We start from the raw sequence: 110,431 nt of genomic DNA on the forward strand, positions 1-110,431 counted from the left end.
AAGCCCGTGCAGAACGCGTACATCGAGAGCTTTAACAGCCGGTTCCGGGATGAATGCCTGTCCCAGCACTGGTTCGCCAGCCTTAGCCACATGCGCAGCGTCATCGACAACTGGCGCGACGACGTAAGTGAATCGCCCCGGCTTTTGAGGAGGCTCAAATCTCTGAGAGGATTGAGCCATGAAGAAGTCGAACAAGTTCTCACCTGAGGTCCGTGAGCGCGCGGTGAGGATGGTGCAGGAGCACAAGGGGGAGTACCCATCGCTGTGGGCAGCGGTCGAATCGATCGCGCCGAGCGGCAAAGCTTGTTGAATCGCGACAGGACCTGCGGTGCGCGCCGGGTTTGGCACGACGTACCTGGCCCTCGTTGAACGGCGTGGCTTGCATCGCATCGAGCGCCTGATGGCTGAGCCAGCCTTGAAAGCCAGAGCCAAACGGCGTGCCCTGCCCAAGGATCATGGTGAGCGCAGCGCAATCGCCGACAACGTGCTGGACCGGCACAACCGGCAGCAGCCCAAAGCAACCACCGGCTAACTGCGCACACGCGCCCGCGGGCTTGGGGGTCGACCGTTCCCTGATGTGAAGCGAGGGCAGGGGAAGTCCTAGCAACACTTGTTTTCATGAAGTATTAGTGCCGGGCCTAGAGTGGCTCCCATCGCGCGGCAGCCATTCCCTGCCGCGGCCGTCAGGAGACACGATGAACGACAGCCGATCCGCATTCCCCCGCTCCGCCTCGCGCCGGATGCTCTGCCTGGCCGCATTCGCGCTCGCCGCGTTCCACGTAGCGGGCGCGCAGGCGCAAAGCTGGCCCAGCAAGCCCGTGACGCTGCTCGTCGGGGTCCCGGCCGGCGGGGCACTCGATCCGTTTGCACGCACCCTGGCCGACCAGCTCGGCAAGGTCACCGGCGGCACCTTCGTGGTGGAGAACCGGCCCGGCGCCAACGGCAACCTCAGCGCCGAGGCGGCCTTGAAGGCGCCTGCGGACGGGCACACGCTGTGGATCGGAACGCAGTCCATGCTGGCCATCAATCCGGCCGCCTTCAGCCAACTGCGCTGGAAGCAGAGCGACTTCAAGCCGATCCTCAAAGGTGTCGAGGCCCCGCTCGTGCTGGTGACTCACCCCTCGGTGCCTGCGAAGAATTTTGGTGAGCTGGCGAAGTGGATCCAGAACCCCGCGAACAAGGCGTCGTACGCGTCCTTCAGTCCGGGTACGCCTTCGCACTTCCTGGGCTACCAGCTGAACGAGCGCCTGAACGCGAGCATGGTGCACATCGCGTACAAGGGATCCGCTCCGCAGGTGACCGACATCCTTGGCGGGCAGGTGCCGCTGGGCTTCACGCAGCTGGCGTCCGCCGTGCCGCACATCAAGGAGAACAAGCTCAACGCGATTGCCGTGACCGGCCCGCAGCGTTCGCGCTACTTGCCGCAGGTACCTACCCTGGCCGAGCTTGGCTACAAGGATCTCGGCACGACGATCTGGTTCGGCCTATTCGCTCCCGCGGCTACACCGCCGACGATCCTGGAGGCCATTCGTGCGGCGGCTCTCAAGGTCCAGGCCGACCCCGGCTATCGCGGCCGGCTCGAAGCCCTCAACTTCGATGTGCCGAACGAATCCGTCTCTGACTTCGAAAAGACCATTGCCGCCGAAACAGCGCGTTGGGCGGCACTCGTGAAGGCCACCGGATTCAAGGCCGCCGACTGAACCTTCCCGACGCCGGCTGAGGCTGGCGACATCGGCCTGTCCCCCGCACGCACGGCGCCACTGATTCCAGCAGGTCCTCGACCACCTCGCGACTGCGGTGACCAGAAGAGCCAAGGGCACGGCGCTCTGGCATCTGCTGCACGGGCCGCCCTAGATCGACCATGGGGGCGACCGACAAGGGCTCAGTCATCCAGCGCCGGGTGCTCGGGCACCGCGACGCGCTGGTGCCGGCCCGCCACGACGCCAGCCTGCTTTTCACCCTCAAGCCAAGGAACGTTCGCTCATGAACCCGAACATCATCTTCATCGTCGCCGACGACCTGGGCTTCGCCGACCTGGGCTGCTACGGCGGCCGCGATGCGAAATTCGGCCCCGTGTCCCCGGTGCTCGATGCGCTGGCCGCCGGCGGAATCCGCTTCACCGACGGCTACGCCAATTCGCCCGTGTGTTCGCCCACGCGTTTTGCGCTAATCACGGGGCGCTACCAGTACCGGCTGCGCGGGGCCGCCGAGGAGCCGATCAGCGCGGGCAGCAAGGGCAGCAAGACACTGGGCCTGCCGCCGGAGCATCCGACCGTCCCGTCACTGCTGAAGAAGGCAGGCTACAAGACGGCACTGATTGGCAAGTGGCACCTCGGCTACCCGCCGCATTTCGGTCCGATCAGGTCCGGGTACGACGAGTTTTTCGGCCCCATGTCGGGCGGCGTCGACTACTTCACTCACTGCGGGGGCAACGGCGACCATGACCTGTACCTCGACGAGCAGCAGAAGAAGGAGGAGGGTTACCTCACCGACCTGCTCTCGCGCCATGCGGTCGACTACGTCGACCGCATGGCGGCGGCGCGGGAGCCGTTTTTCCTGAGCCTGCACTACACCGCACCGCACTGGCCTTGGGAAACGCGTGACGACGCACACGTGGCCCCGGAAGTCCGGACCAACCTGTTCCATCTGCACGGCGGCAACATCCACACTTACCACCGGATGATCCACCACATGGACGAGGGCATCGGATGGGTGATGGAGGCGCTGCGCCGGCACGGCATCGCTGACAACACGCTCGTGGTCTTCACCAGCGACAACGGCGGCGAGCGCTTCTCGGACAACTGGCCGCTGGTGGGGGGCAAGATGGACCTGACCGAAGGCGGCATCCGGGTGCCGTGGATCGCGCACTGGCCGGCCGTGATCCCGGCTGGAAGCGTCAGCGCCCAGCATTGCATGACGATGGATTGGTCTGCGACGGTGCTGCAGGCGGCCCGCGCGGCGCCCGATGCGGAGTACCCGCTGGATGGCCAATCGCTGCTGCAGGTGCTGCAGTCCCCCGGCGTGCAGTTCGACCGTCCGATGTTCTGGCGCATGAAGCACCGGGACCAGCGGGCCCATCGCAGCGGCGACTGGAAGTACCTGCGCGTGGATGGTCACGACTACCTGTTCGACGTCACCACCGATGCACGTGAACGCGCGAACCTCGCCGGCCGCGACCCAGAGCGGCTCGCTCGGATGCGGCAGGCCTGGGAGGCGTGGAACGACACCATGCCGGCAATCCCGGCGGACGCGAGCGTCAAGCTCGGATACGGCATCCAGGACATGCCGCAACGATAGGAGGCGGCCATGGTTACCAGAAACGATGCATCCGTCTGGGATGCCGAGACCGAGGGATTCGACCTGCTCGACATCACCCTGGGAGATCTGCTCGATCGCCAGGCGGAGGAGTTCGGCAGCCAGGACGCGGTGGTGTACCGCTATCCCGAGGAAGGCATCGACCTGAGGCTCGGGTTCCGGGATCTGCGCGACCGCGTGGATGCGATCGCGCGCGGACTGCTGGCGCTGGGTGTCGGCCGGGGTGACAAAGTCGCGATCCTGGCCACCAACATTCCCGAGTGGCTGTTGCTGGAGCTGGCCGTTCCGAAGATCGGAGCGATCCTCGTCACCGTCAACACGAACGTGCGGCGCAGCGAGCTCGAGTACCTCCTGCGGCAGGCCGAGATCCACACGCTGTTCCTCATCGCTGAACATCGCGGCAACCCTTACCTGGAAACGATCGTCGACCTGGTGCCCGAGCTCCCCACGAAGAGCCACCGGGTGGATGCCGGAGTTTCCAGCGAGGCCTTCCCGTCCCTGCGTCACGTGGTGCTGCTGGGGGCGGGCGAATCCGGCCATGTCGGAGTTCCGCGTTTCACGGACGTGGTCGAGGCCGGGCGGGGAGTCACGGCCGCGGCGCTGCGCGGCGCACAGGCTGCCGTGCGGGCGGACGATGTGTCACAGATCCAGTTCACCAGCGGGACGACCGGAGCACCCAAGGGCGCCATGATCACGCACCGCGGCACGCTCAACAACGCACGGCTGTTCGGCTACCGCGCAGGGTTCCGTCCCGGCGACCGCATGGTGACGGCGATGCCGTTCTTTCACACCGCGGGGAACGTGGTGGACGTGCTGGGCCTGCTGGCCCACGGCGGCACGCTGGTCAAGGCCATCCAGTTCGATCCGCTGAAGATGCTGCAGCTGGTGGAGCAGGAGCGCGCGACCATCCTGCACGCGGTGCCGACGATGCTGATAGCGATGTTGCAGCATCCGCGGGTCGGCGAGTTCGACACCAGCAGCCTGCGGCTGGTGCTCTCTGGCGGCACGCCCATCCCCGTGCCAGTGCTGGAACAGGTGAAGGCGCAATTCGGCGCAGATCCCGTCGTCGTCTTCGGCATGACCGAGGCCAGCCCGCTGGTGACGGCAACGCTGACCAGCGACACCTTCGAGCTGAAGTCGGCGACGGTGGGCAAGCCGCTGCCGCACCTGGAGGTGAAGATCGTCGACGGCAGCGGAGCGCCAGTGCCGCACGGCCAACCCGGCGAGTTGCTGGTGCGCGGCTTCGGCGTGATGAAGGGCTACTACAGGATGCCCGAGAAGACCGCCGAGGCGATAGACCCGCAGGGTTGGTTGCACAGCGGCGACCTCGCGACGATGGACCGCGAAGGCTATATCCGCATCGTCGGCCGCATCAAGGACATGATCATTCGCGGCGGCGAAAATGTGTACCCGGCCGAAGTCGAGTCGTTCCTGATGCGGCACCCCGCCATCAAGCAGGCGCAGATCGTCGGAATCCCCGACCCCTACATGGGCGAAGAGGCCGCCGCCTTCATCCAGGTGCGCGAGGGGCAGGACCTGGATGCAGCAGAGGTGGAGGCGTACTGCCGCGCGAACATGAGCCGCCACAAGCTGCCAAAGTACATCCGCTTCGTCACCGAGTACCCGGTGACGCCAAGCGGCAAGGTCAAGAAGTTCGAGTTGCGGGAGAAGTTGCTGGCGCAGCTCCAGGCGGGGAACAGCCATGGGTGACCTTGCGATTCCGCTGGTGTACGAGAAGGACGGCCCGCTCGCAACCTTCACCCTCAACCGGCCCAACGCGCGCAACGCCCTCACGCCGGAGCTCGTATGCCGCCTGGCCGATGCGGTCCGCGACTTCGTGGAGGATCCCAACTTGCGGGTCGCGATCCTCACCGGCACGGGGGACAAGGCGTTCTGCTCGGGCGGCGACCTGGGGACGATGCTGCCGCTCATGAGCGGCGATCGCCCAGCTGCCGACGAATGGGACCGGCGCGTGCTGGAAGAGCCGTTCGTGATGGCCGCCTCGTCGCTGCGCGACTTCCCGATCGACAAGCCCATCGTCGCGGCGATCAACGGCGCCTGCCTGGCCGGCGGCATGGAAATGGTCCTCGGCACCGACATCCGGATCGCCGCGGAGCACGCGATCTTCGGCTTGCCCGAGGTCCGCCGCGCCGTGATCCCGTTTGCCGGTTCGCTGGTGCGCCTGCCGCGGCAGGTGCCGCACTGCGTCGCGATGGAACTGTTGCTCACCGGGGAGCACATCAGCGCGGCGCAAGCGCATCGCATCGGCCTCGTCAACCACGTGGTCCCCGCGCAGGAAGTGCTGCCGAAAGCGCGTGCGCTGGCGCAGCTGATCGCAGCCAACGGGCCGGTGGCCGTGCAGGCGGTCAAGCACGCCGTGCAGGCGGCCAGCGGGAGACCGCTGGACGAGGGCTTCCGCATCGAGGACGAGGCCAAGCGGCTCGTCATGTCTTCCGAAGACGCGCGCGAGGGTCCGCGGGCCTTCATGGAAAAGCGCGAACCGCGTTACCTCGGCCGCTGAAGGCCACGGAAGTTGGAATGAACCAGGAGCACATCGATCTGTCCGGCCAGGCCGCAATCGTCACGGGCAGCGGCCGCGGGTTGGGGCTTGCGTTCGCGCGGGCCCTGGCGCGCGCCGGAGCCGCCGTCGTGGTGAACGACGTGGACGCCGACGCAGCGCGACAGGCAGCGCAGCTCATCGCATCGGAGGGTGGTCGCGCGGTCGCCGAAGTGGTGGCCGTCGGATCCGCCGAAGCCGCGGACCGGCTGGTGGCGCGCGCCGTCGACAGTTTCGGCCGCCTGGACATCCTCTGCACCAACGCCGGCATCCTGCGAGACCGCGTCCTGTGGAACATGTCCGACGATGAGTTCGACCGCGTCATCGAAACTCACCTGCGTGGCACCTTCACCTGCGTGCGCGCAGCGGTCCGTCGGATGCGCTCGCAAGGCGAAGGCGGTCGCGTGGTGCTCGTGAGCTCGATCTCCGGCCAGCGCGGAAAGTTCGGGCAAGGCAACTACGCCGCGGCCAAGGCAGGCATCGCGGCCATGGCGCGAACCTGGGCGCTCGAATGCGCGCGCGCCAACGTCACGGTAAATGCGATCGTGCCGGTGGCCATGACGCAGATGGTCGCCTCCATTGCGGCCCTCGCGCCCGTGGCTCAAGCGATGGCGCGGGGTGAGCCCTTGCCGGAGACCGTGCGCCAGGGCCTCGGGCTGGGCACGCCAGAGGACGTCGCGCCGCTGCTCGTGTTCCTTGCCTCGCGCGCCGCAGCGAACGTGAGCGGGCAGTGCATCGGCATCGGCGGCGACAAGCTGTCTCTCTGGTCGCAGCCCGCCGAAGTGCGAGTCGCGTACCGCGATGGCGGCTGGGACGCTGAGGCCATCGCTCGCAGCTGGGCCCAGGGTGTCGGCCAGCGGCTGGAGCCCTACGGCGACGAGATCAAGCTGCCGGAATGAACAACCCTCCGCCGCACGCATCGCGGCCTTTCTTCCCTTCTACAGGAGCCATCGTGCCTGCTTCCACTCCCCACGCACTCGTCATCGACCGCCGGCACATGCTCGTCCTCACGGCCGGAGCCTGCTCCCTCGGTCTCTCCGGACATGCATTCGGCCAGGCCTATCCCGATCGCCCGATCAGGCTAACCGTCGGCTTCCCGCCCGGCACCGGGCCCGACACTGTCGCGCGCATCGTCAGTCAGAAGCTGGTGGAGCGGCTGAAGCAGCCAATGACCGTAGACAACCGCACCGGCGCCGGCGGCCAGATCGCCGTGCAGGGCGTGGCGAAGAGCGCGCCGGATGGCTACAACCTGCTGCTTGCCGAGGTCGGCTCCATCAGCATCGCACCCGCTGCGTTCGACAAGCTCACGTACGACCCGCTGAAGGAGCTCATCGCGGTATCGGAAGTCGCGCGCGCCGACTTCCTGCTGGTGGTGCCGACGCAGTCCCCCGTCAAGTCCGCGGCGGAGTTCGTGCAAGCCGCCAAGGCGCGCTCCGGCCGGACCAATTTCGCCACCTTCGGGGCAGGGACGCCGGGGCATTTCGGCGCCGAGCTGTTTGCCGCGCAGGGCGGCTTCAAGATCGAGCCGGTTCACTATCGCTCGACAGGCGATGCCGTGACGGCCATCGTGGCCGGCGATGTCGAAGGCGCATTCGTCACCACGGCGCTCGGAAGCGCCCAGGTCAAGGGCGGCAAGGTACGCGCGCTGGCCACCACTGCCGATGCGCGCTCGAAGCTGCTCCCGGACGTGCCGACCTTCGCCGAGGTCGGCATGCCGAAGGTGGATTTCTCGTCCTGGCTCGCCTTTTTCGTGCCGGCTGGGACGCCGGAGCCGGTGGTGGCCACGCTCAATCGGGCCATCGTGGAAGCAATGCGCGACCCGCAGGTGAAGGACCGCCTCGAGGAATCAGGGTTCCGGGTGATCGGCAGCAGTGCGGCGGACGCCGCGAAGATGGTCCGCTCGGAATCACAGCGATGGGGCCAGATCGTGAAGGCCACGGGCTTCAAGGGCAACTGAGACCGCAGCCATGAACCCCGCTGAACTCGTCGCGATCGACACCCACACGCACCTGGAGGTCTCCTGCCGCAACCCGTTCGACAACTACGGGGAAGAGTTCGACCGGGCAGCGGATCGCTACTTCCGCTCAAGCCGTCGCCCGACGATGGACGAAACGCTGGCCTATTACCGGGATCGGAAGATCGGTTTCGTGAATTTCACGGTGGACGCAGAAACGCAGATCGGGCGCCGCCGCATACCGAACGAAGAGATCGCGGAGGCGGCGCTGGCGAACCCAGACATCATGATCGCGTTCGGCAGTATCGATCCTCACAAGGGAAAGTTCGGCGCGCGCGAGGCACGCAAGCTGGTCGAGGAGTATGGGGTCAAGGGATTCAAGTTTCACCCGACCGTGCAGGGCTTCGAGCCGCAGGACAGGATGGCGTGGCCGCTGTACGAAGTGATCGACGGCTACAAGCTACCCGCTGTGTTCCACACGGGTCATTCCGGAATGGGCAGCGGCATGCGCTGCGGCGGCGGCCTGCGGCTCCAGAGCTCCAACCCCATGCTGCTCGAGGATGTGGCGATCGCCTTTCCCGACATGCAGATCATCCTGGCGCACCCGTCCTGGCCGTGGCAGGACGAGGCGATCTCGCTGGCGATGCACAAGCCGAACATCTGGATCGATCTTTCGGGCTGGAGCCCGAAGTACTTTCCGCCGCAACTCGTCAAGTACGCCAACACCTTGTTGAAGGATCGCGTACTGTTCGGCAGCGACTTCCCGCTGATCACACCGGACCGGTGGTTGAAGGATTTCGAGGAGGCCGGCTTCAGGTCGGAGGTGGTGCCCGGCATCCTGAAGGACAACGCGGCACGCTTGCTCGGGCTGTCTTGAGCGGCGCGACGTCAGTGCCTGCCATGCCTTTGCCGATTGATCTTCGGCAGGGCCGTACTGGCAAGCGGCGACTCAGCCCGCTGCTCGAGCCGGGCAAACAGGCTGTCGAGCATTTCCCGCTCTGCGTCCGTGAGCCCTGACAGCAGCTGCTCGTTGATGTCGAGAACGATCGGGAGCATCTCGTCGTAAATGCGTCGCCCTTCCGCGGTCAGGATGATCTCCACGTAGCGACGATCGTTCGGTCGGGGCTCGCGTGCCGCCAGGCCCTTCTCGACCAACAGCGATATGCCACGGGAAGCGCGTGCCGGATCCAGCCGCGCCTTGCGGGCCAGTTCCGTCGATAGCAGCCGCCCCGTCCGTCCGAGGGTGAGGATCAGGCGCCACTCCCTGCGCGTGATGCCGTAGCGTCCTTCACACAGGCGGGTGATCGGGTGACTCGCCGTGGCAGCCAGTTTGTGGAGCCTGAAAAGAAAGACGTCCTGTGATGCAGGAGGCGCAGGCGGGGTTGTCATTGGCTCGGCAGATCCTCCCGGACGCCTGAATTGTAGGTAGACGGCCGCGTTGGGTCGATACCGGTCGTAGCGGATGGTGAGCTCCACTTCATGAGGAGTCGTGATGCCGCATTTCTTCAGTTGAAGAGCGCGCCCGGCCAGTTGACGACGGCCGACTGAATGGCTGGCAGCTGGCGCAGGCGGGCGGCGTAGGCGGCCACGGCGGGCCGCTTGCCGTCCTTCCAGAAGATGTCGGCGCCCATGTTGCCCATGCGCAGGAGTTCGATGGCCCAGTAGATCTCGGCCATGGTCAGCTGGTCGTCCAGGAGCCAAGCGGTCCTGGCGGCCTGGAGCTGCCGCTCCAGTGCCTCGCAAGCCGCTTCGGCGGTGGTGTAGGCCTGCTGCATGCGTTGTTCGGTGAACAGCTCCTGCGCCGCGCTCAGCTCCTTCGCCCGCTTGGCGGCGTAGCCGCGCACCAGTACCGGGTCATCAGCATGCTCGGCCAGGTAGCGGTCGCAGCGTTCGACCTTGGTCATCGCGAAGTCGACGCCGCTCTTGCCGCGCTGGCTGGGCGGGCGCCGGTCTTCGCCGGGCGGCTTGCCATTGAGCATCTGGTAGTTGGGCAGGTTGTCGACGATGTCCACCTGGGCGTCGATCGCCGCCGCAAGGTGGTTTGGCCGCAGGCTGCGGGCATCGTCGTCGGACACTGCCGCCTCATCGACGTACCGGCAGATGCGCTTGGAGTCCACCACCACGATGCCGACGTCCCAGTCGACCAGCGTCGGTACCACGGCCGCATCGCAGCCGCCGGTGGTCACCGAGGTGTTGCCGGTGTGTCGATCCACCAGCTTCGACTGCCCCCCGTCAGGCGACCTAGAAGGCCCGCGGCGCAAAGCTCGCGAATGTACCGATAAGCAGTGGATGCGGAGAGTTGAAGGATCGCGCTGATCTCCTCGGCCGTTCGCGTCGGGTGTTCCTCGTCGAACAGGTCGAGGATCTCCAGCATCTTGGACAAACTGGATGCCATGGGCGCCTTGAAGCTCTAGAAGAGCCGCAGTTTGAGGGCCGTCTCCAGGGCGCGCCATCACTCGATCGCCCCGGCATTCCTGGCGACGATGGCCTGAGTGAACTGCTCAGCGCGCTGGCAAGACGGACCTTTCAAGGCCCATCTTGCTTTTCAACCTGCCGTCGGCTGGCAAGCCGGGTCTGCAAAGGCCTGAGGCCTTACTGGCGCCGCCCCTCACCGCGCTCGCCCAGGCGGCTGAACTCCTGGGGCGTGAGGCGGCCGTCGCGGTTCGCATCGGCCGCGGACCAGTGCTGGCCGAGGTCCGGCATCGCGTCGAGTTCGCGCCGGTCGATCCAGCCGTTGCGGTCGGTGTCCAGGCGGTTGAACAGGCCGGTGTTCGGGCCACTGCCCATGGTGCTGGCATCAGCCATGCCGGTGCCGAAACCCGCGCCGAAGAAGGTGCGGTCGAGTCCGGCCACGTAGGCCGGTTCGTTGAGCCGCCCGTACCAGTTGGGATCCAGCGCGGGCATGGAGGCGACGCGCTGCTTGGTGAGGCTGGTGCTCAGTTCGTCGGACTCCATGCCGCGTCCGCGCTGGAAGGCCGTCAGTGGCACGGCGATCTTGCGCTCCGGCGACAGCCAGCCCGGGTCGAATTCCAGCACGGCGTAGTGCACCTTCGATTTCGCCAGGTCGATCACCAGGGCCTCGATCTCGCCGATGTCGTCCTCCGTGGCCGTGTTCACTTCGCGGTCGATGATGCGCGTGGCCCGCATGGCGCCGAATGCGCCGGCAGGCGGGTCCATGCCCCAGGCGCGGTCGACGCGCGTCCACAGCGGCTGGTTGCCGAAGAGGCCCGCCTCGTCGTCGGTGCGGCGCACGGCCGCCGACATGAGCTGGTCGCGGTTCGCGTTTTGCAGCACGAGCGCGTCGGCGCGGGACGACTGGAACAACTGCTTGGCCGGCACCGCGACCTGCGCGTCTTCCTGGAACCAGCCGCGGTCGAAACTCAGGAGGGCATACCGGACATCACCGGTGTTGATGTCCACCACGAGGTCCGACAAGGTGCCCAGGCGCTGGTTGTCGCGGCCCACCACCGGCATGCCGATCATGTCGTTGGCACGCATGGCGCGGTAGTTCTGCGACCCGCTCTGCTGCGAGTTGACTTGTTGCTGGGCCATCGGCGAATGGGTGGACGCCGCGCCGGCGCCGCTGGACTGTGCAAGGACGTTGGACGCCCCAGCCGCGAGCACCAGCGTGAAAACGGCTGCGGCAAGAGGCTTCGGATGCGCTTTGCGAAAGTGGGTCATGGACTTCTCCGGTGAATGGCGACGAGGGCGGCTGCCGCTCGCGATAGCCGCCCCATGTCTTCCGATGGACATCGACCCATTGCCACCGTTCCCCCAGCAAAACCCGCTTTCATTTGTCGCCGGAAGTCACGCCAGACGAACGCGGCCCCTCGCGATGGGCGGCTCGAGGCCGCAATGGCCACGCTGCACCGAAAGCCCGGCCACCGCCCAGGCGAGCGCGATAGATTTCAGTCGGAAGCCACCGGAAGGCCGCAGGCCCGCCACGCCTGCCAGCTCCCGGGCACGTTGCGCACGTCGTACCCCTGGGCCTGCAGCAGGCTGGCGGCGATCGAGGCGCGGTAGCCGCTGTCGCAGTACACGGCCACCGGAGCGTGCTTGTCCAGGCGTGGCAGTGCGTCGGGCAACTCGGGCAGGAAGATGTGCGTGGCCCCCGGCACATGGCCTTCCTGCCACTCGTGCGGCGCCCTGACGTCCACGACGGTGAGTGGGTGCGTTCCGCGTTCGATCACCTGCGCCAGGTCGCGCACGTGCAGTTGCTGGAGCGCCTGCAGCGCAAGCCCTTCGTTTTGCCAGGCGCTCATGCCGCCGGCCAGGTAACCGGCCACGCGGGTGAGGCCGGTCCTCGCCAGCTCCGCCAGCACGGCTTCGAGTTGCGCGTCCTTCTCGAGTACCAGCAGCAGCGGTCGCCCGGGATCCAGCATCCACCCCGCCTGGATCGCCAGGTGCCCCGCCGCGCCAAAGTTGAGCGCCTTGGGCACGTGCCCGCCACCGAAGGCCAGCATCTGCCGCGTGTCGATGACGACGACGTCCGGCGATTCCGCGGCTTTCGCGAATTCCCGGGGCGGCAAGGCCGCGACCGGCTGCGGTACCGCGACCTCCGGTCCGGCCGTGTTGGTGTCCTTCAGCCGCGGGTAGTAGCTCGGTTTGGGCGGCAGTCCGCTCAGGGCCACCCGCCGGAACGAGGCTTCGTCGGGCTGCCGCAGGTGTTCGTTGGAGGCCTTCTCCTGGGCGATGCTGGAGGTGGGGCGGTCGCCGATGGCGGCGCCGCAGGGAGATCCGTGCACATGCGTGGGGTAGACCAGCACGCCATCCGGCAGCTGCATGAAGACGCGGCGAAGGCTCTCGAACTGCTGCCGCGTGAGTTCGTCCACCTGCTCGGGCCCGAGCAGGTCGGTGCGTCCGGCGGCGCCGACCAGCAGGGCGCCCCCGGACAACACCGCGAAGGGCGGCTCGTCGCCGGACTTGCTCAGCACGAGGGCGATGTGCTCGGGCGTGTGGCCGGGGGTGTGGCGCACGCGCAGCCGGACCGAGCCGAGCACGAGTTCGTCCTGGTCGCGCAGCGGCCGGTGTTCGAAGCCGTAGTCGCCCTGCGCATGGCCGCTGACGCACAGCTGCGACCCAGGCACCCGCGCCGCGAGTGCGCAGGCCCCGCTGACGAAATCCTCGTGCGTGTGGGTCTGGATGACGTAGCGGATGGCCAGGCCCTGTTCGCGCGCCGCATCGATGTAACGGGCCACGTCGACCTGCGGGTCGATCACGGCGCAGACCTGCGCCGAATCGTCCCCCACGAGGTAGCTGGCGTCGCCGATCGCCTCGGTGAGCAACTGCTGGAAAACCAGTGACATCTGCGGGTCCGCGCGGGGTGGTTGGGCAGAGGCCAGCATAGGTCGCCGGCCGGCGCCCACGGAGCCGCTGTAACGATTGGCCGCTGTGCCGGCAGGCCCAGGGGCTTGTTCAGGCCGAGCCGGCGCGCGGGATCGACAGGAAGAACCGGACCATCTCCGCCGAGGCGTCGGGCCCCTGGCTGTCGGTGTAGGAGCCGCTGGCATGGCCGCCCGACCACGCGTGGCCGGCGCCATGGAGCGTCCACCATTCGATCTTGGTTTCGCCGTTGGCGTCGCTGTGCACGGTGCGCGTGTAGCTGCGCCCCGAGGTGGCGCTGGCGCGCTGCGTGCTCGATTGCAGGGGTGCGCCGCCCGCGGCCTCCTGCGTGAACGCCGCGTTCAACTGCTCGACCAGCTTCACGCCGTTGTCGTGCTGCACGGTGTGGTCCCGATCGCCGTGGAAGACGATGGTGGGCACGGCCTGCTGGGCCGGCCGCACGGGCGCAGCCGCAGCGCTGGCTAACCCGAAGACCGCGCGGCCGCGGCCGGCCTTCATGGCCGCCAAGGCCGACGGGATGTCGTGGGCGCTGCCGTAGGGCAGCCCCGAATGCGCGCCGACGGCGGCGAAGAGTTCGGGGTAGGCCTGCCCCACGATCACCGCCATCGCGGCCCCGGCCGACAAGCCGGCGACGAAGACCCGGCGCGGGTCGGCGCCATGCCGCGCCGCGACTTCCCGGGCGATGCCGGCGATCACGGCGGGCTCTCCGGCATCGCGCACCTGGTCCTGCGGGTTGAACCAGTTCCAGCACTTCGAGATGTTGAATTGGTTGGACTGCTCGGGGTACACCACCAGAAAGCCGTGTTCCTCGGCCAGGCGGTTCATCCGCGTCCCGGCGGCGAAGTCGTCGGCCGACTGCTTGCAGCCATGGAGCATCACCACCAGGGGCGGCTGCTCGGCCACGCGGGCGGGCACGTACAGCTTGTAGGCACGGCTGCCGTGGTCACTGCGGAACTCGTGCGCGGTGAAGCTGCCGGGAGACTCCGGCGGGCTGCCGGGCCGCGTGTCGGTTTCGTCGGGCGAGGTGGCGGGTGCGTCCACCACCCGTGCCGTGATGTCGATGGGCATGCCGGGGTAGGAGGGCGGGGCGGGCGCCTGGGAGGGCTCGGCCGGTCCGGCCGAGCCCAGGGCCTGGCGGATCGTCCGGGTGACGCGGGCCATCGGTCCCGAGGTCGTGTCCAGGCCCGCGGATTGCAGGGCGCGCGAAATGGTGTCCGTGATCTTCCGGGCGTCGAAGGCGGAGCGGAACTTGGGGAATCGGTTCATGTGTGGTGTTCTGAGGAAAAGGGGTGGCTCTAACGGATGCGGTCGGCGAGCGCACTGCGAACGGCGGGGCTGGCCTGCAAGGCTCCCAGCACGGTGATCGATTCGATGGCGGCCCGGGCCAGCTCGGGCGTGACGTCGGGCGCGATCCGCGCCAGGCCCACGACCTGGACCTGCAGCCGCTCGCCCGCCGCGACGGCGCGCTCCAGGTCGGCCCGGCCCAAGTGCTGCAGCCCCACCACCAGGCTGCGGCGGGCGACGGTCTGCCTCAGGACGTCCGCGTGCAGCGCCAGCTGGTTGCGCAAGGCCGTGCGCATGAGGTCGGAGCGGTTGGAATAGAAGCCTTCCTGCACCAGCAGGTCGACGTGGCCGAGGTCGACCACGCCGACGTTGATGGTCATCTTCTCGGTCTCACCGGCCTTGGGTCGGAGCAGCTCGGCAGGGGGAGTCGCTGTTTTCATGATCCAGGTGGAATCTATTTGGAATCCAATTGGAGCATGCTGCGGGTCCTCGAGGGGCGCGAGCGCCAGGGAAGAGGTCACCAGATGTTCAGCGGCGCAGCACCTCGAGCCAGCTTCGCTGCTCGGGCGACAGGGCGGTGTCCGGCGTCAGCAGTGCCTGGGCCAGGGCCTGGCGGCTCTCGGGCTCGGGCTCGGGCAGCGGCTCCTGCAGCAGCGCATCGAGCAGCCGCCGGGCGTCCGCCAGCGTCTGGCGGTACCGCTCGAAGATCGCCCCCACGCTCACGTGCTGCGCCGGATCGTCGAGCCAGCAGTCGTAGTCGGTGACCAGCCCCACGGTCGCGTAGGCCATCTGCGCCTCGCGCGCCAGGAAGACCTCGGGCACGTTGGTCATGCCCACCAGGTGACAGCCGAGCTGGCGCAGCAGGTGGCTCTCGGCCTGGGTGCCCAGGCGCGGTCCTTCGACGCAGGCGTAGGTCAGGCCGCGCTGCACGGGCAGGCCGGCGCGGCGTCCGGCGGCGCATACCGCCTCGACCAGGGGGGCACTGACGGGCCGCGCCGTGCTGACGTGCGCCGCAACCCCCCGCCCGAAGAACGTGCGCTCGCGCTGGCCGCGGGTCCAGTCCACGTATTGCCCGGGCATGGCCAGCGCGCCGGGCGGCGTGTCCAGGGCCAGGCTCCCGACCGCCGAGAAGCCCAGCAGCTGGGTGGCGCCGGCCCGCTTGAGCGCGAAGATGTTGGCGCGGTAGTTCACCTCGTGCGGCAACAGCCGGTGGCCGCTGCCGTGGCGCGCCAGGAACAGCAGCGGCTGCCCGTGCAGGCTGCCGCGCAGGATCTCGCCGGACGGTTCGCCGAACGGGGTGGCGCCCGCGATGCGCTCGTCGAGCCGAAGCCCGTCCAGGTCGTAGAAGCCGGTGCCTCCGATGATGGCCAGCATGGGTTACTCCTCCCGTCGAATGGCGTCGTCCGCGCGGTAGCGGGGACCTTGCACGATGCGTTGAAAGTAGGACGCGTAGGCATCGCTGCCGGGCGGCCATTGCCGCAAGAAACGCGCCTGCGCCTGCCGCGGGTCGACGTCGATGGCGATCGCATCCACGAACACCTCGCCGATCCGCACGCCGAACCGCCGCCGGGCCCCCACGAAGGGCGTGAGGGCCACCCGCGTGAGCAGGCCCGCCGGGTCGCCCGTGAAATTGGGCATGCCGGCGGCGCCGTTGTTGAAGATCCAGTGCGGCTGTGCGGCGCACGCTTGGGGTGCGCCGCGCAGCCGCTGGAAGACCGGCAGGCAGGTGTGGGAGCTGGCGAAGGCGTCCACCCGGGCCTGCCTGAACCAGGCCCGCAAGCGGTCCCGGTGCACGGGATCGCGCAGGTGCTCCTGGGCGAAGCCCCAGCCCGCCAGGGACTGGGCGTCGCCATGCACGATGCCCAGCCGCAGTGGGCCGACGTCGAGGCGCAGCCACATCGGCAGTGCCGCCAGTTCGGCCCGCTGCGCCGGCGTGCTCGCGGCCCGAAGGCGGCGCAGGATGCGGTTGGAGCGCGCGACGACCTGGTCGTCCACCCAGTCGGGGTAGGCACAGCCGCAGCCGGGATCGGCGTCGGCGTGGGCCTCGGCCTCGGCGGCCAGCTCGGTCTCGACGTTGCCGCGCAGCGCCGTGTGCGCCAGCACGCCGCGCTGCACCCGCGAGAACACGTCGGGGTCGGCGTCGAACCAGTGGAAGTCGCCGTTGAACACCAGCCGGGTCCGGCCGCGTTCGGCCGCGAAGCACGCCAGCAGCCGCTCCAGCGCGAGTTCGTTGCCGTACAGGCCGCCTGCCACGTACAGCACGTCCACGGGGTCCAGCGTGGGCGGCGTGGCGAAGACCTCCGGCAAGTAACGGTAGTGCAGCGGGCAACTGCGGCCGGCGGCGGGGTCGTGATCGAGGGTCATGCGGTGTCGCTCAGGCCGGTGCCGCTCGTGGGGCGATACCGCGTCGGGTCGGCGGACTCGCCGGGCCTGCTTCCGGCGAGTGCCTGGAGCGGTACAGCGCGCGCAGGCACTCGGCATCGACCTGGCTTGGCGGCAGGTCGAACACCAGTTCCCCACCGGCCAGCCCGATCACCCGATCGGCGAGCCCGTGCAGCAGCGCCGCCTGATGGACCACCGTGATGCGGGTCATGGCCCGGGCCGCGTCCTGGTGCAGCAGGCGCAGCGCGATGGCGGCGGAAGCCGGGTCGAGGGCGGCGGTCGGCTCGTCGGCCAGCAGCAGCCGCGGGCGCTGCATCAGGGCCCGCGCGATGCCGACTTTCTGGCGCTCGCCGCCCGAGAGCCGGTCGGCGCGGACGTCCGCCCGGGCCTCCAGCCCCAGCCGCGCCAGGATGGCGCCGGCCTCGGCCACCAGGGGCTCGGGGTAGAGCCGCGTCCAGCTGCGCCAGGCCGGCAATTCGCAGCGGCGCGCCAGCGCGCCCATCAGGGTGTTCTCCAGCGCGCTCAGTCGCGGCACCAGCGGCACGCCCTGCACGACCTGGCCCACTTCGGCCCGCAGGCCGCGCAGCGCCGCACCGGACAAGGCGGGCTGCCCCGGCGCGGCCAGGCACCGACCCAGCACCCGCACCTCCCCGCACGCGGGACGCACGGCTGCGCCCAGCAGCCGCAGCAGCGTGCTCTTGCCCGCGCCGTTGGGACCGATCAGGGCCACGCGCTCCCCGGGCGCCACCTCCAGCGAGGGCAGGCGCAGCAGGGTGCGGCCCGCGGCCCGCACCGCCACGTCGGTCAGCCGGATATCCAGCGGCGTCGGACGGCTCATTGCAGGGCGCTCCGGATCCGCCGCGACAGCGCGTCGAACACCGCCACGAGCGCCACCACCACCCCCACGATGGTGGCCAGCCGGCTCCACTGGAACAGGCTCACGGCTTCGGAGATCAGCAGGCCCAGGCCGCCGGCCCCGATCAGCCCCAGGATGGTCGAGTCGCGGATGTTGAACTCCCACACGTACAGGTGGTTGCCCACGAACTGCGGCAGCACCGCCGGCCAGACGGCGTTGGAGAACACCTGCAGCGGCGTGGCCCCGGTCGCGCGCACCGCCTCGACGGCGGCCATGTCGAGGGATTCGATGCTTTCGGCGAACAGCTTGCCGTAGGTGCCCATCGAGTGCAGGCCGATCGCCAGGATGCCCGCGGTCGGCCCCAGTCCGACGATGCCCACCAGCACCAGGCCGAACACCAGCGTGTGCACCGCGCGGGCAACGTCGAGCACGCCCTTGGCCGCCCAGGCCAGGGGCCGGGGGGCGTGCAGGTTGCGCGCGGACAGCAGGCCCAGCGGCAGGGCCAGCAGCGCCGCCAGCAGCGAACCCAGGGTGGCGATCTGGAAGGTCGTCCAGGTGGCGCGGGCGAGCGCGGCCAGGAAGCGCGCTTCGACCTCGCGCCGGTTTTCCACCCGCAGCAGGGTGCCGTCGTCGCTGCGGTACTCCAGCCGCTCGGGGCCGAACCAGGTGTCCAGGAAGCTCGGCCGGGCGAACTCGCCGACCGACTGGAGCAGGTTCTGCCACGGCTGCCGCCCCATCGACAGGTCGCCGGCCGCCGCCAGCGTGAACAGGCAGGCGAACACCAGGGCCGCGTACGCCGCCGCCATCGCCAGGAAACCGATCCGCCCGCGCCAGGGCAACCCCGGCAGCGACTGCACCGTGGCCATCGAACGCCTCACCGGGCAGGCAACTTGCCCGTGGCCAGCCCGGCATCGCGCACCGGCTTGTACCGCGAGTTGGACGACGCGACGAAGCCGGTGTAGTGGGCCGGCAGCAGGTCCGCGCGCGCCTTCAGCAGCGGCCCGACCTCGGCCAGGGCGTCCTGCAGGCGCTGCACGAGGGCCTGGTCGTCGGCCAGGCCAGCCCGCACCGCGAACGCGTCGTTCGGCAGGGGCGCCGATTCCCAGATGACGCGGCTGCGCTCGGCCTTGATCAGGCCCTGCTCGATCATGGCGTCGCGGTTGCGGTTGTAGTCGGCGCCGGCGTCGATCTGGCCCGCGGCCACCTGGGTCTGGATCGCCTGGTGGCGCGTGTAGAGCACCCGGCCGAAGTGCTTTTCGGGATCGATGCCGCGCTGCATGAACAGGTGCACCGGGATCAGGTAACCCGAGGTGGAGCCCTTGTCTGCGAAGGCGAAGCTGCGCCCGCGCCCCCTGGGGCCGAGCAGGTCCTCGATGGAGGACAGCCCCGATCCGGGATGCGTGACGATCAGCGCGACGTACTCCGGCTTGCCCTGGTACAGGATGGTGGACAGCACCTGGGCGCCGGCGACGTGATTCGCCAGCACGTAGCCCCACGGCCCCATCAAGGCCAGGTCGGTCTCGCCGTTGGCCAGGCTCTTGGCCAGGCCTTCCCAGCTGTCCACGGTCCGCAACTCCACCGGCCGGCCCAGCCGGTCGGACAGGTGGCGCGCCAGGGGCCGGTAGGTGGCGTCGTTCTTCTCGCGATCCGGCTGGAACATGCCGACCCCGAAGCGCAAGGGCGTGCGCTGCGCGTGCGACACGAAGGGCAGGGCGGCGACGGCGGCCGCCCCGGCCAGCAGGGTGCGTCGGATGGGGTTCATGCGGAATCTCCTTCGTGAAGGGACGTGGTCGGGGCGCGGGACACCGCGGGGCCCCTTTCGGCGGCTACGGCGTAGCGCCGGATGAAGCGGCGGTCGATGCGGTTCTTCCAGCGCCAGGCCCAGGCGCCCTCGGCGCCGAATGCGCCGCGCGAGGCGATCGCCCGGCCGTCGCCGGTGGCCAGCAGCACCAGGAAGCGGGGTTGCGGCCGATAGCTGGCGGGCGCTCGTCCCGCGATCGCCCGGCGCAGGTTGTCCGCCAGCACCGGCCCCATGCGAACCGCGACCACGCCGGCCTTGGGCAGCCCGCCCGCGGCCGGTTCCCAGTGCGCGCAGTCGCCCGAGGCGAAGACCTGCGGGTGCGACACCGAGCGCAGGTGCTCGTCGATGCGGATGAAGCCGCCGGCCTGCACGGCCAGCCCGCCTCGGCGGGCGGGATCACGCTGCCAGTCGTGGGCCTGGGCACCGGTGGCCCACAGCACCAGGTCGCTGTGCTCGCCGACCTGCGCGGACCAGGCGCTGCCCAGTCGCAGCGACACGCCGGCGGCGGCGAGCGCGCGGCTCGCTGCCCGGCGCGCGGCCGGCGACAGGCCGGGCAGCAGCTGCGCCGAATCGCTCACCAGCGTGCCGTGCACCGGCCGGTCGGGCCGCAACCGCCGCAGGCGAGCCATCACCGCCAGCATCGATTCGACCCCGGCGGGGCCGCCGCCGACGCCGGTCAGGCGCCAGGGGCGGGCGCCCGGCTCGCTCGTCCAGGCCGACAACACCTCGCCATAGGCCGGCGGCAACAGCGCCAGCGGCCGCATGGCCAGCACCCGTGCGCCGGCTGCCGGCGGCGGGCGCAGGGTCGAACCGACGTTGAGCGACAGCAGGTCGTACTCCAGCGGGGCACCCGTGGACAGGTGCACGCACTGGCGCTGCGCATCCAGCGAGTCGAGTTCGGCATCGACCCAATGCGCGCCGGCGGCGGCGCACAGGCGCGGGAAGTCGATCACGATCTCGTCGTGCCGATAGGCGCCGGCCAGCCAGCCGGGGACCATGCCGGAATAGGGCGCCAGGCCCACCGGAGACACCACCACCAGCTCCACGCCCGGGGCTGGCCGGCGCCGCCACTCGAGCAGCACCTGCGCGTGCGCGTGACCGGCCCCGACGAGCACCAGCCGCTTCATGGCAGCCACCCCTTGGGCAGGTGGGCCAGGTCGGCCGGCTCGTCGACGTCGGCGACGGCGGGCAGTTCGGCCCATCGCAGCCCCGCGGCCCGCAGCCGCTCGCGCGTCCCGGCCATCACCGTGGACGTGCTCCAGGCCATCTGCTCGAACAGCGCAGGCTGCGGCGCCCGAAGCCCGACCAGGGCGTAACCGCCGTCGAGCGCGGGCACGAACACCGCGTCGTGGGTGTGCAGTGCCGCCCGGGCGCCGGCGAGCATGTCGGCATCGAGCGCCGGGGCATCGGTGCCGACCAGCAGCGCCCCCCGGCGGGCCGCCAGCACGCGCGTGAAGGCCCGGTGCATGCGGGCCCCGAGGTCGCCGTCCCCTTGCACCGACAAGGCCAGGCCGTGCGCGTGCGCCAGCCGGCCGAAGACCGGGTGCGACGCGTCGGGCGCGGCGCAGATCTCCAGGCTGTCCAGCCCGGCGGCCGCGCCGACGCGCACGGCGTGCGCCAGCATCCGCCCGGCGAGGGCGGCGGCACCGTGCGCCCCCAGTGCCGGGATCAACCGCGTCTTGGCCAGGCCCGCCACGGGCGCCTTGGCGAAGATGACGAGTGCGCAGCCGCTCATCGGTAGGCCTTCGCCAGCTCGTGCGCCGGCGCGCCGCGCCAGTAGCGCCAGCGCAGGCGCCACATCAGGACGATGGTGCGCCAGACCCCCCGCGTCTCCCAGCGCCGCCCCGACGTGATCACCGGCGCGCGCAGGCAGGCGGGTCGGCCCAGGCGGCGCAGCCGGCGGGAGATTTCCACGTCCTCCATCAGCGGCTGGTCGGGGAAGCCGCCCACGTCGCCGAACGCGGCGCGGGTGACGAAGATCGCCTGGTCGCCGGTGGCGATGGCGGTGCAGCGCGAGCGCAGGTTCATCGCGGCGGCCACGACCCGCAGCATCCACGGGCGCCCCTGGATGCGCACGTCGAAGCGCCCCCAGGCGGCGCCGCCGGCGATGGCCTGCCGCACCAGCCGGTCGGCGTCGGCCGGCAGCCGGGTGTCGGCATGCAGGAACAGCAGCAGCGGCGCCCCGGCCACCTCGGCGCCCGCATTCATCTGCCGCGCGCGGCCCGGCGGCGTCACCAGTACCTGGTCGGCCAGCGGCCGCGCGAGGTCGGCCGTCGCATCGCGGCTGCCGCCGTCGCAGACGATGAGCTCGACCTCGCGCGAGCGCAGCGGCGCCAAGGCCCGCAGGTGGTCCTCGATGCCGGCGGCCTCGTCCAGCACCGGCACGATGATGCTCAGGGCGGGCTGCATGTCAGGCGCGCTCCCAGGCGTGGTAGCGGGCGGCCCACCGCAGCAGCCGCTGGGGCGCGTGGGCGCGCTTCCACTGTCCGGCGGCGTACTTGTTCGCCTCGGCGAAGGTGGGGTAGGTGTGGACGGTCGCCAGGATCTTGTTCAGGCCCAGGCCATGCTTCATGGCCAGCACGTACTCGGCCAGCAGCTCGCCGGCGTGCGCCCCGACGATCGTCACCCCCAGGATCCGGTCCTTGCCGGGCACGGTGAGCACCTTCACGAAACCGCCGCCGGTGCCGTCGGCGATCGCGCGGTCCAGCTCCCCGATGTCGTAGCGCGTCACCTCGCAGGCGATCCCCTGCTCGCGGGCCTCGGACTCCGACAGGCCCACGCGCGCCACCTCGGGTTCGGTGAAGGTGGTCCAGGGGATGACGGCGTAGTCGGCCTTGAACTTGCGAACCCGGCCGAACAGCGCGTTGACCGCCGCATACCAAGCCTGGTGGGCGGCGGTGTGCGTGAACTGGAACGGCCCGGCCACGTCGCCGACGGCGTAGATGTTCGGCAGGCGGGTGCGCAGGTAGGCGTCGGTTTCGATGGTCTTGCGCGGCGTCAGCGGGATCCCCAGTTCCTCGAGTCCGTAGCCGGTCACGCGCGGGCTGCGGCCGACGGCGCACAGCAGCTGGTCGAAGCCGATCTCCACCTCGCCGCCCGCATGGCGAGCCACCAGGCGCTTGCCGGTGGCGCCCACCTCGACGCGCAGGGCCTCGTGCCCGGTCAGCACCGTCACGCCGTCCTCGCGCAGGGCGGCGGCGACCCGCTCGGACACTTCGGGGTCTTCGCGCATCAGCACGCGCGGGGCCATCTCCACCTGCGTGACCTGGCTGCCCAGGCGGGCGAAGGCCTGCGCCAGTTCGCTGCCGATGGGGCCGCCGCCGAGCACCAGCAGGCGGCGCGGCAACTGCGTCAAGCCCCAGACCGTGTCGCTGGTGAGCACCCCGGCTTCGGCCAGGCCCGGGATGGGCGGAACGAACGGGCTGGCGCCCGCGGCGATCACGATGTTGCGGGTGGTGAGCGTGCGCGTGCCCCCGCCCGCCAGCGCCACGTCCACCGTCCAGGGGCTGGTGATGCGGGCGTGGCCTTGCAGGACCTCGACGCCCAGGCTGGCGTAGCGCGCGGCCGAGTCGTGCGGCTCGATGGCGCGGACCACGTCGCGTACGCGCTGCATCACCGCCGGGAAGTCCACCGTGCCTTGCGCCCCCGCGATGCCGAAGTGGGCGGCGTCGCGGATTTCGCGCGCCAGACGGGCGCTGCGGATCAGTGTCTTGCTCGGCACGCAGCCGTAATTGAGGCAATCGCCGCCCAGCTTGTGGCCTTCGACCAGCGTCACCTCGGCACGCACGGCGGCGCCGAGATAGGCGCTCACCAGCCCGCCCGCGCCGCCGCCGATCACCACCAGGTTGCGCTCGAAACGGGCAGGCCGTTGCCAGCCGGCGTACAGGCGGCGCGTGCGCCACCAGCCCAGGGCGGCCCGTGCCAGCAGCGGGAACAGCCCGAGCAGCAGCAGGCTGCCCAGCACGCGGGGCGAGAACACGTCGCCTGCGGACTCGATGCTGGCCAGCTGCGTTCCGGCGTTCACGTAGACCGCGGTGCCGGGCAGCATGCCGACCTGGCTGGCCAGGTAGAACCGAGCCGCCGGCATGGGGGTCAGGCCCATCAGCAGGTTGACCAGCCAGTAGGGGAAGAGGGGCACCAGCCGAAGGGTCAGCAGGTAGAAGATACCGTCGCGCCGGACGCCCTCGTTCAAGGGCGCCAGCCGGCTGCCGAAGCGGCGCTGCACCGACTCGCGCAGCAGGTAGCGCGAGGCCAGGAAGGCCAGCAGCGCCCCCAGGCTGGAGGCGAAGGACACCACCAGCAAGCCCATGCCCAGGCCGAAGATGGCGCCGGCGGCCAGCGTCAGGACCAGCGCGCCGGGAATGGACCCTGCCGCCGCCGCCACGTAGATCGCGAAGAAGGCCGCCAGCGTCGCCAGCGGCTGATCGCGGTAGGTGGCCACCAGGGCATCGCGACTGGCCTTGAGCTGCTCCAGCGTCAGCAGCTGGCCGAGGTCGAAGTGCCGGTACAGCAGCACCGCCGCGATGGCCACCGCACCGGCGCCGATCCAGGTCACGCGGCGGCGGGCGGCGCTCATTCGGCGACGCGCCCGGTGGTGGTCGTGAGGGCCGGCCCGGGGAGGTCCGCGGCGTCCAGCGCGCCTCCGCAGCTGCTGCCCTGGCCGGCGGTGCAGCCGTAGCAGTGGTCAGCGGTCCGGATGGCTTCGCCGGCCGGGTCGGTGGCGAGCAGGTCCCGCAGGTGGGGACGCCCCCGGCGGGCCAGCCGCGCCCGCAGGCCGAGCATCTGGTTGAAGTCGCAGTCGTACAGGTCGCCCTGCCAGTCCACGCTGACCAGGCTGCGGCACATGACGGTGTCGAGGTTCTCTGCCCGGTAGGCGCCGCGCAGCAGCTGCATGTAGTCGGCGAAGGTTCCCTTGCTGACCAGCGTGCTGCCGAAGCGCTGGACCGGCATGTTGGTCAAGGCGAACAGGTGGTTGAAGCGGATGCCGAAGTGCTGCAGCAGTTCGCGCTTGTAGTCGGCCTCCAGGGCAGCCTGGGGCGGCGGCAGCGACGCGCCCTGCGGGTTGTAGACCAGGTTCAGCACCAGGCTGCTGCCGTCCTGGCCGTAGCCCTGCGCGTTGAGCTGGCGCAGCCCGTCGATGCTGCGCTCGAACACGCCGTCACCGCGCTGCCGGTCCACGTTGGCCGGCGAGTAGCAGGGCAGGGAGGCGGTGACTTCCACGCCCTGTTCGGCCAGGAAGCGGGCGGTGTCTTCCTGCCCCGGTTCGCACAGGATGGTGAGGTTGCAGCGGTCGATGACGCGCACGCCGCGGGCACGCGCGCCCCGCACCAGTTCCCGGAAGTGCGGGTTCAGCTCGGGCGCGCCGCCGGTCAGGTCCAGGGTGCCGATGCGCCGGGCGCGCAGGACTTCCAGCACCAGGGCGGCGTGGTCGCCATCCATCATCTCCGTGCGTTGGGGGCTGGCCGCCACGTGGCAGTGCAGGCAGCTCTGGTTGCACTTGTAGCCCAGGTTCACCTGCAGCGTGTCGAGCTGGCGGCGCCGGATCGGCGGGAAGTCGGTCGCGGCGAGCAGGGGGAGGGTGGCGTGCATGGGGGTCGGGAATGGATGGTGGGTTGAGCGGCCTCGGGATCGGAAGCGCGCGTGTCAGGGCGGCCGCACGGCGCAGGCCTCGTGCTCGCCCACGAAGTGCAGGTCGGCGAAGCCGGCGCGGGACGACTCGCCGGTGTTGTCGGTGTCGGCCGTGACGGCGAGTTGGACCGGCGCGGCCGATGGGCCATACAGGCGCGCGGCGTCGCGCCCGACGTGGCGTCGCTCCTGCACCCACTGGCCGGCCTGCGCCGCGCCGCTGCGCAGCACGACCATGGTGGTGCGGTCGGTGTAGGCGTTGGGCCGCTCGGTGCCCACCGGGTGGTGGTTGTCCCAGACGTAGTTGATGGCCGCGTCGGGCACCGCGGGGCCCCAGATGGCGCGGGCGATCCGAAGTTGCGTGCGCAGGCCGAAACTCTTCTCGGAATCGGGCAGCGCGAGGCTCACGTACAGGCGGGCGGCGTAGTCGTCACCGCTCTTGCGGGCCATGTCGGCGCCCTGCAGCGGCGCGTCCACCCGCCAGCGCCAGCACAGCACCGGCGTGCGCGCCAGGTCCACGTCCACCGGGCGGGCCAGCAGGGACATGCTGGCGGCCGAGCGCACCTCGACAGCGGCAAGGCCATCCCATGTCCGAGCCGCGAAGGTATTGGGCTTCAGGTCGGCATTCAAGCGGACCTCCTGCCACGGCGCGAGTCCTTGGTCGAAGCGGCCCACCCACACGGGGCCGCTGTCGGCCCCCGCCAGCGCTGGCAGCAGCAGCGCGAGCGCGGGCGGCAAGTGGCGCAAGAGGCGCGGGGTGGTCGAATGGCGCATGGTCACCATCTAGTCGCCGGCCAAGCCCTGGCGGTTACACGGCGGCAGAATGACGCGTTTTTTCTATTCCCTTCCTGCTCCCTGTAACCCTGAGGCGGCCGTCGACGACATGACTGGAGACACCCGACCGGACGACTTCGAGGCCGGCCTGAAGCCGCTGTGGTTGCGCGCCCAGTCGGGGGACGAAGCGGCGTACCGCGAAGCGCTCTCGCGCATCGCGGTTCGCTTGCGCGGATACCTGCGCCGCCGACTGCAGGGGCTCCCCGACGACGTGGAGGACCTGGTGCAGGAGACTTTGCTGGCGCTTCACCTGCAACGCGGGACCTACGACCCCGCCGTGCCGGTCACGGCCTGGGTGCTGGCGATCGCCCGGCACAAGCTGGTCGACCTGTGGCGGCGGCGCGGCCGTCGCGAGGACCTGAACGAGCCGATCGACGACGTGCCCGAGTCCGAACTCGTGGCCGTCCAGGAAACCTCCGCATCGCAGCGCGACCTGGAGAAGCTGCTCGAGCGCCTCCCCGACGCCCAGCGGGAGGCGATCCTGCTGACCAAGGTCCAGGGCTTGTCCGTCGCGGAGGCCAGCGCGCGCACCGGTGCGTCCATCTCGGCCATCAAGGTGCAGGTCCACAGGGGGTTGAAGCGCCTGGCGCTGCTGGTGAAGGAGGCCAGGCCATGAGAACGGACGAACTGATCGAATGGCTGGCGCGGGGCGCGGGTGCGGCGCCGCGCCAGCTGGTTGCGAGGCGAATCGGCGCGGCGTGTGGGTTCGGCCTGGTGGTCAGCGTGGTGCTGGCGCTCGGCCTGATGGGCCCCTTGCCGGCCTGGATGTTCGAGACCCCGGCACCCTGGATGAAGCTGGCCTACACCGGACTGCTGGCCCTCGCGGCGGCATGGCTGGCCGCCCGAGCCGCGCGGCCCGGTGCGCGCCTCGCCTCTCCGATCCGGGCGCTGGCGCTGGTGGTCGGGGGCATGGCCGCGGGTGCGCTCGCCTTCACCGCCACCTTCACCTCGCCCGAGAGCCGGTTGGCGGCCCTGATGGGCCAGACCTGGCTGAGCTGCCCCTGGAACGTGCTCGCCCTGTCCCTGCCGGCCCTGGCGATCGGGTTCTGGGCCATGCGCGGGCTCGCACCCACCCGTCCCCGGCAGGCGGGCTTTGCCGTCGGCGCGCTCGCCGGGGCGCTGGGCGCGATGGGCTATTCGCTCATCTGTCCGGAGATCGCACCGGCTTTCGTGGCGACCTGGTACACGCTGGGCGTGGCGCTCACGGCCGCGCTCGGTGCGGCGCTGGGCCGACGGCTGCTGCATTGGTGAGGCGAGGGCCGGCCACGCCCGCAGCGCGACCCCGGCCGCACGGACCCCGTGACATCATCGGCCGATGCAGACACTGATCGGCATTGCATGGCTGCTGGGGCTCCAGGCCGCGGGCGAGGTGCTCGCGCGGGCACTCGGCCTTCCGTTCCCGGGGCCTGTCGTCGGCATGCTGCTGCTGCTGGTGGCGCTGAACTTCCAGCCGGTGCGCGACGCGGTCCGCAGCTGCGCCGAGTTCCTGCTCCTGCACCTGTCCCTGCTGTTCGTGCCGGTGGCCGTGGGTGTCATGTCCTACCTGCCGCTGCTCGCCGCCTACGGTGGACGGCTGGCGCTGGTGCTGCTGGTGTCGACATGGCTCGGACTGGCCGTCACCGCCGTCCTGCTGCGATGGTTGCTGGGAAACGAGGATGCCGGACTTCGTTGAGCTGTGGGTCTACCTGTCGGCGTCCCCGCTGTTCGGGTTGACGGCGACGCTCCTGGTGTACCTGTTGGCGCTGCAGGTCTACCTGAAGCTGCGGCAGGCCCCGTGGGCCAATCCGGTGCTCTGGTCGGTCGTGCTGCTGTGCCTGGGCCTGGCGGCGACGGGCGTGGCCTATCCCACCTACTTCGCCGGCGCGCAGTTCATCCATTTCCTGCTGGGGCCGGCCGTGGTGGCGCTGGCCTGGCCGCTGTGGCAGCGGCGCGAGCTGGTTCGCCGGCGCTGGTGGAAGCTGCTGCTGGCGGCCTGCATGGGCGGATCGGTGGCGAGCGGGTCGGCCGTGGCACTGGCCTGGTGGATGGACCTGCCGCGCGAGGTGCTGCTGTCGCTGGTGCCGAAGTCGGCCACGGCGCCGGTGGCCATGGGCATCGCCGAGCAGATCGGGGGCGTGCCCTCGCTGGCCGCCGTGTTCGCCATCCTGACCGGGCTGGCGGGTGCGCTGTCTGGCAAGTACCTCTACGCCCTGCTCAAGGTGGATACGAGCGCCGCCGGCTGGGCGGCCCGTGGCTTCGCCCTGGGAACGGCTTCGCACGGCATCGGCGCCGCCCGCGCCTTGCAGGTGCATGCCGACGCCGGCGCCTACGCGGGCATCGCCCTGAGTGCCCAGGTGATCCTGCAGTCGCTGCTGATTCCGCTCCTGTTCTGAGCGGACGGCGGGCGCCGTCGCTGCCGCGTCCCTGTCCGCGCCGCGCGGGCCTTAATGCCTCATTAAGTTTCCGCCCCGAGCATCCGCGGCATGCCTGAGTTCGGGCCCATCCAGGGAGAGTGCATGTTGAGCAGGACGAGCGTCATCGACGCCGACGCGGCGCCCGCGCCCGGCGTGACCATGACCGTGGAGCCTCCCGGCAGCGCGGACCGGCCGGCGGTGGAAGCATTCATCGCGGGCGTGTACGACCGGCGCTTCGGCGCCCGTGTGCCCCGCTTCGCGCCCTGGCTGGTGGCGCTGCGGCAGTCCGGATCGGGCCGCATCCTCGCCGCGGCCGGGTTCCGTGGCGCCGGACACGAGCCCTTGTTCCTGGAGCAGTACCTGCCCGGGCCCATCGAGCGGGTCCTCCTGCCGCACACGGTGCGGGTGCTGCCCCGCAGGTCCATCGTGGAAGTCGGGCACCTGGCCGCGGCCGAGGCGGGCATGGGGCGGCAGCTGATCGCGCCCCTGGGTGCGCTGCTGGCGCGCCGGGGTTACGGCTGGGCCGTGAGCACCCTCACGCAGGAACTGCGGCGGCTGCTGCTGCGAATGGGCGTCGCCCCCCTGACCCTCGCTCTTGCCGACGCCGCCGCACTGGGCGAAGCGGCGGGGCAGTGGGGAAGCTATTACGAGCACCGGCCGGTGGTCGTGGCCGGACACCTGCCGCAGGTCCTGCGGCATCTGCAGGCGCGCGAGGGCTGGTGCCCATGAGCGGCCTCGATGAAGCGCACGGCCCCGTGCTGCTCGGTGCCGGCGGCCTGTCGCTGGGGCGGCAGGCGCTGGACGCGCAGGTAGGGGCATTCGCGCAGCGACTGCGCGATGCCAAGGTGCGGGTGCTCGCCACGCTCCTGGACAACTCGCCGGGGTGGATCGTCGCCGACCTGGCTGCCGCGCGAGCGGGCATCGTGCATGTGCCCCTGCCGGCCTTCTTCACGCCCGAGCAGGTGCGCCACGCGCTCGTCGTCGCGGGCGTCGATGCCCTGCTGACGGCAGCCGCACACGCCGGGCTCCCGCCGGCGGGTCGCCGCGAGCCGCTCACCCTGGCGCGGCAGGCGCTGTCATTGCGGCGGCTGCCGGGTGGCGAGGTGCGCATTCCCCCGGGCACCCGAAAGATTACGTTCACCTCCGGCACCACGGGCACTCCGAAGGGCGTGTGCCTGGACGCCAGGGCGATGCACGAGGTGGCGCAGGGCCTGGTGCGGGCGCTCGCGCCGCTGCAGCTGCGGCGGCACCTCAGTGCCTTGCCGTATCCCGTGCTGCTGGAGAACGTGGCCGGTGTGCTGGCGCCGCTGGCCGCCGGTGGTGCGTGCGTGGCCTTGCCCCTGGCGCAAGTGGGACTGGCCGGCTCATCGGCGTTCGATCCGGCCCTGTTGCAGCAGGCGGTCGAGTCGCAGGGCGCGGACAGCGTGATCGTCCTGCCGCAGATGCTGGCGGCCTGGACCGGCTGGCTGTGCCGCGGCGGACGACGGGCGCCGGACGGCCTGCGCTTCGTGGCGGTCGGTGGCGCGGCCGTCGGCGACACGCTCTTGCGGGCGGCGCGCGATCGCGGCATCCCGGCCTATGAAGGCTACGGTCTCTCGGAGGGCGCGTCGGTCCAGACACTGAACCTGCCCGGGGCCGACCGAGCGGGCAGCGCAGGCACGCCACTGCCCCATGCGCGCGTGCGCATCGCCGCCGATGGTGAAGTCGAAGTGGCGGGCAGCCTGTTCCTGGGCTACATCGGTGAGCCGGCACCCGTGCCCGCGTGGTGGCCCACCGGCGACCTCGGCTGCCTCGACGCCGAGGGCTTCCTGCATGTGCAGGGCCGCAAGAAGAACGTGCTGATCACCAGTTTCGGCCGCAACGTCTCCCCCGAGTGGGTGGAGGGCGTGCTGCACGAGCAGGCCGGCATCGCCCAGGCGGTGGTGTACGGCGAAGCCCAGCCCGCCTTGTCCGCCGTGTTGTGGGTTGCGCCGGAAGTCACCGACGACGTTCTGCGCCGCTGCGTGGACGAGGCGAATGCCCGGCTGCCCGACTACGCCCGCGTGACGCGCTTCGTGCGCGCCAGCCTGCCGTTCTCGGCGGCCAGCGGCATGGCCACCGCCAACGGCCGTCCGCGGCGGCGCGCCATCCTGGACGCACATCCCATCACCCGCACGGAGGCCCCATGACTTTCTTCCAGCGCCTTCAGGCGGATACCGAACAGGCGAGGCAGGAGCTGCTGGCCGCGCCCATCATCCAGGCCTGCCTGCGCGGCGAGGTATCGGTGCCGAGCTACATCGCCTTCCTCGCCGAGGCCTACCACCACGTGCGGCACACGGTGCCGCTGCTGACCGCCTGCCGGGCGGCCCTGCCGGCGCGCCACGGGTGGCTGCGACCGGAACTGGACGAATACATCGAGGAAGAAGCCGGCCACGACGAGTGGATCCTGGACGACCTGCGCGCCTGCGGCGCCGATGCCGAGGCCGTTCGTCGCGGCGACCCGCGCATCGCCACGGACGTGATGGTGGCCTGCGCCTACGACCAGATCGCGCGACGCAATCCGCTGGGTTTCCTTGGAATGGTGCACGTGCTCGAGGGCACGAGCGTGGCGCTGGCGCTGCGGGCTGCCGGCAGCATCCAGGGGGCGCTCGGGCTGCCCGACGCCGCCTTCAGCTACCTGCGATCGCACGGCACGCTGGATCGCGAACACGTCGGCCACTTCGAGGAGCTGATGGACGCGATCGCCGACCCCCGGGACCAGGCGGACATCGTCCACGCGGCCCGGGTGTTCTATCGGCTTTACGGCGAGGTCTTTCGATCGCTGCCGCTGGCGGCGGCCACGGCAGCCGGAGCCGTGGCATGAAGGCCCGCGAAGCGCGCGTGCTGCTCACGGGCGCGACCGGCGGCATCGGCCGGCACGTGGCCGCTCGCCTGGTCGATGCGGGTGCCAGCGTGCTGCTGGCGGGCCGCTCGCCCGCGCAGCTGGCGGCGCTGGCGCGGGACCTGGGTGGCGCGGGCCGCGAGCGCTGCGACTGGCACGAGGTCGACCTGCTCGCGCCGGTGTCCATCGAGACGCTTGCCGGCGCCGCCATTCCTTGGCGTTGCAACGTGGTGGTGCACGCGGCGGGCGCGCCGGCCTTCGGCGCGGTGTCGTCGCTCGCGCCGCCGACGGTGCAGCGGGTCATGGCCACCAACCTGGTCGCCCCGATGCTGCTCACCGAGGCCCTGCTGCCGCACCTGGGCAGGCAGCCCCGCTCGCAGGTGCTGTTCGTCGGATCGGTCCTCGGCGCCATCGGGCTTCCGGGCCATGCCGCGTACTGCGCCAGCAAGTTCGGCCTGCGTGGGTATGCACAGGCCCTGCGGCGGGAACTCGACGGAGGGCCCGTTCGCGTGCAATACCTCGGCCCACGCAGCACGCGCACCTCGTTCAACGAAGCCGCGGTGGAGGCCTACAACCGGGCCACGGGCACGGCGATGGACGATCCCGCCCGCGTGGCCATGGCCTTGCTGCGCCAGCTGGAGGACGAAGCTTCCGAACGCTTCCTCGGTTTCCCCGAGCGGCTGGGGGTGCGCCTGAACGGTGCCGTGCCCGGCTTGCTCGACCGGATCTTCGCGCCGCACCGGCGTGCCCTGGCGCAAGCACGCGCCGACGAGGTTCAACAAGGAGGAACCCCATGACCACCCGATTCCCGCTCTTCTCTTCGCTCCTGCGAGCGGTGGCGCTCGGCAGCGCCCTGCTGGCCTGGGGTGCGGTTGCCGTGCCCGCCCATGCAGCCGTGGAAGACGACGTGCAGCAGCTCCAGCACGAATGGGAGGTGATCCGCTATGAAGCGCCGCCAGCCGAAAGACAGGCGCGCTTCGCGCAGCTGGCTGCCCGCGCGCACCAAGTGAGCGGGACCTATCCAGGCCGAAGTGAACCGCTGGTCTGGGAAGGCATCATCGTGAGCTCGTGGGCCGGCGAGAAGGGTGGCCTGGGCGCCCTGGGCCTGGTCAAGCAGGCGAAGGCTTTGTACGAGTCGGCCATCCAGATCGATGGCACCGTGCTGGAGGGCTCGGCCTACAACAGCCTGGGCGTGCTGTATTACAAGGTGCCCGGCTGGCCGGTCGGTTTCGGTGACAAGGCTCGCGCGAACGAGCTCTTGCGCAAGGCCCTGCAGATCAACCCCGGCGGTATCGATCCCAACTACTTCTATGCCGAGTACCTGGTCGAGACGCACCAGCCGGAACAGGCCGTGGCCTACCTCGTGAAAGCACTCAAGGCGCCCGCACGTCCCGGGCGCCCTTTGGCCGATGCGGGCCGGCGCGAAGAGGCGCGGCAGCTGCTCGCCAAGGTGCAGGGCGGCAGCTGATCGACGGCCTCTCAGCGGTGGCGAAGCACGGCCCGCACCCGGCCTGGGGCTTCGCTGTCGTACTCGAGCGCCAGCCCGTGCACCTCGGCGATGCGGCGGGCGATCGACACGCCCAGTCCGCTGCCTGATTCCTGTTGCCCCGCCGGGCGGGTGAATCGTGCGCCCAGCTGGGACAGCGTCTCGGGTGCCGCCCCGGGTGCTTCGTTTTCCACCTCGATCGACCCGCGTTGCATGCGCAGGGTGACGGTGCTGCCCTGCGGCGCATAGCGGGCCGCGTTGTCCACGAGGTTGCGCAACAAAGCCGCGACCCATTCGGTGTCGCCAAGCAGCGGCAGTGCCGGCCGGTCCGCTGGCGGCCACTCGCAGGCCAGTTCGATGCGCCTGCGGCGCAAGAGCGGCAACACGTCGTTGACCACCTGTTCGACCGCGGCGCGCCAGTCGACCTCGGTGGTGAGGCGCGCCGCATCGGCGGCATCCGCGCGTGACAGGGTCAGCAGCTGCGTCACCAGTCGCTCGAGCCGGTCGAGGCCGCCCTCGAACTTGGCCTCGGCCAGCTGCCGCTGCGGCCCCTGCAGCTGGCGCAGCACGTCCCACTGCATCCGGAGGAAGGCGATCGGCGTGCGCAGTTCGTGCGCCGCGTCGGCGGTGAATCGGCGCTCACGCGCCAGCAACTCGGAGATGCGCGAGAACAGGCCGTCCATGGCCGTCACCAAGGGCCGCAGTTCGGCCGGCACGGAGCGGGCTGGGAGGGGCGCGAGGTCGTCCGCCCGGCGCTGCGCCAGCTGGCGGGACAAAGTGTTCAACGGCGAAAGCGCCCGTCGCACGCCCCAGGCCATGGCGGCCAGCAGGACGGGCAGCATCAGCAGCCACGGCACCAGCTGGCTCAGGACGAGCCCGCTGACCACCTCGTCGCGCTCGGCGGCCTTCTGCCCGGCGGCGACCTGGCGCGACGAATCCGCGGCCTGCAGGTAGTACACCCGCCAGCGCTCGCCGCCGATGGTGTCCTCGACGAAGCCGGAAGCCGCCGGCAGGCGGCGCAACTGCGCGCCTTCGCGGTCGTTGGCCAGCAGCCGGCCCTGGGCGTCCCACACCGCGACGGCCAGGTCGCGCAGGTCCGCCGAGCCGGCATCGCGCGAGGGCCGGACGGGGGGCGGTGCCTGCGCCACCGAGGGGGATGCGACACTGGCCTGCAGTTGCCGGGCCAGCCGGATCAGTTCGGTGTCGAACAGCTCGTCCACCTCGTGCCGGGTGCGGTCCAGCGAAAACGCGAATGCGAGCGCCCAGACCAGGGGGGCGCACACAGCCAGGTACAGCATGAGGCGGCGCTGCAGGCTCACGGCTCGCCCTCGCAAGAGCCGATGGCGTAGCCCACGCCGCGCACCGTCCGCACCGCGCTGGCGTCGATCTTGCGGCGCAGGTGATGCACATGCACCTCCAGCACGTTGCCCTCCGGCTCGGCCCCGCTCCAGTCATAGAGCTTGTCCTGCAGGTGGGCCTTGGACAGCACGCGATCGGGCTGCGACAGCAGCACCTCGAGCAGCGCGGCCTCGCGCGCAGTGAGCTGGACGGGCTCGCCCCGCCAACGTACCGCACGCGAAGCGGGGTCGAACTCGAGCAGGCCATGCCGCCACACCGGCTGCGCCCGGCCCGAGGATCGCCGCTGGACCGCGCGCAGCCGAGCCGACAGTTCGTCCAGCGCGAGGGGCTTGACGAGGTAGTCGTCGGCCCCCGCATCGAGCCCCTCGACCCGCTGCTCGACGGCGTCGCGCGCGGTGAGGATCAGCACCGGCAGTTGGAGCCTGCGTGAGCGCCAGCGTCGCAGCCACAGCAGGCCGTCCCCGCCCGGCAGGCCGAGGTCGAGCACCGCGCCGTCGTAGGGCGCCGCAGCCAAGGCGGCATCGGCCTGCTGCCCGTCGTGGAACCAGTCCACGGCGTGCCCGCGCTGGCGCAGGCCCGTGGCGAGTGCGTCGCCCAGCGGCAGGTCGTCTTCGATGATGAGGATGCGCATGCGGTGGTGGCGGAGTATGCATGGGGCGTGCCGGCGCAGCATCTCCGCGTCTTCCTATGGCAAGGTGCCTGCCCTGCGTGCAAGAAGAAGGAACACCTCGTGACCTCCACCGACATGTATTTCGAGGACTTCCAGGTCGGCGAGGTGCACACCTCGCCCACGCTGGAGATGACGGCCGACCTCATCGTGCAGTTCGCCCGCGTGTACGACCCCCAGCCCTTCCACCTGGACCGCGACGCGGCCGGCCAATCCGTGTTCGGCGGGCTGGTGGCCGGCGGTTTCCAGACGGCGGCGCTGACCTGGGCGCTGGCGCTGCGCACGGGCATGTTCGATCGCTGTGCCGTCGCCGGCCTGGGCGTGGACCGGCTTCGCTGGCATGCGCCGGTGCGCGAGGGCGACGTGGTGCGCGCCGTGTTCTGGCTGCTCGACGGCCGCCCCTCGAACTCGCGACCCGGTGTGGCGGTGTCGCGGTTCGCCTACGAGATCCGCAACCAGCGGGATGAACTGCTGTTGAGCCTGGAGATGTCGCAGCTGCTGAAGATGCGTCCGGCGGGCGCCTGAGCGGGCGCCACTCGCCTCAGCCGCGCGGCGTGTCGCGCACCTCGAGTACCAGCGCCATGCCGGTGTCGCCGGCGGCGCAGCCCTGGAACAGGCCCACGCCGCCGCCCCGGATCACCAGTTCCTCGATCAGCTCGATGACCAGCCGCATGCCGGTGGAGCCCTGCGGGTGCCCGTAGATGAGCGAGCAACCGTAGTTGTTCATCTTGTCGGGCTGCACACCGAATTCGCGCGAGAACACCAGGTCGTTCACGGCGAACGGGTTGTGCGACTTGATGGCCTGGACATGGGTGATGTCGAGGCCTGCCATGTCCAGCGCCGAACGTGAGGCTTTCACCGGCGCGGCCGGCATGTAGGCCTTGCGCTCGCGCGACTGGCCCACGCCGAGAATGCGGATCTCGATGTCGGGGCGGCTGGTGAATTCGGCGAAGCGCTCGCGCTTGACCAGCAGCATGCCGGCGTTGCCGTCGGCCGGATGCGTCTGCGCGCCATAGGTGACCGTGCCGCCCTCGACCACCGGCTTGAGCTTGTCCAGCGCCTCGCGCGTGGTGTCGAACACGCCCACGTCACCGTCGATGGTTTCGCCGCTGGGCTTGCGAAAGGCCGGATCGGGCACCTCGAAGGGCAGCGTCATGTAGCGGCGCTGGAAGGCGCGTTCGTCCGCCAGGGCCGCGCGGTATTGCTCGTAGCGCATCAGCACCAGTTCGTGCTGCTCCGACAGGCTGATCTTCCAGTCGCGGGCACAGTTTTCCGCCGTCTGCACCATGGCGACGCGCGCATGGGGGTCTTCACGGAAGTTGTCGAGGATCCAGTTCTCGATCTGCGGTGCGCCGCCGGGCCCGCGGGGGTTGGGGTAGGTGACCACCGGCGTGTTCGAGGTGCGGTCGCAGGTGACCACCAGCGTGACGGCGCTCTCATGGGTCTGGATCGCCGAGGCCGCCGCGGCGATGCAGCGGGCGCTGGTGGCGCAGGCCTGCGCGATGGTCGGGCCCGAGATGTGTTCGGAACCCATCAGCGACATCAGCCAGGGGGCGCCCCAGAAAGATTTCTCCTGGGGAACCGTGGTGCCGAGCACGGCCGTGTCGATGGACGAGACGGAAATCTTCTTGCGCTCCAGCACTTTGCGGGCCGTGTCCGCCGCGAAGCGGATGCTGTGCAGGTCCGCGAAACTGGTCTGCCAGCGGCAGAAAGGTGTGGACCAGTACGCCCCGTAGGGGATGCGCACTTCGGCGAAGTCCTGGCTCATGGCGGCTCCGGAAAGAGGGTGGCACTCGAACGGCCATGATAAAGACCGTCCGGCGCAAGCCCGACCGCATGGCCGACGCCTCGAGCCGCCCGAGCCCACGTCCGGTCGAGTTCCCGGGCGACGCCCGCGCGGGAGATGCTCGCACGCACGGTGCGGCACGCGCCGACAGCCCGGCTGCGCCATCGCGGGGATCATGGACTCATTCAAAACAGAAGGAGTTCCTCATGATCGATCGCAAATTTGCACTCGTCGGCATCGTCTCTGCCAGCCTGTTCGGCCTGGCCGCCTGCGACGTGGAGAAGACCCAGTCCGGCAACATCGACCTGCCGAAGTACGAGGTCACCAAGACGCAAGAGGGTGAGGTCACCGTGCCCAAGTACGACGTGCGCGGCCCGGACGTGGAGGTGCGCCGTGAAGAGCGCCAGGTGACCATTCCCGACGTGGACGTCGATGTGAAGAAGCGGCAGGAAACCGTGACCGTGCCGACCATTGACGTGACGACCCCCTCCGAGCGCGACGCCCAGCGCCAGATGGGCAATCGTTGAACATGAGCGGGGTAGCGGAGCCCGGTGGGGCTGGCGCCCCGCGTCGATTACATAAGGTTACGGCGCGCGCCACCCGGAAACAATGCCGCCCATACTGGGCCGCATGAACGCCGTGCCCACCTCCCCGGACGCCTTGGGCGACCCCGAGTTTTCATCGGCCTTGCCCAAGGGGTTGTCTGCTGGTGTCCCGGAACGCGTGGCGCCGCCCGTGCTGGCACTCGGCACACGCTCCGTCCTTCAAGTGATCCTTGGCATCGCGGCCGTGCTTCTCGCCCTGCATCTGCTGGCGGTGTGGAGCTACCTGGCCGACTGGCGCTTTCCCGCACGGGACAAGTTCTATTTCGATGCCGAGAACAACATCCCGACCGTGTTCTCATCGGCGATCCTGCTGTTCGCCGGATTACTGCTGTGCTGGATCACGGCCATCAAGCGACAGCAGGCCGATCCGTTTCGCTGGCGGTGGGCCGGGCTGGCCGCGCTGTTTCTGGCCCTGGCAGTGGATGAATCCGCCTCGCTCCACGAGTTGCTGATCCAGCCGCTGCGCACGGCCTACCAGCTCACCGGGTGGCTGCGCTTCCCGTGGGTGATCGCCGGGGGCACGTTCGCCATCGTCTTCGCCGTGGTGTACCTGCGCTTCCTCATGCACCTTCCGCCGGCCACTCGACGCTGGTTCATCCTGGCAGGCCTGATGTACGTGGGTGGCGCCGTCGGCATGGAAATGGTCGGGGGGCATGTGTTCATGGAGGAGGGCACCCCGGACCGCACGCTGGTGCCCTACATGATCGCGATGACGCTGGAGGAAAGCCTGGAAATCAGCGGGGCCGCGTTGTTCGTGGCGGCGCTGCTGCAGTACCTGAGCGGCATGTCGGCCCGGTTGCGCGTCGTGGTGGACTGAGCGGCCCAAGGGTCACTGTCAGGCTTGACGCCGGGGTCGAAGGTTTCGCCAAACGGGTTTGCATAATCCGGCCGCACTAAGCGGAGGAATCAAATGCAGCAAAAAGAATTCTCACGGCAGCGCAAGGACGGCACCTGCACCAAGCCACGCCCATGGCGCGAGCCGCATCCCGCCTCACGGGCCAAGGGTTGAGGAGGTGCGGACGGCCGGCTCTCGCAGAGTCCTTCGCCCTGTGGACCGGCAGCCGCCCCGGCCGTGAACCCAAGCCCGCACTCATGCCGTCCGGGCGCCGGGCGTGAAAAGCACCGCGAATTTCATACACTTGCCGGCTTGCTTTTCTTCTCCAGCCCCTCGCCCGGGCCCTCCCATGAAATTTCGCTTTCCCATCGTCATCATCGACGAAGACTTCCGCTCGGAGAACAGCTCGGGCCTGGGCATCCGGGCACTGGCCCAAGCCATCGAGGCTGAAGGGTTCGAGGTGCTGGGCGTGACCAGCTATGGCGACCTGTCGCAGTTCGCCCAGCAGCAAAGCCGCGCCAGTGCCTTCATCCTCTCGATCGACGACGAGGAGTTCACCCAGGGCCCCGAGCTCGGGCCGGCGGTGCTGAGGTTGCGCGGGTTCATCCAGGAGGTGCGGCGCAAGAACAGCGACGTGCCGCTGTACATCTACGGAGAGACCAAGACCGCGCGGCACCTGCCCAACGACATCCTGCGCGAGCTGCACGGTTTCATCCACACCTTCGAGGACACGCCCGAGTTCGTGGCCCGGCACATCATCCGCGAGGCCAAGAGCTACCTCGAAGGCGTCCAGCCGCCGTTCTTCAAGGCGCTGCTCGACTACGCCGAAGATGGCTCCTACTCGTGGCACTGCCCCGGCCATTCGGGTGGCGTCGCCTTTCTCAAGAGCCCTATCGGCCAGATGTTCCACCAGTTCTTCGGCGAGAACATGCTGCGCGCCGACGTCTGCAATGCGGTGGACGAGCTGGGCCAGCTGCTGGACCACACCGGCCCGGTGGCGGCCAGCGAGCGCAATGCGGCGCGCATCTTCAACGCCGACCACTGCTTCTTCGTCACCAACGGCACGTCCACTTCCAACAAGATGGTGTGGCACCACACGGTGGCGCCAGGGGACGTGGTGGTGGTGGACCGCAACTGCCACAAGTCGGTGCTGCACTCGATCATCATGACTGGGGCCGTTCCCGTGTTCATGAAGCCCACCCGCAACCACTACGGGATCATCGGGCCCATCCCGCAAAGCGAGTTCGATCCCGCGGTGATCAAGGCCAAGATCCGGGCCAACCCGCTGCTGCAGGGGGTGGACGCCGATGCGGTCAAGCCGCGGGTGATGACGCTCACGCAGTCCACCTACGACGGGGTGCTGTACAACACCGAGACCATCAAGGGCATGCTCGATGGCTACGTGGACACGCTGCATTTCGACGAGGCCTGGCTGCCGCACGCCGCCTTCCATCCGTTCTATGGCTCTTACCACGCGATGGGCAAGCGCCGCGCGCGGCCCAAGGAGTCGCTGACCTTCGCGACCCAGTCCACCCACAAGCTGCTGGCCGGCATCAGCCAGGCCAGCCATGTGCTGGTGCAGGATTCGCAGAATCGCAAGCTGGATCGGCATCTGTTCAACGAGGCGTACCTGATGCACACCTCGACGAGCCCGCAGTACTCGATCATCGCGAGCTGCGACGTCGCCGCGGCCATGATGGAGCCGCCCGGCGGCACTGCGCTGGTGGAAGAGAGCATTCTGGAGGCGCTCGATTTCCGCCGCGCGATGCGCAAGGTCGACGAAGACTACGGCCAGGACTGGTGGTTCAAGGTGTGGGGCCCCGATCGCCTGGTGGAAGAGGGCATCGGCCGCGCGGACGACTGGATCATCAAGGGCGAATCGCGTGCGGCCCAGTGGCACGGCTTTGGCAAGCTGGCCGAAGGCTTCAACATGCTCGACCCGATCAAGTCGACCATCGTGACCCCGGGGCTGGACCTCAATGGCAAGTTCGCCAAGACCGGCATCCCGGCTTCGATCGTCACGCGCTTCCTGGCCGAGCACGGGATCATCGTCGAGAAGACCGGCCTCTACAGCTTCTTCATCATGTTCACCATCGGCATCACCAAGGGCCGCTGGAACACCATGCTCACGGCGCTGCAGCAGTTCAAGGACGACTACGAGCGCAACCAGCCGATGTGGCGCATCCTGCCCGAGTTCTGCCAGGTGTACCCGCGTTATGAGCGCATGGGCCTGGCCGACCTGTGCCAGCATGTGCACGAGCTTTACGCCAAGTACGACATCGCCCGGCTCACCACCGAGATGTACCTGTCGGACCTGACCCCGGCCATGAAGCCCAGCGATGCCTTCGCCCATATCGCGCACCGCCGCACCGAGCGGGTGGAGATCGATCTGCTCGAGGGCCGCATCACCACGTCGCTGGTCACGCCGTATCCGCCCGGCATCCCGCTGCTGATCCCCGGCGAGGTCTTCAACAAGAAGATCGTCGACTACCTGAAGTTCTCGCGCGAGTTCAACGCCCAGTGCCCGGGCTTCGAGACCGACATCCACGGCCTGGTGGAGGAGGTCGGCGACGACGGCGTCGCGCGCTTCTACGCCGATTGCGTCAAGGTCTGAGAAGCTGTGAACGGATCCGTCGCGCCCGCTCCGACCGCCAGCACGCGGTCACTCGGCGTTGCAAATGCTCGCCATAGCCCGGGCGCTGGCTGCGCTTTACGCCTTGATTGGCCCCGTCCTGGCGGCCTTCTCGGACGCGCCGCATTCATTCACAGCGTCTGAGGCAGGCCGCGGCGCTCGATGGCAAGCGCACGCGGCCGCATCGCCTTATTCCGACGGTTCGGCGATGCCGCCCACCACCTGGCTGAAGCCGCCGTCCACGTAGGTGATCTCGGCGGTGACGCCGCCGGCGAGGTCGGACAGCAGGAAGGCCGCCACGTTGCCGACGTCATCGATCGTGATGTTGCGGCGGATGGGTGCCGTGTCCGCCACCACGTTCAGGATCTTGCCGAAACCCTTGATGCCGCTGGCGGCCAGCGTCTTGATGGGGCCGGCGCTGATGCCGTTGACCCGCGTGCCGCGCGGGCCCAGCGTCTCGGCCAGGTAGCGCACCGACGCCTCGAGGGAGGCCTTGGCCAGGCCCATGGTGTTGTAGTTGGGGACCACGCGCACCGCACCCAGGTACGTCAAGGTCAGCAGGGACGACTTGTCGTTGAGGTAGGGCAGGGCCGCCTTGGCCATGGCCGGGAAGCTGTAGGCACTGATGTCGTGGGCGATGCGGAACGCCTCGCGCGACAGGCCGTCGAGCAGATTGCCGGCGATCGCCTCGCGGGGGGCGTAGCCGATGGCGTGGACGAAGCCATCGAACTTGGGCCAGTGGGCCGACAGGTCGGTAAAAAGTCGCTCGATCTGCTGGTCATCGCCCACATCGCAATCGAATACCAGTTTGGAATCGAACTCCGCGGCGAATTCGGTGATCCGATCGCGGAACCGCTCGCCCACATAGCTGAAGGCCAGCTCTGCCCCTTGTGCCCGGCAAGCCCGTGCGATGCCATAGGCAATCGAACGATTCGACAAAACGCCGGTGATCAGCAATTTCTTCCCAACCAGGAAGCCCATGGAACGCCCTCCGAATAGAAGCAAAACTCGGCAGAATTGTCGCATGCGAGGTTTGCTGCTCCTCCCAGCGCTGGCCCTCGTCGCGCTGCTGGCCACGCCCTCGTGGGGCGCGCATGCCTACGCCCAATTCGGCGACATCAAGTACCCGCCGGGTTTCACCCACTTCGACTACGTGAATCCCCAGGCGCCCAAGGGGGGCGAGATCCGGATGGTGCCGCCCACCCGGCCCACCAATTTCGACAAGTTCAATCCGTTCACGCTGCGCGGAACCGCGCCCTACGGCATCGGCACCCTGATGTTCGACACGCTGCTGGTCGGCAACTCCGAGGAGCCGACCACCGCCTATGGCCTGTTGGCCGAAGACGTGCAGGTGGCGCCCGACCGCCTGTCGGCCACCTTCCGCCTGGACCCGAAGGCGCGCTTCCACCACGGCAAGCCGGTACTCGCGGCCGACGTGGTGCACTCGTTCCGTACCTTGATCAGCAAGCAGGCGGCGCCGCAGTTCCGCACCATCTATGCCGAAGTGAAAGACGCGACGGCGGTCGACGAACGCACGGTGCGCTTCGACTTCGCCAGCGCCAACCCCGAGTTGCCGCTCATCGTCGGCGGCATGCCCGTGTTCAGCCGCGACTGGGGCGCTGGCAAGCCCTTCGACCAGGTGGTGTCGGATATTCCGATCGGCAGTGGCCCGTACCGCATCGGCGATCCGCGCATGGGGCGGGACATCACCTATGTGCGCGACCCCGACTACTGGGCGGCCAGGCACCCGACTCGCCGCGGGCACTACAACTTCGACCGCATCACGTTCAAGATCTATCTCGACGAGACCTCACGCTTCGAAGGATTGAAGGCCGGCGAGTTCGACTTCATGCGCGAGTTCATCTCGCGCAATTGGGCCCGCCAGTACACCGGCCGCGCCTTCGAGTCGGGCGAGTTGGCCAAGCGCGCCTTCGCCAACCAGAACCCTGGTGATTTCCAGGGCTACGTGTTCAACCTGCGCTCACCGAAGTTCCAGGACGTGCGCGTGCGCCAGGCACTGGGCTACGCAATGGACTTCGAGTGGATGAACCGGCAGCTGTTCTACAACCTGTACAAGCGGGTGCACGGCTATTTCCCGAACAGCGAGTTCCATGCCGAAGGCATGCCCAAGCCGGACGAACTGGCCATCCTGGAGCCGCTGCGGCATCAGCTCGACCCCCGGGTGTTCGGACCGGCGTACATCTCGCCCAGCACCGCTGCGCCGCACGGCCTGCGAGAGAACCTGCGCAAGGCGCAGGCGCTGCTGGCCGAGGCCGGCTGGACCTACCGGGACGGCGCACTGCGCAATGCGCAAGGCGAGCCCTTCACCATCGAGTTCCTGAGCGACCAGCCCTCGCTCGTGCGTATCGTCATGCCTTTCGAGAAGGCGCTGGAGAAGCTGGGCATCCGGCTGATCTACCGGGTGGTGGACTTTTCCCTGGCCAAGCAGAAGATGGACGAGTTCGACTTCGAGCTCACGACCACGCGCATCCCGGGCTCCACCGCGCCGGGCAGCGAACTGCTCGAGCGGTTCGGCTCGGAGGCCGCGAAGACCAAGGGCTCGTCCAACATCTGGGGCATCGCCGATCCGGCCGTGGATGCCATCTTGCAGAAGGTCATCACCGCCAAGACCCGGCCCCAGTTGTCGGCTGCCATGCGAGCCCTCGACCGCGTGCTGACGCACGGGCACTACTCGATTCCGCAGTACTACGGCAGCGACTTCCTGGTGGGTTACCGGCCGCGCCGCTTCGAGCTGCCGGCGACCATTCCGCCGTATTACGACGTCCACAACTGGGCCATGTCGACCTGGTGGGGCTCGCCGCAGAATCGATAGGCAAGGACGACATCCCAAATGGCCAGCTACATCCTCAAGCGACTGCTGCTGATGATCCCCACTTTGCTGGGGGTGCTGCTGCTGACCTTCATCGTCACGCAGTTCGTGCCCGGCGGGCCGGTGGAGCAGATGGTGGCCCAGTTGCAGGGCCGGGATGCGGGCGGTGAATCGGCGGCGGCATCGGGTGCCGGCTACCGCGGGCGGCAGGGTGTGGACGAACAACGCATCGCGGAAATCCGGGCGCTGTATGGCTTCGACAAGCCGGCGCACGAACGCTTCCTGCAGATGCTGGGACGGTTCGCACGCTTCGACCTGGGCACGAGCTTCTACCAGCACAAGGCGGTGTGGGAACTCGTGAAGGAAAAGTTGCCGGTGTCGATCAGCCTCGGCCTGTGGACCTTCTTCATCAGCTACCTGGTGGCCGTGCCACTGGGCGTGGCCAAGGCGGTTCGCGCCGGCACCCGCTTCGACTTCGCCACCACGCTGGTGGTGCTGGTGGGTTATGCCATTCCCGGGTTCGTGCTCGGCGTGGCGCTGCTGGTGATTTTTGGCGGGCAGTTGCAGTGGTTTCCGCTGCGCGGGCTCACGTCGAGCAATTGGGAGCAGCTGAGCCTGGGCGGCAAGGTCGTCGATTACCTCTGGCACATCACCTTGCCGGTGACGGCCATGGTCTTCGGCAGCTTCGCGGTCACCACCATGCTCACCAAGAACGCCTTCCTGGAGGAGATCCGCAAGCAGTACGTGCTGACGGCGCGGGCCAAGGGGCTGAGCGACAGGCGGGTGTTGTGGAAGCACGTGTTCCGCAACGCGCTGATTCCCATCATCACGGGCTTTCCGGCGGCGTTCATCGGGGCGTTCTTCACCGGGTCGCTGTTGATCGAGACACTGTTCTCGCTGGACGGGCTGGGCTTGCTGAGTTACGAGAGCATCATCCGCCGCGACTACCCGGTGGTGCTGGGTACCTTGTACCTGTTCACCCTGATCGGCCTGGTGACCAAGCTGATCAGCGACTTGTCTTATGTTCTGGTGGATCCAAGGGTGAAATTTGACTGAGCATCGTCCACTCCAGTCACCTGCCGACAGCGTGGTCGCCGGTGGTGGCACGCCACCCCAGGTGGCGCGCGTGGGTGCCTACGGGCAGGCCGCCCCCCTGCGGCCGGCGCCGGAAGCCGTCGGCCCCGCGGCGGTGGTGCCGCCGGCCGTTTCACCCGCGCGGCGCGCCTGGCAGCGGTTCCGGCGCAACCGGCTGGGGTTCTTCAGCCTGGTCCTGTTCAGTGTCATGGTGGTGCTCAGCCTGTTCGCCGAGGTGCTGTCCAACGACAAGCCGCTCGTGGTGCGCTACGAAGGACGGTTTTACTTTCCGCTGGTGCAGTCCTATCCCGAGACCACCTTCGGCGGCGACTTCGCCACGCCAGCCGACTACCTGGATCCCTTCATCCGCGACAAGCTGACCCAGGGCGACAACTGGGCGATCTACCCGCCCAACCCGTACGGCGCGCGCACGCTCAACTACTTCGCGAGCCAGCCCAACCCGGCCGCGCCGTCCTCGGAGAACTTGTTCGGCAGCGACGACCGCGGCCGCGACCTGCTGGCCCAGTTGATCTACGGCTTTCGCGTCAGCGTGCTGTTCGGGCTGGCGCTCACGGCCATCGGCGTGGTGCTGGGCGTGATCACCGGGGCCATCCAGGGCTTCTTCGGCGGCAAGACCGACCTGGCCTTCCAGCGCTTCATCGAGATCTGGGGCTCGATGCCCGAGTTGTACCTGCTGATCATCTTCAGCGCGGTGTTCGCGCCCAGCGTGGCCCTGCTGCTGGTGCTGCTGTCGCTGTTCGGCTGGATGGGGCTGTCCGACTACGTGCGCGCCGAGTTCCTGCGCAACCGGCAGATGGACTACGTGCGCGCGGCCCGGGCCCTGGGCGTGGGCAACCTGCGCATCATGTGGCGGCACATCCTTCCCAACAGCATGACGCCGGTGGTGACCTTCCTGCCGTTTCGCATGAGCGCGGCCATCATGGCGCTGACCTCGCTCGACTTCCTGGGCCTGGGGGTGCCGCCCGGCACGCCGTCGCTGGGGGAGTTGCTGAGCCAGGGCAAGGCCAACATCGACGCCTGGTGGATCTCGCTGTCCACCTTCGGCGTGCTCGCGCTCACGTTGCTGCTGCTCACCTTCATGGGTGACGCGTTGCGTGATGCGCTCGATCCGAGGAAGAACCCGGTATGAGCCGGCCGCTGCTGGATGTGCGTCGACTGTCGGTGGGCTTTGGCGGCAAGGACGTCGTGCATGGCATCGACTTCCACATCGATCCCGGCGAGAAACTCGCACTGGTCGGGGAATCAGGATCGGGCAAGTCGGTCACGGCGCTGGCCCTGCTGCGCCTGGCCCAGAACGCGCGGCTCGCCGGTGCGGCGCTGCTCGATGGGCCGGACGGTCCGCGCGACCTGCTGAAGCTGTCCGAGCGCCAGATGCTGGGCGTGCGCGGCAGCGACATCGCGATGATCTTCCAGGAGCCGATGACGGCGCTGAACCCGCTCTATACGGTGGGCGACCAGGTGGCCGAAGTGATCGAGCTCAAGCAGGGAATCGGCGCCAAGGCCGCCTGGGAGGGCGCGGTGGAGGCCTTGGCGGCCACCGGCATCCCCGAGCCGCAGCGGCGCGCGCATTCCTTCCCGCACCAGCTGTCGGGCGGCCAGCGGCAGCGCGCGATGATCGCCATGGCCCTGGCCTGCCAACCGCGGCTGCTGCTCGCCGACGAACCCACCACGGCGCTCGACGTCACGCTGCGCGGGCAGATCCTGGACCTGCTGTCCGACCTGCAGCGCCGCACGGGCATGGCCGTGCTGATCATCACGCACGACCTGAACCTGGTGCGCAAGTTCGCCGACCGGGTGGCCGTGATGGAGCGTGGGCACCTGGTGGAGCAGGGCGAGGTGGCGTCGGTGTTCGCCGCGCCGCGCCACCCGTACACGCGCAAGTTGATCGACAGCGTGCCCCGGCGCGACCTGCACGAGGCGCCACTGGCTGACTCGAAGCAACCAGTGCTCAAGGCCCGCGAGCTGCGCGTGGCCTACCCCGTGCCCATTGCGGGCATCAAGGGATGGTTTCGCAAGGGTGAGTTCATCGCGGTGCACGGGGCGCAGTTCGACCTGATGCCGGGCCGAACGCTAGGTGTCGTCGGCGAATCGGGCTCCGGCAAGTCGACCCTGGCACTGGCCGCCCTGGGCCTGGTGCGGCACCGCGGCCAACTGGAGGTGGTGGGGCGGCAATGGACCGGGGGTGCCGGCGCCGACCGGCCCTTGCGGCGCGCCGTGCAGGTGGTCTTCCAGGACCCGTTTTCATCCCTGTCGCCACGCATGACCGTCGAGGAGATCGTCGGCGAAGGCCTGCTCGTGCACGAACCTGGGATGGCCCTGCCGCAGCGTCGCGACGCGGTGCTCAAGGTGCTGGACGAAGTGGGCCTGACCGAGGCGCAGTTCCCGGGCCTCCTGGCGCGCTATCCCCACGAGTTTTCAGGCGGCCAGCGCCAACGCCTGGCCGTGGCCCGGGCCTTGATCGTGCAGCCCGAGGTGCTGGTGCTGGACGAGCCCACCAGCGCGCTGGACGTCACCATCCAGCAGCAGGTGCTGCAACTGCTGCAGCGGCTGCAGCGGGAGCGGCAGCTGAGCTATTTGCTGATCACGCATGACGTGCAGGTGATCCGAGCCATGGCCCACGACGTGCTGGTGATGAAGGACGGCGCAATCCTCGAATCGGGCTCGGTGGATGATGTGCTGGATGCACCGCAAGACGAGTACACGCGCACCCTGGTGGCCGCGGCGAGCTGAGGCGAGCGCGCATGACTGCCACCGCCACGCCCATTCCCGAGTCCGAAGTCGAGATCACCGCCATGCGCGCACAAGGGGCGGGCGGGCAGAACGTGAACAAGGTGTCGAGCGCCATTCACCTGCGTTTCGACATTGGCCGGTCGTCACTGCCCGAAGACCACAAGGAGCGCCTGCTGGCGCTGCGCGACCAGCGCATCACGCGTGATGGCGTGCTGGTGATCAAGGCGCAGTCGCACCGCAGCCAGGACATGAACCGCGCGGAAGCCTGGGGACGGCTGCAGGAGCTGGTGGACAGCGTGGCACAACCGCCCAAGACGCGACGGCCGACGAAGCCGACGGCGGCATCGAAGAGGCGTCGGCTGGAATCAAAGAAGCTGCGGTCTCAGGTGAAGCTGTTGCGGTCGGCGACGGACACGTCGTAGCTGAGGCGGGTCTGGTCGCGTATGACCGTCACTGGGCCCGTGGGGCCTATCCTGGCGGCGATCTCGTAGCTGACGCGCGTTTCGGAAGGGTCCGTCTCGACGACCTCAGGCCCGTTGCCGCTGTCGACTCCAAAACCTCGTATGTGGTCTCGCTCGCACTTGAGCCGCAGGATGTCGTCGGTCGGCCCAACCCGCACCGACGCCGACAGCCGCATCGAACAGTTCGATGGGTTTGCCTGCTTGACGCCGCCTCCGAATGTTCCGGCGATCGGGCCGCCGGCATCGAACAGGGCGGTATCTGAATTGCCAAGGGCACTCTGCGCCATCAGCGCACTAACCCGGACCAGCCGGTCCGGGCTCATCCGAATGATGTCCGCCACACGTTCAACGGCATCTGCGTCCGCGAGATCGATGCGAACGCGGCCGTTGGATCCTGTGATCACGAGGGCTTTTGCACTGCCGCTGGGTCCGCCTGGCTCGCCTACCACTTTGTGCACTCTGGAGCCGTTGCGAAACTCGATGGTCCATCCTCCGGCCCAGTCCCTCAGCGATTGTTGGCTGAGTCGCAGGGGGCCGGAACCGGCTACCGGGCATGTCTCAAGGATTTCATTGAGTCCGGTCTCGGTTGATTGGCTCAAGCGTTCGGAATGGTTGGTGGTCAGTCGGTTGTATGTTGCAACAATCGCCACTTGGCGTTCCTTGATGCTGCGCTGCACCGACGCGACACCTTCCATCGTTGCCTGGCTCAGCCGCGCGCCACTGGAAAGCGCCTGCGCACGCAGATGCAGCCATGTGCGTCGCAACCACGATGGGCGGGGCAGGGCGACGGCGTTGCGACCTGCAGCTGGCTCTTCTGCAGGCGCGGCTTGCGCGGCGCGCGCATCAGCTCTGGGTCGATAGTGGAAGCGAACAACTTGCCGGTTTCCGTTAGGGCGTGGCGCTGGACCCGTCATGGTGCGTTCCTTTCAACTGGCAACTGGACATCTCCGGAAGACCGGGCCCTCCGGGGTGGCGAGGTGCGCCGGGTAGTAACTCCGCTCAACGGATGAGTTCCGGGCAATCGACTGCGGCCTTTGGCCTTAGCCCAGGCAGTGGCACTTCAGGACATCGTCGAACAGGTCTTCAGCGGAACCGGTAGCGGTTCAAAGAGTTCGTCATGGTCGATCCGGCCAACTTGGTTCGATACGGAGATGCGCCTCAGGCCACGGGGCGAGGCGATTCGGCCTTGAGCATGATTTCGAAGCGTGGTGCTTGCGAAATGGTCGCCCGTCCATCGGCTGAGACCTTCAGCTGCATCGTCGCTGATGCCCGGCTGTCGCTCGTGAGCGGGCGACCCTCGGTCGAGTTGTCGTGCGGCAGGAACTCCAACGTGGATGGGTAGTCCAGGCGGCAGTCGATGAGGAAATCGCCGTCCACCGCTGGCGCGATGCTGTAGCTGGCCAGTGGCTCGCCACGCAGCCGACCCGGCACACCGTCGACCACGAAGGGACTGCTCGGAGTTCGTGAAAGTGTCTGCAGCGGGGACCAGACTCCCTGGTGCGCATAGCGAGCGATGACATCGAACTGTCCAATGTCCTTGAGAGCCAAACGCTCGACCATGGACTGGAGAAACTCCGCACACGCAGCAGGGGGGCGCCGGCCGCCCACCTGCTCGATATCGCGGGTATGCAGTTCGCCGCTGTACATGTCATCAGGGATGCTGTATTCGGCGCGAGCCAGATCCACCCAAAAATCCTTACGCACGGCCGGATTGCCTTGCGCGGCTTCGATCGGTTGCTCGCCCAATGCCTTCAGGTTGTCTTCGAGCAAACGCGAAAACGGAAGCCGTCGGTCGATCGCTCGTGCAACGCATTCGAGTTCCGGCGGCACTGGCCGCCCATCAATGGAGTAGGCGTCGCGTTCCAGCGAAAGGCGTCCGATCAGCGAAGTCAGTTCGTGGACGGTCTTCGAGCCCAAGGCGGAAAATGCGCGTCGCTCGAGAAGGTCGAGCCGTGCCTGGCTATTCCTCGGAAGGCCAGGCTCACTTCGCAACGCCTGCACCTGATCGGCGGTGCTTGATGAGGCCGACTTTTCATCGGCCAAGACGGTGAGCAGGGCGTCCACCCGCCGGTTCATCGCTTGAGCTTGCCCTTTTGCAGAGTTAGAGCGAGCGAACTCTGGCGTGTAGTTCCTTACCCACTCGGCAGTGCGCTGGCGGATACGGCGACCGAACGCCGTGCCAGAAATGAAACGCATGATTCCGGCAGCCGCGGCTGCCAGGCGAGCGCGGCCGGTTGATGGCGTCGCCGGTTGCTGGTGCCTGGCCGCGGACGCTGTGGGTGGATCGAGTGGCGCCCGAGCTAGCCGGGTACTGGGGCGCTGGATGGGTGGCAGGCGACTGCTGCCATTTCGACCGCCGAGTTCGGGCATCTTGCACTCCTTCACATGGTCTGAGGGACTGGAACAACGGGACAGGCAGGCCTGCAGTTGTGACGCAGACTATGGTTGAGTTCCAGCTGCCTCTGCTGGGGTGAACACGGCTGCTACGACCCCTCGAAGGGTTCGGCTTGCTTGTGCCTTTCGCCGCGAAGTACAATGCGCGGTCATCGACCATCACGGGCGGGTACTTACCGCCCGTTTTTTTTGGTCGCGTACTTTTGGCAACCGGCAACCGGGCAGGCGCCCTTCCAAAGGCATTACGAAACAAGTGGCTCTTCAGGACATCGTGGAACAAGTGGTCAGCGGGCTCGGCTACGAGCTCGTGGAGATCGAGCGCTCGGCGGGCGGGCTGCTTCGCGTCACCATCGATTGGCCCTGGACGCCCGGTTCCGCGGAATTTGTCACCGTCGAAGATTGCGAGAAGGTCACCCGGCAACTCCAGTACACGCTCGAGGTCGAAGAGGTCGATTACTCGCGGCTGGAGGTCTCGTCCCCGGGCATCGACCGTCCGCTGCGCAACGAGCTGGACTTCGAGCGGTTTGAAGGGGAGGTGATCGACCTCACCCTCAAGGCCCCCATGGGGGCCGCCGCGGAAGGGCAGGTCGCCGCCAACCGCAAGAAGTTTCGCGGCCAGCTGGCGCGGGCCGAGGGGGGCGATTGGCAGATCAGCTGGAGCGATGAGCCCGCCGCCAAGCCGGGTCAAAGGGTCAGCAAGAAAAAAGAGGTGCCGGTGCAGGTGCTGGGCTTCAGGCTCGACGAGCTGAAGGAAGCCCGCCTGGCGCCCATCGTGAATTTCAAGGGGCGCCGCCCCAAACAAGAGTCAGGAGAGTCGTGAGATGAATCGCGAAATGTTGATGCTGGTCGAGGCGATCTCGCGCGAGAAGAACGTCGAGCGGGACGTGGTTTTCGGTGCGGTCGAATCCGCGCTGGCCCAGGCCACCAAGAAGCTGTACCAGGGCGAGGTGGACATCCGGGTCGCGATCGACCGGGACACGGGTCAATACGAGACTTTTCGCCGCTGGCTGGTCGTGCCCGATTCGGCCGGCCTGCAGAACCCGGACGCCGAGGAGCTGCTGATGGACGCCCGCGAGCGCGCCTCCGATGCGGAAGAGGGCGACTACATCGAGGAGCCGATCGAATCGCTGCCCATCGGCCGCATCGGCGCGATGGCCGCCAAGCAGGTGATCCTGCAGAAAATCCGCGACGCCGAACGCGAGATGCTGCTGAACGACTTCATGTCGCGCGGCGACAAGATCTTCGTGGGCACGGTCAAGCGCATGGACAAGGGCGACATCATCGTGGAGAGCGGCCGGGTCGAAGGCCGGCTGCGCCGCAGCGAAATGATCCCCAAGGAGAACCTGCGCAATGGCGACCGCGTGCGGGCCATGATCATGGAGGTCGACCTGACGCTGCGCGGGGCCCCCATCATCCTGTCGCGCTCGTCGCCCGAGTTCATGATCGAGCTGTTCCGCCAGGAAGTGCCCGAGATCGAGCAAGGCCTGCTCGACATCAAGAGCTGCGCCCGCGATCCCGGTTCGCGCGCCAAGATCGCCGTGCTCTCGCATGACAAGCGCGTCGACCCCATCGGAACCTGCGTGGGCGTGCGGGGCACCCGGGTCAACGCCGTCACCAATGAGTTGGCCGGCGAGCGGGTGGACATCGTGCTGTGGTCCGAGGACCCCGCACAGTTCGTGATCGGCGCCCTGGCCCCCGCCAACGTGCAGTCCATCGTCGTCGACGAGGAGAAGCACTCGATGGACGTGGTGGTCGACGAGGAGAACCTCGCCATCGCGATCGGCCGTGGCGGCCAGAACGTGCGGCTGGCTTCCGAGCTCACCGGCTGGAAGATCAACATCATGGACGCCAACGAGTCGGCCCAGAAGCAGGCCGAGGAGAGCAGTGCGATCCGTGGCCTGTTCATGGAGAAGCTCGACGTCGACGAGGAAATCGCCGACATCCTGATCTCCGAGGGCTTCACCAGCCTTGAAGAAGTGGCTTATGTCCCCATCCAGGAGATGCTGGACATCGAGTCCTTCGACGAGGACACCGTCAACGAGCTGCGCGCCCGTGCCAAGGACGCGCTGCTCACCATGGAAATCGCCCGCGAGGAAAGCGTCGAGGAGGTCTCCCAGGACCTGCGCAGCCTCGAAGGCCTGACCCCCCAATTGATTGCCACGCTGGCCGATGCCGGCGTCCACACCCGCGACGAGCTGGCCGACCTGGCCGTCGATGAACTCACCGAAATGACCGGGCAGAGCCCGGAAGAGGCCAAGGCCCTGATCATGCGGGCACGCGAGCACTGGTTCACCGCCGGCGCTTCAGCGACCCAAGAGTGATGTGATGGGAGGCAGCAGAACATATGTCAACTACGACCGTCGCCGAGTTCGCCAACGAGCTCAAGAAATCACCCGACACCCTGCTGGAGCAGCTGCGTAGCGCAGGGGTGGCCAAATCCGCGGCTTCCGATGCGCTGTCCGAGGCGGACAAGCAGAAGCTGCTGGGCTACCTGCAGGCCAGCCATGGCACCAGTTCGCCCGAGCGCCGCAAGATCACGCTGACCAAGAAATCGACCAGCGAGATCAAGCAGGCCGACGCGTACGGCAAGGCGCGCACGATTCAGGTGGAAGTACGCAAGAAGCGCACCTTCGTCAAGCGTGACGAGGACGTCGGTGTGGCCGAGGGCGCCGAGTCCGACGAGCGCAACGGCCGCGAGGAAGCGTCGCATGTCGGTGATGCCGAGCTGGTCCGGCGTGAGGAAGAGGCGCGCCGCCAGGCTGAGCTGATCAGCCGCCAGGAGGAAGACCTGGCCGAGCAGCGGCGGCAGCGCGAAGAGATGGAGCGCCGCGAGCGCGAAGCCGAACAGCGCGCCGCGGCCTACCTGGCAGCCGAGCAGGCCAGGCGCGAGGCGGCCCTCGTCGAGAAGCAGGAAGCCAACCAGGAGGCTGCCGCTGCCGCAGCCGCACGCGCCGCCGCGCAAGCCGAGGCCAGGGCCAAGGCCGATGCCGAATCCAAGGCCCGTGCGGACGAAGAGGCCGCCCGAGCCCGCGACCTCGAAGAGCGCCGCCGCAAGGCGCTGGCTGAAGCCGAAGCCATTCGCGCCATGATGGCCGCGCCCAAGAAGGTACTGGTGGCCAAAAAGCCCGAAGAGGTCAAGCCCGCCGCCAAGAGCGCCGATGCGAAACCGGCGGCCAAGGGCACCCTGCACAAGCCCACCATCACCGGCCGTCCCGCGCCGGCCGCTGGCGCGCCCGCTGCTCCTGGCGGCAAGGAAGTCAAGTCGGCCAAGCTCTCCTCGAGCTGGGCGGGTGACCCAGCCAAGAAGAAAGCCATTCCGACCCGCGGCGATGCCTCGGGCGGCGTGGGACGCAACACCTGGCGCTCCGGGCCTCGTGGCCGGCGCGGCAACGACCGCGACGACCGCGACCACATGGCCAGCCAGCCCGTGGAGCAGCGCGTCATCGAGGTGCACGTGCCCGAAACGATCACGGTGGCCGAGCTGGCCCACAAGATGTCGGTCAAGGCATCCGAGGTGATCAAGGCGCTGATGAAGATGGGCCAGATGGTCACCATCAACCAGCCGCTGGACCAGGATACGGCCATGATCGTGGTCGAGGAAATGGGCCACAAGGCGGTCGTGGCTGCCCTGGACGACCCGGAGGCCTTCATCGAGCAGGACGCTGCCGCGACCGAAGGGGAGGCGCTGCCTCGCGCACCGGTGGTCACCGTGATGGGTCACGTCGACCACGGCAAGACCTCGCTGCTGGACTACATCCGCCGCGCCAAGGTCGCGGCGGGCGAGGCCGGTGGCATCACGCAGCACATCGGTGCCTACCACGTGGAAACCGAGCGTGGCGTGATCTCCTTCCTGGACACCCCGGGCCACGAGGCGTTCACCGCCATGCGTGCCCGCGGCGCCCAGGCGACCGACATCGTGATCCTGGTGGTCGCCGCCGACGACGGCGTGATGCCGCAGACGCGCGAGGCCATCAAGCATGCCAAGGCGGCCAAGGTGCCGATCGTGGTGGCGGTCAACAAGATCGACAAGCCCGAAGCCAACCCCGACCGGGTCAAGCAGGAGCTGGTGACCGAGGAGGTCGTGCCCGAGGAGTACGGCGGCGAATCGCCCTTCGTGAGCGTCTCCGCGCGCACCGGACAGGGCATCGACGACCTGCTCGAGCAGGTGCTGCTGCAGGCCGAGGTGCTGGAGCTGAAGGCGCCGGTGGACGCGCCGGCCAAGGGCCTGGTCATCGAAGCCCAGCTCGACAAGGGCCGCGGCCCGGTGGCCACGGTGCTCGTGCAGTCCGGCACGCTCAAGACGGGCGATGTGGTGCTGGCCGGCCAGACCTATGGCCGGGTGCGCGCCATGCTCGACGAGGACGGCCGCAGCATCAAGACCGCTGGACCCTCCATCCCGGTGGAGATCCAGGGCTTGTCCGACGTGCCGCAGGCAGGCGACGAGTTCATGGTGCTGGCCGACGAGCGGCGTGCGCGCGAAATCGCCACCTACCGCGCCGGCAAGTTCCGCAACACCAAGCTGGCCAAGCAGCAGGCCGCCAAGCTGGAGAACATGTTCGAGAACATGGCCTCGGGCGAAGTGAAGACCCTGCCCATCATCATCAAGGCCGACGTGCAGGGCTCGCAGGAGGCGCTGGCGCAATCGCTGGTCAAGCTCTCCACCGAGGAGGTGCGGGTGCAGATGGTGTACGCGGGCGTCGGTGGCATCAGCGAGTCGGACATCAACCTGGCGATCGCGTCCAAGGCGGTGGTGATCGGCTTCAACGTGCGCGCCGATGGCGGTGCACGCAAGCTGGCCGAGAACAACGGCGTGGACATCCGCTACTACAGCATCATCTACGACGCCGTGGACGAGCTGAAAGTGGCCATGTCGGGCATGCTGGCGCCGGAGCAGCGCGAAGAGGTCATCGGCACCGCGGACATCCGCACCGTGTTCGTCGCCTCCAAGATCGGCACCGTGGCCGGCTCCTACGTCACGTCCGGCCAGGTCACGCGCAACGCCAGGTTCCGCCTGCTGCGTGACAACGTGGTGGTCTATACCGGCGAGGTCGAGTCGCTGCGCCGCCTGAAAGACGACGTGCGCGAGGTCAAGGAAGGCTTCGAGTGCGGTATCAAGCTGCGCAACTACAACGACATCCGCGAAGGTGACCAGCTGGAGTTCTTCGAGGTGAAGGAAATCGCCCGGAGCCTGTGATCGGAGGACGGGGCTTCCCTGTGAAGCCCCGCCCGCCGGAGCGCAAGGTCATTGGTATGCCGAAGAAATCAAGTACGCCCAACCGCAGCTTCAAGGTCGCGGACCAGATCCAGCGTGACCTCACCGAGCTGATCGCCCGTGAGCTGAAGGACCCGCGCGTGGGCATGGTCACCATCCAGGCCGTCGAAGTGACGCCGGACTATGCCCATGCCAAGGTGTTCTTCAGCGTGCTCATCGGTGATCCGCAGGAGACGCAGGACGCGTTGAACCAGGCCGCGGGCTTCCTGCGCAACGGGCTGTTCAAGCGGCTGCATATCCACACCGTGCCCACCTTGCACTTCCAGTTCGACCGCACCACCGAACGAGCCGCCGACATGAACGCGCTGATCGCGCGCGCCGTGGCCTCGCGCTCCAAGGACGACACCGAGTAAGCCATGAGCGCACCACGAGCACGGGTCGTGAGGCGCCCCGTGCACGGGGTGCTGTTGCTGGACAAGCCGCTCGGCCTGTCCAGCAACAACGCATTGCAGAAAGCCAAGTGGCTGCTGCGGGCCGAGAAGGCGGGCCACACCGGAACGCTGGACCCATTGGCAACGGGCGTGCTGCCGCTGTGCTTCGGCGCGGCCACCAAGTTCAGCCAGTTGCAGCTCGACGCCGACAAGACCTACGAGGCCGTGGCGGTGCTGGGCCTGCGCACCCGCACCGGCGATGCCGAGGGCGAGGTGGTCGAGCGGCGGCCGGTCGGGGACATCACGCTTGAGCGGCTCGAGGCGGTCCGCCGCGCTTTCACGGGGCCGATCCGCCAGGTGCCGCCCATGCACAGCGCGTTGAAGAAGGACGGCAAGGCTCTGTACGAGTACGCGCGCGCCGGCGAAGACGTCGAACGCGCGCCCCGCGACGTGGTGATCCACGAACTGCACATCGAGCCGGGCGCCGTCTCGGACGAAGGCCAGCCCACCTTGCGCATCCGTGCGCGGGTGAGCAAGGGCACCTACATCCGGACGCTCGGTGAGGACATCGGAGCGGCGCTGGGCTGCGGGGCGCATCTGTCGGCGCTGCGGCGCGTCGCCACGGGGCACTTCGAGGTGGGCCAGTGCGTGACGCTGGAGGCGCTCGAGGCATTGCCCGAGGCCGAGCGCGCCGAGCGGCTGCTGCCGGCGGAGAGCCTGCTGCCCGGTCACGAGCGCGTCACGCTCGCAGACGAGGATGCCGGGCGCTTCCTGGCCGGCATGCGCCGGCGCGGCGGCTGGCCCGATCTGCCGGCGGTCGCCGTGTTCGCGTCCGCACCGTCCACCCTGCTCGGCACCGCCCATGTGCGCGCCGGCGAACTCATACCGGGCCGCTTGCTGAGCCCTATCGAAATCCAGCAGATCAGAACCCAGAAGCCATGAGCACCAAACCCATCCGCAACATCGCCATCATCGCGCACGTCGACCACGGCAAGACCACGATGGTCGACCAGTTGCTGCGCCAGTCCGGCACCTTCGCCCAGCACGAGAAGGTGGTCGACACCGTGATGGACAACAACGCCATCGAACGGGAGCGCGGCATCACCATCCTGGCCAAGAACTGCGCCGTGAGCTGGCAGGGCACCCACATCAACATCGTCGACACCCCGGGTCACGCGGACTTCGGCGGCGAGGTCGAGCGGGCGCTGTCGATGGTGGACGGCGTGGTGCTGCTGATCGACGCGCAGGAAGGCCCCATGCCGCAGACCCGGTTCGTCACCAAGAAGGCGCTGGCCCTGGGCCTGCGGCCCATCCTGGTGGTGAACAAGGTGGACAAGCCGGGCGCGCGCCCCGATCACGTGATCAACGCCGCCTTCGACCTGTTCGACAAGCTCGGCGCCACCGACGAACAGCTCGACTTCCCGGTCGTCTACGCCTCGGGCATCAATGGCTGGTCATCGCTGGAAGAAGGCGAGGCCGGCGAGCAGTGGGGGCCGGACATGTCGGCGCTGTTCGACACCATCCTGAAGCACGTGCCGGCGCACGAAGGTGACCCGGCCGCGCCGCTGCAGCTGCAGATCTCGGCGCTCGACTATTCCAGCTTCGTCGGGCGCATCGGCGTCGGTCGCGTCAACGCCGGGACCATCCGTCCCGGCATGGACGTGCTGGTGATGGAAGGCCCCGAGGGCAAGAGCATCAAGGGCCGCATCAACCAGGTGCTGACCTTCCAGGGGCTGGACCGGGTGCAGGTCACCGAGGCGGGGCCTGGCCACATCGTGCTGATCAACGGCATCGAGGACGTCGGCATCGGCGTGACGATCACCGATCCGGCCAACCCCTCGCCGCTGCCCATGCTCAAGGTGGACGAGCCCACCCTGACCATGAACTTCTGCGTCAACACCAGCCCGCTGGCCGGCCGCGAAGGCAAGTACGTGACCAGCCGCCAGATCTGGGACCGGCTGCAGAAGGAGTTGCAGCACAACGTCGCGCTGCGCGTGCGCGAGACCGACGAGGAGGGTGTGTTCGAAGTGATGGGCCGGGGCGAACTGCACCTCACCATCCTGCTGGAGAACATGCGCCGAGAGGGCTACGAACTGGCCGTGTCCAAGCCTCGCGTGGTGTTCAAGGAAATCGAGGGCGCCCGGTGCGAACCGATCGAACTGGTCACCTGCGATATCGAGGAGCAGCACCAGGGTGGCGTGATGCAGGCCCTGGGCGAGCGCAAGGGCGAGCTGGTGAACATGGAACCGGACGGCCGGGGCCGCGTGCGGCTGGAGTACCGCATCCCGGCACGGGGACTGATCGGGTTTTCCAACGAGTTCCTCAACCTCACGCGCGGCTCGGGGCTGATCTCCAACATCTTCGACTGCTACGAGCCGCACCGCGGCGAGATCGGCAGCCGCAAGAACGGCGTGCTGATCTCCATGGACGACGGCGAGATCTTCACCTACGCGCTGGGCAAGCTCGACGACCGGGGCCGCATGTTCGTCAAGCCCAACGACGCGGTATACGAGGGCATGATCGTGGGCGTGCACAGTCGCGACAACGACCTGGTGGTCAACGCCACGCGCACCAAGCAGCTGACCAACTTCCGTGTGTCCGGCAAGGAAGACGCGATCAAGATCACGCCGCCCATCGAGCTCACGCTCGAATACGGCGTCGAGTTCATCGAGGACGACGAACTCGTCGAGATCACGCCCAAGAGCATCCGCCTTCGCAAGCGCTACCTGAAGGAACACGAGCGCAAGCGCGCCCTGCGCGAAGCTGCTTGATTCCCCCCGAAGCGGCTTCGCCGCCCCCCCAAGAGGGCGCCACCGGCGGCCCGGCAAAGCCGGTTCCGCGGTGGCCCTGGAACGGTCACTTCTGTCGTGCCGAGTCGTGGTGAGTCGCATAGCGTGGCGCCGGGCCTGACCCACGGCCGTGCCGTGCTGCTGATGGTGTGGGTCACGCTCATGTGGTCCATCGCCGGCGTCGTCGCCCGCCAGCTGGACCAGGCGCGCAGCTTCGAGGTGACGTTCTGGCGCAGCTTCTTCACCGTGCTGTCGCTGCTGGTGCTGCTGCCGCTGCTGCGCGGCGGCGCCGTGTTCGCCACGCTGCGGCAGGGCGGCCGGGCACTGTGGCTCTCGGGGCTGTGCTGGAGCGTGATGTTCACGGCGTTCATGGTGGCGCTGACCCTCACCACCGTGGCCAACGTGCTGATCACGATGGCGCTGGCGCCCCTGGCGGCCGCCCTGATCGCGCGGGTCTTCATCGGCTACCGAATCCCGCCGCGCACCTGGGCTGCCATCGTCGTGGCGGGGCTGGGCATCGGCTACATGTATGGCGGCCGGTTCATGGCCGGTCACGCGGCCGGCACCCTGGTCGCACTGGCGGTGCCCCTGGCCACCGCTGCCAACTGGACCATCAACCAGCGCGCGCATGCCTGGGGCGAGCGCGTCGATTTGGTGCCCGCGGTGCTGATCGGCGCCCTGATCTCGGCGGCGGCGACCCTGCCGCTGGCCTGGCCCCTGCAAGCCAGCCTCCATGACATCGGCTTGCTGGCCTTGCTGGGGCTGGTGCAACTGGCCATCCCCTGCACGCTGGCCGTGGTGTGCGCGCGGGTGCTGGCGGCACCCGAGATGTCGCTGCTGGGACTGCTGGAGGTCGTGTTCGGCATCCTGCTGGCTTGGGTGGGCGCGGGCGAGCGGCCGTCCGACGAAGCGCTGCTGGGCGGCGTGCTGGTGATCGGCGCGCTGGTCGGCAACGAACTGATCGCCTGGCGCGGGCGGCCCTGAACCGCGCCCTGGAATTCAGAACTGCAGGCTGCGATAGGCCAGCTGCGCGACGGACAGCAGGCGCTGCCGCGACAAGGGTCCGGTGATCGCATAGCCGTAGCCTCTCTCCACCCAATAGAAGCTCGACGTCGCACCGTCGCCGACGTAGCGGAACGCCGCGTCGTCGACTGCCTGCGGTCCGCCGAGCGCGCCCACATACAGCGTCAGGCGCTCGCCGGCGGCGTTCTGGAACATGAACTGCGCGCGTGCGCCGCCCTCGCCGGGCAGCAGGCGCCCGCCCACCAGCTCGAAACCCTCGGCGCTCAGCTGAGGGACCTTCAGCGGGCGCCCCAGCCGCTTGGACAGCCACTGGACCAGGTGGTCCTGCTGCGAGGCATCCACCTCGACCGGGTGGCGCGACTCGGGCACGTACACCGCGTGGGCCAGCAGCGCCTGGCGCGCGAACCCCCCGGGGCCGGCGCCCGCCAGGGGCAGGCCGGCGCGCTGGCCGGACTGCAGCCCGTGCAGTGTCCAGCCGGCGCCGAACGCGAGCAGCACGCTGGCCGCCATGGCGCCCCAGCGCCACCAGGCGGCCTGGCGGGCGTGGTGCTTCCGGACCCGCTGCGAGGCCGGCCACATGCTCGACGGCACCGCCTCCTGCAACACCTCGGCATGGTGCGCGCGCAGGGCCTCGCGTTGCGCCTGCCAGGCCCGCAGCGTGGCCTGCGCCTGGGGATTGGCGTCCACCCACGCCTGCACCGCGGCGGCCCGGTCGGCGGGCAGGCGGGCATCGACCAGCGCATGCAGGTCGTCTTCGGAAAAGGGTGGGTGCCGGCTCATGGCATCACTTCATCCGACGCAGCCCCGGGCGGCGGGGCAGGGCGCCCGGCTGGTCTTCTTCTTCCATCAGCTCGCGCAGGCGGGAGCGCGCGCGCGACAGCCGCGACATCACGGTGCCGACGGGCACGCCGGTGATGCGCGCCACGTCGGCGTAGCCCAGGTCTTGCAGGGTCACCAGCAGCAACACCTCCCGCTGCTCCTCGGGCAGTCGCATGAGGCAGGCCTGGAGATCCAAGGCGCGGTCGATCGGCGCGCTCGGGGCCGGCGCCTGCTCCAGCGCGAAGTCATCCGCCGGGGTTTCGCTCGAGTGCCGCCGCGCCCGCCGGATGCCGTCCACGAAGAGGTTGTGCATCACGCTGAACAGCCATGCCCGCAGGTCGGAACCCACGGCCCACAAACGCCAACGGCGGCAGGCCCGCTCCAGCGTGTCCTGCACCAGGTCGTCGGCGGCCCAGCGGTCGCCGGTCAGCGCCCGTGCATACCGACGCAGGTGCGCAATCTGCGCGACCAGGTCGTCGGGCGTGCCGGGCGCGGGCATGGCGGCTTGCCAAACGCCTACGGCTTGGCGACTTTCCAGACGTTGTTCACGCCGTCGCCGGTCTTGTCGCCCGCCTTCGTGTCCTTGACCCAGAAGTACAGGGGCTTGCCCTTGTAGGCCCACTGCTTGGCGCCATCGTCGCGGGTGACGACGGTCCAGTCGCCGCTGGGCTTCGCATCGGCCGGCGCGGCCAGCGGCGGCCACAAGGCGGCGCACTGGCCATTGCAGACCGACTTGCCCGAGCCGGCCTGGTCGCGGTCGAAGGTGTAGAGCGTCATGCCGTTGGTGCCGACCAGCACCCCGTCCGCGGGCTTGGCGGGCGGGGTTTGCGCGAGCGCCGCGCTGGCGGCCATCAGCAGGCCCAGGACGAGAGAGCGGGACGTGGAGAAGGTTTTCATGGGTTGAGCTCCTTGGCAGGTTGGAAGGGCTGCCAACTGCATGAACGAGTGCGGGAGCTCGTTTATTCCCTGCGCGGGCGCATCAACGATGCCGCTGCTTCATGGCTCGCTCGACTTCGCGCTTGCCTTCGCGATCACGGATGGTGTCGCGCTTGTCGTGCTCGGCCTTGCCCTTGGCCAGCGCGATCTCGCATTTCACCTTGCCAGCCTTCCAGTGCAGGTTGAGCGGCACCAGCGTGTAGCCCTTCTGCTCGACCTTGCCCATGAGGCGCCGGATCTGGTCCTTGTGCAGCAGCAGCTTGCGGGTGCGGATCGAATCAGGGCTGACGTGGGTGGACGCGGTCTTCAGCGGGTTGATCTGGCAGCCGATGATGAACATCTCGCCATTCTTGATGACGACGTAGCCATCGGTCAGTTGCACCTTCCCTTCGCGAAGGGCCTTGACCTCCCAGCCCTGCAGCACCATGCCCGCTTCATACTTCTCCTCGAAGAAGTAGTTGAATGCGGCTTTCTTGTTGTCGGCGATTCGTGCCTGGGCTTCGGGTTTTTTGGTCATGAGTATCAAAGTCCACCCCGAAGCGCCGTCGGCGCCTCCCCTCGAGGGGCGCCACCAGCGGCCCAGCAAAGACGGTTCCGCGATGGCCCGAGATGGCAGCGCCTTCTGCGAAGCGTCTCGGGCGATCCGCCGCATCGTGGCGAAGCGACATGCCGCAGAGGGTGTCCCTACAATCGCGCCGGGCTCGCAATTCTCCATGAAAACCGTCCACAAGTCCGTCCTCATCTGGTACAGCGCCGAAGAGATGTTCGCCCTGGTGACCGACGTCGAGTCCTACCCGCAGTTCCTGCCCTGGTGCGACGAAGCGATCGTGCTCTCGCGCGACAAGGACGGCATGCGTGCGCGCATCGGCATCGCCTTCAGCGGCATCCACCAGCACTTCACGACGCACAACGAACACGTGCCCGGTCGAGAGATCCACATGCGGCTGGTGGAGGGGCCGTTTTCGCGCTTGCAGGGCCACTGGACCTTCACGCCCGTGGGGGACGAAAGCCAGCGCGCCTGCAAGGTCGAATTGAAGCTGGACTATGCATTCCGCAGCGCCGCGCTGGCGGCGTTGGTCGGGCCGGTGTTCGACCGCATCGCCGGCAGCCTGGTCGATGCGTTCGTCAAGCGGGCCGAACACGTGTATGGCTGAAGGCCGGCCCATTCGCGTCACGGTCGCGTGCAGCCCCGGTCCTCGGCAGGTGCTGGAGTGGTCGCTCGAGTTGCCGGCGGGCGCCACGGTTCGCACCGCGATCGACGCCAGCCCCATCGCCCGCGAATGGCCCGACGGGGCCGCGCACGAGCCGGCGCTGTTCGTGTGGGGGCGAGCCGCGCGGCCTGACCAGTTGCTTCACGACGGGGACCGGGTGGAGTGGCTGCGCGGCCTGCGGGTCGATCCCAAGGTGGCGCGGCGGGAGCGCTTCCGCAAGCAGGGCAGCCGGGCCGCGGGGCTATTCGCCCGACGCGGCTGAGGCAGCCAGCCTCAGGAGGGCTTGCACTCCGAGGCGATCACCTGTTCGATGCGCTTGAGTTCGGCCGCGCGTTGCTCGTCATCGAGGATCTCGCGTTCGCCCTTGTCGTTGAGCCGGGCGAGCCGCATGCCCGAATCGAACGTGGCCTTGGCCTGGCGGGCCCGGGCGCAGTTCTCGGCCTGGGCCTTGGCCACCCGCTCTTCCTCGACCTTTCGTTTTTGCGCCTCGGCCTCCTGGGCCTTCTTGCGCCTGGCTTCGAGTTCCTTGTCCTGGCCGCCTGCGAGGGGCTGGGGAGATGCGGTCGGGGCGGAGGGCTCGGCAGCGGCCGGCTGCGCGGCAGGCACGCTCGCGGCACGCTGGCCCGGCTGCTTGAGGATGCTGCGTGCCGGAATGTCCGGCGGCGGCGGCTGGTCGCTGAACACCCGGCGGCCACCGGAATCGACCCACTGCCATTGGGCCAGCACCAAGGCGGGCGTGGACAAGGCCAGGCCCAGCAGGATTGCGCGCAGGTTGAGCATCGCGGCAGTTTACCGGCGCTGCTGAGCCAGCGGCAGCGGGACACCGCCCCGAGCGCTGCGGGGCCGGGCCACAGGAGGCCCAAAGATACAATTCGTCTTTTGGAGCCCACACATGCGCCTTCTTGGAAAAGCGCTCACCTTCGACGATGTGTTGCTGGTGCCCGCGTTCTCCCAGGTCCTGCCCAAGGACACGTCCCTCGCCACCCGCCTGTCGCGCAACATCCAGCTGAACCTGCCGCTCGTGTCCGCCGCCATGGACACGGTCACCGAAGCGCGGCTGGCGATCGCGATCGCGCAGGAAGGCGGCATCGGGATCGTCCACAAGAACCTCACCCCGCAGGAGCAGGCCGCGCAGGTGGCACGGGTCAAGCGCTACGAATCGGGCGTGCTGCGTGATCCGGTCGTGATCTCGCCCACGCACACGGTGCGCCAGGTGCTGGCCATGCAGGAACAGCTGGGCATCTCGGGCTTTCCGGTGGTCGACGGCGGCAAGGTGGTGGGCATCGTCACCGGCCGCGACCTGCGCTTCGAGACCCGATTCGACGCGCCGGTCAGCGAGATCATGACGCCGCGCGAGAAGCTGGTCACGGTGCGTGACGGCACCACGCTGGCCGAGGCCAAGCAGCTGCTGAACAAGCATCGGCTCGAGCGGCTGCTGGTGGTCGGCGACGGGTTCGAGCTCAAGGGACTGATCACCGTCAAGGACATCACCAAGCAGACCAGCTTCCCGAACGCCGCGCGCGATGCCTCCGGACGGCTGCGCGTGGGCGCGGCGGTCGGGGTGGGCGAGGGCACCGAGGAGCGCGTCGAGGCGCTCGTCAAGGCCGGTGTCGATGCCATCGTGGTGGACACCGCGCACGGGCACAGCAAGGGCGTGATCGACCGCGTGCGATGGGTCAAGCAGAACTACCCGCAGGTGGATGTGATCGGCGGCAACATCGCCACCGGCGCGGCCGCCCGGGCGCTGGTGGAGGCGGGTGCCGACGCCGTCAAGGTGGGCATCGGACCCGGCTCCATCTGCACCACGCGCATCGTGGCTGGCGTGGGCGTGCCGCAGATCACCGCCATCGACAACGTGGCCACGGCGCTGCAGGGCACCGGCGTTCCGCTGATCGCCGACGGCGGCGTGCGCTACTCGGGTGACATCGCCAAGGCCATCGCGGCCGGCGCCGGCACCGTCATGATGGGCGGCATGTTCGCCGGCACCGAGGAGGCGCCAGGCGAGATCGTTCTTTTCCAGGGCCGCAGCTACAAGAGCTATCGGGGCATGGGCTCCATCGGCGCCATGCAGCAGGGCAGCGCCGACCGCTATTTCCAGGAAGCGACCAGCACCAACCCGAACGCCGACAAGCTGGTGCCCGAAGGCATCGAGGGTCGCGTGCCGTACAAGGGTTCGATGGTGTCCATCGTGTACCAGCTCGCCGGCGGCGTGCGCGCCGCCATGGGCTATTGCGGCTGCACCAGCATCGAGGACATGCGCAGCAAGGCCGAGTTCGTGCAGATCACCGCAGCGGGCATGCGTGAGAGCCACGTGCACGACGTGCAGATCACCAAGGAAGCCCCGAATTACCGGGCCGAGTAAGGGCGCATGCAACACGACAAGATCCTCATCCTCGACTTCGGCAGCCAGGTCACCCAGCTGATCGCGCGCCGCGTGCGCGAGGCGCACGTCTACTCCGAGGTCCATCCCTGCGATGTCGACGATTCCTGGGTGCGCCAGTACGCCGCCGACGGGCGCCTCAAGGGCGTCATCCTCTCGGGCAGCCATGCCAGCGTCTATGAGGAAAGCACCGACCGTGCGCCGCAGGCGGTGTTCGAGCTGGGCGTTCCGGTGCTGGGCATCTGCTACGGCATGCAGACCATGGCGCAGCAACTCGGCGGCCGGGTCGAAGGCGGCCACAAGCGCGAATTCGGCTTCGCTGCAGTACGTGCGCGCGGCCACACCCCATTGCTGCGCGACATCGCGGACCACACCACGCCCGAAGGCCACGGCATGCTGGACGTGTGGATGAGCCACGGGGACAAGGTGGCCGAGATGCCCCCCGGCTTCAAGCTCATGGCATCCACCGACAGCTGCCCGATCGCCGGCATGGCCGACGAGGAGCGCCGCTTCTATGCGCTGCAGTTCCACCCGGAAGTGACCCATACCCGCCAAGGCCGCGCCATCCTCGAGCGCTTCGTGCTCGACATCTGCCAGGCCCGACCCGACTGGGTGATGCGCGACCATATCGCCGAAGCCGTGCAGGCCATCCGCGAGCAGGTCGGCGACGAGGAGGTGATCCTGGGTCTCTCGGGCGGCGTCGATTCGTCCGTGGCAGCGGCGCTGATCCACCGCGCCATCGGCGACCAGCTCACCTGCGTCTTCGTCGACCACGGCCTGCTGCGCCTGCACGAGGGCGACGCGGTCATGGAAATGTTCGAAGGCAAGCTGCACGCCAAGGTGGTGCGGGCGGACGCCAGCGAGCGATTCCTGGGGGAGCTGGCCGGCGTCACCGATCCCGAGGCCAAGCGCAAGATCATCGGCCGCGAGTTCGTCGAAGTCTTCAAGGCCGAGGCCGCGAAGATCAAGCACACCCACTCGCGCCATGTGGCCTGGCTGGCGCAGGGCACCATCTACCCCGACGTCATCGAGTCCGGCGGGGCCAAGAGCAAGAAGGCCGTCACCATCAAGAGCCACCACAACGTGGGCGGGCTGCCCGAGCAGTTGGGCCTGAAGTTGCTGGAGCCGCTGCGCGACCTGTTCAAGGACGAGGTGCGCGAGCTGGGCGTGGCCCTGGGCCTGCCGCCCGAGATGGTGTACCGCCACCCCTTCCCGGGGCCGGGTCTGGGCGTGCGCATCCTCGGTGAGGTGAAGAAGGAGTACGCCGACCTGCTGCGCGCGGCCGACGACATCTTCATCCAGGAGCTTCGCAACCATGTCGACGCCGTCACGGGCAAGACCTGGTACGAGCTCACCAGCCAGGCCTTCACGGTGTTCCTGCCGGTGCGCAGCGTGGGCGTGATGGGTGATGGCCGCACCTACGACTACGTGGTGGCCCTGAGGGCGGTGCAGACCAGCGACTTCATGACCGCCGACTGGGCCGAGCTGCCCTACGCGCTGCTCAAGAAGGTGTCCGGCCGGATCATCAACGAAGTGCGCGGCATCAATCGCGTCACCTACGACGTGAGCAGCAAGCCGCCGGCCACCATCGAGTGGGAATGAACACCGGCGCGACATGACCGACGCTGCGCAGGTCCGCTTATCGGCCGAGCAGGCCCACTGGGTGCAGGGGCCGCTGTCGGTCGTGGTGGGGACCTGCGGCAGCGTCGGCCGGCCGCATGCGGCGCGGGCCGTCGGTTGCTGCGTGTCGCCGGACCGGGGCAGCGTCACGGTCGTGCTGCAGGCGTCCACGGCCACGCAGTCGCTGGACGACCTGCGCTCCGATCGGCGCATCGCCGTCGTGTTCAGTGATCCGCTCACTCATCATTCGCTGCAGGTCAAGGGCACCGCCGAACGGATCGAGCCGGCGGGTCCGGCCGGGCGGGAGTTGTCGCAGCTGTGGGTGCGCGCCTTCGCGCACCGATTGAAGGGGACCGTTCCCGACACGTGGACGCCGGAAGCCTTGGCCGGGGTGATGTTGACCGGTGCGGCCGATGACCTCTTCTTCGTCACGGTGCGCCTGCGTGCGATCTTCGACCAGACCCCCGGGCCAGCGGCCGGGGCAGCCGTGGGCACGCATGCGAACTGATGCCATGCCCGAGGACCTGCGCACCATTCGCGCCTGTTTCGAAGGCGGCGTGCCGTGCACGCTGGCCAGTGCCGACGCGCAGGGCGAGCCCAACGTGGTCTTCGTTTCACAGGCCGAGTGGGTCGATGAGCGGCACATCGCGCTGTCCTTCCAGTTCTTCAACAAGACTCGCCGCAACATCCTGGTCAACCCGCACGTCCAGCTGATCCTGGTGCACCCGACCACCGGCGAACAGTTCCGCATCGCCGCGCGCTACCTGCGCACCGAGTTCGAGGGACCGCTGTTCGAGCGCATGCGAGCCAAGCTGGCAGGCATCGCCTCGCACACCGGCATGGGCGGTGTGTTCAAGTTGCTCGGGGCCGACCTGTACGAAGTGCTCGACCTGGAGCGGGTGCGCACCACGGCCATCGTGCCGCGCACGCCAGCCCCCGAGCGCATGCCGGCCCTGCGTCGCGCGTGCGAACACCTGTCGGTGCGGGCCGACCTCGAAGACCTGTTCGACCGTTGCATGCAGGCGCTCGAACGCCACTTCGGGCTGCGCCACGCGATGCTGCTGCTGCCGGACGCGCCGCGCCGCCGGCTCTACACGATGGCCAGCCTGGGCTACGCGCGCTCGGGCGTGGGATCGGAGATCGCGCTGGGCGACGGCGTCATCGGCGTGGCCGCGCAATCGGGCACGCCGATCCGCATCAATCACCTCACGCAGGATGCCAGCTACTGCCGCGCCGCCCGCGTGCAGGGGCCCGAGGGCCAGTCGTCCACGCCGGAGCGCGAAATCGCTTATCCGGGCCTGGCCGAGCCCCACAGCCAGATGGCGCTGCCGATCGCCTGGGGCGCCGGGCTGCCGGCCGTGCTGTTCGTCGAAAGCGAGCAGGCCATGTGTTTCGATTGGGACCTCGAGGACGCCTTGTCGGTGTTCTGCCTGCAACTCGGCGCCCACCTGCGGGCCCTGCAGCCGGTGGTCGAGGCACCGGACGAGGCCGCCCCGCCCCCGGCGACGCCTGCCGCCGCGGCAGCACCCGGGTCGACCGGCCATGCTCCGCCGCTTCGGGTGCGTTTCTTCGAGGTCGACAGCAGCGTGTTCCTCGATGACGAGTACGTGATCAAGGGCGTCGCCGGGGCGGTGCTGTGGACCTTGGTGTCGGAGTACCAGGCGACTGGCCGCACCGAGTTCACCAACCGCGAACTGCGCCTGCGGCCTGCGCTGAGGCTGCCCGACCTCAACGACAACCTCGAGGCCCGGTTGGTGCTGCTGCGGCGGCGACTGGCCGAGCGCCGCAGCGATCTGCAGATCGAGAAGATCGGCCGCGGCCGGCTGCGGCTGCAGTTGCAACGCGGCCTGGAACTCACGCCGGTGCCACGGACGGGGTGAGCTGCGGTGCCAGGCCGAGCCGCCCGGACAACTGCTCGAAGTCGCGCGCCGACAGGCGTTCCCGCGCGATGCCGATCACCGCTTCGAATACCGGCGGCGGTGCCGAGGCGCGGATGCCGGACAGCATCTGCACCCGCTCGCCGATGGACAGCGCCGGAATGAACCAGCGCAGGAAGCCCATCATGGTGGCGGGCGGAATCGAGGCCACCAGTCGCTGCTCGACCGACCGCAGCTCGTCGTCGCTGTAGAAGTCCCAGAGCGCCGCGTTGTGCGCGGTTTCCTCATGGGTCATGTGCACCAGGTTCTCACCCACGAAAGTCGACAGGGCGCGGTAAAGCCGCGCGAGCGCGCCGGCTCGCTCCGGTGCGGCCGCCGCGGTCACTGCATCCACCATCGCCGCGATGTCCGCGAAATCGGCCTCGTGGTGGCGATGGTCGTCCGCCGCGCGCGCGGCGCTGCCGGGGAGGGCTGCGTCGAGCAGCGGGTGCACGAAGCTGTCTTCCTTGTGCAGGTGCGACTCGCACAGCGACAGCAGGTCCTGCACCGCCTGGCAGGCCTCGGCGACCTCGCCATCGTCCAGGGGGTCGGCGGCGCCCACGCGGATCAGGGTATCGCTCATGCAAAGGCGCAGCGCCTTGTGCACGCCGGCATACAGGTCCACGCGCGTGGCGGCCAGGGTGGCGGGGGAAGGGGTGGTGGCGTTCATGGCAGGGTCTCCGGTTGAAGTGGTGCCACTGTAGGTTTGGCCCCTGACCGGCGTTCTTAACTAATCCACCAGCAAACCTTAAAAGATTCGCAAGGGCAGGGCGCCGAAGCGGCGCGGCACAATCGCTGCCATGTCATTCCCATCCGCATCGCGCCCCTGCGCGCCGGGCCAGCCATGAGGTGGGCGGCCGGTTTCATCGTGCTGCTCGTCGCCCTGTTGGCGGTCGGTCTGCTGGGGCGCACGGCGCTGCGGGCGGACGCACCGGCCGCACGATCGTCGGAGGCCGTCGATCGCCGCGTCGCGGTGCCGCTGCGCCAGCAGCCCGAGCAGGTCAAGCAGGCGGTGGAGCAATTGATGCAGCAGGCCCGGCCGATGCCGGACGAGGCGCAGTGACCGACGGAGCCGACCGCGACCACCATTTCATGCGCCTGGCCCTGGAACAGGCGCAACGGGCGCACGCGGCCGGCGAGGTTCCGGTGGGCGCGGTGGTGGTGCAAGGCGATCGCGTGGTCGGTGCGGGATTCAACCGTCCGGTCGGCACCCGGGACCCCACGGCGCATGCCGAGGTACAGGCGCTGCGCGAGGCCGCGGCGGCGCTGGGCAACTACCGGCTGGACGGCTGCGAGTTGTTCGTCACCCTGGAGCCCTGCGCCATGTGCAGCGGGGCCATGCTGCACGCACGGCTGGCGCGGGTCGTCTGGGGCGCGGCGGATCCCAAGACCGGAGCCGGCGGGTCGGTGGCCGACCTGTTCGCCGATCGCCGGCTCAACCACCAGACGCACACCCGCGCCGGCGTGATGGAGCACGAATGCTCGGCCTTGCTGGCGGGTTTCTTCCGCCAGCGGCGCAGCGATGCACGGGCCCGTGCGCAGCCGTTGCGGGAGGATGCGTTGCGCACGCCGTCCGCGCGCTTCCAGGGGGTGGCACCCGTTCCAGGCGACTCCCGGCTGGTGGACGACCTGCCCGCGCTGGCCGGCCTGCGCATGCACTACCTCGACCAGGGAGCCGCCGACGCGCCGCTCACCTGGCTGTGCCTGCACGGCAATCCCACCTGGAGCCACCTGTGGCGACGCATGGCGCCGGTTTTCCTGCAAGCCGGTCACCGGGTGGTCGCGCCAGACCTCGTGGGCTTCGGGTTGAGCGACAAGCCCAAGCGCGAGAGCGCCCATCGCTTCGACTGGCACCGGGACATATTGCTCCAGTTCGTGGAACGGCTGGACTTGCGTCGGGTGGTCCTGGTGGTGCACGACTGGGGCGGCCTGCTGGGCTTGACGCTTCCCATGGAGGCACCCGGGCGCTACCACGCCCTGTTGGCCATGAGCACCCTGCTGGCCACCGGCGACGAGCCCCTGCCGTCCGGGTTGCAGGACTGGCGCGAGCGGTGCATGCGGTCGGCCGACGTGACGCGGCTCCTGGCAGGCACCGACGCGGCCGACATCGGCGCGTATGCCGCACCGTTCCCGGACCGCGGCCACGCGAGCGCCATCCGCGCGTTCGGGGCCATGGTGCCCAGCCAGCCGCACGACGGCGGTGCCGCGATCTCGCGCCAGGCGCGCAGGTTCTGGTCGGGTTGGCAGGGTCGCAGCTTGCTGGCCGGCGGCGCCCAGGACCGCATCTGGGGGGCTTCGGCCCTGCACCGGCTGCAAGCGCAGATCCGGGGCTGTCCGCCGCCGCGGCTGTTGCCGCAGGCTGGGCTCTTCGTCCCCGAGCACGGGGCCGACATCGCCGCCGCGGCGCTGTCGCATTTCAGTGAAGGATTCTCTTGAGCCACATCTATGTGTTCTCCCCCTCGAGCGCGGTGCGCGACCGTGCCGCGGCACGGCGAGGCATCGCGCGCCTGAAGGCGCTCGGCCACGAGGTCGAACTCGACCCGGATGCGTTCAGCAGCCACATGCGCTTTGCCGGCGACGACGACACGCGCCTGGCGGCCATCGAACGGGCCGCCGCCAGTGGCGCCGACGTGGCCCTCATCACTCGCGGCGGCTACGGGCTGACGCGGCTGCTGCCTCGCATCCGCTACAAGGCGATCCGCCGGGCCATTGAACGCGGCACGCGCTTCGTCGGCCTGAGCGACTTCACCGCCTTGCAAAGCGCACTGCTCGCCACCACGGGTGCGGTGAGCTGGGCCGGGCCGGCCCTGGGGGAGGATTTCGGCGTCGAGGGTGAGCCCGACGACATCATGCTGGCCTGCTTCGACGACCTGCTGGGCGGGCAAGGGGAGGGCAGTGGCTGGCAATTGCCCAAGGCCGAAGCGCGCGAGCGCGCCTTTCACACCCGCGGCCAGTTGTGGGGCGGCAACTTGAGCGTGCTGGCCTCGCTGGTGGGCACGCCCTGGCTGGCCCAGCCGGAGCGCGGCGTCCTGTTCGTCGAAGATGTGAACGAGCACCCGTACCGCGTGGAGCGCATGCTCGCGCAGTTGCTTCACGCGGGCGTCCTGGCCCGCCAGAAGGCCATCTTGCTGGGCCAGTTCACGAACTACAGGCTGGTGCCGCACGACAAAGGCTATCGGCTGCAGACGGTGGTGAACTGGCTGCGTGAGCAGACCAAGGTGCCGGTGTTCACCGGCCTTCCGTTCGGCCACGTGCAGACGAAGGTGCTGCTGCCCGTGGGGGCCGAGGTGGAATTCGCGGTCGAGGGGCGAGACGCGCTGATCTTCTGGGGCCATGGTTCGGAGCGTGGGCGGCAGAGGGACGAGCCCGCGCCGGTTCGCCATGCCGGGCCAGGCTAGGCGTGGGCGAGGCCGTGTGGCGGGCCACACAACGAGCCCGCAACGACGCATGGCCCGGTATGGCGAACCGGCCCGCAGGGTTCGGCCTCCTCAGGGGCGCATGGCGCGCCTTGCCTGCACCCCGGGGGAGGCCCAACGCGGGCCCGTCTCTCTGCCGCCCACGCTCCAGCGTGGGGGCCCGCGTTAGCGATCTCCGGCCGGCGGACGGCTCGAACGGCCGTAGAGGCCTTCCGGCAGCAGCCCGCGGAACAACAAGGTCACCTCTTCGACGGCCTGGCGGGCCTTGAGCTCACCGTGCACGGCTGCCAGCGCCGCCATGAGGTCGTTGCGGGCATACCAGAGGCCCTGGATGTCGGTGGCATACCGCAGGCGCCGGGCCAGCAAGGGGTGTCGTTCGATGCCATCGCTGCCCAGCAGGCCCAGCATGGCGCGCCGGATCTGGTCCATCGCGGTGTCCATCTCGATGGCTGACGCGGCGGGACCGTGCCCGAGCAAGGCGTAAATACTGCTTTTCAGATTGGGCTTGAACCAACGCATGGGCTCGAGGGTACGGGAGATCGTGGCGGCGCAGCAACTCATCTGTGCTGCCCGCACAACGGTTTTCCGTTCTAAATCAAGGCCTTGGTAACGAGACGTGAGGTGGGTTCTGAAATCGTAACGTCGCTACCTGGAGGGATGCCGGCCTGCGGCTTCAGCGCCTTGGCGCAGACCTGCGCGGCCGTGCGACCCGTTCGGCTGGCAGCAGGTTATCCGTGACGGTATCGATGGCTGACGCGCTTTCCAGCAGGGCGGTGGAATCGACCATTCGGAAGCAGCACGCCATCAGTCGCGACTGGGTTTCCGCGGCGGTGGCGCCCAGGTCCTGCCAGTACCGCAGCACACCTTCGGCGTCCATCTTGAGCAACTCGGACTGGATCGTCGCAAGCTCGGCCGCGTCGCGGGTGGCCTGCAGTCGCTGCACGGCTTGGGCATGTCTCTCTGCTGCCTGTCGAGCCGCGTCCTGCTGGACGCTGCGCATGGCCCCGAACCCGGAGCACAGGGCGACCAGCCATTCGTTGGCCACGACGGCCTGCTGGCGGCCGGCATCGGCCCAGGGCAGCCAGGTCGGCGCCGGCGTGAGTGATGCAGGGGTCGGGTCGATGGTCACGAGGTTTCCTCCGAATGGCAATGGACTGACGGGGCAGCATAGGTCCTGCGACCCCGGCGATCAATGCGCGCGTTCCCGCTGCCGTTTTGGCCTGAGCGTCGGCACGCTTCCGGAGCGACCTCCTCGAACCCTGCGGGAAGCCGGTGTCCCTGCAGGGTCCGGCCGTGCACGGCCAGCAGTCGAACGAACAAGGAAGGGCGCCTGCCCGAACGAGGTCTGCAAGTCAGTCAGACGACCACGTCCATCTGATTTGACATAACGCACATCGTAGTTTTCAGAAGCGTGCCGGCGGACAGGTGCTCACAGGCTGGTGTGGCTGCCTTCATGGCCTTGGGCCGTGGGCGGCCTCGTGCCAGGCGGTGCTGATGCGGTGCGAACGATGCTGGCGAGCGCCTCGGTCAGGACTTGCGGCGTGAACGGCTTGGCAAGCACCTTGAAGCCGAGCGCGTCGATGGCGGCGATCTGCTCGGCATAGCCGGTCATGAGCAGGATCTGCAGGCGCGGATAGCGGATCTGCACCGTGGAGGCCAGCGTGGCGCCGTCCACGCCGCCGGGCATCACCACATCGGTGAGCAGCAGGTCGAAGCGCCCGGCATCCACCTCCAGCACTTTCAGGGCCAGCGCACCCGTCGGGACGTGCATCACCGTGCATCCGTGCGATTCGAGCACCGGCCGGATCACCTGTGCCACCTCGAGGTTGTCCTCCACCAGCAGCACCGACAACTTCAAGGGGGCACTGGCGTCCGCCGGAACCGGCGGTGCCGGGGGATCGGCTTCACGCGACGCTGGAAAGAGCAACCGCACCCGGGTGCCGCGTCCGGGTGCGCTGCGCAGCTCGGCGCGACCTCCGGCGCGTTCGCACAGCCCGTACACCTGGCTCAACCCCAGGCCCGTCCCCTTGCCTGCGGGCTTCGTGGTGAAGAAGGGATCGAAGGCGCGCGCGGCGACGGCCGGGTCCATGCCCTGCCCGCTGTCCACGGCCTCGACCAGCACCCATTCGCCGTCGGCGCCCGCTGGTGCGGGCGTGGGCCCCGCCCGCAGGATGAAGCTGCCGCCGTCATCCATGGCGTCGCGGGCGTTCACGGCCAGGTTGATCAGGGCCAGCTCGAGCTCGGAGGCATCCACGTGGATGGGCGGCGTGGCCGGGTCCACGTCGATCGACAGCTGGACCTGGGCGCCCAGGGTCGGTACCAGGAGGTCCTCGAGCTCTGGCAGGCGTTCCTGCAGCCGGACGTTCTCGGGCGCCAGCGCCTGGCGACGGGAAAACGCCAGCAGCTGGCGGGTGAGCTGCGCAGACGACTGAACCGCCCGACCGATCGCGTCGAGGTAGCGCCGCGCGCCTTCCGGCACCGTTCGATGCAGCAGGTGGAGATTGCCGCCGATCACCATCAGGGCGTTGTTGAAGTCGTGCGCCACGCCGCCCGTGAGCCGGCCCAGTGCCTCCATCTTCTGCGACTGGAACAAGGCTTCCTCCACCTGCCGGCGGACCTCCGATTCGTGTCGCAGCTCGGCTGCCGCGGCCAGCGCCTGCCGCGTTCTCTGCATCGCCACCCAGGCCGCCAGCACGATGCCCAGGACCGGCACGGCGCCGAAGGCCGCCAGCAGGCCGACTTCGCGCAGCAGGTCCATCTTGAGCGCGCCGAATTCGCGCCCTACCCCGATGTACGCCGGGAAGTCGCCCAGCTGCTGGAACAGGATGATGCGGCGCTGCTGGTCCAGCGATGAAATGTTGCGCACCACGCCCGAGGTCTCGCCGGCCAGCACGCGGCTGAGAACTTCGCCGCGCGGCGACATGCGCTCGGGCGCATCGGGCAACGGCGGCCAGCGCGAATACACCAGCCCGTCGGCGCGAAACAGCGTGATCGCGACGCCCGGCTCTTCGGCGGCCAAGGTTGCATGGAAACTGGTGAAGAAGCTGGGTGGGGTGCGGGTCTCGACGACACCGGCGAAGTCGCCGTTCTTCGTGAAGCGTCCCAGGCTGATCTCGAAAAGCCGCTCGCCGTCGGGCCCGTCACGCAGCAGGTCGGACAGGTGGACGCGCCCGTGCATGAGCTGCGGCTCGGGGGTCAAGCCGCGCCCGACGCCGTCGGCTCCCGGCCGGGGCTCGAGACCATCGCTGGCGGCCAGCACCGCGCCGTTCGGGTCTTCGATCCGAATGGACTGGACCTGAGGTTGTCCGCGGGCGAGCTGGGCGAGCTGGGCGTTCAGTTCGTCGCGGCGCTGTGGATCGAGGGCCGTCCCGCGCGGTGCGAGGTCGCGTACGTGCTCGAGCAAGGTGCGATTGGTCGCGAGGATGCGCAGCGCGTGTTCGTGGGCAATGCTCAAGGTGCGCTTGAGCCGTACCTCGGCTTCGGCTTCCAACTGGGCATAGCGATAGACGGAGAACGCGGCCAGCAGCAGCAGGGGCACCAGGACCGCCAACACCAGCAGCAAGCGCAGCCACCCGAGCCCGGAGGGCACGCGGACGCTGGAGCTGGGCGCAGGGCCCTGCGTCGTGGCGAATGGCATGGAAAGACCCTTCGGTCGAGCTTTTTCGGGAGGCGACAGTCTCCCACAGGCCGCCTGGGCGCGCCTCGTTCGCCCCAAATGATGCAGGGGCGCGGCCTCGATTGGCGGGTGGCAGCGGCTACCAGCTCGCGGCCGGGCGCGGCGGCGACTGGCGCGCGGGTTGCGCCGCCGGCGCCTGCCGCCTGGTCGGCTGCTGCAGTTGCCGCAGGCGCTGGGTGATCAGGTCGGCGGCATCGGGCCGCCTGGCCTTTTGAGCGAAGTCCATCGCCGTCATGCCCAGCTGGTTCTTCATGTGCACGTCGGCGCCCTCCTCCAGCAGCAGCTTCACGGCCTGGGGCGTGCCGTACATCGCGGCCATCATCAGCGGGGTGGTGCCGTTGGGCGACTGCGCGTCGATGAAGGCGTGGTGCTCCAGCAGCAAGGCCATGATGTCCAGGTGCCCGTTGGTGGCCGCGTAGTGCAGCGGTGCCCAGCCCGGCTTGTTGACATCCGCGTCGCGCTCGATCAGGCGTCGCACCAGCTCGGTGTGGCCCTTGAGGGCCGCCATCATCAACGGGCTCTCGTCGGCGGCATTACGCGACTCGACCTTCGTCTGGGGCCAGCGCACCAGCACCTGCGCCACCTTCAGCGAAGGCTCCCGCAGGGCCAGGTAAAGCCCGTGCTGGCCGTCGGGCGAGACCGTGTTCGCGTCGAAACCCGCCGCCAGCAGGCGCTGCACGGCAGCCGCATCGTCGCGCTTGATGGCCGCGAACCAGTCCTCGTAGGAGCCAGCTTTCGCCAGCGAACAGGCTGCCAGGATGAGCAGCCAGGCGAGCCACCTGATGGAATTTTTCATTGCCATGTCACGGCCTCCCGGTGCGGAACAGCCGCTCGAAGTTGGCGGTTGTCTGGCGCGCCACGTCCTCCGTTTCCATGCCCCGAAGTTGCGCCACCTGCGCGGCCACATGCGGCACATAGGACGGGTTGTTGGTCTTGCCCCGGTAAGGCACCGGAGCCAGGTACGGACTGTCGGTCTCGATCAGCAGCCGGTCCATGGGCACCCAGCCCGCCACTTCGCGCAGGTCGGCTGCATTCTTGAAGGTCAGGATGCCGGAGAACGAGATGTAGAAACCCAGGTCCAGCGCCGCCCGGGCCACCTCGGCGGTTTCCGTGAAGCAGTGGAACACGCCGCCCGCGCTGCCGGAGGAGCCGTCCTCGCCCTCCTCCTTCAGGATGCCCAGGGTGTCGCGCGAGGCCGAGCGGGTGTGGATGATCAGCGGCTTGCCAAGCTGCCGCCCCGCGCGGATGTGGGTGCGAAAGCGCTCACGCTGCCACTCGAGCTCGGCGATGCTGCGGCCGCCCTTGCGGGTGTCCATGCCGTAATAGTCGAGCCCGGTTTCCCCGATGCCCACCACCCGCGGCAGCGCGCCGCGGGTGAGCAGGTCCTGCAGGCTCGGTTCGGTGACGCCTTCGTTGTCCGGGTGGACCCCCACGCTGGCCCAGAAGCCGGGGTGCGAGAGGGCCAGCGCATGCACGGCCTCGAACTCTTCCAGCGTGGTGCAGATGCACAGGGCCTGCTCGACTTTCGCCTGCGCCATCGCCTCGAGGATGGCGGGCAGTTGCGAGGACAGCTCGGGAAAACTCAGGTGGCAGTGGGAATCGACAAACATGGGAATGGGGGGCGCTCCTTCACACCGGCCAGTGTGAAGGACGTCGGCAGCCGCTGGTGCAACAGCCGGTCAGATGGTCTGGGTGGGCCGCTCGGAGGCCAGGTGGCTGCCCAGGATCTCCTCGATCTTGTGCTTGAGCAGCTTGGACTTCTCGTCCGACGGAAAACGCACGCCCACTCCTTGCGTGCGGTTGGCCGCGGCTCGCGGCGGCGTGACCCAGGCCACCTTGCCGGCCACCGGATAACGCTGCGGGTCGTCCGGCAGGGACAGCAGCACGTACACGTCGTCGCCGAGCTTGTAGTCGCGGGTGGTGGGAATGAAGACGCCGCCGTCGGCGAACAAGGGGATGTAGGCGGCGTATAGCGCGCCCTTCTCCTTGATGGCCAACTGGATCACGCTGGGGCGGGGAGTGGCGATGGTGCTCATGGTGCTGTTCAGCGGGGGGAGTGTAGGGTGCGGCGGGCGCGGCTCACAAGCGCTTCCAGCATCAGCCCGGTGTTGAACGGATGCTCGGCCGTTCGCAGTTCGTTCGCCAGGTCGCGCCACCAGGCGGCCAGCGGGGCATCGGCTGCCACCTTGGGCAGGTCGGCGGCGGCGAAAAACCGTGGCGCCGCCCCCACGCGCAGGGCCAGCAGGTCATGGCAGATCTTCTGCAGCACGTCCAGCGCTTCGGCCGGCGCGAACCCACCCAGTGCCCCGACCTCACCGCGTGCAACCGCACGGGGCAGCTGGCTCCATTGGCGGGCGTCGCGGCCGGCCTGCGAGGCACGCAGGGCGTCTTCGGGGCGGCCGCCGGCCGCCCGCAGCAGCGTCGGGGCATCGGCCGCCGCCACCCCCTGGGCCTGCAACCAGGCCAGCGCATCGGCTTCCCGCGGCCAGGCCATGGTGTGGGTCAGGCAACGGCTGCGGATGGTCGGCAGAAGCTGGTGGGCCGCCTCGCTGGCCAGTACGAAGCGCGTGTCGCCAGCCGGCTCTTCGAGTGTCTTGAGCAGCGTGTTGGCGGTGATCGAATTCATGCGCTCGGCCGGGTACACCACCACCACCTTGCCGCGTCCGCGGGCGCTGGTGCGCTGGGAAAACTCGACCGCGTCGCGCATGGCCTCGACCCGGATCTCCCGGCTGGGCTTGCGCTTCTTCTCATCGATCTCCTGCTGCGCCTTTTCGCCCAGGGGCCAGTCCAGGGCCAGCATCGAGACTTCCGGCATCAGCATGCACAGGTCGGCATGGGTTCGCACGTCGATCGCGTGGCAGCTCGGGCAGCGGCCGCAGGCGCCCTCTTCCACCGGTTCTTCGCACAGCCAGGCTCGTGCCAGCCCGAGGGCGAGCGTGTACTGGCCCAGGCCCGAGGGCCCCTGCAGCAGCAGGGCATGGCCGGGTTGCGTGCGCAGCTGCTGCAAGGCGGCAGCGATCCACGGCGCCGTCATGGCAGCCACCCCCGCGCCACCAGGGCCTGGCGCACCGATTGCCAGACCTGCTCACGCGGATGCGCCGCATCGATTCGGGCGAAGCGCCGAGGATCGGCCTCGGCCCGTTCGGCGTAGCCCTGGGCGACCCGACGGAAGAACTCCACCGGCTGCGACTCGAACTTGTCCGGCACCCGCGCGCCGGCCAGACGGGCGGCCGCCTGTTCCGGCGCCAACTCGAACAGCAGGGTGAGGTCGGGCTGCCGCAGCCGTCCGGGCACCAGCCCGCCCTGCACCCAGCGCTCCAGTTGGCCCAGCACCGCGGGGTCGAACCCGCGGCCGGCGCCCTGGTAGGCGAAGGTCGCATCGCTGAAGCGGTCGCACAGCACCACCTCGGCGCGCGCCAGGGCCGGCTCGATCACCTGCACCAGGTGGTCGCGGCGCGCCGCGAACATCAGCAGCGCCTCGGTGAGCGCGTCCATGGGCTGGTTCAGGGCCAGTTCGCGCAGGCGCTCGGCCAGGGGCGTTCCGCCCGGTTCGCGCGTGCAGCGCACCGTGCGGCCGGCCGCCGTGAAGGCCTGGGCCAGGGCCTCGATGTGCGTCGACTTGCCGGCACCGTCGATGCCCTCGAAGCTGATGAAAAGGGGCTGGTCGCTCATCGCTTGCGCTGGTACTGGTTGACCGCGCGGTTGTGCTCGTCGAGCGTGCCGCTGAATTGGCTGGTGCCGTCCCCGCGCGAGACGAAATACAGCGCCTTGCTGTCGGCCGGTTGCACCGCGGCGACCAGCGATTCCCTGCCGGGCATGGCGATGGGGGTGGGCGGCAGCCCGGGGCGGGTGTAGGTGTTCCAGGGGGTGTCGGTCTGCAGGTCGCGCCGGCGCAGGTTGCCGTCGAACGAAGGGCCGATGCCGTAGATCACCGTGGGGTCGGTCTGCAGCGGCATGCCGATGCGCAGCCGGTTGTTGAACACGGCCGACACCTCGGCGCGTTCGCTGCGCTGGCCGGTTTCCTTCTCGATGATGCTGGCCAGGATCAGCGCCTGCTCGGGCGTGCTCACGGCCGCAGCCGGCGAGCGCTGGGTCCAGGCCCACTCCAGGCGGCGGTCCATCACCCCCATGGCCCGCCGCAACACGGCCAGGTCGCTGCTGCCCTTGGAGAAGCGGTAGGTGTCCGGAAAAAACCGGCCCTCGGGGTGCTGGCCTGGCCGGCCCAGGCGGGCCATCAGCTCGGCATCGCTCAGGTCGCGGCCGTCCTGGCGCAACTGGGACTGCTTGGCGAGCGCCTCGCGGACCTGGCGGAAAGTCCAGCCTTCGATGAGGGTGACGGCCTGCAGCGTTTCCTCGCCGCGCGAGAGCTTGCCCAGCAGGGCGTGCGGGGTGAGGTCGGCCTCCAGCTCGTAACTGCCGGCCTTGATGTCACGGGCCTGCCCGGAAAAGCGGAACCACGCATACAAGAGGTCGGGTGAGACGTCCACGCCCGCTTGCCGCACCGCATCCGCCACCTGGCGCGGCAGCATGCCGCGCTCCACGGACAGCTCGAGCGGAGCCTGGGGCATCGCCATCGGTCGGTGCACCCACCACAGCGCGGCCCCGCCGAAGGCCAGCACCAGCAGCGCGGTCACCAGGAAAAGCGTGAAGAAGAGACGCCGCACGAGAGCAAGGCCGGGGCAGATGGGAAAGGACGGGCGATGATAATTCAGCGATGACCGCAGTTTTGGATGGCATCGCCCCCCTGCCCCACCTGGGCGTGATCCGCGTTGAAGGCGAAGACGCGGCGACGTTCCTGCACAACCAGCTCACCCAGGATTTCGCCGGCCTGGCACCGGGCCATGCCCGGCTCGCGGCCTTCTGCAACGCCAAGGGCCGCATGCAGGCCAGTTTCATCGCCGTCCCGCTGGGCGCCGGGGACATTGCCTTGGTCACCCCGCGCGACCTGCTGGAGCGCACGCTCAAGCGTCTGTCCATGTTCGTGTTGCGCGCCAGGGCCCGGCTGGCCGACGCCACCGCCGCGTTCGAGCTACGCGGCCTGGCCGGCTCGGCAGCCAGCGGCCTGGGCCAGCCCTGGTCCCACCAGGCCGATGGCACGGCCCACCGCGTGGCGCTCCACCCGGCCGATGGCACCCCCCGCGCGCTGTGGCTGGCGCCGACCGGCTCGGCCGCGCCGGCGGGGTCGCAGCTGTCGCCTGCGCTGTGGCAATGGGGCGAGGTGCGCAGCGCCGTGGCGCTGGTGAGCGCGCCGGTCTTCGAGGCCTTCGTTCCGCAAATGCTGAACTACGAATCCGTGGGCGGCGTGAACTTCAAGAAGGGCTGCTACCCGGGCCAGGAAGTGGTGGCGCGCAGCCAGTTCCGCGGCACCCTCAAGCGCCGCGCCTTTCCGGCCCATGCCGACACGGCCTTGGCGGCGGGCATGGAGCTGTTCCACGAATCCGACCTCGCCCAGCCCTGCGGCCTGGTCGCTCAGGCCGCCGAGGCGCCGGGCGGCGGCTGGGACGCGATCGTCTCCATCCAGCTGAGCGCCGCGCAGGGCGGCCGCGTCACGGCCGGCACGGGCGATGGGGCCGAACTGGCCCTGCAGCCCCTGCCCTATCCCCTGCTGGCCGACATCTGATTTCTCTTCAGCTGCCCGTCCGGCGGCGTGGCAGCTCGGCCGCCATCTGCACGTGCGGGATGCCGGCCTCGTCGAACGGTTCGCCGCTCGTGCGAAACCCCAGCCGCTCGTAGAAGCCCTCGGCCGTGCGCTGCGCGTGCAGCAGCACGCGGGTGTCGCCGCGCTCTTCGGCGGCCTGCAGCAGCGTGCCCATGAGGCGCCGTCCGAGTCCGCTGCCACGCAGCCCCCGATGCACCGCCATGCGGCCGATCTTGGCGACCCCCGCGCCGGCCTGCAGCAACCGGGCGGTCCCCACCGGCTGCCCCAGCCGGTTGAGCGCCACCACGTGCAGGGCCTGCGCATCGAGCTCGTCCCATTCCAGCTCCTGCGGCACGCGCTGCTCCTCGACGAAGACGCGGGTGCGCAAGGCTCGCGCCGCCTCGCCCAGCTCGACCCAGCTGCCGGTGCGCAGCTCCAGCAGGTCGCCGCCCTTTTCGAAGTCCTGCAACAGGGTTCGCAGCGCCGGCGGAATGGGGCGCGAGGTCTGGCTGGCCGGGTCCGCATAGACGTAGACCAGCTCGCCGTCGATCAGCCGCTCTTCGCCCCGAAAAATGACGCCGTCGAAACGCATGGAGCTGTTGCCGATGCGGCCGCAGCGCAGGCCGACTTCGAGCGGGTCGTCCATGCGAGCCGACGCATGGAATTCGATGGTGGCCTTCTTCACGAAGAGGTCGCCGCCGATCTGCCGCATGGCTTCTTCGTACGGCAGCCCGAGCGCGCGCCAGTACTCGACAACCGCGGTGTCGAAATACATCAGGTAATGAGCGTTGAACACGATCTGCTGCATGTCCACTTCGGACCAACGCACGCGCAGGCGGTGCAGCAGGCGGAAATCGGTGCGGCCGACAGGTTTGTTTCCGGTGTTCATGGGTGCTCGACTCCAAGGGCTTGGGCCAGGGCCAGGGCAGCGTCCCGGTGCGCCTGCCGCGCTTCGGGAATGGCCCGGCCCATCTTGATGAATTCGTGGACGACGCCGCGGTAGATCTCCAGCTGCACCGGCACACCGGATGCGCGCAGGCGGTCGCCGTAGGCAATGCCCTCGTCCACCAGCGGGTCACATTCGGCCAGGCCGATCCAGGCGGGCGCGACGCCGTCCAGGTCAGGCGCCTGCAGGGGCGCGAATCGCCAGTCGCCGCGGGCCCCGGGTTCGATGTAGTGCGAGAAGAACCAGTCGATCAGCGTCTCGTCCAGCAGCAGGCCTTCGCGGTAATGCTGGCGCGAAGGCAGGTCCGGCGCACCCGCGCACCCGGGATAGAACAGCAGTTGCAGCGCCAGCGGCAGGCCGGAGTCACGGGCCAGGATGGCGCACACCGCGGCCAGCGTGCCCCCCGCGCTGTCGCCGCCCACCGCGAGCCGGGCCGGATCGACGCCACGCGCGGCGCCATGCGCAGCCAGCCAGGCCAGCGCGTCCCAGGCGTCGTCCACCGCCTGCGGAAACCGATGCTCGGGCGCGAGGCGATAGTCCAGCGACAACACGGCGCAGCCGCTCAGCCGGCACAGCTCGCGGCACAGCACGTCGTGCGTGGCGATGCTGCCGATGGTGAAGCCGCCGCCGTGCAGGAACAGAAGCGCCGGCTGCTGCGAATCGGCGCGCGTCGCATAGAGCCGCGCCGGCAGCGCATGGCCGTCCCGCGCGGGGATGCTGAAGTCCTCCACCCGATGCAGCGGCGCCGCCGACAGCTCCAGCACGCCCGCGCGCTGCTCGTAAGCCAGCCGTGCCGCGTGCGGCGCCAGCGTGTGCAGCGGGGCGTGGCGGCTTCGCGCCATGCGCTGGAGCACCGAGCGCATGGCCGGGGTGAGGCGGTCGTGGGACATCGTGACGGCGGCAAACCGGCGATGGTAGCGGCGAAGCCCTGCCAACCCACTCGACCCCACGCCCGCCACCCAGCTGGCGCGAACGGTGCTCGTCGATCCCGACCGAGGACTGCGCGCTGCCAGGCCGCGCCTCGGGATTCGGCGGGGTGGGGCCGACGCCGACCGTCGCCGGGGCAGGCGCGGTGCACGCCGCGCAACCGGGGCGCTGAGCCCGTCGGGTACCGTCGCCGACCGTGCTGCCGAGCGTCTCAATAAGACACCGGCTCGCCAGATACGGGGTCCGGCACCGCGTCACGGGCCTGCGCCCAGACCGCGAGCACCGCTGCCAAAGCACCCACGGCCGGCATGTGGAGCATCGCCACCCGCTCGGCACCGAAGCCGAAGAGCCAGGGCGATCCGGCGACCAGCACCGCGGCTGCGAAAGCGGCCCAGCGCCAGAGGGGGCGCCGCTCCCCCCCTGCGCTCGCGGCGGCGGTGGCTGCCAGGGCCAGTCCGAGAAGAGCCGAAGCGAGGGTGGCGCCTGTGGACGACAGACCCAGGACCCACGGCGAGAGCGCCAGCCACATTCCCAGGGCGATGAGCACCGGGTCTTGCCAGAAGCGGGGGCGGACCGAATAGGCCATTTCTTTCTCCGTGCGGTGTCTCGGCCACGATGGCGCCGACAGTCCGGGTTGGAGAAACGACCAAGGCCCAGGTTCTGGTGCCGAACACGATTTCGACTCCGTACCAACCCTGGTCCGCCCTGCGCAGCCGATGGCGCGCCGCGGTCGGTGTGCAGCGAGCGGGTGACGGGCGGCCGCTGGGCTCCGCTGAACGAGGGTCCAGCCTATTTGCGCAAGCCCTGCAGCTTGGCAAACGCACCCGCCATTGCGGTGTTCATCGGTCCCGCCGGCTGCTGCTGCTTGTGGCCGCGCCCCGGCGCCTGGTAGCGGTTGTCGCCGCTGCGCGCGTCGCGCCCCTCGCGGCGCCCACCCTGCGGCGCCTCGGCGAGCTTCATGGTCAGGCTGATGCGCTTGCGCGCGGGGTCCACCTCCAGCACCTTCACCTTCACGATGTCGCCGGTCTTGACCACCTCGCGCGCGTCGTTCACGAACTTGTGCGACAGCTGGCTCACGTGCACCAGGCCGTCCTGGTGCACGCCCAGGTCGATGAAGGCGCCGAAGGCCGCGACGTTGCTCACCGTGCCCTCCAGCACCATGCCTTCGCGCAGGTCGGCGATATCTTCCACGCCGTCGTTGAAGCGAGCGACCTTGAAGTCGGGGCGGGGGTCGCGGCCGGGCTTCTCCAACTCGACCAGGATGTCTTTCACGGTGATGGCGCCGAAGCGATCGTCGGCGAAGCGCTCGGGCTTGATGGTCTTGATCAATTCGCCGCGCCCCATCACCTCGCGCACCGGCTTGCCCAATTGATCGAGCATGCGCTGCACCACCGGGTAGGTTTCCGGGTGCACGCCGGTCATGTCCAGCGGGTTGTCGCCCTCCCGGATGCGCAGGAAGCCGGCGCTCTGCTCGAAGGTCTTGGCGCCCAGTCCGCCGACCTCCATCAGCTGCTGGCGGCTCTTGAACGCGCCGTGCGCCTCGCGCCACCGCACCACCGCCTTGGCCACGCTGGGCGACAGGCCCGACACGCGTGACAGCAGCGGCACGCTGGCGGTGTTCAGGTCCACGCCCACGGCGTTCACGCAGTCCTCCACCACCGCCCCCAGGGTACGGGCCAGCTCGCCCTGGTTCACGTCGTGCTGGTACTGGCCCACGCCGATCGACTTGGGGTCGATCTTCACCAGTTCCGCCAGCGGGTCCTGCAGCCGCCGGGCGATGCTGGCGGCGCCGCGCAGGCTCACGTCCACGTCGGGCATCTCCTGCGAGGCGAACTCGCTGGCCGAGTAGACCGAGGCGCCGGCTTCGCTCACCACCACCTTCTGGATGTCGGCCATGCCGGCCGTGGCCAGCCGCTTGATCAGGTCGGCCGCCAGCTTGTCGGTTTCGCGGCTGGCCGTGCCGTTGCCGATGGCGATGAGGTTGACGCCATGCTTCTCGCACAGCTTGGCCAGCGTGTAGAGCGAACCTTCCCAGTCGCGGCGCGGCTCGTGCGGATACACGGTGGACGTATCGACCAGCTTGCCGGTGGCATCGACCACCGCCACCTTCACGCCGGTGCGGATGCCCGGGTCCAGGCCCATCACCACGCGCGCACCGGCGGGCGCGGCCAGCAGCAGGTCGCGCAGGTTGTCGGCGAACACCTTGATGGCCACCTTCTCGGCGTCTTCGCGCAGGCGGGTGAACAGGTCACGCTCGGTGGACAGCGACAGCTTCACGCGCCACGTCCAGGCCACGCATTTGCGGATCAGGTCGTCGGCCGGGCGGCCCGCATGGCTCCAGCCCAGGTGCAGGGCGATGCGCCCCTCGGCCACCGAGGGCTTGCCCGGCTCGGGCTCCACCGGCAGCACCAGCTTGGCGTCCAGGATCTCCAGTTGCCGGCCGCGGAACACCGCCAGCGCCCGGTGCGAGGGCACGCGGCCGATCGGCTCGTCGTAGTCGAAGTAATCGCGGAACTTGGCGTTGTCGGGGTGGTTCTCGTCCTTGCCCGATGCCAGCTTCGACTTGAACAGGCCCTCGGCCCAGAGCCACTCGCGCAGCTGCTGCACCAGCGCGGGGTCTTCGGCCCAGCGCTCGGAGAGGATGTCGCGCACGCCGTCCAGCACGGCGGCCACCGTGGTGAAGTCTTCGCCGCCCTCGCCCTTCTCGGCTTTCACGAAAGCCTGGGCCTCCTGCTGCGGATCGAGCGTGGGGTCGGCGAACAGGCGATCGGCCAGCGGCTCGATGCCGGCCTCGCGCGCGATCTGGCCCTTGGTGCGGCGCCTGGGTTTGTAGGGCAGGTACAGGTCTTCCAGTTCCTGCTTGGTGGGCGCGGCTTCGATGGCGGCGCGCAGCTCGGGCGTGAGCTTGCCCTGCTCCTCGATGCTCTTGAGAACCGCCTCGCGGCGATCGTGCAGCTCGCGCAGGTAGGCCAGCCGCACTTCCAGTTCGCGCAGGTGCACGTCGTCCAGGCCGCCCGTGGCCTCTTTCCGGTAGCGGGCGATGAAGGGCACGGTGGCCCCGGAACCGAGCAGGTCCACCGCTTGCTGGACCTGGTTTTCTCCCACTTTCAGTTCGGCAGCGATCTGCCTCACGATGCTTTGCATGACCGGCACGGATGGACGTCTGGCTAAAAAATGGACGGGCGAGTTTGCCACAGCATCTGGCGGGCAAAAGGACGGGTTTTCCGCTGACAAAAGCCCTCATCCGCAGCGGCCGAGAATGAATAAAGTCCGACCGGACGGGGAGTCCTTCATGCGTTTGCGCACCGTGCTCGTGATCCTGGCCGCTTTGCTGGTCGTGGTGTTCGCCCTGCTGAACTGGCAGGAAGTCACGCGGCCGACGTCGCTGAACCTCGGCTTCGCCCAGGTCCAGGCGCCGATGGGCCTGATCCTGCTGTCCCTGCTGGGGCTGGCGACGCTGGTGTTCATGACGCTGGTGGCGTCCGTCCACACGCGCTCGCTGGTGGAGTCGCGCCAGCACGCCAAGGCGCTGGAGGCGCAGCGCGAGCTGGCCGACCGAGCCGAAGCCTCGCGCCTGGCCGAGCTTCGACAGCAGATCGACACCTACCTGAACGAAGGCCGGCAGCGCGAGACGCGGGCCGCCGCCGAACTGGAGCAGGCCTTCGCCCGCATCCAGCGCGACCTTCGCCAGCAGGTGGACCAATCGCACCGGGCGCTCGCCACCCGCCTGGGTGAGATGGAGGGGCGTGTCACCCAACAGCTGGAGCGCATGGAACGCGGACGTGCACCGATGCAGCCTGCTGAACCCATCCCGATCACGGACGTGACGGCGCAGCGACCGGTGGACCAATTGCCCTAGGCCTTCTAGGCCGGTGCCGCCCGCAGCACGTATCCGATGCGCGGGAAGTGCACGTGCACCGTGCCGGCACGTGGATCGGTGCGGCGAATGCTGTAGTGGGTGCGGGTGGCCGCGATGAGTTCGCCCTCGGTCACCTCGGCGCCGAAAGACTCCGGCGTCACGGTGACCCGCGTGCCCAGGGGAATGCCGTGGTCGTCCTGGAAGGCGCTGTCCACCAGCAGGTTGTCACCGGCGGGCGCGGGCTCGGAGCGCTGCGCCACCGTGATCGCGTCTTCCGCGCTCAGCCGCTCCATGCGGCCGTGGCCCAGCGCCGCGATGCGGTCCATCCATTCGTCGATGGCCGGTGTGATGGCGAGCAGGTCGGCCATCACCGGCACTTGCGTGCGCATGAACCACAGCGGGTGGTAGGTGGAGAAGTCCGCCACGCAGGGCTCGGCGCCGAACAGGAAGTCATGCTCTTCGACCATGCTGGCGATGCGGCGCAGGTACGAGCGCAGCGCCGAGGTGGCATCCGCTGGCCGCAGCTGGGTCATGTTCACGCGCATGGCCTTGCGGTCTTCCTTGAACGCGCGGGCCACCTCGGCGTCACCGCCAAACAGCTGGGCCAGGCCACGCGGCTGCAGGTTGTAGGTCATGGCGGCGCCGTACAGCGTGGTGTCGGCCCATTGCGCGAAAACGCGGCAGCAGCCTCGCAAGGCCGGGGGGTACAGGTGCGGCTCGGGCTGCACGTGCTCCAGCACGTCGCAGATCAGCGCGGTGTCGCAATAGATGTCGGCGCCAATCTGGAGCACCGGCGTTCGCCGGTAGCCGCCGGTCAGCGCCACCACGTCCGGCTTGGGACTGATGGAGGGCACCAGCACCGAATTCCAGGCGAGCTTCTTGAATCCCAGGGCACGGCGGATCTTTTCGGAAAACGGCGAGGCCAGGTAGTGGTGAAGGATCAGGTCGGGTGTGGTCATGCGAGCTTCTCGGGTCAACGGGGCATCGCCCGCGCGATCAAGTCGTCCAGCGGCAGGCCAGCCGGCAGCGTTCCGAACACCTGCCCGCCTTCGCCCGCCACGCGCGAGGCGCAAAAAGATGCGGCCACCTCCGGCGGGCTGCCCCGCCACAGCAGGGCCGCTTGCAGGGCCAGCGCGATGTCCTGGGCCAGGCCCCGGGCCTGGGCCTCGTCGACCAAGGGCCCCGCGCGCCCGGGCAGGCGGTCGATCAGCCGGTCCAGCGCCGGATCGGCGCCGCGCGCGAGCCGCAGTTCGTCATCGAGCGCCGCCACGGCTTCGGGCTTGCGCAAGGCGCGCAGCAGGTCCAGCGCCATCACGTTGCCGGCGCCTTCCCAGATGGAGTTGACCGGCATCTCGCGGTAGATGCGGGCCATGAGGCCGTGGCCGCCCTCCTCCACGTAGCCGTTGCCGCCCACGCATTCCATGGCTTCCTGCGCGAAAGCCGCGCCACGCTTGCAGATCCAGAACTTGGCCACCGGCGTAAGCAGCCTGGCCATGGCCGCTTCGTGCGGGTCGCCGGGGCGGTCGAAGACACGGGCCAGGCGCAGCGCCAGGGCGCAGGCCGCCTCGGCTTCCAGGGCCAGGTCGGCCAGCACGTTGCGCATCAGCGGCTGCTCGACCAGGGGCCGGCCGAAGGCCTGGCGCTGGCGGCAGTGGTCCAGCGCCAGCGACAGGGCCTGGCGCATCAATCCGCTGGTGCCCAGCGCGCAGTCGAGCCGGGTCATCGTGCCCATGGCCAGGATCTGCGGCACGCCCCGGCCTTCCTCGCCCACCAGCCAGGCGGTCGCGCCCTCGAACTCCACCTCGGCGCTGGCGTTGGCGCGATTGCCCAGCTTGTCCTTCAGGCGCTGCACCCGCACGGCATTGCGGCGGCCGTCGGGCAGCACGCGAGGCAGGAACAGGCACGACAGGCCCGACGCGGTCTGCGCCAGGACCAGGTGGGCGTCCGATTGCGGCGCCGAGAAGAACCACTTGTGGCCCGTGACGCGCAGGCGCTGGCCCCACTCGTCGGTGCCGTCGGGCTCGGCCCGGGTGGTGTTGGCCCGCACGTCCGATCCGCCCTGCTTCTCGGTCATGCCCATGCCCATGGTCAGCCCAGGCTTGAAGGGGCCGTGGCGCGGCGAGGGGTCGTACGCGCGCGACATGAGGCCCGGCGCCCAGGCCGCGTGGAGGGCCGGGCTGGCCCGCAATGCCGGGGTGGCCGCATAGGTCATCGAGACCGGGCACAGCACCGCGGCTTCCAGCTCGGTGAACAGCATGAAGCCGGCGGCGCGCTCCAGGTGGGCGTGCGATCCGGCGGGCCGCCCCCAGGGCGTGCCGTGCAGGCCTGCCTCGACCGCGGCAGCCATCAACGCGTGGTAGGCCGGATGGAACTCGACCTCGTCGATGCGATGACCGCAGCGGTCATGGGTGCGCAGCTGCGGGCCGTGGACGTTGGCCAGGCGCGCCTGGGTCTGCATGTCAGCCGTTCCGAGGCGCTGCCCCAGCGCCCGCAGCGCCGAGGTGTCCAGGTCCGGCGCATGGAGCGACAAGGCATCACGCATGGCCGCATGGGCCTCGAAGAGGTTCACGTCCAGCAGCGGCTCGGGCTGGTTGAAGACGTCGTGCGTGCTTGCCATGCCGGGCCCTCCGCGTGGTCAGTCCAGCTGCACCAGCTGCTTGCCGAAATTGCGGCCCTGCAGCAGGCCCAGGAAAGCCTCGGGCGCGGCCTCGATGCCGTGCGCCACGGTTTCGCGGGGCCGCAGCTTGCCGCGGGCCACGAGCGCGTGCAGCTCGGGCAGCGCCTCGGACCAGGCCTCGGGGTGCTCGCTGATGACGAAGCCCTCGACGCGCAGGCGCTTGCTCAGGATCAGCTGCGGCTGCGCCAGCGGCACCGGCCGGCCGTCGTAGCCGGCGATCATTCCGCACAAGGCGATGCGGCCATGCGGCTGGATGCACGACAGCACCGCGTCGAGCACCCGACCGCCCACGTTCTCGAAGTGCCCGGCGATGCCGCCGGGGCAACCCTGCGCCAGGGCCGCGGCCAGCGAGCGCGCGTCGGGGTGCGCGCGGTGGTCGATGCAGGCATCGAAGCCCAGCTCGCCGGTCACATACCCGCACTTCTCGGGTCCGCCCGCGATACCCACCACGCGCAGGCCGCGCGCCTTGGCCAGCACGCCCACCACGCTGCCCACTGCGCCGCTGGCGGCGCTCACCGTCACCGCCTGGCCCGGCTGGGCGGCGACGAGTCGTGTGAGCCCCCACCAGGCCGTGACCCCGGGCATCCCGAGCGCACCGAGATAGGTGGACGCCGGCACCCGCGTGGCGTCCACCTGGCGCAGGCCCGGCGCGTCGCCCGCCACCACGCTCCACTCCTGCCAGCCGCCCATGCCGAGCACGGTGTCGCCGGAGGCCCAGCGCGGATGGCGGCTCTCGACCACCTCGGCGACGGTGGCCCCCAGCATCACCTCGCCCAGCGGCTGCGGCAGCGCGTAACTCGGCACGTCGTCCATGCGCCCGCGCATGTACGGATCGAGGCTCAGCCAGCGGTGGCGCACCAGCACCTGGCCCTCGGCCGGGGCGGGGGTGTCGCCGGTGACCAGCTGGAAGTCTTCCAAGCGCACCGCGCCAAGGGGTCGGCGGGCCAGCAGGATTTGTCGGTTGCGCGGCATGGGTGGTTTTTTCAGTTATCCACGATGCTGCGCAGCACCCGCCATGCATGAGAGCAGACCCCGCGATCGCGGGCCACCGCGGAACCGGCTTGGCCGGGCCGCTGGTGGCGCCCCTTGAGGGGAGGCGCCGAAGGCGCTTCGGGGTGGTTTCATCTAATCGGTGGAGATCACGCCCAGCTCGTGGACGCTGCGCGCCCCCGTGGCCAGGCGCCGGACGTACTTGAAGGTGCCGGTGCCGTGGGCGCAGGGCTGGCCCTGCGCGTCCATCACCGTGGCCTCGACGAAGGCCAGGGTGGCGGTGCGGTGCATCAGCTTGCCGTGGCAGCTCAGGGCACCCTTGGAGGGCCGCATGAAGCTGGACTTCAGTTCGATGGTCACCACGCCCATCTGCGGCTGCACACTGCGTGCGGCGCTGGCCATGGCGACGTCCAGCAGCGTCATCACCGCCCCGCCGTGCACCACGGCGAAGGAATTCAGGTGCTCGGGCCGCGGATCGAACTCCAGCCGCGACCGCCCGCCCTCGAACAGCGCCAGGCGAAATCCGAGGTGCTGGACGAATGGGATGTCGACGCCGAAAGAAAGCTCTTCCATTTGTTCAGCCGCCGGTGATGACACTCACGCCGCCATCGACGGCCAGCCATTGCCCGGTGATGTGCTTGCCGGCATCGGATGCAAACAGCACCGTCACGCCCTTGAGGTCCTCGTCGTCCCCCAATCGCTGCAGCGGCGCGTGCGACGCCAGCTCATCGGCGCCGAGGCGATCCAGCGTGCCGCGCGTCATCTTGCTGGGAAAGAAACCGGGGCAGATGGCATTGACATTGATGCGATGGCGCCCCCATTCGCAAGCCAGGGCGCGGGTGAAGTTGATCACGGCACCCTTGGAGGTGTTGTAGGCCAAGGTCTGCATCTCCGGCGGATTGCCACCCAGCCCGGCAATGGAGGCGATATTGATGATGCGACCCGAGCGGCGAGGGATCATGCTGCGCCGCGCGACCTGCTGGCTGAGGATGAAGTACCCGCGCACGTTGAGGTTCATCACCTTGTCCCACGCGTCGACCGGGTGGTCCTCGGCCGGGGCGCCCCAGGCGGCGCCGGCGTTGTTGACCAGGATGTCGATGTCGCCCATGCGCTCGAGCGTCTGGTCGGCCAGGCGGCGCAGGTCGTCCTCGACCGCGCAATCAGCGGCGATCCAGCGTGCATCGATGCCGCGTTGTTGCAGGTCGGCCACCGCCTGCTCGAGCTCATCGGCTTTTCGCGCGTTGATCATCACCCGCGCACCGGCCTCGCCCAGCGCCTGCGCCATCTGCAGGCCCAGCCCGCGCGAGCCGCCGGTGACCAGGGCGTTGCGACCCTGCAGGTCGAACAGCTGCGAAACCGTGTGAGCGCTCATCGGGGTTGGTTCTCCGGCGGTTTGGACGAAGGCGTGGCCATGCGTGCGCGAACGAACACCCCCACGATGCCGACGATCACGGCCAGCACGCCGGCCACGAGCATGCCCGCACCCAGCCCCGGCGCATCGCCGCGGGCGACGGCGCCGATCACGGCGATGGCGATGCCGCCGTAGATCAACACCCAGATGGCGACCTCGATCCTTGAAACCATGCGTTGCGAAGCCATACGCCTACAGCACCTCGAAGACACCGGCCGCGCCCATGCCGCCGCCAATGCACATGGTGACCGCGACGCGCTTCGCGCCGCGGCGCTTGCCCTCGATGAGCGCATGGCCGGTCAGCCGCTGGCCCGAGACGCCATACGGGTGCCCCAGCGCGATCGCGCCGCCGTTCACGTTCAGGCGCTCGGGCGGAATGCCCAGGCGGTCCATGCAGTAAAGCACCTGCACCGCGAAGGCCTCGTTCAGCTCCCAGAGGTCGATGTCCTGGACCGACACGCCCAGGCGCTGCAGCAGCTTGGGGACGGCGAACACCGGGCCGATGCCCATTTCGTCCGGCTCGCAGCCGGCCACCGCGAAGCCCAGGAAGCGGCCCAGGGGCTGCAGGCCGTTGCGGCTGGCATAGGCCTCGCTCACCACCACGCAGGCGCCGGCGCCGTCGGAGAACTGGCTGGCATTGCCGGCCGCGACCGCACCGCCCGGCATCGCCGGCCGGATGGCCGCCAGCCGCTCGGCCGTGGTGCCCTCGCGCAGGCCTTCATCCACGCTCACGGTGACTTCCCGCGTGCGCAGCCCCTGCACCTTGTCGGCCACCCCGGCGGTGATGGTGATGGGCGCGATCTCGTCGGCGAACAGCCCGGCGGCGCTCGCCGCGCAGGCCTTCTGCTGGCTGGCGGCGCCGTAGGCGTCCATGCGGTCGCGGGCGATGCCGTAGCGCCGGGCCACCTGCTCGGCCGTCTGCAGCATGTCCCAGTAGATGGCCGGCTTCTTTCGGGCCAGCACCGGGTCGCGCAGCATGTGCTGGTTCATCTCCTGCTGCACGCACGAGATGCTCTCCACGCCGCCGGCCACGTACACCTCGCCCTCCCCCGCGGCGATGCGCTGCGCGGCCAGCGCGATGGTCTGCAGCCCCGAGGAACAGAAGCGGTTGACGGTCATGCCCGGCACCGACACCGGCAGGTCCGCCATCAGCGCGATCTGGCGCGCGATGTTGTAGCCGGTGGCGCCTTCCGGGTTGGCGCAACCCATGAGCACGTCCTCCACCTCGGCGCTTTCGATGCCGGCGCGCTGCAACGCGTGCCGCACCACGTGCGCGCCCAGGGTGGCGCCGTGGCTCATGTTGAAGGACCCCTTCCAGCTCTTGGCGAACGGGGTGCGGGCGGTCGAGACGATGACGGCTTGGGTCATGGTGCCGTGGCTTTCAGTTGAAGGTCCGGCCCTCGGCCAGGAGCCGCAGGAGCAGCGGGGCCGGCTGCCAGAAGGCGGGCTCGGCGCGGGGATTGCGGGCGAAGCGCTGCATGGCCTGCACCACGTTGAACAGGCCCACCGTGTCGGCGTACTTCATGGGGCCGCCGCGGTGCAGCGGGAAACCGTAGCCGGTGAGGTAGACCACGTCGATGTCGCTGGCGCGCGCGGCGATGCCCTCATGGAGCAGGCGCGCACCCTCGTTCACCAGCGCGAACACCAGGCGCTGCACGATCTCGGCGTCTTCGATGCGGCGGCGCTCCAGGCCTTGCTCGCGCCGATGGTCCTCGATCAGTTGCGCCACCAGCGGTGAAGGCACCGCATCGCGCGAGCCGGCCGCGTAGTCGTACCAGCCGGCGCCCGTCTTCTGCCCGAAGCGGCCCAGCTCGCAGAGCCTGTCGGCCACGACGCTGGCCGGCTGCTGCGGCCGCTCGGTGCGGTGGCGCTTGCGCACCGCCCAGGCGATGTCGTTTCCGGCCATGTCGCTCACGCGGAACGGGCCCATCGCGAAGCCGAAGGCCTCGATGGCGCGGTCGATCTGCTGCGGCGTGGCGCCCTCGTCCAACAGCAGGTTGGCCTGGCGGAAATAAGGCTCGAGCATGCGGTTGCCGATGAAGCCGTCGCACACGCCGGCCACCACCGCCGTCTTGCGCAGCGTCCTGGCCAGCTTCATCACGGTGGCGAGCACGTCCTTGGCGGTCTGTTCGCCGCGCACCACCTCCAGCAGCTTCATGACATGGGCCGGGCTGAAGAAGTGCAGGCCCACCACGTCCTGCGGGCGACTCGTGAAGGACGCGATGCGGTTCAGGTCGAGCGTGGACGTGTTGCTGGCCAGGATCGCGCCGGGCTTGGCCGTGGCGTCCAGCTGCTCGAACACCTGGCGCTTGACGTCCATGTCTTCGAACACGGCCTCGATCAGCAGGTCGCAGCCGCGCAGGTCGGCCAGCTGCAGCGTGGGCTTGAGCAAGTCGAGCCGGCGCGCCTGCTGCTCGCCGGTGAGCCGGCCCTTCTTCACCTGGCCCTCGTAGGCCTTGCGGATGCCGGCGACGCCGCGCTCCAGCGCCTCGGGCCGGGTTTCCAGCAGCGTCACCGGCAGGTCGGCGTTGAGAAAGGCCATGGCGATGCCGCTGCCCATGGTGCCGGCGCCCACGATGCCCACGCTCGCCACCGGGCGCAGGGGGGTGTCGTCGGGGACGTCGGGAATGCGCGAGGCGGCGCGCTCGGCCGCGAACACATGGCGCAGCGCCCGCGACTCGGGCGTGAGCATCAGGTTCAGGAAGGTTTCGCGCTCGCGCCGCAGGCCTTCGTCGAACGGCCCGCGCGTGGCGGCTTCGACCGCGTCGATGCACCTCGGGGGCGCCGGGAAATGCGGCGCCATGGCCTTGGCCGTGTTGCGGGCGAACTGGAAGAAGGCCTCGCCCTGCGGATGGCCGCAAGGCAGGTCGCGAATGCGCGGCAAGGGCCGCATGTCGGCCACCGAGCGTGCCAGCTCCATCGCCTCGTCCATCAGCGATTCGCGCGAGGCCGCCAGGCGGTCGAACAGCTGCTGTCCCGGCAGCCGGGCCAGCACCTCGCTCTTTGCCGCCTCGCCGGTGACGATCATGTTCAGCGCCGTCTCGACTCCCAGCACCCGCGGCAGTCGCTGGGTGCCCCCGGCCCCGGGGATCAGCCCCAGCTTCACCTCGGGCAGCGCGATGCTGCAACCCGGCGCGGCGATGCGGTAGTGCGCACCCAGGGCCAGCTCCAGCCCACCGCCCATGGCCACCGAGTGCACGGCGGCGACCACGGGCTTGTCGGAGTTCTCCAGGGCGGCGATCAGCGACAGCAGGATGGGCTCGGTCAGCGCCTTGGGCGAGTCGAACTCGCGGATGTCGGCGCCGCCCGAGAAGGCCCGGCCGGCGCCGGTGAGCACGACGGCCTTCACCTGCGGATCGGCGTTGGCTTGCTGCAGGCCGGCGGCCACGCCGCGGCGCGTCTCCAGGCCCAGCCCGTTCACGGGCGGGTTGTTCAAGGTGATCACCGCCACATCGGCGTGCACCTGGTACTGAGCCGTCATGGCGGTCCTCGGAAATGGGTTCGTGACAAGGCGTTGCGCAAAGGCGGCCGGATTCTAGGAGCCGTCCAGCCATCGTAGCCTCGGCGCGACGCCTACGCGCGTTTCTTCGACTTGGCCTGACGGGAACCTTTCCAGTGGCGCTTTCACTCAGCAGCGCGTGCCGCCGGTCCGCCGCCCTGACCGGCCCCAGACAGGAGAGACGATGAACCTGGACAACCCCCTCACCGGGCTTCCCGCGCAGTTTCGCCAATTACCAGTGGCCCATTCGAGGAGCGCTTCATGAACGCAGTCCACGGCGGGCAGCCGATGTACCAAGTCCCGGCCCAACATTCGCAAAACCGGAGTGGGAGCACCCAAGCCACACCCATTCGTGCCACGCCGAATCGGCCGCAGGAGGGATCGACCTGGGTCCGTGGCGCCGGCGCAGGGCGGATGGAACGTCCGCATTCCGGGGAAAGCTTCCTGAGTCGGATCGCGTCGAAGGATGGCACGTTCGGGCAGAAGTGCGCCTGGGTCTTGCTGCAGACGTTCAAGGGTGCGGCGGCAAGTGCCGTGGTTGGCGCGGTCGCGGGTGCCGTCGCGGGTGCCGTCGGTTATGGGGTAGGTGCGCTCCCTGGCGCCGTCGCAGGAGCGGCTCTCGGAGCGACATTCGGGGGGGGCGCCGCACTCGTCATTGCCATCGGCGAGGCGTTCACACCCCGTAGCCCTTTCGCTTGATGCCGGCTGCGGAGGCGGCCCAACCACGAGGCCTGACAGGAACCTTTCGCCATCGATTCCCACTCAGCAGCGCGTGCCGCCGGTCCGCGACCTGACCGGCCTTCCACAGGAGCGACGATGACACTGAACGAAGCCCTTGCCGGGCTGAATGCGCAGTTCCGCCTGGAGCCCTTTCCGCCCGAAGAGGACGGCCGCACCTACTACCGCTTCGACGAGGTCACCGTGGGCCTGGCCCAGGCCTTCCAGCCCGGCTTCCTGGCGGCCCGCAGCTGGGTGGGCACGGTGGGCTGCGACGACGAGGCCGCCGTCGCGAACCTGGCCCTGGCCAATCGGCGGCTGCCCTTCGCGCCCGACGCCGTCCTGGGCATCGACGGCGAAGGCGAGGTCTTCCTCGACCAGCGCATCGGCGGCGACGAGCTCACCCACGACATGCTCCTGAACAGCCTCAGCCGATTGGTGAACGAGGCCCAGGCCTGGAAGCAGCGGCTGGCGAACGGTTCGCCAGCCGCGGAAACGAAGCCGGACATGGGAGGACTGCGCGCATGAGCCCCGACCAAATGAACGAAGTACTGGCCGCTCATCTCGGCCTGAGCCGACTGGAACCCGGTGACCAGGGGTTCTCGATGCCGATGGAAGACGGCACGCCCATGGAGCTGCACCTGGACGCCGAGCGCGAGTGGCTGCTGCTGCTGGCGCCCATCGGGGACTATCCGACCGGTGGCACCCACGGAAGTTATCTCGGTGGCCTGGCGGGCAACCTCGCCAGCGCCCGCAGCGGCTTGCCGGCACTCGTGTTCGATGCGGCGAACACCACCATCACCGCACGCACGGTCCTATGGCTGCCGCCCCTCGCGACCGGCCAGCTGCCCGAGCTCCTGACCGCGTTCGCCGCCTCCTGCCGGGAGCTGCGGATGCACATGCAAGCGGCACTCGCCGAGATCTGAAGGAAGGAGTGACGCATGGATGCTGCTCGCGGAACACACGCCATACACACGCACGTCGGTTCATCACCGCCGCCGCAGTCCACATCGGCGAAGCCGATCGAACCCAACGCCATCCGGCATCAGCAGACCACGTCTACCCTCGGCCAGGCCAGCCCGGGGCAGGCTGGGAAGAAGCCGGCCATGGACACGCTTCACGATCTGGCGCAACTCGGTTTCGACCGCACGACCATCAAGTCGGCCACCGAGGATCAGAAGTGGAGCTACGTCAGAAGCCGCGCCCTACAGGGCGCGCTGGCGGGGGCCATGGCGGGCGCCCTGCCCGGGGCCTCGGCGGGGACACTCGTCATGGGACTGGGAACCCTTCCGGGGGCTGCGATTGGCGGCGTTGTCGGTGGGGTCATCGGCGCAGTCACGGCAGCACGTGTCGCGTGGCGGGAAGCCTTCAGGTAGCGGTTCACGCACGCACAAGCGGACCCGTCGACTCACATGCAACCGGCACTCGCCGACAAGCGAACGAGAGGGGCGCCACGCATGACCGTCATCCAGGGCGCGCGAGCTCCCTACCCTGCGCAGGGCGGGTCGGTGCAAGGGGCCGGACGCTGTGCGCGGTCGATTCCCTCTGAATGCTGCAGGGCTCGGTGCGCACCGCCGGCCTTGCATCAGGGCCGTGCCGCAAAGGCCGACAAGCCGGCAGCCGGAACCCTGCACTTCGATCCGCGCGCAAGCACGTTCCAGGAGAAGTGCAGCTACGTGCTGACCTACGCCATGGCCCATGCGGTGGTGGGAGCGGGGATCGGAGCTGCCCTGGGCGGCACCATGGGCCTCATCGGCGCCGGGGTCGGGGCCTTGCCGGGCGCGGTGCTCGGCGCCAAGGTGGGCGCCGTGCTGGGTGCCACCGTCGGCGCGATCGGGGGCGCGATGAAGGCCTGGGGTTAGCGTGACCTCGAACACCCGCGAACAGGAGCGCCCATGCATCTTGCCCACCTGATGTCCCAGCTGCACGCCGATCTCCGGCTGCCGCCGCCGCAGGCGCATGCCGGCGGCACCTTCGCCTTGCGCGTGGAGCGGGTCACGGTCGACTTCAGGCCGCTGGAGGGCGAGGACGCTTTCCTCATGCAAAGTTTCCTGGGTACCGTGGACCTGGACGACAGCGAGACCCTGGCCGCGCTGCTCGAGGCCAACCAGCCCATGCCCGGGTGCGCGCGCCCGGTGCTGGGCGTGGACCTGGACAGCCGGGTGTTCCTCACCCAGCGCCTCGAAGCCGATGAGGAACTCGGCTGGCCCAGCTTCAAGTCGCAGCTGGAGGCCTTCGTGGGCTGCGCGCAGACCTGGGCGGAACGGCTCGGCGTCCTGGTGGAGGGACACGCATGAACGCAGACGCACGCCGGCTGGTGACCGACGCGGCGCAGCTGCTGGGGGTCTCGCCCTTCGCCCTGGATGCGGACGGCACCAGCGCCCTGCACTTCCCGCACGACGTCGACATCGAGCTGCGCGTCGATGAATACGCCGAGGCCATCGACGCCCTGGCGGTCATCGGATCGCCGCCCGAGCACGCGGCGGCCGGCGCGTTCATCGGCTCGCTGCTGGTGAACCCGATGCTGGCCGAGGCGGGCCAGCCCCACGTGGCCTGGGAACCGCACAGCCGGAACCTGCTGCTGTGCCGGGGCTTCGCCGCCTCACGCCTGACCCCCCGGCAGCTGGCCGACCAGCTGCACGCGCTGGCGACGCGATGCGATGCCTACCGTGAACACTGGCTCAGGCCGGCTGTGCCTGTCGCAGTGGCCAAGGAGATGACATGAGCAGCGCTTCCATCGGGCCCGGTGGGCACGCCGGAGTGGCACGCGCCTGGCAAGGGCCGGTGCGTGCCGGCGGCGACCCGGGGCGCGTGAGTGCGAGCCCGATGCGATTGCAGCGGGCGCCCACGCCCGGTCCGTTCGTCGTCTCCCTGCAATCGGCCGTGCCCTGCGAGCCGGGGCCGCTCCCGCGCAGCCCCGAGCCGGGCCACGAGCCGTTCACACTTCCAGCCATTCGGCCCTGACACCAGCCGCCTCGGCCAGCGCCCGGGGCGTGTCGTCGAAGACGATGCGCCCGTGCCCCATGACCAGCACCCGGTCGGAGATGGCCAGCGCAATGGTGAGCTTCTGCTCGATCAGCAGCACCGACACGCCGCGCGCCTGGAGCACCCGCAGGGCCTGCGCCACCATCTCGACGACCTGGGGCGCCAGGCCTTCGGTGGGTTCGTCCACCAGCACCAGCTGCGGATCGCCCATGAGGGTGCGCGACAGGGTGAGCATCTGCTGCTCCCCGCCGGAGAGCACGCCGGCCGGTGTGTGCTGGCGGTCTTTCAGGCGCGGGAACAGCTGGTAGACCTCGTCGAAGGTCCAGCGCGGATCGCGCTGTCCGCGCTTGCATCCCAGCAGCAGGTTCTGGTGCACCGTGAGGCCGGGAAAGATGGCACGGTCCTCGGGCACGTAGCCGATGCCGGCGTGGGCGATCTGGTAGGGCTTGCGCCCCAGCAAGGCCTGCCCCTTCCAGCTGACGCGGCCGCTGGCCTGGCACAGGCCCATGATCGCCTTCGCGCAGGTCGAGCGACCCGATCCATTGCGCCCGAGCAGGGCCACGATCTCGCCGGGGGCCACGGCGAAGGACACCCCATGCAGCACGTGGCTGAGGCCGTAGAACGCGTGCAGGTCCTGCAGCTGCAGCATCAGGGTGCCTCCACGAATCGCCCGAGGTAGGCCTGCTGCACCCGGGCGTCGGCCCGCACGCGTTCGGGTGTGTCGAGCGCGATCACCTCGCCTTGCACCAGCACCGCCACGCGGTCGGCCAGGCCGAAGACCACACCCATGTCGTGCTCCACCATCAGCAGCGTGCGGCCTTCCGTGACGCGCGCGATCAGCTGCGTGAAGCGCTCGGTCTCGCTGCGGCTCATGCCCGCCGTGGGTTCGTCCAGCAGGATCACCTCGGAGCCACCCGCGATGGTCAGGCCCATCTCGAGCGCGCGCTGTTCGGCATAGCTCAGGTGCATGGCCGGCACCTCGCGCCGCGCCTGCAGGCCCAGCAGGTCGAGCAGCTCGCATACCCGCTCGTTCGCCCGGCGCATGCGGCCCGGCAGCCGCAGCAGCCGCCAGCCATGGCCCTGGCTCCACATCACCGCGCAGCGCAGGTTCTCGAACACGCTCAGCGAGGGGAACACGTGCGTGACCTGGAAGCTGCGCGCCAGGCCCAGGCGGTGGATCTCGTAGGGCGGCTTGCCGGCGATGGCTCGGCCCTGGAGCCGCACCTGGCCGCTGTCGGGTGCCAGGCGGCCGCTGACCAGGTTGAACAGCGTGGACTTGCCGGCGCCGTTGGGGCCGATGAGCGCCATTCGCTCACCCCGCTGCACGGCCAGGCTGGCGCCACGGATGACCTCGGTGCGGCCGAAGCGCTTGTGCAGGTCGATGAGTTCGAGCACGGCTGTCATGCGCCCCGCTTTCGCAGGCGAAGCCCGGCCAGCCGGAACAGGGCCGCTCCGCCCAATACCGACAGGGCCGCGCCCCACCAGCTGCTGGCCTCGCGGGTGTGCAGCGACAGGCCCCCGAAGCGCAGTTCGGGACCGAGCATGGCCTCGAGCTGCAGGTGGTAGACCAGCTCGATCAGCGCCGCCATGCCGGCCCCTGCGAGGACCGCACCCGCGATGCGGACCAGCCGCGCAGCAGGCCATCCGCGCCCGCCTCGCGAGCTGCGATCGAGCAGCAGGCCGGCGACGCCGCCCGGCGCGAACATCACCGCGGCCAGGAAGGCAAGGCCCACGTACAGCAGCCAGGCGCGGGTCCATTCGGACAACAGCACGAAGGCCAGCACCATCAGCACCCCGCCGATGAGGGGTCCGACGAAGAACCCGGTGCCACCCAGGAAGGTGAACAGCAGGTAGGCGCCCGAGCGTGCCGCCCCGAATGCGTCGGCGGTGACGATCTCGAAGGCCAGCGCCGCCAGTCCGCCCGAGATGCCGGCGAAGAACGCCGACACCATGAAAGCCAGGTAGCGGATGCGGCGCGGGTCGTAGCCGATGAAAGCCACGCGCTCGGCGTTGTCGCGCACCGCGTTGAGCAGCCGCCCCAGCGCCGTGCGCGTGAACAGGTACATGAGCGCGGTGCAGGCGCCGGTGTAGATCGCGATCAGGTAGACCAGCTCGATCGACGGGCCCAGGCTGATGCCCCAGGGGGAGCCGCCCACCGTGCGGTCGGCCGTGACGCCGCCTTCGCCGCCGAAGACGCCGGGGAACATCAGGGCCGACGCCCAGGCCAGTTCGCCGATGCCCAGCGTGATCATGGCGAAGGCGGTGCCGCCCTTGCGCGTCGCCAACCAGCCGAACGCCGCCGCGCCGGCCAGCCCGGCCAGGCCGCCGACGAGGGGCACCCCGCTGACCGGCAGCGCCAGGGTTCCGTCACCCACCAGCCGCAGCGCGTGGATGGCCCCGAAGGCGCCCAGGCCGGTGTAGACCGCGTGGCCGAAACTGAGCATGCCGCCCTGCCCCAGCAGGATGTTGTAGGAAAGGCAGGCGATGACGGCAATCCCCATCTGCCCGAGGATGGCGTGCGCCGAGGAACTGGTGAACACCCACGGCGCGCCAGCCAGCACCGCCGCGAAGAGGGCCCAGGGCCACGCCCGGGGTGCAGCCTTCACCCGCTCAAGCATCGCGGGTGCCCAGCAGGCCGCGGGGCCGCACGAGCAGCACCGCCACCAGCAGCAGGTAGGGCAGCACCGGTGCCAGCTGGCTCACCCGCAACTGCCACAGCGCCTGGCCGGGGGTGTCGGGGCCGATCGACAGTCCCAGGACGGCCAGGGCCCCTGCGAGCGAGCCACTCATGCCCACTGCCAGGGTCTGCAGCACGCCGATCGCCAGCGACGCGACGAAGGCGCCCGCCAGGGACCCCAGGCCGCCGACCACCACGACCACGAACAGGATGGAGCCCAGCGTGGCGGCCATGCCCGGCTCGGTCACGAAGGCGTTGCCCCCGATCACCCCCGCCAGCCCCGCCAATGCCGCGCCGCCGGCGAACACGCCCATGAACACCCGCGGCACGTTGTGGCCCAGGGCCTCGACCATCCGGGGGTGCGTCAAGGCGGCCTGGATCACCAGGCCGATGCGCGTGCGCGTGAGCAGCAGCCACAGCGCCAGCAGCATCAGCACGGCCACGGCCATCATGAAGCCGCGGTAGGCCGGAAAGTGAGTGCCGTACAGGGTGAACAGCGGGCCATCCAGGACAGCCGGCACGCGGTAGTCGACGGGGCCCGGTCCCCAGGCCAGCTTGACCACCTCGAGCACGATGAACGACAGCCCGAAGGTGGCCAGCAACTCGTGCACATGGCCGAAGCGATGCACCCGGCGCAGCACCCCCACCTCGAACGCCGCGCCCAGCAGCCCCACCGCCGCGGGGGCCAGCACCAGGGCCGCCCAGTACCCGACCCGCTGGCTAACGGTGTAGGCGACGTAGGCTCCCAGCATGTAGAAGCTGGCGTGCGCGAAGTTGAGCACGCCCATCATGCTGAAGATCAAGGTGAGCCCGGCACACAGCATGAACAGCAGCAAGCCGTAGCTGATGCCGTTCAGGAGCGAGATGGCCAGCAGTTCCATGGGGGGCGGTTATAGACGACCTGCGGGCGGTTTTCCTGGCCGCATTCCCGCATGCCACCTCCGGAGTCGGCCCTGCGGGACAATCCCAGCCCGATTCCGCTTCCGTTTTTCGATCGACACATGACCTATCCCATCCAGAAGAGCGAGGCCGAGTGGAAAGCCGTGCTGGCCGAGAAAGGCGCCGAGCCGGCCGCGTTCCAGGTGACGCGCCACGCGGCCACCGAACGGCCGTTCACCGGCAAGTACGAGCAGGTCTGGGCCGACGGCTCCTACCACTGCATCTGCTGCGGCAACAAGCTGTTCGACGCCGGCACCAAGTTCGATGCCGGCTGCGGCTGGCCCAGCTTCTCGCAGGCCGTGCCGGGCGCCATCCAGGAGGTGGTGGACCGCAGCCACGGCATGGTGCGCACCGAAACCGTTTGTGCACAATGCGGCGCCCACCTGGGCCACGTGTTTCCCGACGGCCCGGCACCCACCGGCCTTCGCTACTGCATGAATTCCGCCTCGCTCGACTTCGACCCCGCCGACCCCGCCCAAGCATGAAGCTGCTGCTCGACTTTTTCCCCATCGTCCTCTTCTTCGTCGCCTTCAAGGTGGCGGACATCTACTGGGCGACGGGCGTGGCCATCGTGGCCACGGTGCTGCAGATCGGCTGGCTGCGCCTGCGCACCGGCAGGACCGAGCCCATGCAATGGCTCAGCCTGGGCGTGATCGTGCTGTTCGGCGGCGCGACCCTGCTCGCGCACAACGACACCTTCATCAAGTGGAAGCCGACGGTGCTGTACTGGCTGATGGGTGGCGCCTTGGTCGCCGGGCAACTGTTGTGGCGCAAGAACCTGCTGAAGTCGCTGATGGGCGGCCAGATGAGCCTGCCCGACGAGGCCTGGCGCGTGATGAACTGGAGCTGGACCGCCTTCTTCGTGGGCATGGGCGCGCTGAACCTCTGGGTGGCCTACAGCTTCAGCACCGACACCTGGGTCAACTTCAAGCTGTTCGGTGGCCTGGGGTTGATGTTCGTGTTCATCGTGGCCCAGGCGCTTTACCTCGGCCGCTACCTCAAGGCCGAGGACGGGCAGTCATGAGCGGCACCGGCATCACTGCCGAGGCCATCCGCCTGCGGCTGCAGGAAGCGCTGCAGCCCACGGCACTCGAGGTGATCGACGAAAGCCACGCCCACGCCGGCCACGCCGGCGCCGACGGCACCGGCTTCGGCACGCACTTCCGGGTGCGCATTTCGGCGCCCGCGTTCGTTGGCCGTGCCAAGGTGGCGCAGCATCGCCTTGTGTATGATGCCCTGCGCTCATTCATTGACCGCGGCCTGCACGCGCTGGCTCTCGAAACCAGCCCTTCGGCCTCTCCGGAATCCTCCAGGAACCCCCCATGAAAATGCACCTTGCCGCGGCCCTGGCCGCCGTTACCCTGGCCGTTGCCTTGCCCGCGGGCGCGCAGAACATTGCCGTCATCAACGGCAAGCCCGTTCCCAAGGCCCGCGCCGACGCGCTGGCTGCCCAGGTCGCCCGCAGCGGCCGCCCCGTCACCCCGGAGATGGCCGAGCAGATCAAGGAAGAGGTCATCGCGCGCGAGATCTTCATGCAGGAAGCCCAGCGCCGCGGGCTGGACGCCAGCGACGATTTCAAGTCCCAGATGGAGCTGGCCCGCCAGACCCTGTTGATCCGCGAGCTGCTGTCCGACGTGCAGAAGAACAACCCGGTCACCGACGCCGAGGTCCAGGCCGAGTACGACAAGTTCGTCGCCGCCAATGCCGGCAAGGAATACCGCGCGAGGCACATCCTGGTGCCCACCGAAGCCGAAGCCAAGACCATCATCGCCAACCTGAAGAAGGGGGCCAAGTTCGAGGACATCGCGAAGAAGCAGTCCAAGGACCCGGGCTCCGGCGCGCAAGGCGGCGACCTCGACTGGGCCTCGGCCAACAGCTACGTGCCCGAGTTTTCCGAAGCCCTGACCAAGCTCAAGAAGGGTGAGCTCACCCAGGCGCCGGTCAAGACGCAGTTCGGCTGGCACGTCATCCGCCTGGACGATGTGCGCGACGCGCAGTTGCCCAAGCTCGAGGAGGTCAAGCCCCAGATCGCCCAGCAACTGCAGCAGCAGAAGCTGATGAAGTTCCAGGACGAGCTGCGTGCCAAGGCGCGCATCGAGTAAACCGGTTTGATCTCCAGAGCGATCAGCGCCGCCCTGGTCGGCGTATGGCTGGCGTCGGGCGCCTGGGCGGGCCCAGCCGGCAGCCGGCTGGTCACGGCCCAGAGCCGCACCCACGGTGCCTACCTGGTGGACGCCACCGGGCGGGCCCTCTATCTCTTCACGGCCGACCAGCGGGCCGAGCCCGGACCGGCAGCCAGCCGTTGCCACGACGCCTGCGCCCAGGCCTGGCCTCCGGTGATCGCGGCCGGCAATCCGGAGGTGGGAGCCCACCTGCAGGCCCGCCTGCTGGGTGCCGTGCAGCGGCGCGACGGCTCGCGCCAGCTCACCTATGGCGGCTGGCCGCTGTACTACCACGCGCAGGACCGGGGTCCCGGCAGCGCCACGGGCCACGGCCTCAAGGCCTTCGGCGGCGAGTGGTCGCTGGTGAGCCCCTCGGGCAGCCGCGCTCGCTGAGCCGAGCCCAGGTGCCGCGAGGCCGCGCTATCGCAGCGCCCGGCTCGCCGCCGCGATCAGCCCGATCAGCACGGGCTGGTGCAGCATGTACCAGCTCAGGCTCCAGCGCCCCATCCACCGCAACCACGCCGTGCCTGGAGGCACCGCACCGGCCACCCAGGCGGGTCGCCGCCGGATCGTCCACCGTCCCGCGGCCATGCCCCACCACACGACGCCCAGCCACGGCACGAGCGGCACGTAGTCCTGGGTGACGGGCTTGCGCCCGATCAGCCCCAGCCAGTTCCAGGCAGGCGTGTTCAGCGCCTCGGGCAGCAGGCCGGCGCCATGCGCGGCCTGTGCGCCGAATTTCAGGGCGATGACCACGGCACCCGCGAGCCACAGCCACGCGCCCCAGTGCGCGGTCAGGCGCGCGATCACCAGCATCACCGCGATGCCGTGCAGCACGCCGAAATAGATGAAGCTGTCCGGAAAAGCCAGGTACGAGCCGATGCTGACCACCACCGCACAGCCGGCCACCTGCGCCCATCGGCGCCAGAAACGCGGCCAGCCCTGCCCCTGCAGGCTGGCCGCGGCCTGGCCCAGTCCCGCGCAGAACAGGAAGGCGCTCACGATGGCCGTGCGCTGCCAGGTCCAGACGGGATCGGCATGGAAGTCTTGCCGCCACCAGCCGAACCAGTCGAGGTCGAAGGCGAAGTGATAGGCGGTCATCCACGCGATGGCGAGCCCGCGCAGGACATCGATGCGGTCGTATCGGGAACGGCTGGCCTCGGGCATGGCGCGCACCATAACCGACCCGTCCGCTGCCTGGCTCGGCCATACCCCCGCTGGGATAATCGCGGGCCATGCTCGCCCACCACCAGCTCGAACTGCTCGCCCCCGCGCGCGACGCCGACATCGGCATCGAAGCGATCAACCACGGGGCCGATGCGGTCTACATCGGCGGGCCGGGGTTCGGCGCCCGGGCCTCGGCGGGCAATGGCGTCCGGGACATCGAGCGGCTCTGCCGGCATGCGCATCGGTTCGGCGCGCGGGTGTTCATCACGCTCAACACCATCCTGCGCGACGACGAACTCGACGACGCCCGCCGCATGGCCTGGGACGTGTACCGCGCCGGCGCCGACGTGCTGATCGTGCAGGACATGGGCCTGCTGGAAATCGAGCTGCCTCCGATCCAGCTGCACGCGAGCACGCAGACCGACATCCGCACCGTTGAAAAGGCGCGCTTCCTGCAGGACGTGGGCTTTTCGCAGATCGTGCTGGCGCGCGAACTCACGCTGGAGCAGATCCGCGAGATCCGTGCCGGCCTCGATGCGCAGCGCTGCAAGCTCGAGTTCTTCGTGCACGGGGCGCTGTGCGTGGCCTACAGCGGCCAGTGCTACATCTCGCACGCCCACACGGGCCGAAGCGCCAACCGCGGCGACTGCTCGCAGGCCTGCCGCCTGCCCTACCACGTCACCGATGCGCAGGGCCGCTTCGTCGCCCACGACAAGCACGTGCTCTCGCTGAAGGACAACAACCAGAGTGCCAACCTCGCGGCGCTGGTCGACGCGGGGGTGCGCAGCTTCAAGATCGAGGGCCGCTACAAGGACATGGGCTACGTGAAGAACATCACCGCCCATTACCGGCTGCTGCTGGACGAGCTGATCGAGCAGCGCGAAGCCAGCGAACTGCCGCTGGCCCGCGCCTCCGCCGGCCGCACCACCTTCAGCTTCACGCCCGATCCGGACCAGAATTTCAACCGCGAGTTCACCGACTACTTCGTCAACGGCCGGCAGGACGACATCGGTGCCTTCGATTCGCCCAAGAACCCGGGCCAGCCGATCGGCTGGGTCACGCAGGTGGGGCCCGACTGGATCGAACTGGCGTGCACCGACGCGCAGAGCGTGCTGCACAACGGCGATGGCCTGTGCTACTTCGACCTGCAGAAGGAACTGGTGGGCGTGGCGATCAATCGCGCCGAACCCGTCGCATCCGCGGGCCGCTGGCGCGTCTTCCCGAAAGACCCGATCGCCGGGCTGCGTGACCTGCGCAAGGGCACCATGCTCAATCGCAACCGTGACATGAGCTGGGTGCGCCGGCTCGACAAGAAGTCGAGCGAGCGCCGCATCGGCGTCTGGGCCCGCCTGTCGGAAACCGGCCAGGGATTCGCCCTCACCCTCACCGACGAGGACGGCCACACGGCGAGCGCCGAGGTGCGGCACGCGCATGAGCCGGCCCGTGACGGCGACCGCGCGCTCGAGGTGCTGCGCGAACAGCTGGGCCGCTTCGGCGGCAGCCTGTTCGAGCCGCTGGAGATCCAGCTGTCCGTGACGAGGCCCTGGTTCATCCCGGCGTCGGTGCTCAACGCCCTGCGCCGCGACGCCACGACCCTGCTGGAAGCTGAGCGGCTGGCCGCCTACCAGCGCCCGCCGCGCGGCGCACCGGTGCAGCCGCCCGCGCCCTACCCCGAGGACACGCTCAGCTACCTGGCCAACGTGCTGAACGGCAAGGCTCGTGATTTCTACGCGCGGCACGGTGTGCGGGTGATCGCCGCGGCCTACGAAAGCCACGAGGAGGAAGGCGAGGTCAGCCTGATGATCACCAAGCACTGCGTGCGCTGGTCGATGAGCCTGTGCCCCAAGCAGGCCCGTGGGGTCATCGGGGTCAAAGGCACCATCAGGGCCGAGCCGCTGCAACTGCTCAATGGCCGCGAAAAGCTGACCTTGCGTTTCGACTGCAAACCCTGCGAAATGCACGTGGTGGGCCGCATCAAGCCGTCGGTGTTGAACCAGCGCACGCGCGAGCTGGCGCGGGGCGTGCCTTTGACGTTCTATCGCACGCGGCCCGCCGTGTCCGGCCGCTGAGGCGCTGCATGCGCAGCTTCCAGCCGTTTCGCGCCGCGCCACCCGTGCGCGGCGGCGAGTCTCCCAAGCCGCGTCCGCGCACCTGGCTGCGCGGACGCGGCGTGGGCATCTACGTGCTGCTGCTGGCCCTGCCCCTGGTCGTGCTGCTGCCCTTGCTCGCCTACAGCGGCAGCCTGCTTTACCTGGTGGGGCAGAAGGCGCACGAGGCGACCGAGCGCGAACTGCAGGCATCCAGCCGGGCGCTGGCGCTGGTGGTCCAGCGCGAGATCGAGCGCACGGCCCAGACCCTCGACCTGGTGGCATCGACCCCGGCTTTGGTCGAGGGCCGCCTCAACCTCCCGAGGCTGCGCCAGCTGATGCTGGACGTGACCCAGGCGAACAACGGCATCGACAGCCTGGCCGTGGTCGAGCCGGACGGGCGCGTGGTGCTGCGCTACCCGGCACGTCCCGGCGACGCCGCCCGGCTGCGCCTGACGGCCCCGGAGCGTCGTGCCTTCGAGACCGGCCAGGTGCAGATCTCCGAGCTGCGCCAGAGCGAGTTGGACGCGCGGCTGGCCATCTCGATCAGCCAGCCGGTGCGGCGCAACGGCGGGGTGCCCTGGATCATCAGCGCGCGGTTCGACCCCGCCCAGCTGAACAAGGTGCTCAGCGCACAAGTGGGCGAGCGGCAGGTGGTTGCCCTGGTGCTGGACCCGCTGCACCGCATCATTGCCGGCAATCGCGACTACGCGCCGTTCGTGGGCGAGCGACCGCCGCCCGAAGTCATCCGCGCCTTGTCGGCTTCGGAGGTTGCCGGGGTGCGCCGGCTCAGCCTTCCGGGCCAGAGCGAACACCTGTGGGCCAGCTCCAGCACGTCGGCCGGATGGTCGGTGCTGCTGGGCATCCCCGCCAACGAGGTGGACGCTGCCTTCAGCCGCTCGGTGCTTCAGCTGGGGGCTGCCGGCCTCGCGGCGCTGCTGCTGGGCGTGGCGGTCACGGTGCTGCTGGCGCGCCGCATCGCCCTGTCGGTGCATCGCATGGCCGAGAACGCGCCGCTGCTGGCCCGGGGTGAGCACGCGCCATATCGACGCTCGGGCATCCGCCAGCTCGATGCCTTGTACGCCGCCTTGCTCAGTGCCAGCCGCCAGACCCAGGAGGCGATCGCCGACCGCGACCGAGCGCTGGCCGCGGAGCGGGTTGCGCGGCAGATGGCCGACGCCGACAACCGGGCCAAGGACGTCTTCATCGCCACGCTCTCGCACGAACTGCGCAATCCGCTGGCGCCGGTGCGTTCGGCCGCGCACATCCTGCGTGCCCCCAACGCATCGGACGCCGCCCGCGAGCGGGCAGCCCAGGTGATCGAGCGTCAGGTCGGCGCCATGGCCCGCCTGCTCGACGACCTGCTGGACCTGTCACGCATCCGCAGTGGCCGGGTCGAGCTGAACCGCCAGCCGGTGTCGTTGCAGGCGGTGCTGGACTCGGCCATTGAAGCAGCGCAGCCGCTGATCGATGTTCGCCGGCACACCCTCGTCTGCCAGGTGCCGCCGGAAGACCCCGTGCTGGAAGCCGATCCCCTGCGGCTGTCGCAGGTGTTCACCAATCTGCTCACCAACGCGGCGAAGTACACCGATCCCGGAGGCCGCATCGACCTGCGGGTCGAGACCCTCGCCGAGGCGGTGGTGGTGCGGGTGCGCGACACGGGCGTCGGCCTGAAGCCTGAAGAGTTCGAGCAGGTGTTCCAGATGTTCTCGCAGGTGCGCGGCTCGCATGACCGCACGCAGGGCGGACTCGGAATCGGGCTGTGGCTGGTGCGCGCCCTCGTCGAACTGCATGGGGGCTGGGCGCGGGTCGAGAGCGAAGGTCCGGGCCGGGGCAGCGAGTTCGTGGTGGGGCTGCCGCGCGACATGCCGCCTGCTTCAGCGGGCGCCGAAGCAGGCCCCCCCGGATAGGCCCGAGCCCGCGCGGCGTCCCGGGGTCGGCGGGCGCAAGGCTGCGTGCTATGTTCCGCACCCATGATTTCACCGCGCCGAACCTGCCTCTCGCCCATCTTGCTCGCGCTGGCGCCAGCCATCGCTGGCGTCGCCTCTGCCCAGACCGCGCCAGCGCCGGCACCGCTCCTCATGAGCGAAGAGGTCCCCTTCGTCACCTCGCCCGACAACGTCACGCTCGAGATGCTGCGCATCGCCGGTGTGAAAGAGGGTGACCACGTCATCGACCTCGGCTCGGGCGACGGCCGCATCGTCATCACCGCCGCCAGGCGCTTCGGCGCCACCGGG

At 69.3% G+C, this 110,431-nt stretch carries 115 protein-coding genes and 2 pseudogenes (1 of these 117 cut by a window edge); 61 read left to right on the top strand and 56 right to left on the bottom strand.

Translation table 11 applies throughout. From position 1 onward, the window contains the following. The 9 genes and pseudogenes from JI739_RS24305 to JI739_RS00045 form a co-directional block, all read left to right on the top strand. Positions 1–132: pseudogene (locus tag JI739_RS24305) on the top strand (integrase core domain-containing protein); the annotation flags it as partial. 147 nt (positions 133–279) lie between these two features. Beyond that, a pseudogene (locus JI739_RS24310) lies at positions 280–496 on the top strand (IS3 family transposase); the annotation flags it as partial. Positions 497–695: 199 nt separating this feature from the next. Next, the gene (locus tag JI739_RS00015) at positions 696–1,700 is read left to right on the top strand and encodes a Bug family tripartite tricarboxylate transporter substrate binding protein (protein WP_201681805.1); all 1,005 of its coding nucleotides are present in this window, start codon (positions 696–698) and stop codon (positions 1,698–1,700) included. Between the two features lie 283 nt (positions 1,701–1,983). Then, positions 1,984–3,297, top strand: a complete 1,314-nt coding sequence (locus tag JI739_RS00020) for a sulfatase family protein (RefSeq protein ID WP_201681806.1) — start codon at positions 1,984–1,986, stop codon at positions 3,295–3,297. A gap of 9 nt (positions 3,298–3,306) precedes the next feature. Further along, positions 3,307–5,025 carry an AMP-binding protein gene (locus JI739_RS00025; RefSeq protein WP_201681807.1) on the top strand — a complete coding sequence of 573 codons (1,719 nt, stop codon included), beginning with the start codon at positions 3,307–3,309 and terminating at the stop codon, positions 5,023–5,025. Continuing rightward, positions 5,018–5,836: an enoyl-CoA hydratase/isomerase family protein gene (locus JI739_RS00030; protein WP_201681808.1), complete on the top strand. Its 819-nt coding sequence runs from the start codon at positions 5,018–5,020 to the stop codon at positions 5,834–5,836. Before JI739_RS00025 ends, JI739_RS00030 begins: the two co-directional genes overlap by 8 nt. Before the next feature lie 17 nt (positions 5,837–5,853). After that, complete coding sequence (locus JI739_RS00035; RefSeq protein ID WP_201681809.1) at positions 5,854–6,771, top strand: SDR family NAD(P)-dependent oxidoreductase; 918 nt, start codon at positions 5,854–5,856, stop codon at positions 6,769–6,771. Between the two features lie 53 nt (positions 6,772–6,824). Next, a complete protein-coding gene (locus JI739_RS00040; protein ID WP_354003647.1) occupies positions 6,825–7,829 on the top strand; it encodes a Bug family tripartite tricarboxylate transporter substrate binding protein in 1,005 nt (334 codons plus the stop codon). A 10-nt stretch (positions 7,830–7,839) separates the two neighbouring features. Beyond that, positions 7,840–8,703, top strand: coding sequence for an amidohydrolase family protein (locus JI739_RS00045; protein ID WP_201681810.1), 864 nt, complete (start codon positions 7,840–7,842; stop codon positions 8,701–8,703). 11 nt (positions 8,704–8,714) lie between these two features. On the opposite strand, the gene JI739_RS00050 is transcribed toward JI739_RS00045, so the two are convergent. The 18 genes from JI739_RS00050 to JI739_RS00135 form a co-directional block, all read right to left on the bottom strand. Beyond that, positions 8,715–9,302 (bottom strand): MarR family winged helix-turn-helix transcriptional regulator, encoded by a 588-nt coding sequence (locus tag JI739_RS00050; protein WP_201681811.1) that lies wholly within the window; start codon positions 9,300–9,302, stop codon positions 8,715–8,717. A gap of 29 nt (positions 9,303–9,331) precedes the next feature. Then, a complete protein-coding gene (locus JI739_RS00055; protein ID WP_201681812.1) occupies positions 9,332–10,039 on the bottom strand; it encodes a glutathione S-transferase family protein in 708 nt (235 codons plus the stop codon). Continuing rightward, positions 10,009–10,221, bottom strand: coding sequence for a helix-turn-helix domain-containing protein (locus tag JI739_RS00060; protein WP_236589006.1), 213 nt, complete (start codon positions 10,219–10,221; stop codon positions 10,009–10,011). The genes JI739_RS00055 and JI739_RS00060 overlap by 31 nt, the downstream gene beginning before the upstream one ends. A 197-nt stretch (positions 10,222–10,418) precedes the next feature. Continuing rightward, positions 10,419–11,507, bottom strand: a complete 1,089-nt coding sequence (locus JI739_RS00065) for a PRC-barrel domain-containing protein (RefSeq protein ID WP_201681814.1) — start codon at positions 11,505–11,507, stop codon at positions 10,419–10,421. Positions 11,508–11,734: 227 nt separating this feature from the next. Beyond that, complete coding sequence (locus tag JI739_RS00070; RefSeq protein ID WP_201681815.1) at positions 11,735–13,132, bottom strand: MBL fold metallo-hydrolase; 1,398 nt, start codon at positions 13,130–13,132, stop codon at positions 11,735–11,737. Positions 13,133–13,241: 109 nt separating this feature from the next. Continuing rightward, positions 13,242–14,435, bottom strand: coding sequence for an extracellular catalytic domain type 1 short-chain-length polyhydroxyalkanoate depolymerase (locus JI739_RS00075; protein ID WP_201681816.1), 1,194 nt, complete (start codon positions 14,433–14,435; stop codon positions 13,242–13,244). Positions 14,436–14,464: 29 nt separating this feature from the next. Next, positions 14,465–14,893 carry a CopG family transcriptional regulator gene (locus JI739_RS00080; protein WP_201681817.1) on the bottom strand — a complete coding sequence of 143 codons (429 nt, stop codon included), beginning with the start codon at positions 14,891–14,893 and terminating at the stop codon, positions 14,465–14,467. An 88-nt stretch (positions 14,894–14,981) separates the two neighbouring features. Continuing rightward, positions 14,982–15,827 (bottom strand): MTAP family purine nucleoside phosphorylase, encoded by an 846-nt coding sequence (locus tag JI739_RS00085; protein ID WP_201681818.1) that lies wholly within the window; start codon positions 15,825–15,827, stop codon positions 14,982–14,984. 3 nt (positions 15,828–15,830) lie between these two features. Then, positions 15,831–16,817, bottom strand: a complete 987-nt coding sequence (locus JI739_RS00090; protein ID WP_201681819.1) for a metallophosphoesterase family protein — start codon at positions 16,815–16,817, stop codon at positions 15,831–15,833. Positions 16,818–16,827: 10 nt separating this feature from the next. Further along, positions 16,828–17,673, bottom strand: a complete 846-nt coding sequence (locus JI739_RS00095) for a phosphonate ABC transporter ATP-binding protein (RefSeq protein ID WP_201681820.1) — start codon at positions 17,671–17,673, stop codon at positions 16,828–16,830. Next, entirely contained in the window at positions 17,670–18,557 is an 888-nt protein-coding gene (phnE, locus tag JI739_RS00100; protein WP_201681821.1) for a phosphonate ABC transporter, permease protein PhnE, read from the bottom strand. The genes JI739_RS00095 and phnE overlap by 4 nt, the downstream gene beginning before the upstream one ends. An 8-nt stretch (positions 18,558–18,565) precedes the next feature. After that, positions 18,566–19,453 carry a phosphate/phosphite/phosphonate ABC transporter substrate-binding protein gene (locus JI739_RS00105; RefSeq protein WP_201681822.1) on the bottom strand — a complete coding sequence of 296 codons (888 nt, stop codon included), beginning with the start codon at positions 19,451–19,453 and terminating at the stop codon, positions 18,566–18,568. Then, positions 19,450–20,619 carry an FAD-dependent oxidoreductase gene (locus tag JI739_RS00110; protein ID WP_201681823.1) on the bottom strand — a complete coding sequence of 390 codons (1,170 nt, stop codon included), beginning with the start codon at positions 20,617–20,619 and terminating at the stop codon, positions 19,450–19,452. Before JI739_RS00110 ends, JI739_RS00105 begins: the two co-directional genes overlap by 4 nt. Continuing rightward, complete coding sequence (locus tag JI739_RS00115; protein ID WP_201681824.1) at positions 20,616–21,227, bottom strand: TIGR04282 family arsenosugar biosynthesis glycosyltransferase; 612 nt, start codon at positions 21,225–21,227, stop codon at positions 20,616–20,618. Before JI739_RS00115 ends, JI739_RS00110 begins: the two co-directional genes overlap by 4 nt. Continuing rightward, a complete protein-coding gene (locus tag JI739_RS00120) occupies positions 21,224–21,901 on the bottom strand; it encodes a TIGR04283 family arsenosugar biosynthesis glycosyltransferase (RefSeq protein WP_201681825.1) in 678 nt (225 codons plus the stop codon). Before JI739_RS00120 ends, JI739_RS00115 begins: the two co-directional genes overlap by 4 nt. A 1-nt stretch (position 21,902) precedes the next feature. Further along, entirely contained in the window at positions 21,903–24,068 is a 2,166-nt protein-coding gene (locus tag JI739_RS00125; RefSeq protein WP_201681826.1) for a dihydrolipoyl dehydrogenase family protein, read from the bottom strand. Then, entirely contained in the window at positions 24,065–25,081 is a 1,017-nt protein-coding gene (arsS, locus tag JI739_RS00130) for an arsenosugar biosynthesis radical SAM (seleno)protein ArsS (protein ID WP_201681827.1), read from the bottom strand. Before arsS ends, JI739_RS00125 begins: the two co-directional genes overlap by 4 nt. A gap of 54 nt (positions 25,082–25,135) precedes the next feature. Further along, positions 25,136–25,891 (bottom strand): DUF3047 domain-containing protein, encoded by a 756-nt coding sequence (locus JI739_RS00135; RefSeq protein ID WP_236589007.1) that lies wholly within the window; start codon positions 25,889–25,891, stop codon positions 25,136–25,138. A gap of 109 nt (positions 25,892–26,000) precedes the next feature. On the opposite strand from JI739_RS00135, the gene JI739_RS00140 reads away from it, so the two are divergent. The 9 genes from JI739_RS00140 to JI739_RS00180 all read left to right on the top strand — a co-directional run bounded on the left by JI739_RS00140 (position 26,001) and on the right by JI739_RS00180 (position 32,672). Further along, positions 26,001–26,567 (top strand): sigma-70 family RNA polymerase sigma factor, encoded by a 567-nt coding sequence (locus JI739_RS00140; RefSeq protein WP_201681828.1) that lies wholly within the window; start codon positions 26,001–26,003, stop codon positions 26,565–26,567. Beyond that, positions 26,564–27,202, top strand: coding sequence for an NrsF family protein (locus tag JI739_RS00145; protein WP_201681829.1), 639 nt, complete (start codon positions 26,564–26,566; stop codon positions 27,200–27,202). Before JI739_RS00140 ends, JI739_RS00145 begins: the two co-directional genes overlap by 4 nt. A gap of 64 nt (positions 27,203–27,266) precedes the next feature. Then, a complete protein-coding gene (locus JI739_RS00150; protein WP_201681830.1) occupies positions 27,267–27,623 on the top strand; it encodes a CidA/LrgA family protein in 357 nt (118 codons plus the stop codon). Beyond that, complete coding sequence (locus JI739_RS00155) at positions 27,607–28,323, top strand: LrgB family protein (RefSeq protein WP_201681831.1); 717 nt, start codon at positions 27,607–27,609, stop codon at positions 28,321–28,323. Before JI739_RS00150 ends, JI739_RS00155 begins: the two co-directional genes overlap by 17 nt. 123 nt (positions 28,324–28,446) lie before the next feature. Further along, positions 28,447–29,073: a thermostable hemolysin gene (locus tag JI739_RS00160; RefSeq protein ID WP_201681832.1), complete on the top strand. Its 627-nt coding sequence runs from the start codon at positions 28,447–28,449 to the stop codon at positions 29,071–29,073. Next, complete coding sequence (locus JI739_RS00165; protein ID WP_201681833.1) at positions 29,070–30,512, top strand: AMP-binding protein; 1,443 nt, start codon at positions 29,070–29,072, stop codon at positions 30,510–30,512. The genes JI739_RS00160 and JI739_RS00165 overlap by 4 nt, the downstream gene beginning before the upstream one ends. Beyond that, the gene (locus tag JI739_RS00170; RefSeq protein ID WP_201681834.1) at positions 30,509–31,186 is read left to right on the top strand and encodes an iron-containing redox enzyme family protein; all 678 of its coding nucleotides are present in this window, start codon (positions 30,509–30,511) and stop codon (positions 31,184–31,186) included. The genes JI739_RS00165 and JI739_RS00170 overlap by 4 nt, the downstream gene beginning before the upstream one ends. Further along, entirely contained in the window at positions 31,183–32,001 is an 819-nt protein-coding gene (locus JI739_RS00175) for an SDR family oxidoreductase (RefSeq protein ID WP_201681835.1), read from the top strand. The genes JI739_RS00170 and JI739_RS00175 overlap by 4 nt, the downstream gene beginning before the upstream one ends. Next, positions 31,998–32,672, top strand: a complete 675-nt coding sequence (locus JI739_RS00180) for a TRAP transporter TatT component family protein (RefSeq protein ID WP_201681836.1) — start codon at positions 31,998–32,000, stop codon at positions 32,670–32,672. The genes JI739_RS00175 and JI739_RS00180 overlap by 4 nt, the downstream gene beginning before the upstream one ends. 11 nt (positions 32,673–32,683) lie before the next feature. Here the strand turns inward: JI739_RS00180 and JI739_RS00185 are convergent, their stop codons facing one another. Beyond that, positions 32,684–34,009 (bottom strand): ATP-binding protein, encoded by a 1,326-nt coding sequence (locus tag JI739_RS00185; protein ID WP_201681837.1) that lies wholly within the window; start codon positions 34,007–34,009, stop codon positions 32,684–32,686. After that, entirely contained in the window at positions 34,006–34,680 is a 675-nt protein-coding gene (locus JI739_RS00190; RefSeq protein WP_201681838.1) for a response regulator, read from the bottom strand. The genes JI739_RS00185 and JI739_RS00190 overlap by 4 nt, the downstream gene beginning before the upstream one ends. A 99-nt stretch (positions 34,681–34,779) precedes the next feature. Here JI739_RS00190 and JI739_RS00195 point away from each other — a divergent pair, with 99 nt between their 5' ends. Then, positions 34,780–35,241 carry a MaoC/PaaZ C-terminal domain-containing protein gene (locus tag JI739_RS00195; protein ID WP_201681839.1) on the top strand — a complete coding sequence of 154 codons (462 nt, stop codon included), beginning with the start codon at positions 34,780–34,782 and terminating at the stop codon, positions 35,239–35,241. A 16-nt stretch (positions 35,242–35,257) separates the two neighbouring features. Here JI739_RS00195 and JI739_RS00200 read toward each other — a convergent pair whose 3' ends face one another. Further along, on the bottom strand, positions 35,258–36,484 hold the full coding sequence (locus JI739_RS00200; protein ID WP_201681840.1) for a thiolase family protein: 1,227 nt from the start codon (positions 36,482–36,484) through the stop codon (positions 35,258–35,260). A gap of 224 nt (positions 36,485–36,708) precedes the next feature. On the opposite strand from JI739_RS00200, the gene JI739_RS00205 reads away from it, so the two are divergent. The 3 genes from JI739_RS00205 to JI739_RS00215 all read left to right on the top strand — a co-directional run bounded on the left by JI739_RS00205 (position 36,709) and on the right by JI739_RS00215 (position 40,556). Next, positions 36,709–37,029 carry a hypothetical protein gene (locus JI739_RS00205; RefSeq protein WP_201681841.1) on the top strand — a complete coding sequence of 107 codons (321 nt, stop codon included), beginning with the start codon at positions 36,709–36,711 and terminating at the stop codon, positions 37,027–37,029. A 103-nt stretch (positions 37,030–37,132) separates the two neighbouring features. Next, a complete protein-coding gene (locus JI739_RS00210) occupies positions 37,133–37,924 on the top strand; it encodes a DUF8692 domain-containing protein (protein ID WP_201681842.1) in 792 nt (263 codons plus the stop codon). A gap of 367 nt (positions 37,925–38,291) precedes the next feature. After that, positions 38,292–40,556 carry an arginine/lysine/ornithine decarboxylase gene (locus JI739_RS00215; RefSeq protein WP_201681843.1) on the top strand — a complete coding sequence of 755 codons (2,265 nt, stop codon included), beginning with the start codon at positions 38,292–38,294 and terminating at the stop codon, positions 40,554–40,556. A gap of 207 nt (positions 40,557–40,763) precedes the next feature. On the opposite strand, the gene fabI is transcribed toward JI739_RS00215, so the two are convergent. After that, positions 40,764–41,555, bottom strand: a complete 792-nt coding sequence (gene fabI, locus JI739_RS00220; protein ID WP_201681844.1) for an enoyl-ACP reductase FabI — start codon at positions 41,553–41,555, stop codon at positions 40,764–40,766. Between the two features lie 43 nt (positions 41,556–41,598). On the opposite strand from fabI, the gene JI739_RS00225 reads away from it, so the two are divergent. The 5 genes from JI739_RS00225 (at position 41,599) to arfB (ending at position 47,651) form a co-directional block, all read left to right on the top strand. Beyond that, on the top strand, positions 41,599–43,407 hold the full coding sequence (locus JI739_RS00225; protein WP_201681845.1) for an extracellular solute-binding protein: 1,809 nt from the start codon (positions 41,599–41,601) through the stop codon (positions 43,405–43,407). A gap of 18 nt (positions 43,408–43,425) precedes the next feature. Further along, positions 43,426–44,460 (top strand): microcin C ABC transporter permease YejB, encoded by a 1,035-nt coding sequence (locus JI739_RS00230; protein WP_201681846.1) that lies wholly within the window; start codon positions 43,426–43,428, stop codon positions 44,458–44,460. Positions 44,461–44,557: 97 nt separating this feature from the next. Continuing rightward, complete coding sequence (locus JI739_RS00235; protein ID WP_236589157.1) at positions 44,558–45,628, top strand: ABC transporter permease; 1,071 nt, start codon at positions 44,558–44,560, stop codon at positions 45,626–45,628. Further along, positions 45,625–47,229, top strand: coding sequence for an ABC transporter ATP-binding protein (locus JI739_RS00240; RefSeq protein ID WP_201681847.1), 1,605 nt, complete (start codon positions 45,625–45,627; stop codon positions 47,227–47,229). The genes JI739_RS00235 and JI739_RS00240 overlap by 4 nt, the downstream gene beginning before the upstream one ends. Before the next feature lie 11 nt (positions 47,230–47,240). Next, the gene (gene arfB, locus JI739_RS00245; protein WP_201681848.1) at positions 47,241–47,651 is read left to right on the top strand and encodes an alternative ribosome rescue aminoacyl-tRNA hydrolase ArfB; all 411 of its coding nucleotides are present in this window, start codon (positions 47,241–47,243) and stop codon (positions 47,649–47,651) included. On the opposite strand, the gene JI739_RS00250 is transcribed toward arfB, so the two are convergent. Then, positions 47,612–48,604, bottom strand: a complete 993-nt coding sequence (locus JI739_RS00250; RefSeq protein ID WP_201681849.1) for a hypothetical protein — start codon at positions 48,602–48,604, stop codon at positions 47,612–47,614. The two genes, arfB and JI739_RS00250, sit on opposite strands and share 40 nt — an antisense overlap. Positions 48,605–48,848: 244 nt before the next feature. Continuing rightward, positions 48,849–49,886 (bottom strand): hypothetical protein, encoded by a 1,038-nt coding sequence (locus JI739_RS00255; protein ID WP_201681850.1) that lies wholly within the window; start codon positions 49,884–49,886, stop codon positions 48,849–48,851. 451 nt (positions 49,887–50,337) lie between these two features. Here JI739_RS00255 and rimP point away from each other — a divergent pair, with 451 nt between their 5' ends. From rimP to JI739_RS00290, 7 genes are all read left to right on the top strand, one after another. Continuing rightward, positions 50,338–50,904: a ribosome maturation factor RimP gene (gene rimP, locus JI739_RS00260; protein ID WP_201683244.1), complete on the top strand. Its 567-nt coding sequence runs from the start codon at positions 50,338–50,340 to the stop codon at positions 50,902–50,904. 1 nt (position 50,905) lies between these two features. Continuing rightward, positions 50,906–52,405, top strand: a complete 1,500-nt coding sequence (nusA, locus tag JI739_RS00265; protein ID WP_201681851.1) for a transcription termination factor NusA — start codon at positions 50,906–50,908, stop codon at positions 52,403–52,405. Between the two features lie 23 nt (positions 52,406–52,428). Next, positions 52,429–55,278, top strand: coding sequence for a translation initiation factor IF-2 (infB, locus tag JI739_RS00270; protein ID WP_201681852.1), 2,850 nt, complete (start codon positions 52,429–52,431; stop codon positions 55,276–55,278). Between the two features lie 56 nt (positions 55,279–55,334). Beyond that, complete coding sequence (rbfA, locus tag JI739_RS00275) at positions 55,335–55,709, top strand: 30S ribosome-binding factor RbfA (RefSeq protein ID WP_201681853.1); 375 nt, start codon at positions 55,335–55,337, stop codon at positions 55,707–55,709. A gap of 3 nt (positions 55,710–55,712) precedes the next feature. Next, a complete protein-coding gene (gene truB / locus JI739_RS00280) occupies positions 55,713–56,669 on the top strand; it encodes a tRNA pseudouridine(55) synthase TruB (protein ID WP_201681854.1) in 957 nt (318 codons plus the stop codon). Then, positions 56,666–58,498, top strand: a complete 1,833-nt coding sequence (gene typA / locus JI739_RS00285) for a translational GTPase TypA (RefSeq protein WP_201681855.1) — start codon at positions 56,666–56,668, stop codon at positions 58,496–58,498. The genes truB and typA overlap by 4 nt, the downstream gene beginning before the upstream one ends. A 162-nt stretch (positions 58,499–58,660) precedes the next feature. Further along, a complete protein-coding gene (locus JI739_RS00290; protein WP_201683245.1) occupies positions 58,661–59,500 on the top strand; it encodes a DMT family transporter in 840 nt (279 codons plus the stop codon). A 15-nt stretch (positions 59,501–59,515) separates the two neighbouring features. Here the strand turns inward: JI739_RS00290 and JI739_RS00295 are convergent, their stop codons facing one another. From JI739_RS00295 to smpB, 4 genes are all read right to left on the bottom strand, one after another. Next, positions 59,516–60,319: an anti-sigma factor family protein gene (locus tag JI739_RS00295; protein ID WP_201681856.1), complete on the bottom strand. Its 804-nt coding sequence runs from the start codon at positions 60,317–60,319 to the stop codon at positions 59,516–59,518. 4 nt (positions 60,320–60,323) lie between these two features. Further along, positions 60,324–60,857: a sigma-70 family RNA polymerase sigma factor gene (locus JI739_RS00300; RefSeq protein ID WP_201681857.1), complete on the bottom strand. Its 534-nt coding sequence runs from the start codon at positions 60,855–60,857 to the stop codon at positions 60,324–60,326. Between the two features lie 17 nt (positions 60,858–60,874). After that, entirely contained in the window at positions 60,875–61,210 is a 336-nt protein-coding gene (locus JI739_RS00305; RefSeq protein WP_236589160.1) for a COG4315 family predicted lipoprotein, read from the bottom strand. Positions 61,211–61,337: 127 nt separating this feature from the next. Continuing rightward, positions 61,338–61,811: an SsrA-binding protein SmpB gene (gene smpB / locus JI739_RS00310; protein WP_201683246.1), complete on the bottom strand. Its 474-nt coding sequence runs from the start codon at positions 61,809–61,811 to the stop codon at positions 61,338–61,340. A gap of 196 nt (positions 61,812–62,007) precedes the next feature. Here smpB and JI739_RS00315 point away from each other — a divergent pair, with 196 nt between their 5' ends. Then, positions 62,008–62,448: a type II toxin-antitoxin system RatA family toxin gene (locus JI739_RS00315; protein ID WP_201681859.1), complete on the top strand. Its 441-nt coding sequence runs from the start codon at positions 62,008–62,010 to the stop codon at positions 62,446–62,448. Beyond that, on the top strand, positions 62,441–62,767 hold the full coding sequence (locus JI739_RS00320) for an RnfH family protein (protein ID WP_201681860.1): 327 nt from the start codon (positions 62,441–62,443) through the stop codon (positions 62,765–62,767). Before JI739_RS00315 ends, JI739_RS00320 begins: the two co-directional genes overlap by 8 nt. 11 nt (positions 62,768–62,778) lie before the next feature. Here the strand turns inward: JI739_RS00320 and JI739_RS00325 are convergent, their stop codons facing one another. After that, on the bottom strand, positions 62,779–63,285 hold the full coding sequence (locus tag JI739_RS00325; protein WP_201681861.1) for a DUF4124 domain-containing protein: 507 nt from the start codon (positions 63,283–63,285) through the stop codon (positions 62,779–62,781). Between the two features lie 112 nt (positions 63,286–63,397). Here JI739_RS00325 and guaB point away from each other — a divergent pair, with 112 nt between their 5' ends. Genes guaB through JI739_RS00345 form a run of 4 tightly spaced genes read left to right on the top strand, consistent with a single transcriptional unit; the run spans position 63,398 to position 68,385 of the window. Next, positions 63,398–64,867 (top strand): IMP dehydrogenase, encoded by a 1,470-nt coding sequence (guaB, locus tag JI739_RS00330; RefSeq protein ID WP_201681862.1) that lies wholly within the window; start codon positions 63,398–63,400, stop codon positions 64,865–64,867. A 6-nt stretch (positions 64,868–64,873) separates the two neighbouring features. Continuing rightward, complete coding sequence (gene guaA, locus JI739_RS00335; protein WP_201681863.1) at positions 64,874–66,487, top strand: glutamine-hydrolyzing GMP synthase; 1,614 nt, start codon at positions 64,874–64,876, stop codon at positions 66,485–66,487. 13 nt (positions 66,488–66,500) lie between these two features. Beyond that, a complete protein-coding gene (locus tag JI739_RS00340) occupies positions 66,501–67,013 on the top strand; it encodes a pyridoxamine 5'-phosphate oxidase family protein (RefSeq protein WP_201681864.1) in 513 nt (170 codons plus the stop codon). Then, entirely contained in the window at positions 67,003–68,385 is a 1,383-nt protein-coding gene (locus JI739_RS00345) for a pyridoxamine 5'-phosphate oxidase family protein (protein ID WP_236589008.1), read from the top strand. The genes JI739_RS00340 and JI739_RS00345 overlap by 11 nt, the downstream gene beginning before the upstream one ends. Here the strand turns inward: JI739_RS00345 and JI739_RS00350 are convergent. After that, entirely contained in the window at positions 68,360–69,091 is a 732-nt protein-coding gene (locus tag JI739_RS00350) for a hemerythrin domain-containing protein (protein WP_201681865.1), read from the bottom strand. The two genes, JI739_RS00345 and JI739_RS00350, sit on opposite strands and share 26 nt — an antisense overlap. A gap of 174 nt (positions 69,092–69,265) precedes the next feature. Between JI739_RS00350 and JI739_RS00355 the strand changes: the two genes are divergently transcribed. From JI739_RS00355 to JI739_RS00365, 3 genes are read left to right on the top strand one after another with little or no spacing between them, the layout of a single operon-like run. Further along, complete coding sequence (locus JI739_RS00355; RefSeq protein WP_201681866.1) at positions 69,266–69,484, top strand: hypothetical protein; 219 nt, start codon at positions 69,266–69,268, stop codon at positions 69,482–69,484. Then, complete coding sequence (gene tadA / locus JI739_RS00360; RefSeq protein ID WP_354003649.1) at positions 69,481–70,857, top strand: tRNA adenosine(34) deaminase TadA; 1,377 nt, start codon at positions 69,481–69,483, stop codon at positions 70,855–70,857. The genes JI739_RS00355 and tadA overlap by 4 nt, the downstream gene beginning before the upstream one ends. Beyond that, a complete protein-coding gene (locus JI739_RS00365; RefSeq protein ID WP_201681867.1) occupies positions 70,854–71,819 on the top strand; it encodes an LD-carboxypeptidase in 966 nt (321 codons plus the stop codon). The genes tadA and JI739_RS00365 overlap by 4 nt, the downstream gene beginning before the upstream one ends. A 183-nt stretch (positions 71,820–72,002) precedes the next feature. Here JI739_RS00365 and JI739_RS00370 read toward each other — a convergent pair whose 3' ends face one another. The 9 genes from JI739_RS00370 to mltG form a co-directional block, all read right to left on the bottom strand. Continuing rightward, positions 72,003–72,356 (bottom strand): hypothetical protein, encoded by a 354-nt coding sequence (locus tag JI739_RS00370; RefSeq protein WP_201681868.1) that lies wholly within the window; start codon positions 72,354–72,356, stop codon positions 72,003–72,005. Positions 72,357–72,510: 154 nt separating this feature from the next. After that, complete coding sequence (locus tag JI739_RS00375) at positions 72,511–72,966, bottom strand: phasin family protein (protein WP_201681869.1); 456 nt, start codon at positions 72,964–72,966, stop codon at positions 72,511–72,513. Positions 72,967–73,266: 300 nt separating this feature from the next. Beyond that, a complete protein-coding gene (locus JI739_RS00380) occupies positions 73,267–75,474 on the bottom strand; it encodes a hybrid sensor histidine kinase/response regulator (RefSeq protein WP_201681870.1) in 2,208 nt (735 codons plus the stop codon). A gap of 118 nt (positions 75,475–75,592) precedes the next feature. Continuing rightward, entirely contained in the window at positions 75,593–76,309 is a 717-nt protein-coding gene (locus JI739_RS00385; protein ID WP_201683249.1) for an ankyrin repeat domain-containing protein, read from the bottom strand. 7 nt (positions 76,310–76,316) lie between these two features. Continuing rightward, positions 76,317–77,123 carry a TatD family hydrolase gene (locus JI739_RS00390; protein ID WP_201681871.1) on the bottom strand — a complete coding sequence of 269 codons (807 nt, stop codon included), beginning with the start codon at positions 77,121–77,123 and terminating at the stop codon, positions 76,317–76,319. A gap of 69 nt (positions 77,124–77,192) precedes the next feature. Further along, the gene (locus JI739_RS00395; RefSeq protein ID WP_201681872.1) at positions 77,193–77,549 is read right to left on the bottom strand and encodes a PilZ domain-containing protein; all 357 of its coding nucleotides are present in this window, start codon (positions 77,547–77,549) and stop codon (positions 77,193–77,195) included. A gap of 8 nt (positions 77,550–77,557) precedes the next feature. After that, positions 77,558–78,547: a DNA polymerase III delta subunit-related protein gene (locus JI739_RS00400; protein WP_201681873.1), complete on the bottom strand. Its 990-nt coding sequence runs from the start codon at positions 78,545–78,547 to the stop codon at positions 77,558–77,560. Beyond that, the gene (gene tmk, locus JI739_RS00405) at positions 78,544–79,185 is read right to left on the bottom strand and encodes a dTMP kinase (protein ID WP_201681874.1); all 642 of its coding nucleotides are present in this window, start codon (positions 79,183–79,185) and stop codon (positions 78,544–78,546) included. The genes JI739_RS00400 and tmk overlap by 4 nt, the downstream gene beginning before the upstream one ends. Further along, positions 79,182–80,177 carry an endolytic transglycosylase MltG gene (gene mltG, locus JI739_RS00410; protein ID WP_201681875.1) on the bottom strand — a complete coding sequence of 332 codons (996 nt, stop codon included), beginning with the start codon at positions 80,175–80,177 and terminating at the stop codon, positions 79,182–79,184. The genes tmk and mltG overlap by 4 nt, the downstream gene beginning before the upstream one ends. A gap of 50 nt (positions 80,178–80,227) precedes the next feature. On the opposite strand from mltG, the gene ygfZ reads away from it, so the two are divergent. Next, positions 80,228–81,133, top strand: coding sequence for a CAF17-like 4Fe-4S cluster assembly/insertion protein YgfZ (gene ygfZ / locus JI739_RS00415; RefSeq protein ID WP_201681876.1), 906 nt, complete (start codon positions 80,228–80,230; stop codon positions 81,131–81,133). Between the two features lie 7 nt (positions 81,134–81,140). On the opposite strand, the gene JI739_RS00420 is transcribed toward ygfZ, so the two are convergent. From JI739_RS00420 to JI739_RS00435, 4 genes are all read right to left on the bottom strand, one after another. After that, on the bottom strand, positions 81,141–82,040 hold the full coding sequence (locus tag JI739_RS00420; RefSeq protein WP_201681877.1) for a YbgC/FadM family acyl-CoA thioesterase: 900 nt from the start codon (positions 82,038–82,040) through the stop codon (positions 81,141–81,143). Further along, the gene (locus JI739_RS00425) at positions 82,037–82,987 is read right to left on the bottom strand and encodes an alpha/beta hydrolase (RefSeq protein ID WP_236589010.1); all 951 of its coding nucleotides are present in this window, start codon (positions 82,985–82,987) and stop codon (positions 82,037–82,039) included. The genes JI739_RS00420 and JI739_RS00425 overlap by 4 nt, the downstream gene beginning before the upstream one ends. A 248-nt stretch (positions 82,988–83,235) precedes the next feature. Continuing rightward, the gene (locus JI739_RS00430) at positions 83,236–83,610 is read right to left on the bottom strand and encodes an SPW repeat domain-containing protein (protein ID WP_201681878.1); all 375 of its coding nucleotides are present in this window, start codon (positions 83,608–83,610) and stop codon (positions 83,236–83,238) included. 203 nt (positions 83,611–83,813) lie between these two features. Then, positions 83,814–86,168, bottom strand: coding sequence for a Tex family protein (locus tag JI739_RS00435; protein WP_201681879.1), 2,355 nt, complete (start codon positions 86,166–86,168; stop codon positions 83,814–83,816). 148 nt (positions 86,169–86,316) lie between these two features. Here JI739_RS00435 and JI739_RS00440 point away from each other — a divergent pair, with 148 nt between their 5' ends. Next, positions 86,317–86,883 (top strand): phage tail tape measure protein, encoded by a 567-nt coding sequence (locus tag JI739_RS00440; protein ID WP_201681880.1) that lies wholly within the window; start codon positions 86,317–86,319, stop codon positions 86,881–86,883. A gap of 5 nt (positions 86,884–86,888) precedes the next feature. Here the strand turns inward: JI739_RS00440 and JI739_RS00445 are convergent, their stop codons facing one another. The 8 genes from JI739_RS00445 to JI739_RS00480 form a co-directional block, all read right to left on the bottom strand. Beyond that, positions 86,889–87,842, bottom strand: coding sequence for a glutathione S-transferase family protein (locus JI739_RS00445; RefSeq protein WP_201681881.1), 954 nt, complete (start codon positions 87,840–87,842; stop codon positions 86,889–86,891). Between the two features lie 14 nt (positions 87,843–87,856). Further along, a complete protein-coding gene (locus tag JI739_RS00450; protein ID WP_201681882.1) occupies positions 87,857–89,500 on the bottom strand; it encodes an isovaleryl-CoA dehydrogenase in 1,644 nt (547 codons plus the stop codon). An 18-nt stretch (positions 89,501–89,518) separates the two neighbouring features. Further along, positions 89,519–90,532, bottom strand: a complete 1,014-nt coding sequence (locus JI739_RS00455; RefSeq protein ID WP_201681883.1) for an NADP-dependent oxidoreductase — start codon at positions 90,530–90,532, stop codon at positions 89,519–89,521. A gap of 153 nt (positions 90,533–90,685) precedes the next feature. Then, the gene (locus JI739_RS00460; protein WP_201681884.1) at positions 90,686–91,123 is read right to left on the bottom strand and encodes a PaaI family thioesterase; all 438 of its coding nucleotides are present in this window, start codon (positions 91,121–91,123) and stop codon (positions 90,686–90,688) included. Positions 91,124–91,127: 4 nt separating this feature from the next. Further along, on the bottom strand, positions 91,128–91,922 hold the full coding sequence (locus JI739_RS00465; protein ID WP_201681885.1) for an SDR family oxidoreductase: 795 nt from the start codon (positions 91,920–91,922) through the stop codon (positions 91,128–91,130). After that, a complete protein-coding gene (locus tag JI739_RS00470) occupies positions 91,919–92,134 on the bottom strand; it encodes a hypothetical protein (RefSeq protein ID WP_201681886.1) in 216 nt (71 codons plus the stop codon). Before JI739_RS00470 ends, JI739_RS00465 begins: the two co-directional genes overlap by 4 nt. Before the next feature lie 19 nt (positions 92,135–92,153). Then, positions 92,154–93,329 carry an acetyl-CoA C-acyltransferase gene (locus tag JI739_RS00475; RefSeq protein ID WP_201681887.1) on the bottom strand — a complete coding sequence of 392 codons (1,176 nt, stop codon included), beginning with the start codon at positions 93,327–93,329 and terminating at the stop codon, positions 92,154–92,156. A 13-nt stretch (positions 93,330–93,342) separates the two neighbouring features. Continuing rightward, on the bottom strand, positions 93,343–95,442 hold the full coding sequence (locus JI739_RS00480; protein ID WP_201681888.1) for a 3-hydroxyacyl-CoA dehydrogenase NAD-binding domain-containing protein: 2,100 nt from the start codon (positions 95,440–95,442) through the stop codon (positions 93,343–93,345). 432 nt (positions 95,443–95,874) lie between these two features. Here JI739_RS00480 and JI739_RS24955 point away from each other — a divergent pair, with 432 nt between their 5' ends. The 8 genes from JI739_RS24955 (at position 95,875) to JI739_RS00515 (ending at position 99,141) form a co-directional block, all read left to right on the top strand. Further along, positions 95,875–96,159 carry a DUF6861 domain-containing protein gene (locus JI739_RS24955; RefSeq protein WP_494338066.1) on the top strand — a complete coding sequence of 95 codons (285 nt, stop codon included), beginning with the start codon at positions 95,875–95,877 and terminating at the stop codon, positions 96,157–96,159. Positions 96,160–96,276: 117 nt separating this feature from the next. Next, on the top strand, positions 96,277–96,705 hold the full coding sequence (locus JI739_RS00485; RefSeq protein WP_201681889.1) for a type III secretion system chaperone: 429 nt from the start codon (positions 96,277–96,279) through the stop codon (positions 96,703–96,705). Next, a complete protein-coding gene (locus JI739_RS00490; protein ID WP_201681890.1) occupies positions 96,702–97,103 on the top strand; it encodes a type III secretion system chaperone in 402 nt (133 codons plus the stop codon). Before JI739_RS00485 ends, JI739_RS00490 begins: the two co-directional genes overlap by 4 nt. 15 nt (positions 97,104–97,118) lie before the next feature. Further along, positions 97,119–97,553, top strand: a complete 435-nt coding sequence (locus tag JI739_RS00495; protein WP_201681891.1) for a YMGG-like glycine zipper-containing protein — start codon at positions 97,119–97,121, stop codon at positions 97,551–97,553. Between the two features lie 204 nt (positions 97,554–97,757). Continuing rightward, positions 97,758–98,039, top strand: a complete 282-nt coding sequence (locus JI739_RS00500) for a hypothetical protein (RefSeq protein ID WP_201681892.1) — start codon at positions 97,758–97,760, stop codon at positions 98,037–98,039. Between the two features lie 33 nt (positions 98,040–98,072). Next, positions 98,073–98,474, top strand: coding sequence for a type III secretion system chaperone (locus tag JI739_RS00505; RefSeq protein WP_201681893.1), 402 nt, complete (start codon positions 98,073–98,075; stop codon positions 98,472–98,474). Further along, positions 98,471–98,902 (top strand): type III secretion system chaperone, encoded by a 432-nt coding sequence (locus JI739_RS00510; protein ID WP_201681894.1) that lies wholly within the window; start codon positions 98,471–98,473, stop codon positions 98,900–98,902. The genes JI739_RS00505 and JI739_RS00510 overlap by 4 nt, the downstream gene beginning before the upstream one ends. Further along, on the top strand, positions 98,899–99,141 hold the full coding sequence (locus tag JI739_RS00515) for a hypothetical protein (protein WP_201681895.1): 243 nt from the start codon (positions 98,899–98,901) through the stop codon (positions 99,139–99,141). The genes JI739_RS00510 and JI739_RS00515 overlap by 4 nt, the downstream gene beginning before the upstream one ends. Here JI739_RS00515 and JI739_RS00520 read toward each other — a convergent pair. From JI739_RS00520 to JI739_RS00535, 4 genes are read right to left on the bottom strand one after another with little or no spacing between them, the layout of a single operon-like run. After that, on the bottom strand, positions 99,116–99,811 hold the full coding sequence (locus JI739_RS00520; RefSeq protein ID WP_201681896.1) for an ABC transporter ATP-binding protein: 696 nt from the start codon (positions 99,809–99,811) through the stop codon (positions 99,116–99,118). The two genes, JI739_RS00515 and JI739_RS00520, sit on opposite strands and share 26 nt — an antisense overlap. Then, a complete protein-coding gene (locus tag JI739_RS00525) occupies positions 99,811–100,566 on the bottom strand; it encodes an ABC transporter ATP-binding protein (RefSeq protein WP_201681897.1) in 756 nt (251 codons plus the stop codon). The genes JI739_RS00520 and JI739_RS00525 overlap by 1 nt, the downstream gene beginning before the upstream one ends. Beyond that, complete coding sequence (locus JI739_RS00530; RefSeq protein WP_201681898.1) at positions 100,563–101,780, bottom strand: branched-chain amino acid ABC transporter permease; 1,218 nt, start codon at positions 101,778–101,780, stop codon at positions 100,563–100,565. The genes JI739_RS00525 and JI739_RS00530 overlap by 4 nt, the downstream gene beginning before the upstream one ends. Then, on the bottom strand, positions 101,773–102,720 hold the full coding sequence (locus JI739_RS00535; RefSeq protein WP_201681899.1) for a branched-chain amino acid ABC transporter permease: 948 nt from the start codon (positions 102,718–102,720) through the stop codon (positions 101,773–101,775). The genes JI739_RS00530 and JI739_RS00535 overlap by 8 nt, the downstream gene beginning before the upstream one ends. A 120-nt stretch (positions 102,721–102,840) precedes the next feature. Here JI739_RS00535 and msrB point away from each other — a divergent pair, with 120 nt between their 5' ends. The 5 genes from msrB to JI739_RS00560 are packed head-to-tail and all read left to right on the top strand — an operon-like array spanning position 102,841 to position 105,333. Next, on the top strand, positions 102,841–103,263 hold the full coding sequence (msrB, locus tag JI739_RS00540) for a peptide-methionine (R)-S-oxide reductase MsrB (RefSeq protein ID WP_201681900.1): 423 nt from the start codon (positions 102,841–102,843) through the stop codon (positions 103,261–103,263). Beyond that, a complete protein-coding gene (locus tag JI739_RS00545) occupies positions 103,260–103,802 on the top strand; it encodes a septation protein A (RefSeq protein ID WP_201681901.1) in 543 nt (180 codons plus the stop codon). Before msrB ends, JI739_RS00545 begins: the two co-directional genes overlap by 4 nt. Then, positions 103,799–104,104, top strand: coding sequence for a BolA family protein (locus JI739_RS00550; protein ID WP_201681902.1), 306 nt, complete (start codon positions 103,799–103,801; stop codon positions 104,102–104,104). The genes JI739_RS00545 and JI739_RS00550 overlap by 4 nt, the downstream gene beginning before the upstream one ends. Continuing rightward, a complete protein-coding gene (locus tag JI739_RS00555) occupies positions 104,101–104,880 on the top strand; it encodes a peptidylprolyl isomerase (protein WP_201681903.1) in 780 nt (259 codons plus the stop codon). Before JI739_RS00550 ends, JI739_RS00555 begins: the two co-directional genes overlap by 4 nt. Before the next feature lie 6 nt (positions 104,881–104,886). Continuing rightward, positions 104,887–105,333, top strand: coding sequence for a COG4315 family predicted lipoprotein (locus JI739_RS00560; protein ID WP_201681904.1), 447 nt, complete (start codon positions 104,887–104,889; stop codon positions 105,331–105,333). 27 nt (positions 105,334–105,360) lie between these two features. Here the strand turns inward: JI739_RS00560 and JI739_RS00565 are convergent, their stop codons facing one another. Beyond that, a complete protein-coding gene (locus JI739_RS00565; RefSeq protein ID WP_201681905.1) occupies positions 105,361–106,107 on the bottom strand; it encodes an acetyltransferase domain-containing protein in 747 nt (248 codons plus the stop codon). 68 nt (positions 106,108–106,175) lie between these two features. Between JI739_RS00565 and JI739_RS00570 the strand changes: the two genes are divergently transcribed. The 3 genes from JI739_RS00570 to JI739_RS00580 all read left to right on the top strand — a co-directional run. Further along, on the top strand, positions 106,176–108,176 hold the full coding sequence (locus JI739_RS00570; protein WP_201681906.1) for a peptidase U32 family protein: 2,001 nt from the start codon (positions 106,176–106,178) through the stop codon (positions 108,174–108,176). An 8-nt stretch (positions 108,177–108,184) separates the two neighbouring features. Continuing rightward, positions 108,185–110,104 (top strand): sensor histidine kinase, encoded by a 1,920-nt coding sequence (locus JI739_RS00575; RefSeq protein ID WP_201681907.1) that lies wholly within the window; start codon positions 108,185–108,187, stop codon positions 110,102–110,104. Between the two features lie 171 nt (positions 110,105–110,275). After that, positions 110,276–110,431: the start of an SAM-dependent methyltransferase gene (locus JI739_RS00580; protein WP_201681908.1), read on the top strand. 588 nt of this gene lie beyond the right edge of the window; 156 of the gene's 744 nt are visible here — the first part of the coding sequence; the start codon lies at positions 110,276–110,278; its stop codon lies beyond the right edge, outside the window.

This window comes from Ramlibacter aurantiacus (assembly GCF_016722895.1).
Taxonomy (GTDB): Bacteria; Pseudomonadota; Gammaproteobacteria; order Burkholderiales; family Burkholderiaceae_C; genus Ramlibacter; species Ramlibacter aurantiacus.

Bases quoted from the DNA above. Each gene is read 5' to 3' on its own strand.
- JI739_RS00015 (WP_201681805.1), top strand. From the start codon at position 696: ATGAACGACAGCCGATCCGCATTCCCCCGCTCCGCCTCGCGCCGGATG.
- JI739_RS00020 (WP_201681806.1), top strand. From the start codon at position 1,984: ATGAACCCGAACATCATCTTCATCGTCGCCGACGACCTGGGCTTCGCC.
- JI739_RS00025 (WP_201681807.1), top strand. From the start codon at position 3,307: ATGGTTACCAGAAACGATGCATCCGTCTGGGATGCCGAGACCGAGGGA.
- JI739_RS00030 (WP_201681808.1), top strand. From the start codon at position 5,018: ATGGGTGACCTTGCGATTCCGCTGGTGTACGAGAAGGACGGCCCGCTC.
- JI739_RS00035 (WP_201681809.1), top strand. From the start codon at position 5,854: ATGAACCAGGAGCACATCGATCTGTCCGGCCAGGCCGCAATCGTCACG.
- JI739_RS00045 (WP_201681810.1), top strand. From the start codon at position 7,840: ATGAACCCCGCTGAACTCGTCGCGATCGACACCCACACGCACCTGGAG.
- JI739_RS00060 (WP_236589006.1), bottom strand. From the start codon at position 10,221: ATGGCATCCAGTTTGTCCAAGATGCTGGAGATCCTCGACCTGTTCGAC.
- JI739_RS00065 (WP_201681814.1), bottom strand. From the start codon at position 11,507: ATGACCCACTTTCGCAAAGCGCATCCGAAGCCTCTTGCCGCAGCCGTT.
- JI739_RS00070 (WP_201681815.1), bottom strand. From the start codon at position 13,132: ATGTCACTGGTTTTCCAGCAGTTGCTCACCGAGGCGATCGGCGACGCC.
- JI739_RS00075 (WP_201681816.1), bottom strand. From the start codon at position 14,435: ATGAACCGATTCCCCAAGTTCCGCTCCGCCTTCGACGCCCGGAAGATC.
- JI739_RS00080 (WP_201681817.1), bottom strand. From the start codon at position 14,893: ATGAAAACAGCGACTCCCCCTGCCGAGCTGCTCCGACCCAAGGCCGGT.
- JI739_RS00085 (WP_201681818.1), bottom strand. From the start codon at position 15,827: ATGCTGGCCATCATCGGAGGCACCGGCTTCTACGACCTGGACGGGCTT.
- JI739_RS00090 (WP_201681819.1), bottom strand. From the start codon at position 16,817: ATGACCCTCGATCACGACCCCGCCGCCGGCCGCAGTTGCCCGCTGCAC.
- JI739_RS00095 (WP_201681820.1), bottom strand. From the start codon at position 17,673: ATGAGCCGTCCGACGCCGCTGGATATCCGGCTGACCGACGTGGCGGTG.
- phnE (WP_201681821.1), bottom strand. From the start codon at position 18,557: ATGGCCACGGTGCAGTCGCTGCCGGGGTTGCCCTGGCGCGGGCGGATC.
- JI739_RS00105 (WP_201681822.1), bottom strand. From the start codon at position 19,453: ATGAACCCCATCCGACGCACCCTGCTGGCCGGGGCGGCCGCCGTCGCC.
- JI739_RS00110 (WP_201681823.1), bottom strand. From the start codon at position 20,619: ATGAAGCGGCTGGTGCTCGTCGGGGCCGGTCACGCGCACGCGCAGGTG.
- JI739_RS00115 (WP_201681824.1), bottom strand. From the start codon at position 21,227: ATGAGCGGCTGCGCACTCGTCATCTTCGCCAAGGCGCCCGTGGCGGGC.
- JI739_RS00120 (WP_201681825.1), bottom strand. From the start codon at position 21,901: ATGCAGCCCGCCCTGAGCATCATCGTGCCGGTGCTGGACGAGGCCGCC.
- JI739_RS00125 (WP_201681826.1), bottom strand. From the start codon at position 24,068: ATGAGCGCCGCCCGCCGCCGCGTGACCTGGATCGGCGCCGGTGCGGTG.
- arsS (WP_201681827.1), bottom strand. From the start codon at position 25,081: ATGCACGCCACCCTCCCCCTGCTCGCCGCGACCGACTTCCCGCCGATC.
- JI739_RS00135 (WP_236589007.1), bottom strand. From the start codon at position 25,891: ATGCGCCATTCGACCACCCCGCGCCTCTTGCGCCACTTGCCGCCCGCG.
- JI739_RS00140 (WP_201681828.1), top strand. From the start codon at position 26,001: ATGACTGGAGACACCCGACCGGACGACTTCGAGGCCGGCCTGAAGCCG.
- JI739_RS00145 (WP_201681829.1), top strand. From the start codon at position 26,564: ATGAGAACGGACGAACTGATCGAATGGCTGGCGCGGGGCGCGGGTGCG.
- JI739_RS00150 (WP_201681830.1), top strand. From the start codon at position 27,267: ATGCAGACACTGATCGGCATTGCATGGCTGCTGGGGCTCCAGGCCGCG.
- JI739_RS00155 (WP_201681831.1), top strand. From the start codon at position 27,607: ATGCCGGACTTCGTTGAGCTGTGGGTCTACCTGTCGGCGTCCCCGCTG.
- JI739_RS00160 (WP_201681832.1), top strand. From the start codon at position 28,447: ATGTTGAGCAGGACGAGCGTCATCGACGCCGACGCGGCGCCCGCGCCC.
- JI739_RS00165 (WP_201681833.1), top strand. From the start codon at position 29,070: ATGAGCGGCCTCGATGAAGCGCACGGCCCCGTGCTGCTCGGTGCCGGC.
- JI739_RS00170 (WP_201681834.1), top strand. From the start codon at position 30,509: ATGACTTTCTTCCAGCGCCTTCAGGCGGATACCGAACAGGCGAGGCAG.
- JI739_RS00175 (WP_201681835.1), top strand. From the start codon at position 31,183: ATGAAGGCCCGCGAAGCGCGCGTGCTGCTCACGGGCGCGACCGGCGGC.
- JI739_RS00180 (WP_201681836.1), top strand. From the start codon at position 31,998: ATGACCACCCGATTCCCGCTCTTCTCTTCGCTCCTGCGAGCGGTGGCG.
- JI739_RS00190 (WP_201681838.1), bottom strand. From the start codon at position 34,680: ATGCGCATCCTCATCATCGAAGACGACCTGCCGCTGGGCGACGCACTC.
- JI739_RS00200 (WP_201681840.1), bottom strand. From the start codon at position 36,484: ATGAGCCAGGACTTCGCCGAAGTGCGCATCCCCTACGGGGCGTACTGG.
- JI739_RS00205 (WP_201681841.1), top strand. From the start codon at position 36,709: ATGATCGATCGCAAATTTGCACTCGTCGGCATCGTCTCTGCCAGCCTG.
- JI739_RS00210 (WP_201681842.1), top strand. From the start codon at position 37,133: ATGAACGCCGTGCCCACCTCCCCGGACGCCTTGGGCGACCCCGAGTTT.
- JI739_RS00215 (WP_201681843.1), top strand. From the start codon at position 38,292: ATGAAATTTCGCTTTCCCATCGTCATCATCGACGAAGACTTCCGCTCG.
- fabI (WP_201681844.1), bottom strand. From the start codon at position 41,555: ATGGGCTTCCTGGTTGGGAAGAAATTGCTGATCACCGGCGTTTTGTCG.
- JI739_RS00225 (WP_201681845.1), top strand. From the start codon at position 41,599: ATGCGAGGTTTGCTGCTCCTCCCAGCGCTGGCCCTCGTCGCGCTGCTG.
- JI739_RS00230 (WP_201681846.1), top strand. From the start codon at position 43,426: ATGGCCAGCTACATCCTCAAGCGACTGCTGCTGATGATCCCCACTTTG.
- JI739_RS00240 (WP_201681847.1), top strand. From the start codon at position 45,625: ATGAGCCGGCCGCTGCTGGATGTGCGTCGACTGTCGGTGGGCTTTGGC.
- arfB (WP_201681848.1), top strand. From the start codon at position 47,241: ATGACTGCCACCGCCACGCCCATTCCCGAGTCCGAAGTCGAGATCACC.
- JI739_RS00250 (WP_201681849.1), bottom strand. From the start codon at position 48,604: ATGACGGGTCCAGCGCCACGCCCTAACGGAAACCGGCAAGTTGTTCGC.
- JI739_RS00255 (WP_201681850.1), bottom strand. From the start codon at position 49,886: ATGCGTTTCATTTCTGGCACGGCGTTCGGTCGCCGTATCCGCCAGCGC.
- nusA (WP_201681851.1), top strand. From the start codon at position 50,906: ATGAATCGCGAAATGTTGATGCTGGTCGAGGCGATCTCGCGCGAGAAG.
- infB (WP_201681852.1), top strand. From the start codon at position 52,429: ATGTCAACTACGACCGTCGCCGAGTTCGCCAACGAGCTCAAGAAATCA.
- rbfA (WP_201681853.1), top strand. From the start codon at position 55,335: ATGCCGAAGAAATCAAGTACGCCCAACCGCAGCTTCAAGGTCGCGGAC.
- truB (WP_201681854.1), top strand. From the start codon at position 55,713: ATGAGCGCACCACGAGCACGGGTCGTGAGGCGCCCCGTGCACGGGGTG.
- typA (WP_201681855.1), top strand. From the start codon at position 56,666: ATGAGCACCAAACCCATCCGCAACATCGCCATCATCGCGCACGTCGAC.
- JI739_RS00290 (WP_201683245.1), top strand. From the start codon at position 58,661: ATGGTGTGGGTCACGCTCATGTGGTCCATCGCCGGCGTCGTCGCCCGC.
- JI739_RS00295 (WP_201681856.1), bottom strand. From the start codon at position 60,319: ATGAGCCGGCACCCACCCTTTTCCGAAGACGACCTGCATGCGCTGGTC.
- JI739_RS00300 (WP_201681857.1), bottom strand. From the start codon at position 60,857: ATGCCCGCGCCCGGCACGCCCGACGACCTGGTCGCGCAGATTGCGCAC.
- JI739_RS00305 (WP_236589160.1), bottom strand. From the start codon at position 61,210: ATGGCCGCCAGCGCGGCGCTCGCGCAAACCCCGCCCGCCAAGCCCGCG.
- smpB (WP_201683246.1), bottom strand. From the start codon at position 61,811: ATGACCAAAAAACCCGAAGCCCAGGCACGAATCGCCGACAACAAGAAA.
- JI739_RS00315 (WP_201681859.1), top strand. From the start codon at position 62,008: ATGAAAACCGTCCACAAGTCCGTCCTCATCTGGTACAGCGCCGAAGAG.
- JI739_RS00320 (WP_201681860.1), top strand. From the start codon at position 62,441: ATGGCTGAAGGCCGGCCCATTCGCGTCACGGTCGCGTGCAGCCCCGGT.
- JI739_RS00325 (WP_201681861.1), bottom strand. From the start codon at position 63,285: ATGCTCAACCTGCGCGCAATCCTGCTGGGCCTGGCCTTGTCCACGCCC.
- guaB (WP_201681862.1), top strand. From the start codon at position 63,398: ATGCGCCTTCTTGGAAAAGCGCTCACCTTCGACGATGTGTTGCTGGTG.
- guaA (WP_201681863.1), top strand. From the start codon at position 64,874: ATGCAACACGACAAGATCCTCATCCTCGACTTCGGCAGCCAGGTCACC.
- JI739_RS00340 (WP_201681864.1), top strand. From the start codon at position 66,501: ATGACCGACGCTGCGCAGGTCCGCTTATCGGCCGAGCAGGCCCACTGG.
- JI739_RS00345 (WP_236589008.1), top strand. From the start codon at position 67,003: ATGCGAACTGATGCCATGCCCGAGGACCTGCGCACCATTCGCGCCTGT.
- JI739_RS00350 (WP_201681865.1), bottom strand. From the start codon at position 69,091: ATGAACGCCACCACCCCTTCCCCCGCCACCCTGGCCGCCACGCGCGTG.
- JI739_RS00355 (WP_201681866.1), top strand. From the start codon at position 69,266: ATGAGGTGGGCGGCCGGTTTCATCGTGCTGCTCGTCGCCCTGTTGGCG.
- JI739_RS00370 (WP_201681868.1), bottom strand. From the start codon at position 72,356: ATGCGTTGGTTCAAGCCCAATCTGAAAAGCAGTATTTACGCCTTGCTC.
- JI739_RS00380 (WP_201681870.1), bottom strand. From the start codon at position 75,474: ATGCCATTCGCCACGACGCAGGGCCCTGCGCCCAGCTCCAGCGTCCGC.
- JI739_RS00385 (WP_201683249.1), bottom strand. From the start codon at position 76,309: ATGAAAAATTCCATCAGGTGGCTCGCCTGGCTGCTCATCCTGGCAGCC.
- JI739_RS00390 (WP_201681871.1), bottom strand. From the start codon at position 77,123: ATGTTTGTCGATTCCCACTGCCACCTGAGTTTTCCCGAGCTGTCCTCG.
- JI739_RS00395 (WP_201681872.1), bottom strand. From the start codon at position 77,549: ATGAGCACCATCGCCACTCCCCGCCCCAGCGTGATCCAGTTGGCCATC.
- JI739_RS00400 (WP_201681873.1), bottom strand. From the start codon at position 78,547: ATGACGGCGCCGTGGATCGCTGCCGCCTTGCAGCAGCTGCGCACGCAA.
- tmk (WP_201681874.1), bottom strand. From the start codon at position 79,185: ATGAGCGACCAGCCCCTTTTCATCAGCTTCGAGGGCATCGACGGTGCC.
- ygfZ (WP_201681876.1), top strand. From the start codon at position 80,228: ATGACCGCAGTTTTGGATGGCATCGCCCCCCTGCCCCACCTGGGCGTG.
- JI739_RS00420 (WP_201681877.1), bottom strand. From the start codon at position 82,040: ATGAACACCGGAAACAAACCTGTCGGCCGCACCGATTTCCGCCTGCTG.
- JI739_RS00425 (WP_236589010.1), bottom strand. From the start codon at position 82,987: ATGTCCCACGACCGCCTCACCCCGGCCATGCGCTCGGTGCTCCAGCGC.
- JI739_RS00430 (WP_201681878.1), bottom strand. From the start codon at position 83,610: ATGGCCTATTCGGTCCGCCCCCGCTTCTGGCAAGACCCGGTGCTCATC.
- JI739_RS00435 (WP_201681879.1), bottom strand. From the start codon at position 86,168: ATGCAAAGCATCGTGAGGCAGATCGCTGCCGAACTGAAAGTGGGAGAA.
- JI739_RS00440 (WP_201681880.1), top strand. From the start codon at position 86,317: ATGCGTTTGCGCACCGTGCTCGTGATCCTGGCCGCTTTGCTGGTCGTG.
- JI739_RS00445 (WP_201681881.1), bottom strand. From the start codon at position 87,842: ATGACCACACCCGACCTGATCCTTCACCACTACCTGGCCTCGCCGTTT.
- JI739_RS00450 (WP_201681882.1), bottom strand. From the start codon at position 89,500: ATGGCAAGCACGCACGACGTCTTCAACCAGCCCGAGCCGCTGCTGGAC.
- JI739_RS00455 (WP_201681883.1), bottom strand. From the start codon at position 90,532: ATGCCGCGCAACCGACAAATCCTGCTGGCCCGCCGACCCCTTGGCGCG.
- JI739_RS00460 (WP_201681884.1), bottom strand. From the start codon at position 91,123: ATGGAAGAGCTTTCTTTCGGCGTCGACATCCCATTCGTCCAGCACCTC.
- JI739_RS00465 (WP_201681885.1), bottom strand. From the start codon at position 91,922: ATGAGCGCTCACACGGTTTCGCAGCTGTTCGACCTGCAGGGTCGCAAC.
- JI739_RS00470 (WP_201681886.1), bottom strand. From the start codon at position 92,134: ATGGTTTCAAGGATCGAGGTCGCCATCTGGGTGTTGATCTACGGCGGC.
- JI739_RS00475 (WP_201681887.1), bottom strand. From the start codon at position 93,329: ATGACCCAAGCCGTCATCGTCTCGACCGCCCGCACCCCGTTCGCCAAG.
- JI739_RS00480 (WP_201681888.1), bottom strand. From the start codon at position 95,442: ATGACGGCTCAGTACCAGGTGCACGCCGATGTGGCGGTGATCACCTTG.
- JI739_RS24955 (WP_494338066.1), top strand. From the start codon at position 95,875: ATGGAACGTCCGCATTCCGGGGAAAGCTTCCTGAGTCGGATCGCGTCG.
- JI739_RS00485 (WP_201681889.1), top strand. From the start codon at position 96,277: ATGACACTGAACGAAGCCCTTGCCGGGCTGAATGCGCAGTTCCGCCTG.
- JI739_RS00490 (WP_201681890.1), top strand. From the start codon at position 96,702: ATGAGCCCCGACCAAATGAACGAAGTACTGGCCGCTCATCTCGGCCTG.
- JI739_RS00495 (WP_201681891.1), top strand. From the start codon at position 97,119: ATGGATGCTGCTCGCGGAACACACGCCATACACACGCACGTCGGTTCA.
- JI739_RS00505 (WP_201681893.1), top strand. From the start codon at position 98,073: ATGCATCTTGCCCACCTGATGTCCCAGCTGCACGCCGATCTCCGGCTG.
- JI739_RS00510 (WP_201681894.1), top strand. From the start codon at position 98,471: ATGAACGCAGACGCACGCCGGCTGGTGACCGACGCGGCGCAGCTGCTG.
- JI739_RS00515 (WP_201681895.1), top strand. From the start codon at position 98,899: ATGAGCAGCGCTTCCATCGGGCCCGGTGGGCACGCCGGAGTGGCACGC.
- JI739_RS00520 (WP_201681896.1), bottom strand. From the start codon at position 99,811: ATGCTGCAGCTGCAGGACCTGCACGCGTTCTACGGCCTCAGCCACGTG.
- JI739_RS00525 (WP_201681897.1), bottom strand. From the start codon at position 100,566: ATGACAGCCGTGCTCGAACTCATCGACCTGCACAAGCGCTTCGGCCGC.
- JI739_RS00530 (WP_201681898.1), bottom strand. From the start codon at position 101,780: ATGCTTGAGCGGGTGAAGGCTGCACCCCGGGCGTGGCCCTGGGCCCTC.
- JI739_RS00535 (WP_201681899.1), bottom strand. From the start codon at position 102,720: ATGGAACTGCTGGCCATCTCGCTCCTGAACGGCATCAGCTACGGCTTG.
- msrB (WP_201681900.1), top strand. From the start codon at position 102,841: ATGACCTATCCCATCCAGAAGAGCGAGGCCGAGTGGAAAGCCGTGCTG.
- JI739_RS00545 (WP_201681901.1), top strand. From the start codon at position 103,260: ATGAAGCTGCTGCTCGACTTTTTCCCCATCGTCCTCTTCTTCGTCGCC.
- JI739_RS00550 (WP_201681902.1), top strand. From the start codon at position 103,799: ATGAGCGGCACCGGCATCACTGCCGAGGCCATCCGCCTGCGGCTGCAG.
- JI739_RS00555 (WP_201681903.1), top strand. From the start codon at position 104,101: ATGAAAATGCACCTTGCCGCGGCCCTGGCCGCCGTTACCCTGGCCGTT.
- JI739_RS00565 (WP_201681905.1), bottom strand. From the start codon at position 106,107: ATGCCCGAGGCCAGCCGTTCCCGATACGACCGCATCGATGTCCTGCGC.
- JI739_RS00570 (WP_201681906.1), top strand. From the start codon at position 106,176: ATGCTCGCCCACCACCAGCTCGAACTGCTCGCCCCCGCGCGCGACGCC.
- JI739_RS00575 (WP_201681907.1), top strand. From the start codon at position 108,185: ATGCGCAGCTTCCAGCCGTTTCGCGCCGCGCCACCCGTGCGCGGCGGC.